General features: G+C 46.2%; 95 protein-coding genes, 1 tRNA gene and 4 pseudogenes (1 of these 100 cut by a window edge). 16 read left to right on the top strand and 84 right to left on the bottom strand.

The window, feature by feature from the left end; genetic code table 11:
* The 6 genes from NE473_RS20065 to NE473_RS20040 all read right to left on the bottom strand — a co-directional run.
* Positions 1 to 111 (bottom strand): GTP-binding protein (locus NE473_RS20065; protein ID WP_256265363.1); only part of this gene is annotated, 111 nt, incomplete at its 3' end.
* Between the two features lie 365 nt (positions 112 to 476).
* Entirely contained in the window at positions 477 to 851 is a 375-nt protein-coding gene (locus NE473_RS20060) for a TnpV protein (protein ID WP_057491876.1), read from the bottom strand.
* Between the two features lie 382 nt (positions 852 to 1,233).
* Positions 1,234 to 1,938 (bottom strand): DUF6040 family protein, encoded by a 705-nt coding sequence (locus NE473_RS20055; RefSeq protein ID WP_004841175.1) that lies wholly within the window; start codon positions 1,936 to 1,938, stop codon positions 1,234 to 1,236.
* Complete coding sequence (locus NE473_RS20050) at positions 1,922 to 3,622, bottom strand: MobA/MobL family protein (RefSeq protein WP_256265369.1); 1,701 nt, start codon at positions 3,620 to 3,622, stop codon at positions 1,922 to 1,924. The genes NE473_RS20055 and NE473_RS20050 overlap by 17 nt, the downstream gene beginning before the upstream one ends.
* A gap of 329 nt (positions 3,623 to 3,951) precedes the next feature.
* Positions 3,952 to 4,266 (bottom strand): hypothetical protein, encoded by a 315-nt coding sequence (locus NE473_RS20045; RefSeq protein WP_009243674.1) that lies wholly within the window; start codon positions 4,264 to 4,266, stop codon positions 3,952 to 3,954.
* Between the two features lie 146 nt (positions 4,267 to 4,412).
* Complete coding sequence (locus NE473_RS20040; RefSeq protein WP_002578307.1) at positions 4,413 to 4,643, bottom strand: helix-turn-helix domain-containing protein; 231 nt, start codon at positions 4,641 to 4,643, stop codon at positions 4,413 to 4,415.
* Positions 4,644 to 4,818: 175 nt separating this feature from the next.
* Between NE473_RS20040 and NE473_RS20035 the strand changes: the two genes are divergently transcribed.
* Both NE473_RS20035 and NE473_RS20030 read left to right on the top strand, forming a co-directional pair.
* Positions 4,819 to 5,448, top strand: a complete 630-nt coding sequence (locus NE473_RS20035; RefSeq protein ID WP_004841162.1) for a helix-turn-helix domain-containing protein — start codon at positions 4,819 to 4,821, stop codon at positions 5,446 to 5,448.
* 86 nt (positions 5,449 to 5,534) lie between these two features.
* Complete coding sequence (locus NE473_RS20030) at positions 5,535 to 6,830, top strand: tyrosine-type recombinase/integrase (RefSeq protein WP_004841158.1); 1,296 nt, start codon at positions 5,535 to 5,537, stop codon at positions 6,828 to 6,830.
* On the opposite strand, the gene NE473_RS20025 is transcribed toward NE473_RS20030, so the two are convergent.
* From NE473_RS20025 to NE473_RS19765, 53 genes and pseudogenes are all read right to left on the bottom strand, one after another.
* A complete protein-coding gene (locus NE473_RS20025; protein ID WP_256265368.1) occupies positions 6,827 to 9,112 on the bottom strand; it encodes a VirB4-like conjugal transfer ATPase, CD1110 family in 2,286 nt (761 codons plus the stop codon). The genes NE473_RS20030 and NE473_RS20025 overlap by 4 nt on opposite strands.
* A gap of 113 nt (positions 9,113 to 9,225) precedes the next feature.
* Complete coding sequence (locus NE473_RS20020) at positions 9,226 to 9,720, bottom strand: PrgI family protein (RefSeq protein WP_006775119.1); 495 nt, start codon at positions 9,718 to 9,720, stop codon at positions 9,226 to 9,228.
* Positions 9,721 to 10,689 carry a DNA-methyltransferase gene (locus NE473_RS20015; protein ID WP_006775120.1) on the bottom strand — a complete coding sequence of 323 codons (969 nt, stop codon included), beginning with the start codon at positions 10,687 to 10,689 and terminating at the stop codon, positions 9,721 to 9,723. It lies immediately after the preceding gene.
* A gap of 18 nt (positions 10,690 to 10,707) precedes the next feature.
* Positions 10,708 to 11,550 carry a hypothetical protein gene (locus NE473_RS20010; protein WP_006775121.1) on the bottom strand — a complete coding sequence of 281 codons (843 nt, stop codon included), beginning with the start codon at positions 11,548 to 11,550 and terminating at the stop codon, positions 10,708 to 10,710.
* Positions 11,551 to 11,638: 88 nt separating this feature from the next.
* Entirely contained in the window at positions 11,639 to 12,319 is a 681-nt protein-coding gene (locus NE473_RS20005) for a hypothetical protein (RefSeq protein WP_006775122.1), read from the bottom strand.
* Between the two features lie 13 nt (positions 12,320 to 12,332).
* Positions 12,333 to 12,671 carry a hypothetical protein gene (locus NE473_RS20000; protein WP_006775123.1) on the bottom strand — a complete coding sequence of 113 codons (339 nt, stop codon included), beginning with the start codon at positions 12,669 to 12,671 and terminating at the stop codon, positions 12,333 to 12,335.
* 127 nt (positions 12,672 to 12,798) lie between these two features.
* Positions 12,799 to 14,922, bottom strand: a complete 2,124-nt coding sequence (locus tag NE473_RS19995) for a VirD4-like conjugal transfer protein, CD1115 family (protein WP_172682285.1) — start codon at positions 14,920 to 14,922, stop codon at positions 12,799 to 12,801.
* Positions 14,919 to 16,112 (bottom strand): PcfB family protein, encoded by a 1,194-nt coding sequence (locus NE473_RS19990; protein WP_207729794.1) that lies wholly within the window; start codon positions 16,110 to 16,112, stop codon positions 14,919 to 14,921. Before NE473_RS19990 ends, NE473_RS19995 begins: the two co-directional genes overlap by 4 nt.
* Positions 16,113 to 16,117: 5 nt before the next feature.
* Entirely contained in the window at positions 16,118 to 16,549 is a 432-nt protein-coding gene (locus NE473_RS19985; RefSeq protein ID WP_006775128.1) for a hypothetical protein, read from the bottom strand.
* Positions 16,542 to 17,519, bottom strand: a complete 978-nt coding sequence (locus NE473_RS19980) for a hypothetical protein (RefSeq protein ID WP_006775129.1) — start codon at positions 17,517 to 17,519, stop codon at positions 16,542 to 16,544. The genes NE473_RS19985 and NE473_RS19980 overlap by 8 nt, the downstream gene beginning before the upstream one ends.
* 60 nt (positions 17,520 to 17,579) lie before the next feature.
* Positions 17,580 to 18,185, bottom strand: coding sequence for a hypothetical protein (locus tag NE473_RS19975; RefSeq protein ID WP_181987956.1), 606 nt, complete (start codon positions 18,183 to 18,185; stop codon positions 17,580 to 17,582).
* 123 nt (positions 18,186 to 18,308) lie between these two features.
* A complete protein-coding gene (locus NE473_RS19970) occupies positions 18,309 to 18,791 on the bottom strand; it encodes a hypothetical protein (RefSeq protein ID WP_006775131.1) in 483 nt (160 codons plus the stop codon).
* Positions 18,792 to 18,814: 23 nt separating this feature from the next.
* Positions 18,815 to 19,387: a hypothetical protein gene (locus NE473_RS19965; RefSeq protein ID WP_006775132.1), complete on the bottom strand. Its 573-nt coding sequence runs from the start codon at positions 19,385 to 19,387 to the stop codon at positions 18,815 to 18,817.
* Positions 19,377 to 20,825, bottom strand: a complete 1,449-nt coding sequence (locus tag NE473_RS19960) for a relaxase/mobilization nuclease domain-containing protein (RefSeq protein ID WP_055651426.1) — start codon at positions 20,823 to 20,825, stop codon at positions 19,377 to 19,379. Before NE473_RS19960 ends, NE473_RS19965 begins: the two co-directional genes overlap by 11 nt.
* Positions 20,826 to 20,827: 2 nt before the next feature.
* Positions 20,828 to 21,178 carry a plasmid mobilization protein gene (locus NE473_RS19955; RefSeq protein WP_242663992.1) on the bottom strand — a complete coding sequence of 117 codons (351 nt, stop codon included), beginning with the start codon at positions 21,176 to 21,178 and terminating at the stop codon, positions 20,828 to 20,830.
* Between the two features lie 76 nt (positions 21,179 to 21,254).
* Positions 21,255 to 21,695 carry a hypothetical protein gene (locus NE473_RS19950; protein WP_006775136.1) on the bottom strand — a complete coding sequence of 147 codons (441 nt, stop codon included), beginning with the start codon at positions 21,693 to 21,695 and terminating at the stop codon, positions 21,255 to 21,257.
* A gap of 307 nt (positions 21,696 to 22,002) precedes the next feature.
* Positions 22,003 to 22,725, bottom strand: a complete 723-nt coding sequence (locus NE473_RS19945; RefSeq protein WP_006775138.1) for a hypothetical protein — start codon at positions 22,723 to 22,725, stop codon at positions 22,003 to 22,005.
* Positions 22,722 to 23,003, bottom strand: coding sequence for a hypothetical protein (locus NE473_RS19940; RefSeq protein WP_147338545.1), 282 nt, complete (start codon positions 23,001 to 23,003; stop codon positions 22,722 to 22,724). The genes NE473_RS19945 and NE473_RS19940 overlap by 4 nt, the downstream gene beginning before the upstream one ends.
* Positions 23,004 to 23,479: 476 nt before the next feature.
* Positions 23,480 to 24,406 carry a DUF5688 family protein gene (locus NE473_RS19935; protein ID WP_055651425.1) on the bottom strand — a complete coding sequence of 309 codons (927 nt, stop codon included), beginning with the start codon at positions 24,404 to 24,406 and terminating at the stop codon, positions 23,480 to 23,482.
* Positions 24,403 to 25,338: a DUF5688 family protein gene (locus tag NE473_RS19930; protein WP_242866215.1), complete on the bottom strand. Its 936-nt coding sequence runs from the start codon at positions 25,336 to 25,338 to the stop codon at positions 24,403 to 24,405. The genes NE473_RS19935 and NE473_RS19930 overlap by 4 nt, the downstream gene beginning before the upstream one ends.
* 62 nt (positions 25,339 to 25,400) lie before the next feature.
* Positions 25,401 to 26,342: a DUF5688 family protein gene (locus tag NE473_RS19925; protein WP_039892247.1), complete on the bottom strand. Its 942-nt coding sequence runs from the start codon at positions 26,340 to 26,342 to the stop codon at positions 25,401 to 25,403.
* Positions 26,315 to 27,247, bottom strand: coding sequence for a DUF5688 family protein (locus NE473_RS19920; protein ID WP_006775143.1), 933 nt, complete (start codon positions 27,245 to 27,247; stop codon positions 26,315 to 26,317). The genes NE473_RS19925 and NE473_RS19920 overlap by 28 nt, the downstream gene beginning before the upstream one ends.
* Positions 27,237 to 27,557 (bottom strand): hypothetical protein, encoded by a 321-nt coding sequence (locus NE473_RS19915; RefSeq protein WP_006775144.1) that lies wholly within the window; start codon positions 27,555 to 27,557, stop codon positions 27,237 to 27,239. The genes NE473_RS19920 and NE473_RS19915 overlap by 11 nt, the downstream gene beginning before the upstream one ends.
* A gap of 10 nt (positions 27,558 to 27,567) precedes the next feature.
* Entirely contained in the window at positions 27,568 to 28,512 is a 945-nt protein-coding gene (locus NE473_RS19910) for a DUF5688 family protein (protein ID WP_055651423.1), read from the bottom strand.
* 46 nt (positions 28,513 to 28,558) lie between these two features.
* Positions 28,559 to 28,825, bottom strand: coding sequence for a hypothetical protein (locus NE473_RS19905; protein WP_055651422.1), 267 nt, complete (start codon positions 28,823 to 28,825; stop codon positions 28,559 to 28,561).
* 131 nt (positions 28,826 to 28,956) lie between these two features.
* On the bottom strand, positions 28,957 to 29,949 hold the full coding sequence (locus NE473_RS19900) for a DUF3991 and toprim domain-containing protein (protein ID WP_006777207.1): 993 nt from the start codon (positions 29,947 to 29,949) through the stop codon (positions 28,957 to 28,959).
* Between the two features lie 45 nt (positions 29,950 to 29,994).
* Positions 29,995 to 31,092, bottom strand: coding sequence for a hypothetical protein (locus tag NE473_RS19895; protein ID WP_006777208.1), 1,098 nt, complete (start codon positions 31,090 to 31,092; stop codon positions 29,995 to 29,997).
* A 151-nt stretch (positions 31,093 to 31,243) separates the two neighbouring features.
* A complete protein-coding gene (locus NE473_RS19890; protein WP_006777209.1) occupies positions 31,244 to 32,113 on the bottom strand; it encodes a phosphoadenosine phosphosulfate reductase family protein in 870 nt (289 codons plus the stop codon).
* Between the two features lie 160 nt (positions 32,114 to 32,273).
* The gene (locus NE473_RS19885) at positions 32,274 to 32,603 is read right to left on the bottom strand and encodes a hypothetical protein (RefSeq protein WP_006777180.1); all 330 of its coding nucleotides are present in this window, start codon (positions 32,601 to 32,603) and stop codon (positions 32,274 to 32,276) included.
* 42 nt (positions 32,604 to 32,645) lie between these two features.
* Complete coding sequence (locus NE473_RS19880; RefSeq protein ID WP_039893727.1) at positions 32,646 to 33,284, bottom strand: hypothetical protein; 639 nt, start codon at positions 33,282 to 33,284, stop codon at positions 32,646 to 32,648.
* Between the two features lie 81 nt (positions 33,285 to 33,365).
* On the bottom strand, positions 33,366 to 35,021 hold the full coding sequence (locus NE473_RS19875; protein WP_006777182.1) for a DUF8193 domain-containing protein: 1,656 nt from the start codon (positions 35,019 to 35,021) through the stop codon (positions 33,366 to 33,368).
* Between the two features lie 179 nt (positions 35,022 to 35,200).
* The gene (locus NE473_RS19870) at positions 35,201 to 35,791 is read right to left on the bottom strand and encodes a DUF6550 family protein (protein ID WP_006777183.1); all 591 of its coding nucleotides are present in this window, start codon (positions 35,789 to 35,791) and stop codon (positions 35,201 to 35,203) included.
* Positions 35,792 to 35,865: 74 nt separating this feature from the next.
* Positions 35,866 to 36,411 (bottom strand): hypothetical protein, encoded by a 546-nt coding sequence (locus tag NE473_RS19865; protein WP_006777184.1) that lies wholly within the window; start codon positions 36,409 to 36,411, stop codon positions 35,866 to 35,868.
* A complete protein-coding gene (locus NE473_RS19860) occupies positions 36,408 to 36,803 on the bottom strand; it encodes a DUF4320 family protein (RefSeq protein ID WP_055651421.1) in 396 nt (131 codons plus the stop codon). The genes NE473_RS19865 and NE473_RS19860 overlap by 4 nt, the downstream gene beginning before the upstream one ends.
* Before the next feature lie 37 nt (positions 36,804 to 36,840).
* Positions 36,841 to 37,716: a type II secretion system F family protein gene (locus NE473_RS19855; protein WP_055651420.1), complete on the bottom strand. Its 876-nt coding sequence runs from the start codon at positions 37,714 to 37,716 to the stop codon at positions 36,841 to 36,843.
* Between the two features lie 4 nt (positions 37,717 to 37,720).
* Positions 37,721 to 38,650: a type II secretion system F family protein gene (locus NE473_RS19850; protein WP_006777397.1), complete on the bottom strand. Its 930-nt coding sequence runs from the start codon at positions 38,648 to 38,650 to the stop codon at positions 37,721 to 37,723.
* Positions 38,647 to 40,140, bottom strand: a complete 1,494-nt coding sequence (locus tag NE473_RS19845; protein ID WP_055651419.1) for a CpaF/VirB11 family protein — start codon at positions 40,138 to 40,140, stop codon at positions 38,647 to 38,649. Before NE473_RS19845 ends, NE473_RS19850 begins: the two co-directional genes overlap by 4 nt.
* A complete protein-coding gene (locus tag NE473_RS19840) occupies positions 40,134 to 40,946 on the bottom strand; it encodes an AAA family ATPase (RefSeq protein WP_006777365.1) in 813 nt (270 codons plus the stop codon). Before NE473_RS19840 ends, NE473_RS19845 begins: the two co-directional genes overlap by 7 nt.
* Complete coding sequence (gene cpaB / locus NE473_RS19835) at positions 40,947 to 41,744, bottom strand: Flp pilus assembly protein CpaB (protein WP_055651418.1); 798 nt, start codon at positions 41,742 to 41,744, stop codon at positions 40,947 to 40,949.
* Positions 41,745 to 41,933: 189 nt separating this feature from the next.
* Positions 41,934 to 42,341 (bottom strand): prepilin peptidase, encoded by a 408-nt coding sequence (locus tag NE473_RS19830; RefSeq protein WP_006776980.1) that lies wholly within the window; start codon positions 42,339 to 42,341, stop codon positions 41,934 to 41,936.
* Positions 42,331 to 42,456, bottom strand: a pseudogene (locus NE473_RS19825) (DUF6133 family protein); the annotation flags it as partial. The pseudogene NE473_RS19825 and the gene NE473_RS19830, both read right to left, overlap by 11 nt.
* A gap of 106 nt (positions 42,457 to 42,562) precedes the next feature.
* Positions 42,563 to 44,378: pseudogene (locus NE473_RS19820) on the bottom strand (reverse transcriptase/maturase family protein).
* A gap of 951 nt (positions 44,379 to 45,329) precedes the next feature.
* Positions 45,330 to 45,563, bottom strand: coding sequence for a hypothetical protein (locus NE473_RS19815; protein WP_242664021.1), 234 nt, complete (start codon positions 45,561 to 45,563; stop codon positions 45,330 to 45,332).
* 485 nt (positions 45,564 to 46,048) lie between these two features.
* Positions 46,049 to 46,780 (bottom strand): GNAT family N-acetyltransferase, encoded by a 732-nt coding sequence (locus NE473_RS19810; protein WP_006776984.1) that lies wholly within the window; start codon positions 46,778 to 46,780, stop codon positions 46,049 to 46,051.
* 179 nt (positions 46,781 to 46,959) lie between these two features.
* Positions 46,960 to 47,409, bottom strand: coding sequence for a hypothetical protein (locus NE473_RS19805; protein WP_006776986.1), 450 nt, complete (start codon positions 47,407 to 47,409; stop codon positions 46,960 to 46,962).
* Between the two features lie 11 nt (positions 47,410 to 47,420).
* Entirely contained in the window at positions 47,421 to 48,347 is a 927-nt protein-coding gene (locus NE473_RS19800) for a ParM/StbA family protein (RefSeq protein ID WP_055651436.1), read from the bottom strand.
* Positions 48,348 to 48,369: 22 nt separating this feature from the next.
* Positions 48,370 to 48,573 carry a hypothetical protein gene (locus tag NE473_RS19795; RefSeq protein WP_006777228.1) on the bottom strand — a complete coding sequence of 68 codons (204 nt, stop codon included), beginning with the start codon at positions 48,571 to 48,573 and terminating at the stop codon, positions 48,370 to 48,372.
* A gap of 14 nt (positions 48,574 to 48,587) precedes the next feature.
* Complete coding sequence (locus tag NE473_RS19790) at positions 48,588 to 49,013, bottom strand: DUF6075 family protein (protein ID WP_006777229.1); 426 nt, start codon at positions 49,011 to 49,013, stop codon at positions 48,588 to 48,590.
* A 27-nt stretch (positions 49,014 to 49,040) separates the two neighbouring features.
* Positions 49,041 to 49,211: pseudogene (locus tag NE473_RS19785) on the bottom strand (helix-turn-helix transcriptional regulator); the annotation flags it as partial.
* Positions 49,212 to 49,248: 37 nt separating this feature from the next.
* Positions 49,249 to 49,602, bottom strand: coding sequence for a DUF6017 domain-containing protein (locus NE473_RS19780; protein ID WP_242866214.1), 354 nt, complete (start codon positions 49,600 to 49,602; stop codon positions 49,249 to 49,251).
* A 95-nt stretch (positions 49,603 to 49,697) separates the two neighbouring features.
* Positions 49,698 to 50,327: a hypothetical protein gene (locus tag NE473_RS19775; protein WP_242866213.1), complete on the bottom strand. Its 630-nt coding sequence runs from the start codon at positions 50,325 to 50,327 to the stop codon at positions 49,698 to 49,700.
* Positions 50,328 to 50,332: 5 nt separating this feature from the next.
* Positions 50,333 to 50,470 (bottom strand): hypothetical protein, encoded by a 138-nt coding sequence (locus NE473_RS19770; RefSeq protein WP_006777598.1) that lies wholly within the window; start codon positions 50,468 to 50,470, stop codon positions 50,333 to 50,335.
* 387 nt (positions 50,471 to 50,857) lie between these two features.
* Positions 50,858 to 51,037, bottom strand: a complete 180-nt coding sequence (locus NE473_RS19765; RefSeq protein WP_006775322.1) for a hypothetical protein — start codon at positions 51,035 to 51,037, stop codon at positions 50,858 to 50,860.
* 596 nt (positions 51,038 to 51,633) lie between these two features.
* Here NE473_RS19765 and NE473_RS19760 point away from each other — a divergent pair.
* From NE473_RS19760 to NE473_RS19745, 3 genes and pseudogenes are all read left to right on the top strand, one after another.
* The gene (locus NE473_RS19760) at positions 51,634 to 51,897 is read left to right on the top strand and encodes a CD3324 family protein (protein WP_039893280.1); all 264 of its coding nucleotides are present in this window, start codon (positions 51,634 to 51,636) and stop codon (positions 51,895 to 51,897) included.
* Between the two features lie 145 nt (positions 51,898 to 52,042).
* A pseudogene (locus NE473_RS19750) lies at positions 52,043 to 53,376 on the top strand (hypothetical protein).
* Positions 53,377 to 53,529: 153 nt separating this feature from the next.
* Entirely contained in the window at positions 53,530 to 54,879 is a 1,350-nt protein-coding gene (locus NE473_RS19745) for an MATE family efflux transporter (protein WP_055651417.1), read from the top strand.
* Between the two features lie 8 nt (positions 54,880 to 54,887).
* Here the strand turns inward: NE473_RS19745 and NE473_RS19740 are convergent, their stop codons facing one another.
* Both NE473_RS19740 and NE473_RS19735 read right to left on the bottom strand, forming a co-directional pair.
* Entirely contained in the window at positions 54,888 to 55,436 is a 549-nt protein-coding gene (locus NE473_RS19740) for a CDP-alcohol phosphatidyltransferase family protein (RefSeq protein WP_055651416.1), read from the bottom strand.
* On the bottom strand, positions 55,433 to 56,020 hold the full coding sequence (locus NE473_RS19735) for a TetR/AcrR family transcriptional regulator (protein WP_055651415.1): 588 nt from the start codon (positions 56,018 to 56,020) through the stop codon (positions 55,433 to 55,435). The genes NE473_RS19740 and NE473_RS19735 overlap by 4 nt, the downstream gene beginning before the upstream one ends.
* A 159-nt stretch (positions 56,021 to 56,179) precedes the next feature.
* Between NE473_RS19735 and NE473_RS19730 the strand changes: the two genes are divergently transcribed.
* Complete coding sequence (locus NE473_RS19730) at positions 56,180 to 57,139, top strand: pentapeptide repeat-containing protein (RefSeq protein WP_055651414.1); 960 nt, start codon at positions 56,180 to 56,182, stop codon at positions 57,137 to 57,139.
* 14 nt (positions 57,140 to 57,153) lie between these two features.
* On the opposite strand, the gene NE473_RS19725 is transcribed toward NE473_RS19730, so the two are convergent.
* From NE473_RS19725 to NE473_RS19710, 4 genes are all read right to left on the bottom strand, one after another.
* Positions 57,154 to 57,630, bottom strand: coding sequence for an LURP-one-related/scramblase family protein (locus tag NE473_RS19725; protein ID WP_055651413.1), 477 nt, complete (start codon positions 57,628 to 57,630; stop codon positions 57,154 to 57,156).
* A 71-nt stretch (positions 57,631 to 57,701) separates the two neighbouring features.
* A complete protein-coding gene (gene def, locus NE473_RS19720) occupies positions 57,702 to 58,151 on the bottom strand; it encodes a peptide deformylase (RefSeq protein WP_022030196.1) in 450 nt (149 codons plus the stop codon).
* 146 nt (positions 58,152 to 58,297) lie between these two features.
* Positions 58,298 to 58,708 (bottom strand): hypothetical protein, encoded by a 411-nt coding sequence (locus NE473_RS19715; protein ID WP_055651412.1) that lies wholly within the window; start codon positions 58,706 to 58,708, stop codon positions 58,298 to 58,300.
* Between the two features lie 27 nt (positions 58,709 to 58,735).
* On the bottom strand, positions 58,736 to 59,272 hold the full coding sequence (locus tag NE473_RS19710) for an ECF transporter S component (RefSeq protein ID WP_022030193.1): 537 nt from the start codon (positions 59,270 to 59,272) through the stop codon (positions 58,736 to 58,738).
* Between the two features lie 361 nt (positions 59,273 to 59,633).
* Here NE473_RS19710 and NE473_RS19705 point away from each other — a divergent pair, with 361 nt between their 5' ends.
* Positions 59,634 to 60,110: an SAM-dependent methyltransferase gene (locus tag NE473_RS19705; protein ID WP_055651411.1), complete on the top strand. Its 477-nt coding sequence runs from the start codon at positions 59,634 to 59,636 to the stop codon at positions 60,108 to 60,110.
* A 12-nt stretch (positions 60,111 to 60,122) separates the two neighbouring features.
* The gene (locus tag NE473_RS19700) at positions 60,123 to 60,692 is read left to right on the top strand and encodes a GNAT family N-acetyltransferase (RefSeq protein WP_055651410.1); all 570 of its coding nucleotides are present in this window, start codon (positions 60,123 to 60,125) and stop codon (positions 60,690 to 60,692) included.
* Between the two features lie 142 nt (positions 60,693 to 60,834).
* Here the strand turns inward: NE473_RS19700 and NE473_RS19695 are convergent, their stop codons facing one another.
* Positions 60,835 to 61,431, bottom strand: coding sequence for a uracil-DNA glycosylase family protein (locus NE473_RS19695; RefSeq protein ID WP_039893925.1), 597 nt, complete (start codon positions 61,429 to 61,431; stop codon positions 60,835 to 60,837).
* Positions 61,431 to 61,799, bottom strand: a complete 369-nt coding sequence (locus tag NE473_RS19690; protein WP_243145785.1) for a helix-turn-helix transcriptional regulator — start codon at positions 61,797 to 61,799, stop codon at positions 61,431 to 61,433. Before NE473_RS19690 ends, NE473_RS19695 begins: the two co-directional genes overlap by 1 nt.
* A gap of 193 nt (positions 61,800 to 61,992) precedes the next feature.
* Between NE473_RS19690 and NE473_RS19685 the strand changes: the two genes are divergently transcribed.
* Positions 61,993 to 62,793 (top strand): MerR family transcriptional regulator, encoded by an 801-nt coding sequence (locus NE473_RS19685; protein WP_055651409.1) that lies wholly within the window; start codon positions 61,993 to 61,995, stop codon positions 62,791 to 62,793.
* 110 nt (positions 62,794 to 62,903) lie between these two features.
* Here NE473_RS19685 and NE473_RS19680 read toward each other — a convergent pair whose 3' ends face one another.
* A complete protein-coding gene (locus NE473_RS19680; RefSeq protein ID WP_022030188.1) occupies positions 62,904 to 64,760 on the bottom strand; it encodes an ATP-dependent nuclease in 1,857 nt (618 codons plus the stop codon).
* A gap of 129 nt (positions 64,761 to 64,889) precedes the next feature.
* Between NE473_RS19680 and NE473_RS19675 the strand changes: the two genes are divergently transcribed.
* From NE473_RS19675 to NE473_RS19665, 3 genes are all read left to right on the top strand, one after another.
* The gene (locus tag NE473_RS19675) at positions 64,890 to 66,260 is read left to right on the top strand and encodes a citrate transporter (protein ID WP_256265367.1); all 1,371 of its coding nucleotides are present in this window, start codon (positions 64,890 to 64,892) and stop codon (positions 66,258 to 66,260) included.
* Positions 66,261 to 66,307: 47 nt separating this feature from the next.
* Positions 66,308 to 68,158 carry an asparagine synthase (glutamine-hydrolyzing) gene (gene asnB, locus NE473_RS19670; RefSeq protein ID WP_055651408.1) on the top strand — a complete coding sequence of 617 codons (1,851 nt, stop codon included), beginning with the start codon at positions 66,308 to 66,310 and terminating at the stop codon, positions 68,156 to 68,158.
* Positions 68,159 to 68,285: 127 nt separating this feature from the next.
* On the top strand, positions 68,286 to 68,636 hold the full coding sequence (locus NE473_RS19665; RefSeq protein ID WP_006772950.1) for a HEAT repeat domain-containing protein: 351 nt from the start codon (positions 68,286 to 68,288) through the stop codon (positions 68,634 to 68,636).
* Positions 68,637 to 68,765: 129 nt separating this feature from the next.
* On the opposite strand, the gene NE473_RS19660 is transcribed toward NE473_RS19665, so the two are convergent.
* The gene (locus NE473_RS19660) at positions 68,766 to 70,061 is read right to left on the bottom strand and encodes an FAD-dependent oxidoreductase (protein ID WP_055651407.1); all 1,296 of its coding nucleotides are present in this window, start codon (positions 70,059 to 70,061) and stop codon (positions 68,766 to 68,768) included.
* 213 nt (positions 70,062 to 70,274) lie between these two features.
* Here NE473_RS19660 and NE473_RS19655 point away from each other — a divergent pair, with 213 nt between their 5' ends.
* Both NE473_RS19655 and mscL read left to right on the top strand, forming a co-directional pair.
* A complete protein-coding gene (locus tag NE473_RS19655; RefSeq protein WP_055651406.1) occupies positions 70,275 to 71,072 on the top strand; it encodes a MerR family transcriptional regulator in 798 nt (265 codons plus the stop codon).
* A 60-nt stretch (positions 71,073 to 71,132) separates the two neighbouring features.
* A complete protein-coding gene (gene mscL / locus NE473_RS19650; protein ID WP_022030183.1) occupies positions 71,133 to 71,588 on the top strand; it encodes a large-conductance mechanosensitive channel protein MscL in 456 nt (151 codons plus the stop codon).
* A gap of 93 nt (positions 71,589 to 71,681) precedes the next feature.
* Here mscL and NE473_RS19645 read toward each other — a convergent pair whose 3' ends face one another.
* A complete protein-coding gene (locus tag NE473_RS19645; protein ID WP_055651405.1) occupies positions 71,682 to 73,379 on the bottom strand; it encodes an alpha-glucosidase in 1,698 nt (565 codons plus the stop codon).
* A gap of 301 nt (positions 73,380 to 73,680) precedes the next feature.
* On the opposite strand from NE473_RS19645, the gene NE473_RS19640 reads away from it, so the two are divergent.
* Positions 73,681 to 74,880 carry a coenzyme F420-0:L-glutamate ligase gene (locus tag NE473_RS19640; protein ID WP_055651404.1) on the top strand — a complete coding sequence of 400 codons (1,200 nt, stop codon included), beginning with the start codon at positions 73,681 to 73,683 and terminating at the stop codon, positions 74,878 to 74,880.
* A 125-nt stretch (positions 74,881 to 75,005) separates the two neighbouring features.
* On the opposite strand, the gene NE473_RS19635 is transcribed toward NE473_RS19640, so the two are convergent.
* The 8 genes from NE473_RS19635 to NE473_RS19600 all read right to left on the bottom strand — a co-directional run bounded on the left by NE473_RS19635 (position 75,006) and on the right by NE473_RS19600 (position 86,244).
* Complete coding sequence (locus NE473_RS19635) at positions 75,006 to 75,836, bottom strand: MerR family transcriptional regulator (protein WP_055651403.1); 831 nt, start codon at positions 75,834 to 75,836, stop codon at positions 75,006 to 75,008.
* A gap of 160 nt (positions 75,837 to 75,996) precedes the next feature.
* Positions 75,997 to 78,399 (bottom strand): leucine--tRNA ligase, encoded by a 2,403-nt coding sequence (gene leuS / locus NE473_RS19630; RefSeq protein WP_055651434.1) that lies wholly within the window; start codon positions 78,397 to 78,399, stop codon positions 75,997 to 75,999.
* 337 nt (positions 78,400 to 78,736) lie between these two features.
* Complete coding sequence (locus NE473_RS19625; RefSeq protein WP_055651401.1) at positions 78,737 to 82,486, bottom strand: phosphoribosylformylglycinamidine synthase; 3,750 nt, start codon at positions 82,484 to 82,486, stop codon at positions 78,737 to 78,739.
* 129 nt (positions 82,487 to 82,615) lie between these two features.
* On the bottom strand, positions 82,616 to 83,140 hold the full coding sequence (locus NE473_RS19620; RefSeq protein WP_006772964.1) for a DUF2628 domain-containing protein: 525 nt from the start codon (positions 83,138 to 83,140) through the stop codon (positions 82,616 to 82,618).
* Positions 83,141 to 83,260: 120 nt separating this feature from the next.
* Positions 83,261 to 84,508, bottom strand: a complete 1,248-nt coding sequence (locus tag NE473_RS19615; protein WP_138311948.1) for a 6-phosphofructokinase — start codon at positions 84,506 to 84,508, stop codon at positions 83,261 to 83,263.
* Between the two features lie 172 nt (positions 84,509 to 84,680).
* Complete coding sequence (locus NE473_RS19610) at positions 84,681 to 84,932, bottom strand: hypothetical protein (protein ID WP_006772966.1); 252 nt, start codon at positions 84,930 to 84,932, stop codon at positions 84,681 to 84,683.
* A 110-nt stretch (positions 84,933 to 85,042) separates the two neighbouring features.
* The gene (locus NE473_RS19605; RefSeq protein ID WP_055651400.1) at positions 85,043 to 85,654 is read right to left on the bottom strand and encodes a histidine phosphatase family protein; all 612 of its coding nucleotides are present in this window, start codon (positions 85,652 to 85,654) and stop codon (positions 85,043 to 85,045) included.
* Positions 85,651 to 86,244, bottom strand: a complete 594-nt coding sequence (locus NE473_RS19600; RefSeq protein ID WP_022030175.1) for a sigma-70 domain-containing protein — start codon at positions 86,242 to 86,244, stop codon at positions 85,651 to 85,653. The genes NE473_RS19605 and NE473_RS19600 overlap by 4 nt, the downstream gene beginning before the upstream one ends.
* Before the next feature lie 226 nt (positions 86,245 to 86,470).
* Here NE473_RS19600 and NE473_RS19595 point away from each other — a divergent pair, with 226 nt between their 5' ends.
* Positions 86,471 to 87,346, top strand: a complete 876-nt coding sequence (locus NE473_RS19595; protein WP_055650975.1) for a LysR family transcriptional regulator — start codon at positions 86,471 to 86,473, stop codon at positions 87,344 to 87,346.
* 26 nt (positions 87,347 to 87,372) lie between these two features.
* Here the strand turns inward: NE473_RS19595 and NE473_RS19590 are convergent, their stop codons facing one another.
* The 6 genes from NE473_RS19590 to NE473_RS19565 all read right to left on the bottom strand — a co-directional run.
* Complete coding sequence (locus tag NE473_RS19590) at positions 87,373 to 87,882, bottom strand: GNAT family N-acetyltransferase (RefSeq protein ID WP_055650976.1); 510 nt, start codon at positions 87,880 to 87,882, stop codon at positions 87,373 to 87,375.
* Positions 87,854 to 90,253 carry an ATP-dependent DNA helicase gene (locus tag NE473_RS19585; RefSeq protein ID WP_055650977.1) on the bottom strand — a complete coding sequence of 800 codons (2,400 nt, stop codon included), beginning with the start codon at positions 90,251 to 90,253 and terminating at the stop codon, positions 87,854 to 87,856. Before NE473_RS19585 ends, NE473_RS19590 begins: the two co-directional genes overlap by 29 nt.
* A gap of 107 nt (positions 90,254 to 90,360) precedes the next feature.
* Complete coding sequence (locus NE473_RS19580) at positions 90,361 to 90,603, bottom strand: HPr family phosphocarrier protein (RefSeq protein ID WP_022031009.1); 243 nt, start codon at positions 90,601 to 90,603, stop codon at positions 90,361 to 90,363.
* Between the two features lie 369 nt (positions 90,604 to 90,972).
* Positions 90,973 to 91,314 (bottom strand): hypothetical protein, encoded by a 342-nt coding sequence (locus NE473_RS19575; protein ID WP_006772974.1) that lies wholly within the window; start codon positions 91,312 to 91,314, stop codon positions 90,973 to 90,975.
* Positions 91,315 to 91,531: 217 nt separating this feature from the next.
* Positions 91,532 to 91,602, bottom strand: a tRNA-Trp gene (locus NE473_RS19570).
* A 164-nt stretch (positions 91,603 to 91,766) separates the two neighbouring features.
* Positions 91,767 to 93,381, bottom strand: partial view of a methyl-accepting chemotaxis protein gene (locus tag NE473_RS19565; protein ID WP_081034944.1) — the 3' portion only. The gene runs 446 nt beyond the window's last position; the window shows 1,615 of its 2,061 coding nt (coding positions 447–2,061); its start codon lies off the right edge, out of view — the gene reads right to left on this strand; it ends in the stop codon at positions 91,767 to 91,769.

Below are 93,381 nucleotides of genomic sequence, written 5' to 3'. Positions count from 1 at the left end.
ATCTACGCTCCCTAGTTCTGCAATTGCACCACTGGTATACAATAAACTCTCCGTTAAGGTTGTCTTTCCTGCGTCAACGTGAGCCAGAATGCCTAAGTTAATTATTTTCATGTGATTTTCCTCCTATTAACACCCAAAAAAGGGCATAAAAATACCCAGTGATAAATACTCCTATCACTGGGTAAATAACTCCAATAGCCCCAAAACACTTATATGTTTTCGGGCATATAAAATTACATGATAAAAGTATTCTTAAACTGGGTACAAAAAACTAAGCCCCATATTAAAAGTGAAACGAGACTGCTACTTTTGTTCCCACTATCAAATTGACAGTTTATTTAAGAATACCTTGCCGCATATTTATTAACTCCTTGTATAAAACTGAATTTAATTATATTCCTTAACCCTTTATTTGTCAAGCTGACAAACTAAAGCAGAAAAAGCGGCAGGATTTCACCCTGCCACTAATCATCTGTTTATGCAAAAATAATTTCTTTCCCCACAATCTCCCTCGCACAAGCCCTTATGTTATTCGTTCTTCCAGTCCATTCTAAGGCGTTTTCTTCCTTTAGGCATTCCGTTATGCCCTGTGCTTGCTTCATGCCCTCTATGAGCCGTTCAAAGTGTTCCTGTGCCTGTCTGTCAATGTCGGCAAGGTAAGCATTGAGCCTGCCGCTTGTGAGAAGATTGGTGTATGTAATTTTGCGGTACTCCCGCAGATAGTCCAAGTGCCGCCGTCCGAATAAGTCTATCGACTGTTCCTTTTCGGGTGGTATGGTAAGGCAGGGTAAAATGTATTCGCCTTGCCGTTCGTATCTGCCGCCCATTTCCTCAAAGATTGATTGTACCATTTGTTTTTCCTCCAAATAAGATATTCACTCCATACTCATGTCTGCTATCATTAACACAATTTACGTTTTCTCCTTATCTGGTTTCATACATGTATTGTAATCCTACAATATCACTCTTTAAAAAATAAAAGACTTGTTTTGAATTATTTTTTATAGTATCCTATAATAGTGGTGATTTATATAATTTTAATGTTTATTTTTAAGATTCTCTAACAAACTTTTATACTATCCTATAAAACGGTCAATTTTAAAAATCACGAAATTGCAGGCTTTACAACACTTTGTAACACGATATAGGTCTGTCCGATAATCCCTCTCATATAAAAATAATCAATGCTTCATTTTTAACACAGGAAGATAAAGACATCTCCCTGTGTTTTTCTTAATAATATCCCCGCTCTTCTCGCCAGTCTTTTACATAACATCGAATTCCAATATAGACCACATATACAAGTAGTAACAGTACAATGAGGTTTATCGGAATGACAGATTTTATCCATTCGCCAAAGTAGATTACGATAGCTGTACTCATTATTGCCACCATAATGCTGATGATATCCCAACAATATTTCCGGTAGATTTTTCCCACCTGATAGCCAATCCCAATTATCAGGAATCCCGTTATAATGAATAAAATTCCCATAACAATAGCCGCGATCAGCCAGTACACAATCCCGGAAACGATACTGTTTGAGATTCCATTGCTTAACTGTCCGAAAGAATCTGCTCCTGTAACAAATTCTCGAAACAGGTTTATGATTCCTTTACCAATCGTACCGAAAAAGGTGATACAGTCGTTAAGAAAAACCGGAGAAAGGATAGCTGTGAACAGTGTAGTTGCTATGCTGTACCATGCCAACAGGAACATAAGGCTTTCATAACCTGTTGTCATTTGTTTATATTTTTTCTCCAACTGAATTTTTCGATTATCGCATTTTTCTTTTGCTTTCTGATAAGCAGTACGGTCACAGTTATCGCATTTCTCATAAGGCACTTTTTTCTCGACAGGCACCTCTACCGTCTTTTGGTGTGTCTGTGCATAGCGTTTTGCCTGCTCCGCTTTTTCGTACTTAAATTTCCATGCCACGACTTCTGCGTCGGCTCTTTTCCTGCTGTCTGTCTCGCTGGTTAATTGTTCCTCTGTTTGCTTTAATTTTGTCCGCAATGCTTCGATATTCTCGGCTCTGTTTTCGCTGTTCAATTTCTCGTTCAAGGTCAGCGATCTGTTTAGCTGCCTGTTCAGTTCCAGAATTGTCTGGTCTTTCTGATCCAGTTCGTCCTGCATCTGTTCCGTCATTGCCAGGAGTTCTTCCACCCGCCCGACGTTCTCTAAGTTTACGCATTCGTTCATCAATATCCCTCGCTTTCTCTATCTGCTGTTTAATGTCAGTAATAAGCTGTTCTCGTTGTTCAGCTTCTGCGTTAATTCCTGCCATTGCTGATTCTCGTTTTCCAACTGTTCGATTCTGACTTTTTGCTGTTCGATCTGGGAGAGCAGTTCTTCTGTATCTGGCAAAAGATTCAGAAGCCCGGATAACTCGCTGTTTAAGATCTGCAAACTCTGGTTCTGCTCCTGAAAGGACAGAAGCTGTCTGTCCCGTTCCTGTAATTCCTGTACCATCTCTGCCATAAGGTTCTGCTGTTCCTCGATCTGGTTTATCATTGACTCCATCATGGGAATGACTTCCCGGCTTTCTTCTAAGGTCATTTAACCACTCCTTCCACTGTGATAATGCACCAGATACTTTTCCGAAACTGGTCTGTATCTTTTTCAGCAGTGCATTTTGTCTTTTTATGATCTGGTTTTCCTCTACTTTCCATGAAGCTGTCTGCACCTGTCCACTCTGGAATTTCTCATCAATCTTTCTTGCATCAGCACCCTCATGGATTGTAGGGATTTCTAATTTTCCCTGTCTTGCATAGGAACGGTGGTCAATCTGTTGTTCTACTGATAAATGGTCATTACAGACTTTCGCCCATTCGCTCCGCCATAATTCACAATTCTTTGGATTGTTCCATCCGGTAGCATCGGTCAGCACCCGTTTCCATTGTTTACGGTTCCTTGCACCAACTTTCTGATTACCGTTTTCGTCCAATACCGGAATTCGGATTCCATGACGGTCAGGATTCTTTTTATCCTGCCACCAGTCCGGGTGGGATTCATCAACCACAATATTTCCGTCAGTATCTCTGACAAACTCCCAGTCTTTGACTTCTTTGTTTCCCCATGAGTGGTCGGGATTAAAGGGACGCATGGTTACAAGTAAATGCACATGCGGGTTTCCGTCGCCCTTATCGTGAATGCTCCAATCTGCACACATGCCTTTGTCCACAAAGTTTTTCTGAATATACTCTGTTGTATATTCAATTTGTTCCTGTCGATTCCATTCTTTTGGAAGTGAGAACTCAAACGATCTGCCAAGCTGTGCGTCTGAACTTTTCTCAATCTTCAAAACTTCATTCCATAAGCACTGTTTCTGAAAAGTAAGTTTGAATTTCTCCAGTACAACTTCTTTGTTGTCTGCCCTTTTATACCGGACAGATTTCTGAAACCGTTTGATATTTTCGGCAGGTACATTCTGCCATTCCTGCGGTGCATTTTCACACATCATCAAACTGGTATAAACAACTTCTCTTTTGGAAGTGTAGTAACTGATCCTGCCTGTTTCTTCATTTTTCATTACATCACCATTGAGATAGGCAGACGCTGATATGATGGATTTCCCTTTGCTGCGTCCGACAATCTTTACCGTATAATGAAAGATCGCCATGATCCGTTTCCCCCCTTTCTGCCGTACCCGGCATTGATTTCCGGCAGTTAACATTTCCTGTAAAAGAGAATGGTATCTGCCGGAACGCCCTCTGCGTAAGAGTGCTCTGTGCATAACAGCCTGCATGGAATGCGCCCCTCTGGCGAAGAGTGCCTCCTGCGACATGAGCAGGTCTGCATGAAATGCCCGCCGACGGAACGAGCCCGGCAAGCGTTAGCGCAGACCGGTTGCCACCTGTGGCAAACTTATACGGACGACCTCTGGTTGTCCATAAGTGCGCCCTTCATAAAAAAGCAATGAAGGGAATGGAAACTCCACTCCCTCCGGCATTACACTTCCTCCGTATTCGCAACTGGCTCTTTTTGCATTGCCTTTGAGAAGAATTTCCCATTTGCTTCCTGCCTTTTTAAGAAGCCGACCAGCTTCGGAATATCTTCTTCCTCAATCGCAGAACCAATCACTGATTCCACCGCACCGCCAATCTGACAGAGCCTGTGGGTTCGTTTTTTTGTTTCCACATCTTTCTGACGTTTCTTCAGTTCCCGTTTCTGTGCTGCGTACTGTTTCGCTTTTTCAAGGCTTTCCTGTTCTCTTTTTTCCAACTGGAGCAGACGCTCCTCATAACTCTTTGTTGATCTTGCCATAAATATCATCGTCCTTTCTTTTTTCTACCAAACATAAGTTTCCTGTTGTCTGTCAGACGAAGTACATGGTATAATCTGCTTGCGTGTAGGTATATCATGGCTTCGGTCTGATAAAACCTTTGGCGGTTTCTTCGGGAACCGCCTTTTTAAGTGGAACCGTTTCTTGTGACGGCTTTCACATTTCCTTTATCCCTTAAGTCCCTGCCCTCATTGGCTTCCATGAAAAGTTCCAGCATATCCGTTTTAATCAGGACTTTCCTCCCGACCTTTAATACCGGAAGTTTCTTCCACTCCACCAGTTTTCTCAGGGTGTTCCTGCCGATTCCCGTATAATCCGCAGCTTCCTCAATAGATAAGGCAATCTTTCTTTGCGTCATGTGACCACCTCCTTATAAATTGCATTATGCAATTTCTTTTGTGCTGTCAGTATAGCGTGTTTATATCATCTTGTCAAGCATTACGAAATTATATTATTTATTGTTTAATTGCATATTGCAATATTGTTTGTTATGTGGTATAGTAATGACATACCGAAAAAGGAGGCACATCAGCATGAAAGATAAAGAATTACGCAAGCTGATCGGTAGCAGGGCAAAACAGCGCCGTACAGAATTGAATCTGACACAGCCTTATATCGCTGAAAAGATGGGTGTGACTGCATCTACGATTCAGAGATATGAAGCCGGAACGATTGACAATACAAAGAAAATGGTGCTGGAAGGTCTTTCAGAAGCTCTCCATGTATCTGTGGAATGGCTCAGAGGGGAAACGGACGAATATGAAACCGACATTACGGATAAAAGAGAATTACAGATTCGTGATGCCATGACGGATATTCTCAAACAGTTACCTCTTGACCTTACGAAAACAGAAGATGCTTTTTCCAAAGACCTACTGCTGTTAATGTTGAAACAATATGAACTGTTTTTGGATTCGTTCCAGTTCGCCTGCAAGAATTACAAAGGCAATACCAAAGAAGCGGACATTGCAAAAGTAATGGGGTTTGAATCGAATGATGAATATAACGAGATCATGTTTCTCAGGGAGATCACCCATACTGTCAACGCATTGAATGACATGGCAGATATTGTAAGGCTCTATTCCAAGAAACCGGAAACAGCAGAACAACGGCTTGCAAATCTTTTATCCGAAGTTATGTACGAGGATTCTGAATCGGTATAGTAAGATAATCGGAGTTATGATATACTTACACGCAAGAAGCATTTCAGCAGTTCCGATTGTCTGATATCGAAAGGAGACATACGATTATGGCAAAAGGATCTGTTAGAAAGAAAGGAAAGAAATGGTACTACCGCTTCTATGTAGAGGACGCAAGCGGCAAAATGGTTCAGAAAGAATATGCCGGAACCGAAAGCAAAAGTGAGACAGAAAAACTTCTCCGCAAGGCACTGGAAGATTACGAAGATAAGAAATTTGTTGCAAAAGCAGATAACCTTACCGTAGGTGAACTTCTGGACATGTGGGCAGAAGAAGAACTGAAAACCGGAACACTCAGTAATGGCACAGTGGAAAATTATCTCAGTGCAATCCGTTGCACTAAGAAACACCCGATTGCAGACCGTAAACTGAAAACAGTTACTGCCGAACATTTACAGGCATTTCTTGATCTGCTTACATTCGGTGGCGAATTTCCAGACGGAAAAGTGAGAAAAGGATACAGTAAAGATTATATCCATTCTTTTTCCGCAGTGTTGCAGCAGTCATTCCGTTTTGCAGTATTTCCAAAACAGTTAATCAGTTTCAATCCGATGCAGTATATTAAGCTGAAAAAACAGGCAGAGGAAGTTGACCTCTTTTCCGATGATGAAGTCGAAGATGGCACACAGCCGATTTCACATGAGGATTATGAGCGACTTATCAAGTATCTGGAAAAGAAAAATCCACCTGCGATCCTGCCGATTCAGATTGCATATTATGCAGGACTTCGCATCGGTGAAACCTGTGGTCTTACATGGCAGGACATCAACCTTGAAGATCAATGCCTGACCATTAAAAGAAGTATCCGTTACGACGGTGCAAAGCATAAAAATGTGATTGGAACGACCAAGCGAAAGAAAGTAAGGATTGTTGATTTTGGAGATACGCTGACTGAAATATTGAAAGCAGCAAGACGGGAACAACTGAAAAGCCGGATGCAGTACGGGGAACTTTACCACCGCAACTACTACAAAGAGGTGCATGTGAAAAACAGGGTGTATTATGAATACTATCACCTTGACGGAACACAGGAAGTCCCGGCAGATTATAAAGAAATATCCTTTGTCTGCCTCAGACCGGATGGCAGTCTGGAACTGCCGAGTACACTCGGCATTGCTTGCAGGTCAGTATCAAAAAAGCTGGAAGGATTTGAAGATTTTCACTTTCACCAGTTACGACATACCTACACCAGCAACCTGCTCTCGAATGGAGCTGCTCCGAAAGATGTACAGGAACTGTTAGGACATTCCGATGTCAGTACCACAATGAACATTTACGCTCACTCAACAAGAAAAGCAAAGCGGGATTCCGCAAGACTTCTTGATAAAGTAGCGAGCAACGCTTAAATAAAAATTTCCCTTATTTCCCTTGCGGATTCCTCACAAGGGTAAAAATAAGGGAAAATACATATCATTTCACTATCTAAGGGGCTAAAAAGCCTGTAAAATAAGGAAAACTCAGGAAATCTCTCCACAAATTCCGAGTTGGCTAACATCGTAACAGCCGTATAGCTCTGCAGCATATCGGTAATATTCTGTGTCAAGGCCGTGCAAAGCCCGCCTTGCTTTCTTACCTTTTTCCACAGGGAATAAAGGAATTTTCCAGAGTATTCACTGTGTCCGGAATGCTCTCCCGTTCCTAACAGCACATGGCATTCATCTATGTATAACCATGTCGCCCTCCCTCTCTCCGCATTTCTGGCGATCCTCGTCTTGACGTTCTCGAGCATTACCAGCATGGCGATTGCACTCAGTTCCTTTCCCAGATCACGAATGCCATAGACAACGAAACGGTTATCAACGTCTATATTTGTCTGGTGGTTGAAGATATTTAAAGAACCATTGACAAATAACTCCAAGGCAAGGGCAATATCCCTGGCTTCTTCCTCTGGCTGCTTCATTAAAAGGTCATAAAAATCCGACATCACCGGAATATATTTTTCCTTGCTCATAGCAATATCCAGATATAACTTTCTGATACAGCGGTCAATGATGGATTTATGGCGGCTGTTCAGCAGATCTAACATAGCCTGTTCGCACAGTCCGAGCATGAACTCCCCTTTTTCACGGATCAGCCCCTTACTGTCGGCAAGGTCTAACTGGTCCACATCAATCCACAGAGGGTTGATGTAATTTTGAGTATAATTTGACAGGTTAAGGCATTCACCGCCCAGATTCCTGGCAATATCAAAGTATTCGAGCGTCGGGTCGATGACCAGGATATCATCATCGGTCTTTAAAAAAACGCCAAGCATTTCGGACTTGCAGAAGAATGATTTTCCGCTGCCAGGCACTCCGAATACCATGGCATTGCCATTGGTCAACTTTTTCCGGTCTGCAACGCACAGGTTTTTTGAGATTCGGTTCATCCCATAACATAAGCCGGACGGCTCATAGATTTCCTGTACGTTAAATGGCATTAAAGCCGCGATATCCCGTGTCAGCATCGTCCGCATCGTTTCTACCTGGCGTACCCCAACCGGTAATGCAGTATTTAACGCCTCTCGCTGCTGCAGGTGATGGATCTCCATGTTGCAGAGATATTTATTTCCAATCGTCTGGATTGTCTCTGTGATACTGTCGAGTTCTTCCCTGGTGTCAGCGATCAGGACCATATTGACACCGCTGAAGAACAGATTTTGGTCATTTTCCCGGACGTCGTCCATCAGCGCTTCCAGATTTTTCTTTTCTACCTTCTTTCCGTAGCTGATTTCAGATGCAAAGTCATTGTTCTTATTTCGGACCCGCTGCTGACGTAAAATATCTGACTCTACACCAAGATATTTTTTTTGCAGGGTTTTTGTTGTAAGGTCCTTTGGAACAGGTACAATGTCAATGGATGTTATACTATGGACTGGCACGCCGGTAAGCTCATTCACAAAAGTATCTGGCAGGCTTGTAGGATAGCGCTTAATAAAAATAGCCCTGCATACTTTCCGATCTGTTTCAAATTCGTTGGGAAAAAACTTAATCATGGAACCACAAATATCATTTTTGTAGTCCTTTTTGCTTTTCACATATTCGTCAAAATCAAACGAAAAAGTTTCCTCCTCGCCAATCCGGTAAAAATTATAAAGGATACGGAGCCGTTCTGCCGCATCAAGCGGCTCCAGCTTAGAACCTATCTCCTGGAATTCCTGCTGCATCCCCCCTTCAAAAGTATTGAAAAATGCTTTTGCCTGTTCATAGTCTTTTCGTTCAACGGTGACTGTTAGATAACGCTCCTGCTCAATTCCCTGTTTTCCCGCTACGATCCGTTCTTCTACAATGTCATTATAAACATCACGCAGATGGTCAAAACCATCATTCTTATCCGGGATCAGGACATTACGCCTGAACTGGCTCATATCTTTGTTTTTATTGTAAATGGTGATTTTAAATGCAACATCAATCGCATTCACCAGTTTGCAATACTGTTTTAAGAGCTCATATTGATCACCTTCCGAAACCGTAACATAATTAATATCTGCAAAGCGGTATACTCTGCTGTATCTATTTTTGGTATTTTCAAAGATTCCGTCCTTCGCGATCCGAAGGATCTCAATCTGCTGCTGTACACTTTGGGGGGCTGTATATAATGGCTTATCTGCCTTTTTTAATAATGTAAATCTATCTGTAAAAATTCCCACTTCCGTAATCCTCCTTCATTCAAGGTAGGCTACGGGAAGTAAGTAGTTTAACGAATCCCGTAACCTGCTGGTCGCTAAACTACTTCCCACTATTTAAGTGGGATTATTTCAATCTATCTCATAAATTTATAGGCAAGAACCCCTGCCACTGTCACGGTTAAAATTCCTACAGTGAGGATTATTAACCGCTTTGCTCTCTTCTTTACTGCATGAAAGTCCTCTTTTCCGTCAGGATGTGCTTTTGCCTCTTTTTTCTGCTGCTGTGCAATCAGTTTCTGCTCCTCTGCAAAAGCTTCCTTTATCAACTCCACATCTTCTGTTGACCTGTATAAACATGGCTTATTAAAAAAAGACATCTTTATCATTTTCCGGACAGTCTGCCAAAAACTAAGTCCATTGTGATTGTAAAATCCGGTTAATGCTATTGGCACCACGATAGGCGTTGCCAGATAACAGGATAATGTCATGCCAATCTTATTGTACAGGCCAAGCACGACCCCCGCCCCTGCCCCTAGGGACAGAGCGCTGAATATAAACTGTTTTGCAGTTAGTCCCATCACAAAGCTTTCTTTGTAATGCTGCAAATCTCTGCTGATCTCTATGTCCATTTACCTCATCTTACCTTTCTTTACATTTTCAATCCGCTTTTTTCCCTCTTCAAAATAGTCCTGGCTGATCTCTATTGATATGGAATCCCTATCCAGATCCAGTGCGGCTTCAGCAAGGGAAAATGAACCCGCATACTGGTCCAATATCAGCTCTTTTTCGTTTGTGACAAACTCTATGATCTGCTTCAACAGCTTTACCGGCTTTTCTGCCTGGTGTACACGCTCCCCCTTTGGGGGCGGTTGTATGTCAAAAGCCGTGGGCAGCATCCCCTTCACGCCTGACATATAATGGCAGGTTCCCGGCTCCGCCTTATCTTTTTTTGCATCTGGCCTCATATCTCTCGCACGCCCTTTGCTGAAAAAAAAGATATCTTCTGTGTTTTTCGCCTTCCTGCCCGTGTTAGCAACAAAATTTCCTTTTTTCCATGCCACCTTTGCATAGTAGGAAAAGCCGCTTTCCTTCGCCATAGCCTTCACCTGGTAAAGATATTCGTAATTATCTCCATTCTCCTCTGGTAAAAACTCCACGAGAAAATGTCCTTTCTTCAGAACACGGAATTTTTCATCCAAATCCTCCTGTGTATATTGAAACAGGTCATAGGAAGCAAAATCTCTGTTTCCCCCCTTTAAACTGTTTTTCAGCAGATAGGGATGGTCTGTGATGATGGCATCAATGCTGTTATCCGCAATGAAACTTATATCACGGCCATCTCCCTGTATCAGCATACAAGTGATATCTTCATCTTCTGCATTTTTCTTCGTTACGGTATATACGCCTTTGCCAAGCCGCTTAAACAGTCCTTTATTGATACCTTCATAGATTCTCGCCCGGATGCTGGGCTCTTTCACCTGTTTTTCCGCATACTGATATACACATTCTTTTGCATCGTCCAACGAAAACTGGTCTGCGTCAGCAAAATACTCAAATAATGTCATCTGTATCCCTTTATCCTGTGCCGCAGCTTCCATAATACCGGCCTCCTTTGCTTATAGCCCCAGGGCTTTGCTCGTCAGACTCTGCGCGCCCTTGACACTACCCACTGTAAGGGCAACTGTGAATGTCATTTCTCCGAGATAGATCAAAGTCTTTGTCCAGTCCGCATAATTTCCCATGAACTGGGGCAACCCTGAACTGATAAATGCATTACACAAGATAATTGCTAACGCCATCGTTACCGCTTCAAAAACAACCGAAAGAAAGTATTTCGTAAATTGAACGCTTGTCGCACTTACTCCACGATTTCCGGCAACGGTCGCATATGCGATACTGCCAAACGGCACGACAATAAGGATTTTCAGGAACCTGAAATAAACATTGTAGATCAGGAAAAAACCGCATATTAAAATGATAAGACATAAAAATACAGCCAATATCAAAAACACCAAGCTTTCTACAAATCCCAGATTTTTTATGATATCTGCCTGCGCCGGGTCTATTGTAACCTGTGTGGCCTCACTCCCTCCAATCAGGCCGACAAGATTTCCAACACTTGTAAATATGGCCCGCATGATGTCCACATTGTAAACCACCAGCCACTGTGCGATCCCAATCCGTATCAGCATACGGAGTATCACTTCAAACCGCATTTCCTCCCGCACGTCAATACTTTCCGAGCAGAAACCTATCACAAAAAATAAAACAACCAGACTCGAACCTACAGCAACAAAAATTGGCTCAATTCCAGTAATGATTCCCCACGGGGCGCCGCCTTTAAATGATGTTGGAGACTGTCCAAGCAGTTCAAAGACCATATTCACTTGACTATTCCAAAAGCCAAAGACAACTTCGAGAAGTGACAGGATTGCTTCGCCCAAATTAAAAATATCCATTTACTCTCACCTCCTGTATTTGGATATTGCCATTACCAATGTTCCTTTATAATAATATCTAAATTTTATCCCTGCTCTCCCACCACTGTCACCTTCCCTTCCTGTACGGATAACCACGTTTATTTTCCTGGTAAGACTCTGGAAGAGCAAAACGCGGCGCTACTTGTGCGCCATCGGATATGATCAATCCTTTGTTTACCATATCTTTCAGCACTTCATCTATCTTGAAACTGAAAAAATAGATGACATCATGACCCAGACAAATACGGATATCACCCTTATAATACGGCACCGGATTCGAAATCCAGGCTGCATTCAACCTCTCGTGGGATATTTCCATAAACTGAATCACCGTTTTCTCATAGGCATCCAGATGTTTGTTATAATAGTCCCTTGCCTCAATAGTCGATGGTATGTAAACCGTTCCATAACTTTTCAGAGCCTTATAGTGGAATGTTTTCCCACTCTGCAATTTTTCTTCTATTTCAGAAAGTGAACTGGAAAAGAGGTTTCCGTCTATTGACTGCTCCATGATTCGCAGGCATTCATCCCCCCGCTGTACCAGGTCATCGTCTGTTTCTAAGCCTAAGCTGGTGTGTAAATTTCTGAACGCTTCACGTACTTTACATGCTTCTTTCACATGGAATCCCATATCGGTAAATAAATCTTTACACTCTTTCCTGAATTTCGGATTCCCCCCTTCTTGCACGGTCTCACCCCGCCGGCCTTCTATTTCAATCAAAAAAGACACATGTAGTAATTTAAGCATGATTTTTCCTCCATTAGCTGATTCCCAGGAAAGTTAAGACCGTACTAATACCTGCCATGATCAAGCCTGCCACAATTCCTTTGATTGCGGAGTTCATGCTACTCGAATCCTGCTGCTGATAACTCTGTGCAAATTCCATTACGTTTTTTGCGAGGATAATCACGCCGACCGCTCCGATAATCGCAATCACAAGATTTTTAAGATTATTAAGTGGTGCAGTGACTACATCCGCCCCGGACGCATATACATTTGTCGTCCAGAGTACCGTTGCAAAGGCAGCGCCTGCGGCTACCTTTCCTGCTTTGTCAATCATTTTTTTAATGCTGTTCTTCTTTTCAGTTAATTTCTTCATTTTTATAATTCTCCTTTCTTAAAAAGGGCGCAAAAAAAAACAGGCATAAAAGAACCTAATGCTTGCGTCCTCTGGTTTGCAACAGACTCCCATATATCTGCTCTTAGGCAAAAGAAATATGGAAAAATCAAGATTCTGGCAGCCCAGTCAATTGTCCGCGGATTTCCCGCATTTCACCAGCACTGCTTTCAGCTTTGAAGTGAGTTAAAATATCCTGGTAAGAAAGTCCTCCTACCAGTCCGAGACGTATTTCTTCTAACTGCTCCAATGAATAATTCTCATTTAGAAGCGCTTCGTTGAATTGTTCTTCTGTAATCTGCCCGGAATCCTGTCCAGAATCTGGTTTTTCCAGATTATCTATTTCAGAGATTTTCCGGTTTTTCTTTAATTCATCCTCAGAAAATACCTTTGCTGGCATATCCGGTTCCTGCAATGCCAGTAATTCATCCAATGTTATTTCATCAATATGGACATTAAGCCCCTGGTCCCGCTGCCGTTCATAATATTCAAATGACTTGCGATTCAGCAATTCACATGTAGGTATCACGTTATCCTTACGGTTAGGAGTATGATGATAGGGCGGCGCGCCCCCATCGAATGTCTCTCCGTAAAGTTTATGTCCCGGCGTATTGTATTTTGAGTCTATAATGGGGTCAAACCCTCTGATAAAGATCAGGCACTTTTTATTATCTAATTTACGTGCTTCATCCGGTGTCAAAAGTTCTCTCCCTAAGACATCAAAATTCCGGCTGCTGCTTCCATTTTTTCCTCTCGTCTCCCCGGAACTGCGTTTATCTATCGTAGCCTTTCCCAGCATTTTGGAAATGTACTCATGAGTGCTTTGTTCATTTCCACCCAAATACACCAGTGTATCACAGTTTCCTGGAATCACCTCCCAGGTTTTCTCAAATAGCGCCTTAATCTGCGCCAGATTCTGTATTATGATGATAGAACTGATCTCCCTGCTTCTCATTGTTGAAAGCAGGGAACAGAAGTCATCCGGTAACGCGACGTTTGCAAACTCATCAAGCATGAAGGTCACATGGATAGGCAGCCTGCCTTCATAGATAAAATCCGCCTGAAAATATAATTCCTGGAAAATCTGGCTGTAAAGCAGTCCTACAATACTATTATTTGTTTTGTCCGAATCTGGTATCACGCAAAAAAGAGCGGTCTTTGTCTTTCCATCTCCATTCCTGCCTACACCAATTTCCGGAATATTCATATCATCATGGTCCAAGATACGCAGTATCTGTGGGTTTTCCAAAAATGCCAACCTGGAATTGGCACTGATCACGATGCTTCGCACCGTGTCTGCCGCTCCCCTGATTACTTTGTAATACTGTTTCACAGCAGGATGGTTACTGCCCTTTTTCCGCTCAAGCCGTTTAATCCTTCGGTCCAGATCAGATGGAGAACCATCGTCTCTTACTTCTGCCTCCCCCAGAAGTTTTAATACCGTGGAAAAATTCTGTTCACTTCTGGGACATTCCAGCCACACATAATAAAACAGAGCCTGAAGGTATAACGACTCTGCTTTTTCCCAAAACGGATCATTACTCTGGGAGTTTTTTGGTGTTGTGTTTGCGATCAGGTTTGTAATCAGTTTCACCACATCGGATTCCCTACGAATATACATGAATGGGTTATAACAATCGGATTCTTCCATGTCCAGCAGATTCAAAACCTTGACGACATAACCGTGCTCTTTTAGAAAACCTCCACAGGCTTTTAAAATTTCGCCTTTTGGATCAGTGATTATGTAAGAGGAACGGTTAAGCTGTAATAAATTCGGCTTAACAAAGTAAAAAGATTTTCCCGCCCCGCTGCCTCCGATGACAAGCGTATTCAAATTTAATTTGGTTTTCCTGGTATCCATTCGCATACGGACATTTTGACTCAAAATCCTGTTTTCTGTTTCATCTTTTTCAGACAGCGCCTGGTTTACCTGGTTGATATTTGCAAAAACAGCAGTTCCGTATTCTTTTCCCGGCATATAGTTTCTTCTGCTGGTCAGATACATGGCAATAGCGATAACATATACAAACTCTGCCAATAATATCCCTTTTAAGGTTGTGCCATTAAAGTAATTCCCAATGGGATGTGCCATCACCAGATTAAGGCGCTCCATAAAAGTATTGATATCAATACCCTTTTCCCAGATTCCATTGAGCAGATAACCGCCATATGCGGCCAATATCCCGCCAAGCACAAGCAGCCAGACAGGAGTTTTTTTCTTACTTTCCACTATCTCCCTCCCCGCTTTTTCATCTGGGAGGCCATCTGCCGTTTCCGCGTTTCTTCTTTTTTCCTGTACAGCATGTCCCTGGTTTCCTTCAGGACCGGATCATAACTCTGGCTGTATAGCTGTTCTCCCGTCCGTTTTCCAATAACCCGGCCTTCATTATTCACAATGCTGTAGTCCTTATCTTTTTGAAGGCTGGCAAATATCGTCCTCTTCTCTTCACTGATATGGGAGATTGCATTTTTCTCAATCCACAGATATTCATTCCGTTTACCCGGAATCCGTGTGAGGATCCTGTTGTCAGTTTCTTCTACAGCCAGACTTCGGGCAATAAATATCTGATGGATATTGGGATCACCTTTCGAAGCCTCTTTCGCATGCTGCAGTACCTTCTTTTGCCGGTCATTCATTTCAGACATCTGCTCTGTTTTCTGGGGCTGCCCCATCCCCTGTATGATAGGTTCCATCGCCTCGGTCTTCTGCCATTTATCAAGTCTGACATATTCATCGAACTCTCCTGTATCCATTTTAAAGGCTGTACTGCCTTCCTCATTGATTTCCAGGATTCCCAGGTCCTCCATATGCTGTAGTATTGGCTCCACCTCCGCCCAAGGCATATCAATCGCATTGCTGATCTCCCCAACACTTGCCCCCGGTGTCTCTGCCAGAAAAGTACCAACTGCTCGGAATCCAAACGGAGAAATGGACGGTTCTTTATGGGCGATCTCCCCGTTTGGGTTCTCTTTTCCCCCCTTTTCTATCCCATATGTTTCCTTCAGCTCATTTTCTTCCCCATTATCAATATAGTCCTGTATGGATTCAATCCTGCCGCCGGACACTTCCCCTATGATCTGGTTCACCCGTGGCGTAGCATCAGAATGAAATAATATCTCACTCTTGCCGTCCGCTTTATTTATATCTGGCAGAAGGGCATAACGGATTTTATACTTATCCGCCAGTTTCTTAACTTTTTGGATATCAACCGTGTCAAATCGAAAAACCTGTAGGTCTCCCCCAGTTTTCAGAAGGTCTTTTACACTTGTTCTTCCGTATAACCGTTCCATCTCCACCAGCTTACCAAAGATTTTCCCGATATCTTTTGCAGTATGTATCCCTCCGCCGATAATCTTCATAAAAATTTCTATACCCTCGAAGGATACCCGCAGGATTTGGGTTGCTTCCTGTATTTCTCCCATTTCATTCACCTCCTGGACACTTCATTTTCCCTTTTCTTCTCCTCGTCCTGCTTCTGCAGTTCCGTTATCATACGGTCCAATTCGTAGTCCACATTTTTATCACGCAGGATCTCCATCAGAAGTTTGTTTGCTCTTTCCTGGTTAATATTTGCAACCTCCAACTGGATGATGTATTCCACGATCTTTCCCTGCAGTTCACTTTTGCCGCGTATACTGTACTGCTCAATGATACCGGAATCCAGATCCTCCTGTGACTTTTCTCGGACTGCGGCGATATGGATAACTGCATCATGCACACAATCCAAATCCCGCTGATGAAATGCATACCCTAAAAGAAGCCTTTTATCATCCTGGGTAAATGTAAAGTCCTGCTGTTCCATCAACTGCATCATATAATAGCATTCCCGGACCATCTTGATATTGAATGCCTCACTCATCAGCAAGCCTCCTCTCACGCACCAGCATCATAATCTCACGCATTTTCCGCATTTTATCGGCAGTCAGATCCTTCTTGATGATCCGCATCACTTCCATATCTGACAGGCCGGAATCAAATGCAGACCGGATTTCTTCAAGCTGCTCCGAAGACAGCCCTTCCGCTGCAATCTTGTCCAAAATATCCGGCGTCTTCTGTGGAAACAACTTATCCAAAAGTGTTTTTTTCGCTGTCTGTGGCGGCTCCGGTCTCCAATATGACGTAGGTACAGGCTTTTTTCCTGCCCTCTCAATTTCAATAGATTTTTCAGCCCCCTGTACTGTCTGCACTTTAACATCTGACAGCTTCGCTTCCAGATCTTTTATCTGTGCCTCCCGCCCGGCTGCTTCCTCCTGCAGTTTCTTAATCAGGTTGTCCTTTTCTTTCAGGTTGTCATATAAATCCTTGATTTCCTGGTTTTTTTCATCCAGGACATGCTCTTTGACCAGAGACGAAAGCACTTCAAATTTTTCGTTGTTCTCCTTAAACTGCTGTAGGGACGTCTCCATCATTTTGATGAGATTTTCTGTGTACTCCCGAAAAGCGGTCCCCTCCGCTGTATCACTTGCGTTTTTTTTCGCTTCGATCAATTGGCTTCTCATTTTTTTCATACGGCTGGCCGGGAGGTCCGGTGTCGCATAGGACAATATTTCCTCTTTCGTAAGCCCGGAAACAGATCCAGAAACAATTTCTGGAATCTGATACTGGTCAAATGTCCCCTGACAGCACAATTCGATCAATTCACTGTCAACATTTTCGAGAACTGCATAAACTGTCTGGCGCATCTGCTCCGCGTTCAGCTTCGGGATTGCAAGCCGCCGCACATCTTTAATGCCTAACCCATATTTAAATGCCATCTGTATGACCTGAACCTGCTCCGGTCCCAGCTTTTTACGGCATTCCTCAACATACTTCTGCTCTTCTACCGTCATGTCTCATATCCTCCTGCATTAAAAAAGACAGTCCAATCGGCTGTCTCTGCTTCAAATTTCTCATCTCACTTTTTGAGAATCCACCCTATTCTTCTTTCCACCAGCCTGCACTTCCTGCCGTTCTACGGCTTTCTCTCGCAGTGGTCTATACACGGCTCCATTCCTGTGCATTTTTTCTTCGAACTCATTTATATGGTAAAGATTACTCCCTACCTCAACATGTTCGTCATCAATGTAACGGCATTTGTGTTCAATAGCCTCATTCAATTTTGTAGTCACTACAATTTTTTCCCCATCCGGAATACGGAATAAATCCTCACCATCATAGTCAACAAACCGTATCCCTCGTTCTGCCCTCCTAATGTGCTCGTCAAGCCGCTTTCCCTCATAACAGGAGCAGTAGAAATTCATACGGAACGCATCGCAACGTAATAAATAGATATGTTCATCTGTGTCCACACGAATCCCATATTCTGTGTTATATTTCCCTTCGAAGGCACTGCCTGGATGATTGCCTCCATATTTCACTGCCCCAAATCTGTCCTCCAATATCCCTTCATAACGATCAGAACGCAGAGCCTCGATAACCTGGTCAAACTCTTCTTTAAACTCCGGTGTTCTCATATGTTCCCGGTGATCAGGCCAGACAATTAAAAATGTTTTCACATTCCGGAAAAAAAATCCCTGCGCAAACCCAATATTACCTGTCAGCCCATCAATCTGCGTACTTTGTGGATAAGCATACTTCCTCTCTTGTTCATTTAATGGTCTTATTTCTAAAATTGTTGTTTACCTGCCTTTCCTCGCTTTTTTAGTTGCATTGTTTTGCAAATTGCTCTTAGCCTTCCCCATTCCAACAGGAATTTCAATGGTAATCCCCTTCTCTGATCCAGTAAGACCATTTATCATTTTTTGCTGATACGGTTTTACGGTTCCCTTTTTTCCTTCTGAAATCGCATTTTCCTCAAGCCAGCCCTGCAAGTCTGCTAACGGCATTATGATTATTTTTTCCATAAAATCATTTGCAGCAATCGCCTGATAACCAAAGCCCTGATTCATACGGATTATTTTTTCTGCGTATTCTGACAGCCAACTGTATTGTGCATGACTTTCTAACAGCTTGATTTTTTTCCGAAAAGATGAAACAAATAAATCATATGGCATGGAAAGGCACATAAGGTTATGACTTTCAGCATAACTTTGTGCATCAGCATAACTTTCCTGCTCTGCTTCTGTCACATTCCCTGCATTATCTAAAAACTGATATTTCATATTTTCCTCTCAAATTATATATTCTACCGTCCCTTACTTAAACGATCCGGAACTTTATCAGCAATCTTTTCCAGGGACGCAATCATATCTGAAATCCTTTTTCCGGCCCCATATCCTTTATCCAGCGCAGATTCCAGACAGTCGATCATACTCTGACGTTTCTCTTTAATTCCAATATCCCTGTAGATACGTCTCACAGGGTCAGACTGGTCATCCCAGGCTTTTGCATATCCGGCTTCAATATAAAAGGGAAAAGCTACATTTTTCATTACTTCGTTTATTTCCCATGCCAATTCCTGTTTTTCTCCATGCTTATCCGCTTCTCTTACCGTACCGACCGCGTCTATTTTGTCTGTCAGGCTGATACCCTGTTTTCTGGCTGATTCTGGTAAAAGAGAAGAGCGGTATAGCAGAAAACAGGTAAGATTATTCCTTAACTGGTGATTGCCCAAAACTTCCTTGATCCCCGGAATCCTCATACCTGCAGGTACACGCTCTCGAAAACTCTCGATATAGGCTTCTCCCAGGCTGTATTTCTGTAGATATCCTGTCACTTCCGATGCCAGTGCTTCTATTTTTTTATTTTCATAAATCATAATGCGGTTCTCCCCTTCCTTTATCTATATGCTGTTTTTTACTTTGCAATCGCTCCTTCTGTTCCTGCAGGATTTTCTTTCCTATTCTCTGCTGCCTTTTCACCCCCGCCAAAACTTCGTCTATGCGGCGGATTTTCCCCTGGGAATCCTGGAACAACTGAACCGTCTCCGAAAAAGAAATGCCTAAATCAGACATTTGCTTTTTCAACTGTTCTGACCTCTGATATTCTCCTTTGAACTCCTGATACCCCTCTTCATACAGAGAAACTTCTATACTCAGTTCCTGTATTTGTTCCCACAGGGCAAATGCCTCTGGATTGGCATCTTCCAAGTCTTTTAGCTGCCTTTTCTCCTGTCTCAGCGCTTTTGCCTGACCTGCTAATACTTTCAGGACATTATCCAGGTCATGGTCTGTATATATCTGATATGCAGACAGGAAATTATATTCTTCCTGCAGCTCATGAAGTCTCCGGATATCCTCCTTATACTTCCAGGCATTAGAGTATGGTTGTTTTTTGATGACTCCCAGCCGGTATAGCCTTGCAAAGTATATTTTTTGATATCCAGTCAGCTCAGACTTCCTTCTGGGAATATAACCGGATATCTTCTTGATTTTGGGCGGCAGTTTCAATACAGGCTTTGGTAAATCTTCCTCCCGCATAGGATTACACAGCCGTTCCCGTATCTTTTCCTCTGTATAATCACCTTTTAGAGTATCCAGCCTTCGCCCTTTATCCATTCCTGGAGGTTTTATCAGCGTATGTGCTCCATGCTTTATCTCATAGCCACGCTCCTCCATTCCGCTCAAAAATTCGTCCCAGTTTTCCGCCTGTGCTACAACCTGGTCGATGTCACGACGGATCATATCATTCCAGACAAAAATTCCGTCCTTACTCTGGTCCCAAGTCTTATCTCTTTTATGCTTCCTGTTCTCTCGAACCTTGTCCATATCGAGAGTAGCCATATGGTACTCTTCACAGATTTTATTGACGAGAGGCTGTATGATGTTATCCCAGTCGCCATTTCTGTAATCGTACTTCAATCCCTGCTCGACACAACGAACACTGTTAAACACAATATGCCCGTGGATATGGTCCGTATCATCATGCAGGGCATAAACAGCCTCAAACTCTTTACCCAGGTATTCCTTCACAAATTTACCTATGATCTCCATGGCAATATCTTTATCAACGGTATCTGCCGCCTCTTCAAACGATATGATAATATGGTATCCCTGACGGCCTCCCATCTTGTTATACCGGCGTTTTGTATTCAGCATCTGATTTAGCGCCGTCTCAGGCAAACAATTATACCCTGAAACATACAGCCCGTTTTCAGACTTAAAATCTTTTGTAATATAAGAGATCGCGTTTGCAAGATATTTTGCCTTAAATCCTGACTTTGCACATCCCATGTGCAGTATTTTGCTGACAGCCATAGTTAAGTACCTGCTGATTCCAACAAACTGACTACCTGTTTCACGGCTTCCTTGATCTGCTTCATATAGACATACAGCCGTTTTTTATCTGATTCATGGTACAGGCCGCTGTTATTGTTTTTGGTGATCTGATTGATATTTATGCCAATATGGTTCACTTCATTAGTAAGGCTCTGCATTGCCTCCAGCAAATCCGGGTAATCCCTGGGGCGGTTGGTTATCAGCATTCTCATGTATTGGGATTCTTTTAACCCCTGTTCTTCTGCTTTCCTCCTTAACTCCTCCAATTCCTCCGGGGATAGCCGTATTTCCTTACGGCAATTCTTAATTTTTGCTTTTCCCAGCCTGTTCACTCTCCTTCCAGCAAAGAAAAAGGAAGGAAACACAGCAATCAGCAATGTTCCTTCCTACCAGATACACTCTTACTATCTATCTTATCACCCGACGGCCCGCTGTTATCTCCACAGCAGGCAGTACGCCATGTAACCTCACCTGCAGCTCCTTTTGAAAATATGTCCTGCTGAAAGCAGTATTTAATATCTTCTCATCAGATAACAACCCCTGCAGGACCTGAAACAGGTTATCCCGTTCCTTCCCGCCGCAAAACACAAAATAATCCCTGATATCAGATATCATTTCATAATTTGATTCGCAGGCATCATCTATCATATGGTCAATATCTGTCTCCAGACACTCACCGTTTTCCAAGTCTGTCCTGTAGAGTTGCCCATAACCGTCCGTTTCCAGTGTATACCCGCTGTTTTTTATATATTCCAGCACCTTTTCAGCTTCTTCGGCGGTCAATGGCAGCAATATATCAAATTCATCAAGATATTCTCTCAGTTCGTCCGGTGTGTCAATCCGTCCCAAATCATCCCCTTCTTTCCGTAATTAATCGTATCATCAACAGGATTTTTTTCTCCAGTGATTCCTTCTTTAGTTGGTTATAGAATAAAGTCTGTTCAAACATGACATCCAGCAGTCCTTCATCTTTCTTTAGGTTTTCAACTGGTCCAGAATTTCCTGCTCTGCACTTTCATCTTCCACTTCTTGATAGTCAGAAGTTCAGCCAGTTTTTTCTTAATCTGCTTCCGGAATATCCTTCTTTTCACAAATTGCCCGCAAGAATAACGCTTCTGATTCCCTTCCTCGGCGGTTTTCAGTCTGCTATTCCCGCTCAACGACTTTTAATCTTATGTTGGGATCTTACTATTTTCATAGAATCCTCATCACGGTTTTGTAAAGTATTCTGTAAACCTCCACTTTCCCTAACTGGAAATAAGTCATTTTCCAAGCAAAAAGCAGCATATCTTCCGAATCCCTGCATGTATTTTAATTCATTTGTATCTGTTTCCTTTAAATTATCCCATATAACCAGGCTCGCCTCCTTTGTTATCTCCACGATCTGATAACCCTCTTCCAAGAGCTGGAACAACTTTTGATTTGTCATACATTCTTCTTCGGAAAAGGTTTCCGTTTTATAACTAAAAGGATCAATGAATTCCATTTCGCCTTCGTCACACTTAATACATGCCAGATAAGCCGGATTCCCTTCATGGTCCTGTTTCATAAGAATATAATAGAGTTCATACACATCACAGACACTGTCTTCCCTGCGTTTTTCTATTGCCATATTCAATCTCTTCACGGATATCACAGGCCATTGTTCCAGCGCTTCTATTACTTCCTTCATCGGTCTTCTATCTATGTAGTAGCTTATATCTCCAAGGTGTTCTTTCCAATATTCAACCAATTCACAGCGTTTTTCTGTTTCTTTGATCTGCTGGTATATTCTACGGACTACATCCGCCTCAGACTCCCCTGCATGTCGGATACGCCGCCATTCCATTTCGCTTATGGACTTCACAGCCCCGCATAGATCCCAAGCTAAAGACTTCAATGATCAAGTACCATACCATGTTTCAGGTTATCAAATTCAGCCAAACCGTTTAATGCATCGTAAATTAAATCTATTGTCTCCCTGTCTGCTGCTTCTTTACTTTTATCCAGCAGAAAAATAAGAAGTTCTGTCCTTGTATCCGCAAGTTTCAATGAATCCAACACATCGCCTCCAGGCACATAGGTAAAATCCAAGAAAGCTTTTTCAACAGGAACTTTTTCAAATAACTCTGTTACCTTTTTCTTTAGCTGTTCAAAATCCTCCTGCTCATATTGCACAAATATATCCCCTTTCCTGTGAGGCCGGTCCGGACTGGCTCCGCCAGTCCTCTGCAAGATACGGATTTTGCCGTACAAAATCCATTCTTGTTAGGGGAGTCCCCCTAATACCCCCGTATCAGCCTCAAAATGCTGATATCACTCACACATTTCTGCTGTCATCTTCGCTCAAAATGAGCTGATATCTGATAGCAGAAAAGGGAAACTGACAGCAGTTTCCCCACAACTCGCATATTAACCTGCTATCAGCTTCGATTATCTGACAGCAGGCAATATGAAATCTGATATCACCAAAACCTTTTAGATATCAATGTTTTGAAGTTCCTGCTATCAGTTACGGATAACTGATAGCGGGATTTTTATTCCATACATGATACCAGATTCCTGTTCCTGATAGCATATTAAATTCTCATGTCTTGAACTCTTTATTGGATTGGGCTTTATCACCCCCTTTCAATTGTCCACATTTTTAAAATCTATCTCGCTGTATGTTTCATTTTTTTCTCTCTCTGATCCGTTGCCGGCTGTAACGTAAGTCTATGTGCATCAAACTGGAATACCATATCCGATACATGCAGGGGGATCAGTCCGTATAGTTTATCTTCCTTACTCTTCATCTTTACTACCTCCTGCAATTTCTCCAGATTATACTCATTTTTAGAACACACTAAAATACGGTCGTTTAAAATTGGTATTACAAACAAATCCCCGCCAAGCCGCTGTGCAACTTGAGACAAAACAACCGGATAAAACATCATCCCGATCCCATTTTCTCCTGTTATACTATAAATCCCATATGTGTCTGGCAGAAGCTGCTCATAGCTTCCCAATACTCTTTTGAAGGCGTCCTTACTTGCATCCAATACTGTCTGTAAACGCTCGCCCACATCAAAATATTTGGCTTTGTCAAATAATTCCTGTGCTGTAAATCCCCACTGTTCTAAATGTTTGTTGCAGACTGGCCTTATATAATCGTTAGGCCAAACCTCACCGTCTTCCTTGCTGACCTCGTATACTTCGTCGAAAAACTTAAAATACACAGCGATATCCCCCACTGTGACATAAGGTGTCTCATTCTCTTCCAGTTTTTTTGCTGACTTCTCCAGATTAGCTGCCCAAATAGTAACGTTGTCCAACTGTTCGATCTTTTTGATCAGTCGTACCCGGTCAAAATAGTCGCAGATTCTATCTACCTGATTCGGCATTGTATATCTACAATACTGGTTATACAGGTGCCATAGCGATAGTGACTGGCTGCACATGGATTCGGTTTCCCTCGAAATTTCAACAGCTATCTCCTCATTGGCTGTCCCTTCGCCTATTACAACTAACTTTTTGTTGGTTTCATCTAACTGCCGGCCAAGTTCTAAATATAAATTCTGTTTATAATCCTCATATGTCATTCACGCATCACCTTTTCCCATTCCCGGATCGTCAGCAGTTTATTATCTGATGGGGAATAATGAAAACCATGACTTGAAACAGCATAACCGGACAGACTGCGGCGTACCTGATGATTCCCGTTCCTGTGGATTTCTTCAATGGAAAATCCCGGTGTCAGCGCTGCCATCGTATCAGGCAGGATGTAGGCTTCTCTTTCGGTATATGGAAGGATATAAAAGCTGTCGTGCATCAGTTGCTGCAGCTCACGGAGGACATCCCAATATAATATGGTTGCAGCTCCTCCCGGTCCGGTAACAGTATATCCAAGGGTATCCTCCGCCTCCCCGTCATTCAGGACACAAGGGATTCCATCCAGCATGTTTTCAATCATATTGTGTAAAGGATAGATTCTGCTCTCCATGGAAACGAGGGAGTGTTCCCGCACAAAACTGTGAAGTTCTCCTTTTCTCATATTCCAATTTTTCAAATGTCTGTTTGTCACCTCGGCCTGATAATAACGGCCATCTCCCAGCGGTGCGTAAAACATATAGTAAAACACCACATTCCCCATAACAAGGTAAGGCATATCATTATTTTTCAGTGCATCGAGGTCAAGTCTGTGGTTGGCAGCGTATATCGCCACATTTTCCGGCTGTTCCAACTGACTTACTGCTATCTTCAAATCCGCCGTCTGTGAATCGGAAAAAACCTCAATTGCCCGGTCCACCAATTCCTCTTCCCACATGTTTAGCATCTCCATTCTCAGAAATGCTTCCCTCATGGAAATGACAGGACAATATCTCTCCTTCTTTTCAAATAACATTGTGATCCCCTCGGTTGGAAGCCCTTTTGCCACAATCTTCACGTCCCCCTGGATATGGGAATCTTCCAAAGCCGCCTGAACGCATTGCTGATAAGCACCACAAAATTGTTTATATAATTTAAGATTCATATTCTTACTCTCCTTTATAATTAATAAAAAAAGCAGGTACTTTTCCGAATCACTCTGAAAAGTTACCTGCCCTGTCTTTTATTCATTTGAGGTTTTGGTTTCTGCCTCACCCTTTGACTCGTCTTTTGGATTTCATCCATTTTCTGGCTATAAGTATAAATAAAATCGGATAAATCCTTATCTCTCTGCTGATAACCGTTTTTCTTACTATCATAGAGGGTTTCCTGAATCCATTTTTTCCCTTCCCTATTTTCTTTTGGTAACGCCAAACATTGATTAATACTATTAGGAAACAGTATCAGATCTCCTCCTAACTTATCCGCCAATTCGTGTACTTTGTCCTTATACAGCATAGCAGACTCACCCCAATAAAAGCTCTCCGTTGTCATGATAAAAATATTTCTTCTATCTGGTTCTGTTTCAAATGGATCCATTTGAATGGCTCTTTGGTTTTCTGGGTTTTCTAATGACCTTTGATACAGAGCATTAAAATCCATGCCAAACTCACTCAACAGGTCAGCCGTCACTTTCAGATTAAGACGCATATCCTCAAGCAGACTATCCGATGAATGATAAATAACCCTCAATACAATCGCAATTTCGCCAGCCCCATATAATTCATGTGGCGTCTCCTCTAACAGCGCTTGATTCCGTTTTGCATTCACTAATGTCGGGACCACCATATCAGGTGATATTATCCCCATATCCCGAAATGCTGTTTCGGTAACTCTATCACGAAGAAAACGCCCAATGGAATCACTTGCCACCTTCCACATGGGTTCCCCCAATTCTGTATAGCGGTTGAACGCCACAGAAAGAAGCATCCCGGTTTCTGATATTTGTGGACATCCTCTCATGATAAGCATACAGCCATCTGATATATGGGACGGTAAAACTGCCTCCCACTTTAACCCCAGCTTTTTCAAAATGCTATTTACTTCATGAGTGAAGGATACATAAAAGTCCAACCTCTGTTTTAATATTGCTGCATATCTACTTGCCAAATGATAGCCCCATATCTGCCTCGTTTTTTTGTTTCTTTCGGTACATCGGAGATCATGCGAAACTGTTCTGTCCTGCAGTTATAATGATATAAGTTTTCGGACAGTGGCATCGTCCCATTGCTTTCACGCAATACATTCGCTATGTACCGGACACCGCTGCTATCCAGAAGAGGCATGGCGATGAATTGGTCAATACTCATAGGGACCAGCAAGATATCCTCACCGAGACTGTCCGCTAGTTCACGCATTTTTTCTTTATACAATATGGAAGCTGCCCCCAAATACTGCCCCGTGTTTGTTATTACGTAAAAGAGTGGCAAATTCTTTGCTGCCCCCTCATAAGATGCCATTTCATCTAACATTTTATATAATTCCACCATCTGGACGGACTCAATATTTCTGGGATTATCCAATGATCTCTGATATAGTTCATCAAAACTCAGCTCCCACTCCTCCAATATGTCATCCGTAACAGTCATATTTAGGTTGATTCCCCCAAGCGATTGATATGCAACCTGCAGGACGACTGCAAGGTCCTCAAACCTTATATGCGGAATCTGTTCTAACCGTTCCGCATTTTCTTTTACATTCGCAAATGTGGGGATCACCATATCTGGGGCGAAAACTCCCATATCCTCCAATGCACTTCTGGTTATTTTATCGTCAAAATATTCCTGCGTTGCCTCACGCGCGGCAACACCCCACAGTGTCCCTTGTAAAAACCTTTGATAATACTCATATATAGAAATAGGTGGCAGGTCGGCATAACCACCGCCACGGATAACCGCCATAGCGCCCTCTTTTCCCTCCCCAATTACAGGACTTGCCCGCCATGTAACTCCCAGCATTTTCAGATTATAGCTGATTTCATGAGTAAAATACTTGATAAATTCTTCATAATCCATCTGTCTGCCTCCTTATGGTAGTGATCTCACCTTCCCTGTTTCTTACTGGCCGCTTTTTTTTATACTCACTGGTTCCCTGGACTAAAGACAGCATATCTCCTATATCCTTAAACCTGTTTAATTTTCCATTGTCATACATATAAACATGTTTAGACAGTGATAACCGTGTCGCTGTGTGCTCAATGCTTTTCCGCATTTTTGTCTGTACCCATGTTTCCTGTACAAGCCCTGCCGGAAATAGGGCTGCTTTCCGTCCCGAATATGGCGCGTTTATAATCTGATCGAATACTTTCCAATCTGTCGGTTCCATCAACAGCCCCCTACCTTGTTCTATATTTTTCTATTTTAGAGTCGATAGCAGGAACCAGACTTTTTTTCACCGCATCATACTTAAAAACATGTCCAGAGATAACATGACGCCCATCTCCAATCGCTTCCTTTGTCTCATTCTGAAATTGCAGTTCCTCCTGCACATCTGATAAATCCTTCACATCAAATGTCTGTATATAAGCAGTGAAGCCATCGTCAGGAACGATCACCATATCGCCTCCCAGCTTTTTAATTACTTCCTCCATTACTTTAGGATAGAAAACAGCGCCAAAGCCATTCACCCCGTAGACCTGATATACCTGCCTTGCCTCCTCCCGTACATCCTCTACTGAACTAAATATGATGGACTGGTTATTTTCCAATGATTTTTTTACATTATCATACACATTTATAATTTGTGTACCAATTTCCTCTACCTCCTTATATCTGACCTTTTCAAATAGTTCTTCAACATTTATACCCCACTGTATCAAGTGGTCTTCTTTAACATCTTTGCAATAGGATCTATTTTCCGTTTCATAAATGAACTGAAATGTGATTGCCATATCCCGATAGGGCATGTACGTGATGTGATTCTTTTCTAGTTTTTCCCAATACTTAGACAGGTTCATGGGGAAAATCAGGACATTATCAATCTGCTCCAACTGTTCGCAGGCAATTCGCTCTGCATTATCATGCATCCCCAATATATACCGGGCGGCTTCATCAATCTCATAAGCAGCAATTGTATAACAATTTATATATACCAGTTCCATTGACATGCTGGGGCATATCGAAGCTCCATCACCTTTTATCATAAAAGATTCAAAGGGGGTTCCTTCTGCTATAAATTCCATTTCCTCCCCCTTTCCTCTCTGTTTTAACTGATCTTTAAATTCTTCTATAAAATCCTCCCGGACTTCATCGTATGCCTGATCTTCATCATAATCTCGCATCTTTGCTCTCCTCTCTGCCATATGCAGTTATCATTCCTGCCAAATTTTAACCCCTTCTTACCACACTGCATTTTCGCGGCTGTGGGACCACCACTAAGGACTTACACTTTTGCTTATAATGCAGGACGGCCCCTGACAAAGCATGGTTTTCAAAATCCTTGAAATGTTTCTGCCTTTCAAGACCCATTTTAATATCTACAAGTGTATATTGATCTGCGGCATAAATGCGCGTCTGACCGTTTGTTGTTGGCAGAAGATACAGATCTGTATTTACCCCTTCCGCAAATTCATCCAACGTGTTATTATAAAGCATACCAGCGGCACCTCCCGGTAAACCGTCCAGCACCAGATTTAATGCCCCAATGTCCTGCTCCGTTCCATCAAGTCGATCAACTGATAGATAAGTTCTTCTTTATAATTAAACCAATCCATATTTCTTCTTTTCTACTGGATTTTTCCAATTGCCTGTTTCCGCACCACATTCCTGCTTCTATCCAAATATTGAACAGTTGCTTTTTTTCTCTCTGTAACGAGAAATTCATTCCAATCTTTTCCGTGTGGTGGAAATCGGACTTTGACCCGATAACCCATTTCCCTATATTTTTTACGGCATGCTGCCGCTGCTTTTCTACCGGCTTTATCGTTGTCAAAATACAGGCTAACCAGCTTGATCTGGGGATTTTCTAACAAAAACCGGTCTAATGCTCCATCCCAGGTTGTCCCCAATGCCAGTTTATTTGACTGCCCGTCTCGTTTATAATCCATGTAGGACATTAAATCAATAGCCGCCTCAAATACCTTGACTTCTTTGTTTCTCCTATTTCGAACATTAAATCCATAGGTTTTGTCGTTATTGTCCACATCCCCTTTAAATGGCTTTCCATAATTGTCAACCGTTCCTCTCATGCTGGCAAAACGGGCTGTTCCGAATGAATCTCGACCAATAAAAACCACGTTATGGTATCTACGCGTTTCATAGATCAGTTTCTTTTTTACAAACCAGTCCACCACCGCTTTGCTCAAGCAACGTGTTTTCAACAGATAAGCATATAAACGCCGGTAATTATCATTCGCCTCTGGGAGCACAAATTCCCCCTTTTCCTCTGGTTCCGTCTCCTGTTCTGCTTTTCTGCATTCGTGTCTTTTTCTATATGTATCACTTTCAAACTCTTTATCCTCATATCTATAACCGGCTTCATTTAGTAGATAAATGACAGATCCGCGGAAGTCCATCCCGCAAAACTGTTTCAAAAATTCGATAGTATCACCATTATGGCCTTCCATACTCTGGGGGATAGAATAACGCAGCCAAGTCCTCCGGTTTTTTATCCTAACGGAATCATGTTCCTTTAGCGTATAGTAACTGCCAACTCTTTTTGTAGTGAACCCCTGACGTTCAGCAATGGATACCAGGTCCACGCTCCTCGCAATATCCAACTCTTCATCCGAAAATTTTATATCGCCACCTCCTGGATCAGAATCTTAATCTATAAACTTCATATCCAAGTAACTCCTGCCCTCTGGAAAGTTTCTTTCAAATTCTTGCAGATAGTTTCTACAGGCACTTCCATCTTTAGCCAGAAAGCAAAAATCCCGCAAGCTCATCCGCTTAAACATATGGGGCTGGTTGCACCACCTGGACAGGTTCACATACATTCCCCGGTAAGGAGACTCCCTGTATTTTTCATACCTCATAATATACGGGTAGGCACGCATCCCCATCAATATCCTTATGCGTTCAAATGTTTGTAGAAGGTCCTGCCGCCAAAATGATTGGTCATATCTCCCTTTTGAATCAAATCCTGTCAAGACATAGAATCTCACTCTCTTTGATCCCTGAAATACATTATTTATCACTTTCATCTTCTCAACAATCACTCTTTTATCCTTGATGTTGTTAAAAGCAAAAATCAAATCTCCATCCAGCCTGCAAGCTGCCAGTTCCTCAGCTTTTTGCGAAGTGATAAGCCGGATATCCAAGCCTTGCCGGAACTGTATCGGACGGCCTGTTTCCCGTAGCTGCTCCAACAAAGTGTGCCACTCCCTGCATGCCAGGAAATTATCATCCAGCAGGCATATTTTCTTTCTCTTAGGGTCATAAAACTCTGTCACAGGGCTTGCAGGCACCGATGCCGTCTTATTACGGTTTACACAAAAAGGGCATTGCCGAAAGCAGCCCCTTGTCAAAAAACCCACAGAATACTCCCGGTAATATTTGAATTTCTTACTTCTTTTCCCGTCCTCACCCTGGCTGGCAAGCCAATTTGCGTAAAGACTGTAATCGGGCATGGTATGTTCTACTTCATAAGGTAATCCGGGGGCCTGGTCTAAATAGAAACCAGTCCCCCCATATTTGACATGTTCCATAGTAAGAACTTCCTCCGGGCATCTTGTTCCTGTAAAAACCTTTGAAAGATACACCCGTCCAAACTCTTGTACATTGGAATAATCAGTCAATAATTCTACCTGATCACCCATCTGCTTATGATATGAGCTGATTTTCATACATGCCAGGTTTGGCATGCGATGTCTGTTTTTTTCCAGTAAGTCAGCATCAATAATCCCAACTTTTACATTCATCACCTCTTTACCGTAAATCTTTTACCCATTTCTGTTTCTTGCATTGCGGTGCTGTTGTGCTTCTCCGCTTGGAAAGTATATCCCATGAACCGCCGCCCGTGCATTCTCTGTCACAGCTCCAGCCGGCAGGGAACTCTCGGATTCCTGATGACTAAATGTTATTGTCTGGTCCCATGTCCATAAAATCTGCCAGGCACAACTGCCCTTCAATATTCTGATCCTGCATCCACCATCGAAACACATCTTCTCCGTTCTTCCATTTTGTCTCTTTTCCTGCCGCATGGATCGCCACCAGCATTTTTTCAAATGCCCGGATATAAGCTGCTTTGTACTTCGGAAAGTCTGCAAATTCCTTGTACCGGTTTTTGCCGGCCATCGGACACCCTACGCAGCCAACCCTCTTATACCCCATATTGTATAGCGGATTATAAGACATATGGTTGGAGCGGATATAGTCCCAGATATCACGGTGCTCCCAGTCAATGATCGGATTCGATACCACACGGCCACGGACTGCACACCGTTCTATAACCAGGCGCTTATCATCGTTATCGTTCATTAATGTAATCCGGTTTTCAACCTTCGCCGCTGCTGCTTCTAACTGCCCCCGTTTGGAGCGTTTCACACTTTCGTCCCACCGCACCCCGGTAGCAACCATTCTGTCCGGTGTTGTATTCTCTTTTAGGATTTCACAACAGTAGCGCTGCATCCTCGTGGGCGGCATCTTCTTTTTAACGATCAACTGCCACATACTTAACGATGGCATATGGATGTAACATGGGATCCCTTTTTCTTTTAAACCTCGAAATTTCTCCCGAATGTAATACACGGTATCGGGAGCATCGACTGTTGTATGAGAATTGTGGACCTCAAACTCAACGTTGGACCGTATAAACAAATCCAGAAGCACATCAGAATCCTTCCCCCCACTGTAAGTACAGATTATGGGGGCATCATAGTACCTCTTTGACATTTCACTTGCTAATTTGATTCGTTCAATGCTTTTCGCCTCTAAATCCAATAACTTCCGAAGAGACTATCGTTTTACATGGCCACAACTTCTTATCCCTCCTTTTGTGTTTCAATTTAGATTTTTATAAAGGAATCCAGAAAACCTTTCTACTTGAAGGATAGATGTTCTCGTATTCTGTCTTGTTACAATAGCAGACTCTTAAATCTTGTTACCTGTAGCTGCCTGTATTTTTTCTAATAGGTATTGTCTCCTTCCAGGGTTCCATCTTCTGAACCTTATGGATTCTCCCACATATGTCAGATATTCTTTCATACTCGGTGTCTGACTTATCCAATATCTCCAGCAGCTCCTTAAAATACTCTGAAGCTTCTCCGCAGCCTTTGGAGTTTGTCAGCCACTGATATACTTCCCTGATCCTGTCTTCCGGTGTCTTTTTAGGTTCTTTATCGTCCATGCACCCAAAAGTCCCAAGGTCATCTACCAGCCTGTTCACGTCCTCCGCCAGACGCTGAATATAATCATTTGCTTTATCTTCCATAAATTATCATTACCCTTTCTCACATTTACAGATTTATGGTTATCATTTTTCACCGCGCCGCTTAATGCTCTCTTTGATTTCCTGGCGCATTCTTCTTGTATTATTACTGGGTACGGCGATTGCTGCCGCCTCATCAATGCTCAGATGGTTATACAGGAAAGCTTCTTTTATCGTTCTCATCTGATAACAGTCAAAGTGCTCTTTCGCATATACTGCTACCTGATCATAGGTGAGGCCATACTGAAAACTTGATAAGATTTCTTCAATTTGGTCCTCATCAAATCGGTTATCTGTAGCCAGTTCCATTTCCTGGACACTCCTACCTATATAAAACCCGTAAAACACTAATTCCATTTGTCTATAATTGTGTTTTCCATCTGCTACAATCCGTATCTTCTGGATATCCAGCTTCCTTTCCAGTGCTCCGGCAATTGCCCGGACCTCCTCCGATCCGTCTGAATCATGCACAAGACCAATAAGACTATCCCAATCTATACCCATCAAATACGCTTTGCGCAAAGCATTTATTTTGTTACTATATCCTCCAACCTCCATGATCTTCTTCACCAACTCATAGGGGATCCGGTCAGCAGATAACGCCTCCTCCGCGATCCGCAGTTTTTCCTTTAATAAGAAGATCTCATTTTTCAGGGTATCCAAAGTTTTGATTTTATTGTCCATGTCACTCCTCCTTATGTAGCAAAAGAGGAAGATTCCGCGTCTCCCTCTTTTTGTAACCATTTCTTTATTTTGTTCTAACTATTAATCTGGTGCCTGCGGCGAAATATGCCAGTCTGTCCACAAATTTCCGTTGATTGTCAGGTTATCCGTTAAATTTAAAGATAACATCCCTGACGGCGTCCATGCATCAATCAGCCAGGTATACGGTGTGTACCTGCCATCAGGCATCCATATAGGTGTAAAGTGTGTCCTTCGCTTAAAAGTGCTGTATTGGTTTTGCTTAAACTCAAATTGTGACTGTAAGCCCCCTGACATCCGATCCAATAATCGCCAATATGTTTTATATTGGAACTCTGGAAAATAGGTTACTGCATTTTGGGCTCCAGTGACAGCACTGGACTGATTCGTACTTACATTACTGCTGACAAATTCATTAAATCCGTAACCGCTCTTTAGTGTTTTTCCACTAGCTGTAGGGGATTTACCGTCTGGCTGGACACGCATTGTCGCGTTCATATTTGCGTGATATCTATCGATATTGAACTTCCACCAGCCATGGTCGCACCAGAAGCCATCATCGTCATCATTACCACTATGCCATACCCAGTAGGAATACCAATAAGGACGCCAGATACTCCAGTCAGCGGACGTCTGCTGGTTTTTTGATGGAACTTCCGGCCTCGTATAACTGTCATTACGGTCGTCCGCGATCGGATTCGGCGGCGGATTCTTGTCCAGGTTTACGATTTTGACCCGTATCGTACCTTTATCTGTATGTCCGCCGCCTTTAACCGTGACTGGAATTTCCATAGTCTGCTCCGTTGACGGTGTTGTCCATCGAACCCATGCGAGCTGACTCCCCCCTTCCGGGTAATATACGTTGCTTACCTTATAATTTCTCCCCTTTAATTTAAAGGTCACAGATACTGGGTGGTCTGGATCACTTTGACTGCCACCTACACGGATACTTGTGATAACCTCTGTATTGGTATGGTATTCATAATCAAAGGAAGCAACCTCTGGTGATAGATCTGGCAATTCTTCATTAAAACGTATAATTCCAAGCCCCAACGAAGTTTTAATCTCCTGGTGTGAACGTAGTCCGGTAATTGGGCCGTTCCACGCTGGGTATCCTAAATCAGGTTTTTCAAGGAACATTGAAAGGGGCAAATTTTGAAAGACAACCCCACGCATCCAGGAATATACCACCCCTCCTGCCACCTCATCGTATAATGCCGCTTCGGTTGCTGTCATAGCAACTCTTACTCCCTGCAAAGTCACGTAGGCAATCGGCTCTATCATGATCCTGTACTCGCCGTTGATTAGTACATTAAAATCTATTCCCACATAGCCTGCAATCCCACGTACTGTCTGTTCATCCGTAAAGTACCGCTTTATCTCCGCAATGCTGGCCGGTCCGAGACTTTGAGAACTTATGATTTTGGGTAATCTCTGCGCTGGTCTTATGTATTGATACCTGGAACCGGAAATACCAATCCCCCGGCCTGATGTATAAGACATTTTGCTCACTTTTCCAAAATGAAGCCTGATATCAGATGGGCTTCTGTTGGTAAGATCAACAGGCGTGCCTACTACTTTATGGTCGCTTGTACTGATTACCGACACACGTACTCCTTCATCACCTGGGGACCAATAATTTTCCGAAGAACCTTGTCCCATGCCGCCACCTCCGCCGTCCACATTACCTTGCCCTGTCGCATAAGCAGGAACCGACATGATCAAAAAACACAGACTGAACAGTGCAATCCCTGTCAGCCATCTTATTCGGCTTTTCAAATTTCGAAATGTTCTCCTTTCCAATGAAAAAGCACAGCCATAAATAGCTGTGCTAAACGATAAGTAAATGATATTTTTGATTTCACTCTATGCCTGGTAGGACGAAGGTTGCCATCTTGTCAATCCATGATCCCGATTTTATTACCATTTTCATAGATTTCACTGTCTTCAATTCCTTCCCCTTCCCCAATGTCATCTATCCAGCCGAATCCTGGGGCATATATTTTTCCTTCCTGCGACTCACCCTCCGGTGCAGCTCCGGGAACTGTGTCTGTCTCTGGCTGTTGTACTTCATCATGGTTTTCCGGCACCGGCACACCCTCGACACTCTCCCCATCTGGTTTCTGATTGGGATTTTTCAATACTTCTTGATCCGGTGTCTCTGGTTTTGTCACTCTGGGCTGGATATTCTGAACGGGCTGCCCGTTATCCTGATCCCCCTCTTTTCCTTCCTCTGATTCTGGCTGTCCCTCTGTGGTTTCCGGTTCTTTCTTTGATTCCTCTTTTTTACTGTCAGTCTCTTTTGGTTTCTTATCCAATTCTGACTTTTTTATATCCGGTTTCACCTCTATTTCTGTAGACTGGCTCTCTGCCAGCTTATCTTTCGTCTTCGCTGGTCCTTTAAAATTACTGGCAATCATGACTACAAGAACAATACAACACACTACACAGCCCGCTATAATCATACCTTTTTTCACTTTATCACTCATATGGTTCTCCTTCCTGTCTCAATCATTTTGTCGCATCAAACATACTACATTTTTCCAATTCTGTCTACCAAATTTTAAAAGACTTCAATATACCCTGCCTGAACCTTTAACCTGATCTTCATTTCAGGCAGACGCTTTCCTGCAAACTGGACTGGTACTTTTAATGTCACGACTGCATCAATCTCAAACCTCTGTTCATTCTCCGGTGTTCCCGGTGCAAGCGGCGCATTACGTGCAGTAACACTTAAATCCGATATGCTGTACTCCAGAACCCCATCTGTATACTTTACATGCCGCCCGGATTCCACCCTTGTTCCCAGGATTTTATCCATTTCAGACAGTACATCCCCCTTATCTACGCTATACTTAAAACCTCCATTATTGGGCTGGTATCCTCCACTGTATCCTTCCCTTACCCCGTGATATACATTGGCATAATTATCATTTACCGTTATCATGACAGCTTCCTGTGCGGCGTCCCTTACACCATTGGCAATAATCTTCAGGCGGTAAAATTCCAAAAATCCGCACATGATCAGCATTAATACCAATGTAACCGCAACCACAAATGGGAAAGAGGAACCACGCTTATCCTTTAAACAGCAAATCAGGCGCTTCATTTATGATATACCTCGCTCTTTCCAGTAGCACTAGCCTTTAAAGTAATCGGAAAAGAACCAAAATTTCCAAATAGCCCAAGGTCCCGATGTAATGTCAGTTTTACAGTGACTTCATGATTTAACTGGATATCCCCCCTTTGTGACCACTCAACTGTAGGATCTAATCCCGTCCGTTCCCGAAGTACCTGTTCCCGCCTGGCAGTCTCGGTTCCAACTCTGCCACTGATTTCAGCCTCCCGGCACAATTCCGTTGCAAACGTGTCCAACTGATTCTTAGCCAGAAAAACCGGGAATACACTGACAGCTAATGCGATCACCAACATGGCACACAACACCAGCACACAGATATCTATATATCCCTCTCCACGGTTCGTTTTTAATATTTTTTTCAAGTCCCTTGACCTCCTTTCATGTGGAGTATATGGCTGCTTAGAACATCCCTCCTAATGATTTGATGATTTCAAATACAATGATCGCAAGGTAAGTCAGCAAAAAACACATCAGCATGAGAAACGAAAAAAACCTGATCTTAGGCGGTATCTTCTGGGCCTCACTTTTTAATTTCTGCAATTCAATCTGCTTAAAGTCGTGAGCAAGCATCTGAAAATATACCACGCTGTTATCTCCGCGCAGAACCCCAATCAATCCCCGGACAACATCAGACAGCATTGGTGAGTTTAACCGCGCCTCAAACCGGGTAAGTGCCGCCTCATAACTGGATGATCTCATATCTGCCGCAAGGACCCCCAGCTCTTCCCCAAATTCTGTACCGGCATTTTTCCTGAAATTCTCCACCATGGAAAGCACATCACGGTTATTCTGCAGCTCCTGTTCCAAATTGGCAACAAAACGTGGCAGTTCGTCTTCGATTGATTTTCTTTTTGACTTTAGCATCTCGTCTGCGCGCTGGATTTCCTTAAAGTAAACCATGACTGCCAGAAACACTACAATCGGTGTCAAGAGAGGAAAGAGAAGCAAGCATGGAATGATACCAGCCATCAGTAAGCCGGCTTTTGTAAGTGCATACGCCTGATATACTTCCGGTGTCATCTTAATCCCTGTTGCTTTCAGCACGTTTTTCATTCGGCTTTTCCGATACTCATCCATTCGTATTACATGGGACAGTCTCATGGCTCCCTGCAATAGGAACGCATCGAATGCCGCCGATCCTTTTTTATTGTTTCTTCCTGTGTCCAGCAATGCCTTTTCTGTCTTCATATATGGCACTTTTAGCAAGTCTGCAGCCAGGAAGAACATTCCCAGGAAGAGGAATCCTCCAAATAATAACAGTAATAACACTGACATATCCCTACCTCCTGTATTCTAGTGGTTTTGTCAGCCTGACAACGACCGCTGTAGAGACAAAAATGATCGCTGCAGTAATGGCAAGTATCACCTGTCCCATTGGTGTGTGCATCAAAGTGTCATACCAGCTTTTGTTAAGGAAATAGAGAAGCGGGATATTGCCAATCACAAAGATTGCCATCGTGATAAATTCTTTTCTCGGCTCTACAATCAAATATTCCAGTTCAGCATTGACGATACGGATATCACTTAATTTTGATACGATTGGTGTCAAGGTTGTTTTCAAACTCCTGTCATACTGGCAGTCACACAGGGCATCGCACCATTCCTGGAACACATCGTTGTCAATTTTCTCTCTCAACTCTTTTAGTGCCTCATGGATGTCCGGATTCACCAGGTTGATCCGTACAATGAAGTCCTGGAATACCCTCTGGACTGGCGGATTCAAATACTGAATATTTTCCTCTATCGCTGTCAGAATGTCCTCCGTCCGCAGATAGCCTGTAGTAATGACGCTTAATGCTGTCTCCAATTCCGCAGCTACATTCTTTTTATAGCTGCTGGCGGAAAGTATGACGTACCAAAAAGGGAAAAACATAAATCCAACAGCCATCACCGGAGCCAGAAAAAAGTTTCCAATCATGATGGCAGCCGAGGCTCCTACTGTAAACAATATCAAGGCCACCACACAAATAACCGAAAACTGCTTTTCTCGTCCCGTCATTTTGAGTGTCTGCTGGGCCTCAATAATTGCTTTTTTCAAAAATCTGGCCTTTTTCCTTTTTGTTACTGTCTGTATTTCATTTCTGATATTTGATGGTTCTTTTGACAGGAAACCAAAAAGTCCATCCGTAAATTCCATCGGACGGATCCCAAAAAGGAGAAAACCGCCTACGATCAAGCCCAGGCAGGCGAAAAGCTGTATACTTGTCAAGCCTCTTCCCCTCCCTCCCCTTTAGAACGAAATCTGTTAAGGGTTTCCATAGGCATTCCATTTTCTAACAGACGTTTATAAAGTCCGTCCGAAATGGTATTCATAGCCCGGTGCTTCCCATTTACTACAAAATAGTCTCCCTCCAACTGATTTTCCAAAATTTCATACTGATATAAAGGACGATATTTCCGTGAGCCGTCCGGTTTAATTTCGCATTCCATGATTTCCATGATCACTCTCTGACGGTTCTCCAACTGTTTACAAAAAACTATGATAGGATATGCTTCTGTCACGTACCCCATCAATGTTTCGTCTGACATGTCCACAGCACGCTTGCACAGGGACACCATACGGCGGTATGTAGCCTCGCATGAATTAGAGTGGATGGTAGTAACCACCGCCACACCGGTTCTTGCAGCTTCCTGGGCGGCATTTGCCTCCGCCCCTCTCATTTCCCCGACCACCAGAATATCCGGGTTAAATCGAAGCGCAATATCCAGAAGGGCAATCTGGTCAATTCTCTGCCTGTCATTTTCACTGTCCCTTGTCAGAGTGTGAACAACGGAATTAACTACTCGTCCATCATATTCCCTTACCAGGTCCAGTTCACGGCTGCCATTTTCAATTGAAAATATTCTCTTCCTGTCTGGAATTGTGGTAAGAAGCCAGCCGGCCACCGTTGTCTTCCCGGAACTTGTTGCCCCTGCAACACACACTGATATTCCATATCGGATACATTCGCTTAAAAAGTCCAGCATTTCTCCTGTAGCCGTTCCACCCGAAACAAAATCCTCCTTTTTCATACTCTGGGGATTTACAATTCTGATTGAAGCGGCAAGACCTACCTCTTCATCCACAATCGGAGTTTTCAATACTGCTATACGGATATTTTTAGCCAGAGTCCCTGTTACCACGGGACTTGCATCATCAAGGATAGTTCCTGACACATGGAGCATCCTTCGGATCACATTGATAGCATGCGCGGGGCTGTCAAAGTGTTCTTCCAGCTTTTCCGTCCTGCCGCCGCTGTACTGGATTTCGATATCCTTCCAGCTATTGATGTCTATTTCTTCAACACCTTCTCCAAAAATATATTTAGTCAAAAAGGAGAACTCCGCCATCTCTGTGTACAGATTGTCAACGAGTTCCTGATTTGACATACCCTGGACCGCGACCCGGTTTTCCTGGACATATTTTGTAATGTAGCGCTTCATCTGCCTTTTTACATCATCACTGTTTCCATCCGTCAAAAGCGAACTGTACCTGCTGGCAATATGTTCCTGCACCTCCTGCAGCACCGTTGCAAAATCTTTCCCTTCCACGGCTGCAAAAAAGATATCATCTGCACTCTTATTCACCACTTCTGCCGGTTCTCTTACAACTGGCTCTGCCGGGGCCGTCTGTGCCGGCATAAGTTCCTGCATCCGTGCGCTCCATTCAGAATTTCTGCCTTCGTTAAATACTCCTCGCGTTTTTCTTTCCCCTAACATCCGTATACCTCCTTAACAATCCTCTCTATTTCATTATTAAAACCACGGCTCTTTTTTCCTTCCAGACCCGCCAACAGGTTCCCCGCCATCCCCTGTTCTGTAACTTCGGATGCGGACGGGATCTGAAAACTGACTTTTCCAAGCACCTGTTCCATGTGGTTAATGGCTTCCTGCCCCTTGATGTTATTGATCGCTTTTAAATGTCTTTCTACCTTCCATTTGGGTTCCTGTAATAACGGTAACTGGCTTGCCAGATAACTGATGGATTTAAGATCACAATTTACCATCTGTAAAACTGCGTCTGCCTCCATCAGTGCAACGGCTGAAAGGATATCGTTGGCGATATAACTGCCGCAGTCAATGATGATATAGGAAGACAATTCCCGCAGCCCAGCAAGAAATTCCAAAGCCTGTTCCGCCTCATAGGGGGCGTAGGTGTATTCATTCTCCCCTCTCAGCATCCCAAGCATTGCCAGATATTTTATTTTTTTATGGACAATGCAGTTTTCTTCTATCAGCCCTTTTGTAATATGCGGCGCTGCAAGTACATTTCCCAGGGACCATATGTTTTCCAACTCGTCCATCGGGCATATACAGGGAATCATGGGTACGGTCATATCAGAAATTACCAGGATAACATTTTTCTTCTTTTCTGCCAGGTATTTAGCAATCTTCACTGAAATCGTAGTTTTCCCACAGCCGGGGCTTCCCCAGACAGCCAAGACCTGTGCCTTGCGTTTCCCTGTTTCCGGTTCCTCCTTACTGTCCGATTTATCCACACGTTTTTTGCCTTTAAAATTCAGCATTTATTCTGCACTCCCTTCTGTCTCTCCTTCGGGCTGTCCAGTTTCCGGTTCTGATTCCACCGCCTCCGTTTCCGGCGGATAAAGTTCCTGCAATGCCTGTTCCTGCTCTGCGATAAACTTTGCTGCATTTTCTTTTGTCCCCCGGTACACGAGCGATATGTGCAGGTTCCCGTCCTTCTCCATCATGGCGAGTATCCTGCTCTGTTCAGGTGTAGCCAGGAGCGTCACCGTGCTGGGCAGTTCCTTTTCCTCCGGATCTTCTTCTCCTGTGTTGGCATCATAGCCACTGCCCGCAGTTACCGCAATGACTTCAACATATTTGAGTTCGGGAGGGATGACCGTTTCGCCCTGTTTCTGGTAGTCCGGTGCGATCACAGATACAATATCTCCAGATTTGAGTTTTCCAGATAATCCGGTTGCAAAAGATTTCACAGACACGGAAATAGCCTGTTTTTCACCTGACAGATTATATAAGTAGGCATTTTCAGCAGCCGGCTCGTCCGCAACCTTGCTATTGATGATATAATCACCTGGGACCATATCTGCAGATGCATATTTCCCAATGACATTTTCTTTATTTTTCATGACCTCGGACGGCAGGTTTAAACTCCCCACTTCAACCGACCTTACCATATCACCGGTGACCTTATCCCCGATTTTTATATCCTTTACTACCCGCACGATCTCAATCTTTTTGCTGATTTCTTTATTGAACAGCGGGGTGATGCCAAAGCAGATAAGCAGTGATACTACAATGCAGATCACACCCAGCACAGTACGGCTTTTTAATATTTTCATATTTTATATCCATTCCTTTCGATTCAAAGTTATCGTTTTAAGTGCGGCAGGGGATACCTGCCGCCATGATTACCTCACAATGTATCTCTTTTTCCTGCGGCACCTGTAAAATGCCAGAACAGCACCCACAAAGGTAATTGGAGCCGCTACACAAATACAATAAAATGCTTTTCTTTTCATTACATCCTCCTATCCAATCAAATATCCCACTGCACATCCAGCCGATAAAAAGGGGACTAACGGTACTGCGATCACCTGGGTTTTCTTACATATTTTTAATAGTACAGAATAAACAAGTACCAGCGACAATCCTACAATAGTTGCAGCAATTCCTGCAGGAAGCCCCAGGACAAGTCCTGCGGCCGCCATCAGTTTGATGTCACCGCCACCCATTCCGCCATAAAAAACCGCCGCAAGCAGAAATGGGAGCGCGATGAAAATCCCCCATACATATTCTGGGTGAAAAGAAATAGCGGCGGTTAATGCGATCAGCATACATAACAGATCCGGCACAACTCTTTTCTTTATGTCCGTCACCGACGCTGCCAAAAGCAACAGTAAAAATACAATGGCCTGAACTGCCCTTCTATCCAGCATAGTTAAACATTTCGGTGATACGCCGCGTTAATGTCGGCAATACTGTGTCACCGAACAATGCATACAGTCCTGCCAGAAGCAGCGCCCCGATTACAACGGCCATTAAAATTTTGAGTAGGCTAGGCCCCCGGCGCCTTACCGCTTCACGGCGGCAGGTTTCCAAAAGCCCGCCCCCGAACCGGACTTACACCTCTCGATGTATCCGGCTCTCCATTTATCTATCAGTCTAATTCTCCTGCATGTAAACAATCATGCCACTGCACGCACAATGCAAGTGTCTTACGTTTTCGGGCTATCATCAGCCATGCCCACCGCTTTTCCCCTTTTAAGTCTTTTTTTCAATGATGAATTTCAAACATTTTCAGCTCCGCACCACTCACAGTGTCCCGCTCTTAAACGGGCAATCAGACCGGTTGGGTTATTATTGCGGTATACTTTGGGAACATTATCGACCTCTGGTTTTGCAATCCCTGTTTTTACCTTCTTGAAACCGTCCTCATAATAATACAGTATCTTTTCGCCTTGCTTTGTCTGGTATTTCACCCCAAAGTGCTTGTAACCGTATTTCTTTCGGACACCGCTGATATGGAGCTTATATTTTGCCCCAAAGGTTTTAAACATGCTGAATTTCATCACATAATTAAAGTGGCCGAGGACATTTACATTGTCTGCTATTTTGTAATAGTTATAGAGTCCTCTGACTTCAGCATTGTATTGCTGCACAATTTCAAAGTCGTCATTGCTGATTAAATAGGTTCGATGAACAGGGATAAATATTTCCTTTCCATTTTGATACTTGATTTCAAGAGCCTTATAATCCATGAGCTTCTTCTGCCATTTTTCACGGGGAACATACAGCTTTACCTTGCCCCTTCTCACACGTCTTGTATGACCGTTTTTATCCTCGCGCAGACTTTCATTGTCTGATAAGAAAATATCATAGCTAAGAAAACGGGCCATATCACGGGCATTGGTTATCAAGGTTTTTTCTTCTGATAATTCCAGCTTCAAAGTTTCTGACAGGAACCGTTTCATATCTGCCTTGATCTCTTCTGCGTCCTGTTTGCTGCCGATTACTCCGCACAGCCAATCGTCTGCGTAACGCACATAAAACAGACGCCGGTATCCGCTGTCCTGCGGATCAGAGTATTCGCATTTCAACATTTTGCTCCTGACTGCATGAATCTGGTCATTTGCTGTTTTACGTTCTTCTGCCGTCAGATCCACCCACTTGTCCTTTGCGTACACCTCATAACGCAGATATTTAAGTTTGTATTCCCAGTTTGCGTATTCTGCTGACTTCTGACGCCTTTTTCCACGCTCAAACTCTTTCATATAAATTTCCATGTATCTGTCCAGTTCGTCCAGATATATATTTGACATAATCGGACTGATAATCGAGCCTTGCGGGGTTTCGGAATAAGTATTATGAAACATCCAGTCCTCCACATATCCTGCTTTCAGAAACTTCCATAACAATGCAATAAAGTATTCGTCATGGATACGTTTGCGCAGAATGTTTATCAGCACCGCGTGGTCTATATTGTCAAAAAATCCGCAGATATCGCCCTCTATGAACCACTTTACACCTGTAAAAGTACTTTGTATCTGCTGCAAAGCTGTGTGACAGCTGCGGTTTGGGCGGAATCCGTGTGAATAGTTGGAAAATGTCGGCTCATAAATGCTCTCTAATATCAGCCGCACGACTTCCTGCACCAGCTTATCGTCAAAAGATGGGATACCCAAAGGGCGTTTCTTTCCATTCTTTTTCTCGATATAAGTACGCCGTGCAGGGTTCGGCTGATAGCTGTGATTCTTCATTTTTCCTATCAGCCTTTGTATCCTGTCCATGCCCATACCGTCTATGGTTTTTCCATCTGCTCCTGCAGTCATGTTCCCCTCTCTGGCATAGATATTTTGGTAGGCCAGAAGGTAAAATTCCTCATTATACAGATTCCGGTACAGACGTTCGTAACAATAGCCCTCATCACATGCTTTCGATTTCAGACTGTTTAACACATCAATCGGATTTCTCAATGCCTCACGCACCTTTCCTTTTTTTGTATTAAGAGATAAACTGCCGCCCTTCGCCATGTGCATGGCTTTCCCATACTCGGACTACTATGGCGGCTCCGTTGCCATGCCGGATATTCAGCGTCATCTTTCCCCCGCTTTTAGGTCTTGAAATTTCTCACCTTACGGTATTACGCATAGCTTAAAGAAGCTTTCCAGTTTAGGCAATCTCCGTTTAGACGGTTAAAAACACAGCCTGCCAGATTGTCGGATAGAACGTTCGTCCTTTTCCATTTATCATGGATGGGCGGTGCAAATATCATGGACTGCCGTGCCAGCTATCTACACAGCTCCTACACCGCCTGACACCTAAACTATCGTGTGCCAGGGACTCGACTATGACCCCTCGGACTATTCATAAAGCAATCAAGCCTTTATCCTCGTATCTGGCCTTTCTTCTTGCCATTCAGTCGCAACCGTGATAGTTCGGCTGACTTATGACGTTACCAACATGCTACACTCTCTGTCTGGTTTCCCTTTCAGATCAGTTGGTTGAAGAGGATTGTGGGTATAAAACCCGGATATTTTTCAATCCCTGCTTTGCTAAAGCAGATTTTCTAACCGTCCGCGTTCGTAACAACTTTGTGCAGTTGTTACGCCCTTACGGACGCACTGGCCGTATCCACGAACCCCTCCGCCTTATTGTTTTCCAGCGCTGCTTTTACCTTCATTCCCTTTTTGATTAAATAATCTTTCATTTTCGCTTTCATTCCTTGACCTCCTGGTTTAATTGATTTTAAATTTGCGCAAAATAAAGCAGGCCATAAATCAGCCTGTCTTTTATCCCCTAGTATTTCTTCTATCCAGTCCTACCTAGATACACTACCATATCAGTTCTCACCTTCCCGACCTAATGCTTTTATTCTTTACGGGATTAATGATATATTCCTGCAATTCATAGGCGCATGGTACATATTACTTGCCATTCTCCTCACAGAGAAAAATATCAAATACCTTGCCGCCCGCAGCTTTGTAAAATTCTTCATAATCATATGGATATTTTTGCCATGTCTCATCACATTTTGTCAGTCCGATTTCCCGGTCCTGTCCCAATTTGCGAGTTAATTCATAAAAATCACCATCTTCTGCGGTAAATGTACGTAATGGATAGAAATGGTATCCTCCATACTCAAAGCTTGTCTTATTCAAATCCAGTACCCCCTTTTGCCTCAATAGCCATATCGGCGCAAAACAGGTTACTACACATCAGCGTGTCCTCCCCTGGTCCATACGGAATCTGTTAAAGGCTCATCACGTATCCTGTTCATATCCACCTCCCTTCTGCCAGCCTGCATATAATCCAAAGGATATTTCATTTCCAATTTTTCTTTTTATCTTTCGCTGAACATTTTTACATTACAGCAGTCATCCCTATTGGGATTGAAATTGTCCCTCCTTCAAAATCTCTGCCCTATTTGATATCTTTATGTAATTTAGAAATGAAATTTTATCCCTTTGATTGCGGAGTGCAGTACCGCCCTGCATTCTTCTGGTCAAGCATCCAGATATGTTCTTTACACTACCCCGCTCCATTAATTTTCAATTCTTCACACAAAAAAAGCAGGCTGACGAATCAGCCTACTGCAGAGATACTCATTATTCACTGTTTACATATTACTTTTTCCTGGTAATTTTTAGTTCTGTTTCTCTAAATAAAGAAATTTTAATTCCTCTGTTATTTCTTTCTCTTTGAAAATCGCGTAACCAAGACGTTCATAAAGACAAATATTTTTTTCGCTCTTAGTGCTTGTAAATAGTTCATACCTGCACCCAGGATACTCATTCTCAATATTAATAAGAAGTTTTGTTCCAATCCCTTTTCCTTGTCTTTCAGGATGAACAATCAATTTTCCAATATAGACTGTGCCATTTTCAGAATAAGCCCTAACCGAACCAATGATATTGCCTTTTACGTCTTCTGCTTTAAGTACAATACCTTTCTGGTATTCATTGACAACATCCGTAAGAGACTGCTTCAAGGGTGGAATATCAGGATTATTAAAAAGCTTTGCTTCACTCTGATAAGCCAAATACTGTAAATTAAGAATTTTCTGCAGATCGTCCTGTTCAGCCCTTTTAATGATGACCAAATCTTCTAAATCAGGAAAAACTAAATCGCACTTGCAATCACCATAGATTGCCTCCCCACATACTGGACACTCTTCAATATCACAGCCAAAATGGTGAAAACTCCCAAATGGTGCTAAACAATCCGGACAGCTATCCTCTTCACCAAACACATCCTCAAACCTTTTCTCTGCCCCAAACCTGATACGCGGATAACTTTTCCCGTTACAATCACATATCCCTATTTTACAACCCACACGTTCCAGCATTTCTCCGCCACAAATCTCACAAATAGCCATGATCGTATTCTCCTTGAGTTTTTAGAATCGGGTTCCGTCTACTAAAAGCATGAAAATATGAAATACAAACAAAAACATGCAGCCTATCACTTTGACACTAAATGATGCAATTTTTAATAACGCATAAGCAATTCCAAGCAACAATTTTCCTATAAATTTTATTATAGCACACAATATCGTCATATTCTATCTTCTCCTTCGTCTTCAAATCCAGTGAATGAACTATAGAAATCAAGCAAATTAAAATCTTTTTCCGTCGCCTGATCCGTCATCTCTGCCGGCCGCTCACTCTCACTATTGGTTTCCTGTTCCTCTTTAGTTTTCATATCGCTTTCAGCCACTGCCGGAATGGTAGTTATCTGCATTGATCCCAGCACGTCTTCCAAGGCTCGTTTTGTCAGTTCACGAAAGTAATCCTCCTTCTCTCGTATATTTGATAAGGTACGTTCCAGCTTCTCATATTCTGTTTTCTGTTTCAGATACTCTGAATAGTGGATTACCGCCTCGGCAATAAAGTCATTTTGAGAAGCGAACAGCTCCCGGTTGTACGCTTCCAGACAGGTTAGTGCCTGGAAATGCGCCGGGTTATTTTTATAAAGCCGAAGCGTTGTAACATATTTGTCGTCCATTTATGGCCTCCTTAACCGGCCATGTTCTGCCTGGCCTTCCATATGCTTTTTAAGGTTTCTTCATATCCTCTTGCATTTGCGTGTATATCTGGAATGCAGATCACATCCTTACCCTCGTTATCGCCAAAATTCTGCATGATTGAGGCTCCTCCACCCATAAAGATTATTTTTTCCAAATGCAGATTGTATCCATGCTTCTTGATCAGGTTATAAATGTATTCCGTATATTTGTTCAATTCCCTGCGGATTACACGAAGATACATTTCGTCGCCTGCATAAGTACCTGTCCGCATAATCGTTTCAATGATATATGGTTTGGCCTTCTCTCCAAACTCAGCCATTAATACCTCATTTACATTGGATATACATTTTATTGTGCCATTATTATCTATAATAGGCTGTGCTCCACTGGGCCGCATGTTCTCAATCGGAACCCCGTCAACGGTCCCACCTCCAATATCTACCAGAAGACAGGACTTTCCCTGTGTCTCTGCCAAGATATCTGTGATCGCGGCAAATCCCTGCATATATACGCTAACACCTTCCAGATAGACATTGAACTCCTCCCCCTGATAACGAAAACACAGTTCCCGCTCCCTGCCCAAATACTTCCTGAACGCCTTCATTTGTGATTCATACCACCGAGGCGGTAATCCTGTAGCCAGCCTGACAGCCGCCTGATTCTTACCTCTGGCTTTCAATTCAGCGGCAAGTGACGCCAATGTGAGAATATAGTAATCATCGTCCACCGTCTTATCGACTTTTGTATCCACATCTTCCCTACTGCCACCGATTGAGTAATACTTCCCCTTAAATTCTAAAATCTGGCTTAAATTACTGGTTTTCACCTTGTTTTGCGTCACTGTAGACAAAAATGCCGTATTCGCTGTTTTCATTTGCCTATTGCCGTGGTCGATTCCAAGTATTTCTCTATCCATTATGACTGTTTCCTCCTTATGTTTAATATTCTCCAGCATGTTCCAAAAGTTCAACCTCTTCAACCGCTTCTCCGAATCCCTCTTCATCTTCCCAATCTGGGGCATGTTGCTTTAATGTAATAACTAGGTTTCCCTTTTCATTGTTCTCAAATCCTACATAGTCATCTTCTGATTCTTTTCCTAACCGTAATAACTCAATGATTTGGTCAATCTTATACATTTTCATCGCTTCTACCTCTTTTATATGTCATAACGCAGTTTAACGGCTTCAAGAAAATATTTTGCATATGGGCAGTCAAAAATTTCTCCAACCGCATAAACCGAACTGTCTACCCCTATGTAATACCCTTCTTCCGAATTGTCCCGTTTCACTTCCTGTGCAAATCCGGTATAGAGGTTTATCGCCAGCCGTGTCACTTTTTCCGAAGCGGAGGTCTGCCACCCGGCGAATAAAACCAAGGGATTCACCTGTAATGTTTTCTGGTCCACAATTTTTGAAAAAGCAGCTCTTGTCTTGTCACAGATGCCAAGAGTATATATCATAGCAATCTCTTCATTGTCCCTGCGCGAATTTGGAAGTTCCCGCACCTTCTCACGAAAGAAGCGCTCATGTGCTTCATCGGCAAATACTATGTCCATTACTTCCAATTTGTTAATATCAAACATACATTTCCTCCACTTCTTATTTGGCAGTTATAATTCCTGCAGGATAGATTCAATATTCTCGTTAAATATCTTTTGCAAGATTAAAATGACTCTGTAGGACGGCTTTTGCTGCCCGTATTCGATTCTCTGATATGTACGGAGGCTGATACCCAGCTTGTCCGCTAATTCCCACTGTGTCAAATCCTTCGCTATGCGTAATTGTCTAACCCTGGTTACTGTTCATCACCCCCTTTACTCATACATGTTCAGGGGAGATGTCACCATTCATCACCACTTGATTCATAACGGAATTACTTAATGTGAATGCTGAATTATATAAGGCTGTTAGCAATACTGCCCGCATATTCCTGATTTTTGTTTTCGTCTCTGTCAGGCTATTTAAAATAAACTGTATTCTAAACATATCCAATTTCCAGAACACGGATTTAACAATGGCCGTCGGCTTTTCTTCCTGATTAATCCGTACTGTATCTTTCGTTGTTGTCAGTACGTCAACCGCAATTCCCACAATTTCATCCAGACGGTCCACATCAAATGGACGATCAATACATATCGCATCATATCCAATCTTCTCTTGAAATGCCTGCAATGTGTCCTGATATGATTGGATGGTATAATCTGTAGTTGAAATATCTGTGGTAATATCTGTATTTGTCTGCCTGTTGACAGATAGTGCTGTACCTTCTACAAAGTGGCACCTGCTATTTTTCGGCGTGGCAGGTATCTCTTTTCTGGGGGACACCCTCTCCCTTTTTTGGGGACAGCCCCCTCTCCAAAGACTACCATCTCGCTATTTTTCTCAGCAAAGCACTGTTCTTCAATGATTTCCTCTTTAATGTCTTCACCCCTGTCTCCCATAAAAGGGATAGGGGGATCATAACAGCGTGGATATGTTAATTCTTTCAGTCTTTCAACGATCAATTCAATGTACAGTACATTATTTACAACAAGTCCATTCAGATTGATCGTCCTAAAAACTCTTTTTATCACGCCTAATTTTTCCAGAAAAATGATGGCATTTGTAGCTTCCTTTTTGCTTAAACCAAACTGCTCCGCTATTTGCTGATAACTTCGCTGGAGTAGATCCGCCTTAAATTTCTTACGTATGGCTATAATCTGCCCGGTACTTTCGTCCCTCAATTCAGTTGGGCGATACCAGTAAACAATATCCGCGAGTATGACAATAGCGGTTAAATGCGGTTTGCCTGTTTCCTTTACAATCGTTTTATACCATGTCTGCGGTGTAATATTACCCGTAATGCTGATTTCCGCGCTTGCATCTACAATCGAATTTCCTGTTGTATATTCCCGCATCCCATTCACCTGCCCTTCTCTTCAAGAGAGGTACAGATGGCACGTAATCTTTCGTCAGATTTCTTTGCCGTTACAGCCAGGGCAATACTTACAACCGCTGACAAAGTAATCAAAAAACCAATACCAATAAATACTATCTGCATACCCTTTTCCTCCTAAAACGCATAAGAGGACTAAGATCAGCTAACAAAGTTGCTTCACTTAGTCCTCTATATTCATTTATTTTTAACAGCGCTGTTCTCCCGAAAGAGAGCTTTACTTCAGACGAAGTAAAAGAAAAGGATATTTGGAATAGGACTAAGTATAAGCAGGTCCCAAACCACTCGGTTGCGGCCTTGATCCTAAAAAATATCCCACTCTTTGGAAAACGACACTGGATTTTCATGAAAAAGCAGTTCGATTGTGGTATAATAAATTAAGACCTAAGCAGCCGCAAACCCTTGATTTCATTGGGTTCCTTGCTAACTTGGTCTTATTATAACACGGTCACCTGCCCCATTAACGCCGGCATACAAAATGTATTTTTTCATTTAGAACCTCTTTTGGGCTATTACTTTCTTTTGCTTTCTCTGCAAAATAAAATCACTTAGCATAGAAAAAAAATCCTGCTCTTCTTCTGTCTCTGCATTTAAAACCAGTTCCATGGTTTCGTCTATATCCATATCTTTACATTCCTCATATAATTTTCTGGCAGCTTCAGCCTTCGACATAAAACTTTCCTCCTTTTTCTTCTAAAAATATATAGAAGTAACGCTGAAAGTCGAATTTAACGACCTTTCAGCCCGCACCACCAGATTTGGCAGCGATATCCACTTGGGTTCTGTATTTCACTCAATCCACGCCACCACGCAGGCGGCGAACCGAAAGTATCTCATGTCATGAAACCATATATTATTACAACTGTAACATTTATTATACAGGAAAACGTTTTAAATGAAAAGACAGAAAGCGCATTTTCTTCACGTCTGTGTTTTGCCAGACAGTTCTTTCACTCCAAATTCCATGTTCATAAGATGCATACACCGCTTGTATATCCCTTTCTAAAATGATATACTGGTAACTGCTCAGCAACACATCTCCAAAGCTGAGCGCATACCTTAAAACGGCCCTAACAGGCGTATTCCGGTACAAATCACAGAAGCTTTTTGATAAGGATGAGAATGATGTGCAGAAATAAAAAGAAAAACAACGATGTATCGCTCCATGCAAAGCCGGCAGAATCAGTGACCTTTGCATGGAGTAGCTGCAGTCGCTGATCAAGTACGGCTTTGCTGCCTGCCAATACCAAAACAGGGAGTGAAGCACTATGAAATATATCAATGCGGCCGCGGTTCTTCCCGCCTCGCTGGTGGAAGAGCTGCAAAATTACGTTCAGTCCGGATATCTCTATGTTCCGGCCAGAGAGGGCCAGCACAGGGCCTGGGGCGAACGGAACGGAGGCCGGGAGGAACTGAGGAAACGCAACCGGGATATTCTTGATGCCTGGCAGAATGGAGTGTCCATGGAGACCCTGGCGGACCAGTACTGCCTCTCTATACATGCCATACGGAAAATCATCTATCAAAAATAGTTATGGAAGGACTGCGGAAAACAGTCCTTCTTTTTTATACAAAACAGTACAGAAGCGACTGGTAGATTGAGATTTCACAGGGTTTCGGGTATGCTTAAAGCAAAGGCCAGTAAGAAAAAGCCAGAAAGAAAAGAGGTTGTTTCAGATGAACACTTACGATATTGCACAGATGGGATACGGGGAAGCCGATATCACACCGGAAACTGCTGTTGAACTGGTCGGATTTTTCCGTCCGGACAATCACTCAAGGGGCGTCCGTGATCCCTTGAAGCTCCAGACAATGGTATGGAAATACAGGGGAGAAACCGCCTGCCTGATCACCCTGGACAGCCTCGGTTTTACGGTCCAATTATCCAGTGTCTTGCGAGGCCTCATTGCGGACCTGCTTCATACGGGAGCCGATCACGTTATGGCTGCATTTTCCCATACACATTCCGCCCCGAACGCCGCAGAGGAACCGGAATACTTTGATTTCGTATGCCGCATGGCCCAGAATGCTGTAAAAGATGCGCTGAAGGGCCTGTCCCCGGCCTTTGCTTCATGGGTATCGGAGAAAACAGTGTGGGGCTGAACCGCAGAACGGATTCTGCAGACTTCGACAACCGGCTTGGGATCCTGTCTGTGACCACACCGGAAAACGGATCTCCCAGGGTACTGCTGCTGCGGGTCACTGCCCATGCCAACATTCTCTCCAGCGACAACTATCTCATATCAGCCGACTACTTTGGCATTACAAGAGAGCGGCTGGAGGCGCGCTTCGGCTGCAAAATCATGATGATGCAGGGCGCCTCCGGAGACGTACGGCCCCGGTTTCATCAGGAAAACACAGAATATCTGGAGATCCACAGCTTCGAGGCGGCAGAAAAGGGATTTTCAGAAGAATATCAGAAACGATACCGGGTTCAGAGCAAAAATGCCCTGGAACAGACGGCGGACTCTATCTGTCAGGCAGTGTCAGCCATTCTTCCCGCAATGACAGCAAAACCAGTCACCCATCTGACCATGAAGTCGGTTTTCAGCCATTTTACAGCGGATGTTCCCTCTCTGACGCAGGCGGAGCGGATTGCCGGTGAAGCGCTTAAGGAAGCCGGCATCGATGGAACCGACTGGCTCAGGGAAGTGAAACGCCTTAACGGTGAGGGCGTTTCACAACAGTTTTCAGAAGTGGAGATACAGTACTTCTCCCTCAATGACGGCTGTCTGTGCGGGATAGCCAATGAAGCCATGTGCAGGATTTCCATTGACGCCATGGAGGCGGCCGGAACGCCGCTGCTCTTTTTAAACGGCTATACCAACGGATGCAACAGCTACTTACCGACAGCCGGAGAATATGAGAAAGGCGGTTATGAGGTACTCTGGTCGAATCTCGTGTATTTTCCATACCACGGCCGGGTCATGCCCTTTAACCGTGATACGGCCGGGCAGCTTGTTGAGAAAGTGGTTCAGAACTGGAGGAAGCTCCGTGCGGATTGTGGTTAAAAACGGAAAGGCGGTTTACTCTCCCGATACCGAATCTTTTCCGCACGCAAAAAACTGATTCCATTCCCGCTGTTTCTGTAGTAGAATAAAGGATGGTGCCCCTGCGCACTACTGTTACAAAACTTTGATCAATGACTACGGAGCAGATTAACTATGGAAAAAAGCACGTCTTCGACCCTGATGACAGAGGGGTCCATCTGGAAAAAAATTATCGCATTTGCTGTTCCCTTATTTCTCGGGAACCTTTTTCAACAGCTTTACAATACAGCCGATTCCCTGATTGTCGGCAATTTTCTGGGGAGCAATGCCCTTGCCGCCGTCAGCTCTTCCGGCAACTTAATCTTCCTTTTGGTAGGTTTCTTTAATGGCATCGCAATCGGAGCCGGTGTGGTCATCGCGCGGTATTACGGCGCCGGACGGCACGATGACGTTCAGAAGGCCGTTCACACTACCATTGCCTTCGGACTTACCGCAGGGGCGGTGCTGACCGTAATCGGCGTGGTGCTGGCGCCGATTATTCTGGTCTGGATGGGAACTCCGGCCGATGTACTTCCGGAATCTACCGCCTATTTCCGTACGTATTTTGCAGGCTCTCTGTCTTTCGTCATGTACAACGTATTTGTCGGCATCCTGCAGTCCGTGGGGGACAGCCAACACCCGCTGGTCTATCTGATTATATCGTCTCTCATCAACATCGTGCTGGATCTTGTGCTGGTGGGAATCTTTCACTTTGGAGTGGAAGCCGCGGCACTTGCCACCATTGTCTCCCAGTTTGTCAGCGCGTTTCTCTGTCTGCGCCGGCTCATGAGAAGTCCGGCGGAGTACCGGGTCTGCCTAAAGAAAATCCGGTTTGACACCGCGCTCCTGCGGCAGATCATCGCAAACGGTCTCCCGGCCGGTTTCCAGAACTCCGTTATTTCTCTGGCTAACGTGGTGGTCCAGTCCAATATCAACCGTTTCGGGAAAATGGCGATGGCTGGATGCGGCGCCTATTCGAAGATCGAAGGCTTCGGATTTTTGCCGATCACCTGCTTTGCCATGGCCCTGACCACGTTCGTAAGCCAGAATCTCGGCGCCGGACAGTATGAGCGTGCGAAAAAGGGGGCCGGCTTCGGCATTCTCTGCTCCATCATCACCGCGGAACTGGTCGGCATTTTCATCTATGCCTTTTCTCCGCTGCTCATTTCCGCCTTTAACAATGATCCACAGGTTATCATAAATGGAACGGCCCAGGCCCGCACCGTGACCCTGTTCTATTTTCTTCTGGCATTTTCCCACTGTATCGCGGGGATTCTCCGCGGCGCCGGAAAATCCACGGTTCCCATGCTGGTTATGATGGTCTGCTGGTGCATCATCCGGGTGACGTACATCACTGTAACCGTTCACTTTATTCCGGATATCCGTGTGGTATTCTGGGCTTATCCGCTGACCTGGTTCCTGAGTTCAGTCGTCTTTCTCCGCTATTTCCTGAAGGGTAACTGGGTACACGGCTTTGAGCAGTAGGAACTCTGTCACATGTTTCGGAACACGGGTATGTACAGGATGAGCGTCGCGACCATGACTACGGCGCAGACAGCGATCAGTGCATTCGCCGCCGCGACCGGGATATGGGGCACGAGAATGAGAACAAACATGACGACAAACAGCAGCGCCGTACACACTTTTCCAAACCACATGGCGCCGTCAAGCTTTTTGCCCTCTCTCAGCTTCACCAGGCCCATAACCGCCATGAAGCCTTCCTTGACCACAAAGAGTATCACCAGAACTGCCATATACGGATAGCGTGTCCACAGGCATAAGAGAATGGCCCCGTGCGTCATCTTATCGGCAAACGGGTCCAGAAATTTGCCGAATTCCGTGATCATATTGAATTTCCGGGCAACCAGTCCGTCAAACATGTCCGTGATGGACGAGATTCCCATGACGGCCGCCGCGATGTAATAGCCGCGGTCCGTCTCCGCATGGAGATAGAGAGATACGAAGACCGGGATCATCAGAAGCCGGAAGTATCCCATGAGATTTGGAATGGATAACAGTTCCTTCCTGGTAATTTTTTTCATTTTGCATCACTCCTATCCGGCGATTTTTCGGTGCCAGCCAGTAAATTATGTAAAGCCCTTCGGATCATACACTCCATTTCACCGGGGCTTCTCTCCGGTTCTTCGTAAAGCCATTTCATCATAATATTCCATAAGCCTCCCATGTTAAAAAACAGACAGTACTCCAGCTCTTCTCCGCTCATGGTTTCGTTCCAGTACGACTGCAGCCGGCTGTAAATTTCGGGCCAGAATGTGTTGGAGACCTCGATGAGACAGCAGATCTTATCATCCCTGCATACAGACCGCAGAAATGTCTTATGCTCTTTCCAGAACGAAAAATACACCTCTGTGATGTGCGCCGCAAAATAGGCGGTATCCCTTTCCAGATACCGGACATACTCCCGGCAGAGGCGCTCACAGCAGCTTCGAAACAGGTCTTCCTTCGAGGAATAATTTCTATAAAATGTCCGCCTTGACAAATCCGCCCGTCTGCATAGCTCCACTACCGTGATCTCTTCGAACTTCTTTTCTTCCATCAGAGCCGTAAACGCATCCATCAGCCACGTCCGGGACTGCCAAACGACCGGATTATTCGTCTCTTTCATCTCTACACCCCCGTTTCTCTGATCCTTCTTACCGGATTAATTTTATAGTGGCACACCGGCCCCCCTGATGTAGCACTTGCCCGCAGGACCTTGACGCTGTCAGATACCCGCATTATACTATGGAATACGTTCAGTTACAAGTACAGGAGGTTGAATGACATGGAACCAATCCACGAGAGTATCCCGCACCGGCACGCGGTAACCGGCGAGGAAGACTTGATGCCGGCCCTCATATCCCATGGGCGAAAACGACTGGCCGCGGACTGTTCCCGCTGCTGCGGCCTGTGCTGCACAGCGCTCTATTTTTCCAAAGAGGAGGGATTCCCCGGCGATAAGGAAGCCGGGATTCCCTGCCTCCAATTATGCGAAGATTTCTCCTGCAGGATTCACAGTTCTCTGTCCGGACGCCGACTGAAGGGCTGCATCAATTACGACTGCTTCGGGGCGGGGCAGACGGTCACAGAAATCGTGTTTCAAGGGAAGAGCTGGCGTCAGCTTCCTGACCCGGAGGAAATGTTTCGTGTCTTCCTCATTGAATTGAAGCTGCACGAGGCAATGTGGTATCTGGAAGAAGCCGCACTGCTGCGCCCGGCAGCCGCATTGAGCCCCCGTATCCACGCTGCGATCACCGGTCTGGAGAAGCTGGCAGGCGGATCCCGGCAAACCCTGACGGAAGATGGGATCCGCGATACCATCACTGCAGCCAATGGTCTGTTAAAGGAGACGATAAGCCTGACGCTTGATTATGCGGCCTCTCAGACGATGCCTTCGAAAAAAGGACGCGCTCCGCAGTCTGCCCGCAGTCACTCCGCCTGTTCCCGAAAAACTCCCGAAACGAACGGCGCCGGGCCCCTGCGCTATCTGGGATATCATTTTCAGGGTGAAGACTTAAGCGCCATGGACTTTTCCTCTTCCTTTCTCATTGCCGCCGACTTGAAGGGATGCCGTCTCTTCGGAACATGCTTTCTGGGAACCGATCTGCGGGATGCCGATCTTAGAGGCACCGATTTAAGGGATGCTTTCTTCCTCACACAGATGCAGATAAATGCCGCAAAAGGCAGCCGGGATACCCGTCTGCCTTCCTGGTTAAAGATGCCTGATCACTGGAACTCTGCCTGATCAGCCGGAACAGTTCAGTCCTGCCCGCCGGAACAGTTCGCCGCGTCAATGGCAAGTACGATCATCAGACAGAGGAGCGCATCCTCTTCCCTTACAATATCGAGAACGTACGTGTCTGTAAAGCGGAGAAATTCCTTACTGGCTGTCATGATCAGACTGCCTGAGCTGTCTTTTACACGATAGTCCCATTCCAGCCAGTCTCCGTCCACCGTCCAGCCGTTGCAGTCCAGTGTGAATTTGGGCTTTAAAAAGGTCAGTTCCTTGCGGATTTCTCCGATCTCCTGTCCGTTTATGTACATCAGGAACTTAGGCAGAAAGGTGAGCACTCTCTCCTGTACGGTTCCGATATGATTATCAAAACGGTCATAGATTTCCAGCAAATGGCCCCAGCTTAATTTTCCTTTTACCGTATAGACGGTATTTCCAGCCTCGTCATAGATGTCGTAACTGTCAAACCAGGAAAACAGCCGCTGTTTAAATAGTAATTGCATGATCGTTCCTCCCTGTTATGAGCACTCAGCGGTTTGGCCGCTGCCTGCGGCGCTTTTTGACTTGGCACGGGTCACAGCCACTCCGTCACCTTATCGACGAAACAGACTCCGTCTAAATGATCCAGCTCGTGGCAGAAACATTTGGCCATCTCATCGATTCCGGTCAGAGTGACCTCTTCTCCATTTTCATCCAGCGCCTTCACGATTACGGTCTGGGGCCGAATGGTCCTTCCGTATTTCTCCGGAAAGCTTAAGCAGCCTTCGATGCAGTCCTGTTCCCCTGTCTGTTCCACAATCACTGGATTTACCAGCTTCATGAGCCCAGTTCCCATATCGATGACGACAAGGCGTTTTAAAATTCCTACCTGGTTCGCTGCGATTGCTGCTCCGTTAGGTGTCGCATGAAGCGTATCTGTCATATCGTTAAGGATTTCTCGGATCCGGTCATCCACTTCTTTCACTTCTTTGCATTTCTTTCTCAGTATCTCGTCTCCGTCGTAACGCATGTTTAATACTGCCATGATTCCACTCTCCTGCTTTTATATTTTATTCGCTGCGGTGTCTGTCCATTTCAGGACGACGCTCCCTTACATACTGAACGGCCGTGGTTTTTCCCACGGCCATACAGCCCTGCAGCGATAGAATTACTGCCATATACCGTTCCTCCCTACAGCCAGATATCTCTTCCGTTCCATGTCACACTCTCTGCCTCCCCCTCGTCGAGGCACCAGCCCAAAAGGCTGGCCACAAATCCAGGTGTAACAGGAAAAGCTTCCATAAACGGCTCGTCGGCTTTCTCTGTATCCTGGCCTGCGTCCGGCTCCCTCCCGGCGTCCAGTTTCGGAATCCGGTACCGCTGCCAGCAGCCGCTCGTCGTTCTGTTCTTAAATACTCTTCCGATGGATACCAGATACCGCCGCTCCCCGTGCTGTTCCGTGGGATAGAGCACAATCAGCCCTTTGTCCTCCGATGCGATATGCAGTACGGGTCTGTCATAATCATCATCCCGCTTTACCCACCAGTAATAGGTGCTGTCCCCATAGATTAACGATCTTTTATGCTTCTTTGCAATTGCCACAAAAAAACCTCCCGGAATTTCTCCGCGTTATTCCAGCCGCTTTTCCTCCTGCTCCATCTGGCGTCGGCACACAGCCAGGACTGGATAGAGAATGACGGCCAGAACAAGGCCTCCAAGGCCCTGAATCAAATTCGACGGCACGCTGGCCAGGGCTGCTGCCATTCCATAATAACAGGTTTCATAGAGCCAGTACCCGCAGGCTACAAACACCATGTCAGTCAGCCCTCCGATCACCACACCGGCGGTCCGTTTTCCGGCCGTCGCCGAAAGTCTCTGAAATACAAGGCCGCAGCAAAAAGCGGTCAGTCCCTTAATCAGAAAGGTGGCCGGCACGTACAGCAGATATCCGCCCAGGAAATCCGCCAGCGCGGAACCGATTCCTGCGGCCAGGAGCCCCTGGACCGGTCCAAGAAAGATTCCCGAAAGAATCACCAGCGCATCTCCCGGATGGATATATCCGTTCGTACCCGGTGTCGGAATCCGGATCACCATCGTCGCTGTACATACCAGCGCCATAAACAGCGCCGTCATCACCATTTTTCTGGTATTATTGTTCGTTTTCATACAAAGTCTCCCTTCCGGTTTTCAATGATAATGCACTTACTATAAACCGAAAATGGACTGTTTTAAATATCCAGTTTTTAACTTTTCAGCAATGCCAGTTTTATGTTCCAGCTGCACGCCTGCTCTATCTCTGTTTTATTGTATCATAAACATAAAATTCGTGAAAGACCTCATTCGGTGTTTTGAGGTACTTTTGTCCTGAGTTGTTACAGTTCGCAGCCCATCAAACGGCAGCAGCACTGGAAGATTTTTTCTTTATTCTGCGAATTTTATAATTTTAAAAAAGGGGGTTGAAGTATAAAAAACACTTGCTACAATTAAGATAACGGCGCCGTAATAAAACGAAAAAGGACAAAAAAGCATGAACAATCTCATAGTAAGGCCTGTCGGCAAAGTTGTATTTCAGAATGAAATGCCACTCATTTTATTGGAAAAGCCTTATCGTTCCGCCCTGGAGGGACTGGATGGCTTCAGCCATATTCAGATCTTCTGGTGGTTCGACGCCTGTGACAATGAAGCTTCCCGCGGTGTGCTCAAGGTCACCTCTCCCTACCGCAATTCGCCGGAGACGCTGGGCACCTTTGCCACCCGCTCCCCGGAACGCCCTAACCCTGTCGCGCTCTCAACGGCGCAGATTCTTCGAATCGATCCGGCGGCCGGCATCATCAGACTCAGCCATATCGACGCACGTGACAACACACCGGTCATCGACTTGAAGCCCTATACTCCCAGCCTCGACCGGGTGGCACAGCCCGGTGTGCCCGAATGGTGCGCTTCCTGGCCAAAAAGCCTGGAGGAATCGGCTGATTTCGACTGGTCTGGCGTATTTACATTCTGAGAGGAGGCGGCCATGAGTTTAAAGGACTATCTGACAAAAAAACCGGTTCTTGAAACAGAACGGCTGATTTTAAGGGAACTTAAGCCGGAGGATACTGACGATTTGCGGGAGTGGATGAGCGATCCCGGCCTGTACCTCTATTGGGGAAAGCGGCCCGGCAGACACGATTTAAACCCGGAACTGCTTTTCACAGCCGCCAATAGGAGACCAACGAAAAGCTTCCACTGGGGCATCGCGAACAAGAAAGACAATAAGGTAATTGGGGAATTCTGGGTCTACTTAATCGAAAACGACCGGATGTCCAAGGTCTCCTACCGCCTCTCGCCTGCCTGTCAGGGAAATGGCCTCATGACGGAAACCCTGAAAAGCGTGGTGGATTTCTGCTTCACACACACGGAACTTCAGAGGCTCTGGACCGATGTGGACGTGAGAAACACTGCCTCCTGCAAAACGCTGGAAAAGGCCGGCTTCACACGGGAGGGCTGCATCCGACAGGGAAAAATGGTCTCTTCCTGGTGCGACTACTATTTATACGGTCTGCTGAAAACAGACCTTCTCCCGGAACACGAAAGTCAGGCGTAACGCGATCTAAACAGATTACCGGACTCGCGCGACGGGGCGTGGATTGAACCAATGAACAGTACGGGTTTTCCTGTCAAACAAACAATGCCTGCGTCATACCTCCGCGTTTCAACTCCGCGGTGCGGTATGATGCAGGCCTATTTTATTCTTTGATTATGGAAAGCATGACAGAGATATCTTCAGCAGCCATTTCGGCCTTCGATTTTTCAATTAAAATATTCTGCCCGGTCATAATGTAGGAAGGCATAATGCGTATACCCTGATACCAGAATTCACTCTTCCGTATCTTATAGGTGGACACCGGCGGAATCACATGTTTCCCAATGGCCTTTTTACTTATCATGTTAAAGGCTTTTTTCGCCACATCCCCCATCAGCATGATCACTTTCACATGGGGAAAGAGAGACAGCTCCCACTCCAGATACGGCAGACTTTTTTCAATGCTGCTTCTCTCAATGGCCGGGGCCGTCTTCGGCATTTTCACTGCGTTCGTAAGGTAAATGCCCTGCTCAAGCAGTTCTCCCGCACTGTCTGCCTGTGCTCCGGCCTTCTGGAACAGCGGAATCGCCGTCGATAGATAGGCCGCCCCGTCACCGCCGTAAAAGTCATCCGCCGGATTTGAGGGCACCACCTCATTAATCAAAACTGCCCGAATCCTCTCGGGCTTCACCTCCACATCCTGAAATACAAATGCTTCATGATTACCATTTCTTTTTTCCAGTTCTTCTCTGATATTCATCATTTCTCCTCATAATGCTGCAGTGCAGACTTCAGTCTCTTTTCCACCGCCCGCTTTAAAGAAAGCGGACTCAGCACAGTCACTTTATCTCCAAAGGACATCAGAAAGCCGTACAGCCACTCATTGTCCGGTATAACCGCCCGGACAGTAAGCTCCCCGCCACACTTCGTAACCGCCCGGTCATCGAACACATCATACACTCTGGAGGCCGCTTCCTCCGGGAAACGCAGAACCACGGAGACAGGCTCCTTCTCATTCTCCCATCGTGTCAGATCCGGCTCCGTTCCTTCCGGGGTCCGGTCAAACTGGATCCCTGTCAGCACAATCTCCTTGATCCGCGAGAACCGGAACAGCCGGCTCTCTGTCACTGCTATCACCTCGTTTTCATTGTATCAGACAAAACCTGACACGCTATGTCAATCATAGTAATCTTACAACGCGAATTAAGAAAAAATTTCCCTTGACCTTATCACAGTGGGAAGGTGTACAATCTTCTCAGAACCGGTTCTGTACCTGACAACACTATATCAATACAACACAATTTCACTTTGGGAGGTTCCTATGTTTACCATTGGAGAATTTTCAAAATTCTGCTGCATCTCCGCAAGGATGCTGCGCCATTACGACCACATCGGACTGCTGCATCCGGCCGCCACGGATGAGCAGAACGGTTACCGCTACTATGACAGCAGCCAGATCCCCACATTTCAGCGAATCGGGAAGCTGAAGCGATACGGCTTCTCGCTGGCCGAAATCAAACGGCTGCTGACGCTTACGGAGGCAGAGTTAAATATCCAGATTCTGCTCCAGTACGAGCGGGTAAAAGAACAGGCGGCCAGCCTGACGGAGACGCTCACCTGTATGGAACGGGATATCTCCCATTTTAAGGAGGGCATAACCATGAATCGGAACTATCATATCATTGTCATGAACACACCGGAGCAGCGCGTCTTCTCCGTAAAACGCACCATCGCCATCAGGGCCCGGGATATACACGGACTCATCTCTGACCTCATGGCACAGGCAAAGGAACGCGGCCTGCACCGCACGGGCCCCTGTCAGCTGGTCTATATGGGGAGCGAATTCAACGAAGACATGATGGAGGTGGAAGCTCAGCTCCAGGTAGCGGAAGCTCATCCGGACACGAAGCTTCTGCCGGACTCCCTCTCTGTCACCACGATCCATCAGGGGCCGCTGGAGGAGATCCACACCGGGTATCAGGCGATCTGTCAATATCTGGAAGAACATCCGGAATATCAGCTCACCGGAATCAGCATTGAGCGGTATCTAAAGGATGAAACTATGGTCTCTTCCGCAGAAGAACTGGAGACAGCGATCCTGTTTCCGGTAGTAAAGGCATAATCCGTTTCCATTTTTAATTTCAAAAAAGCGGTCCGGAAAATCCTGTTATATTTTCCGGACCGCTTTCTTCTGTCCAGAGGCTGATTACCATAATGACCAGGCCTCGTGCCTTAAATGTCCACCTTCCTGCTGTCAAAATAGACAAACCGGTCGATGGCCTCCAAAATATCCTTAAAATCCTCTCTCGGCGCCAGTTCTATATACTTTCTCAGAATCTCCGTCTCCTGTTTCTTATACGGCCCATAAAAAATGTCATACAGGTTATGACCTCTCATATAGATCTTGAACTCTTCCATATGGGCTTTCAGTTCCTCCACAGAAGAGATGGTGCCACCCAGCACCTCCGTCAGATGGCGGCCCGACTGCAGGCGGTATAAATACTCCTGCCATTTGGAAAAGAGCGTCTCATAGAACGCCTCCTCACTCTTCACGATTCCAAGCTCTGCCATAATCTCAGGATTTAAGAAATAATTTTCAAAGGAATAATACTTAAGAATCAGCACATTCCTCCTTGTGACCTTCGGCAGCTTGTCGACATCCTCCAGGCTCCGCTCGTCATAATACCGGCACAGCTGGCCCGCCAGCTCCTCCGGATTCTTTCCGTCTCCGTCGCGGATCATCAGAAACTGATCCCGCAGATAGACCTGATTCATATATTTTAAGTTGGCGTAAGTCTTGATATTGGTACAGCTGTTCGTCGTTATAATCGAAATCCGGGACAGATTACCGTTTGCATCGTGGATTTCCGAATAATACTTTTCCAGCAGAAGGGGCAGACGGCTCTTATCCTGCTTTCCCTCCACAATAAAAACAAAGCTTACATTCAGGAAATCGCTGGCCCCATATCCGAGATCGTCTAAAATCGCATCGATATCCGTATGTCTGCGTACCACGGAATAGTCCTCCTCGTCCAGCACCACCTGGCGGATCTGACGGCTGGTAAAGTTAAACAGCATATTGGGGGAATGCGTGGTAAAGATTACCTGGTTCTTCTTCGACAGCTGATACAGTATCTCGCTGGATATCTTCTGTAAATGGGGATGGAGAAATATCTCCGGGTCTTCCACAATGATCACGCTGGGAATCCGCTTCTCATCGTCCGTATACGTCTGAAGCAGCGACAGCATATAAATGCTCTTCATGCCTCCGCTCAGATTCCCGATGGGATTCAGTCTCCCGTGTTCCTCGTGATACGTCTCAGCCGTCACATGAAACATCTCATCCGGGTTGCAGTTTAAGGTGAACTTGATTTCCTCGAAGCCGCCGTTTTTCCGGTAATTGGCGTTGACCTTCTCCGTAAAATCTTTCAAATTCAGCTGGTACATCTTATATTCCAGAAGCTTCGATGTCTCGTAAAGCTTTAAATCTTCCGGCTTTTTCTGATTGATCAGGCCGATGCACTGAAAGCACTGGTTGCACTCCTTTGCGGCGTCAAACATGCAGACGTGGGCGCGGAGTCTGATGAGCTGCTCATCCTCCTGGAACATAAAGAGATCATCCTGAAACTGCTTCAGCTGCCGCTCGGTATCAATATAATAAATCCTGGGAAATACCTCCTGGATATACCGGTTGTTCTTCTTATATCCATCGTACAGGCGGGACTCCCCCTTCCAGTTTACCACAAAGGTAAAGGACAGGGTCTCATCCTCGCAGGACGGCAGTTTTGCACAGAAATCCCTGTACCAGGCGTCATACCGCTTGTACTGGCTCACAATCCCTGCGCGGTGAAACATATGAAGGTCATCCTCTGTAAAATTCAGGGTGATGGATATCTCAATATTCTGTTTTCGCTCGTTGAAGTCGCTTTCCCGGATCTGATAGGAGCCGGCCACCGCGCGGATGGCATCCAGCACCGAGGTCTTTCCCGTATTGTTCTTTCCTACCAGAATCAGGGCATTTTCGATACCATGAATCTCCATCTCACGGATGGCTTTAAAATTCCTGATGTGAACCGATGTGATCTGCATATGCGTTCCCCTTTCGGTTTAAGTATAGGAGAAGCCGCCGCAAATTTCAAGCTTCGGCTGAAAAAATCTGCACTGGCCCTTCCCGCGCTTCATACTATGGATTATATTCTAAATTCAGGAGTGGTTCTTATGTTCGATTCTGCCGTAGTGCTTACCCCCCTGCACTATGTTTATCTCATTGGCGTTCTCGTAATCCTCGCAGTCATGATCCTTCGAAAAGATACCCCTGCCGTCTGTATCGCGTTTTTATTTCTTCTGGGCGTCATCGGTCTAGGCTCCGTCACGGGCGGCATCATGACCGTATTTAATTCTATTCTCTTCGCTGCCAGAGAATTCATGGAAGTCATCGCCACCATAGCCCTGGTAACCGCTCTGTCCAAATGCTTAAAAGACTTAGGCAGCGATTACCTGATGATGGTTCCCATGTCGAAAATCATGAAGACGCCTTCCGTCACATGGTGGATTCTGGGAATCACCATGCTGCTCTTCTCACTCTTCCTCTGGCCGTCCCCTTCCGTGGCCTTAGTCGGCGCCATTATGCTTCCATGCGCAGTGAAAGCCGGTCTAAAACCGCTTGCTGCCGCCATGGCCATGAATCTCTTCGGCCACGGAATCGCTTTAAGCTATGATTTCGTCATCCAGGGGGCTCCTGCCGTCTCCGCCGGCGCCGCCGGAATCTCCACATCCAATATTCTCACGCAGGGCCGTCCTGTTTTCTGGGTCATGGGTATTGCCACCGTAACGGCCGCATATCTTTTAAACCGTAAGAGTATGGCAGCCGGAGATGGCGTCTGTGCGGAGGCGCTGCCGGAGGAGAGGAACACAAGAACGAAAGCAGCCATTGCTGTCGCAATTCTTACTCCCGCGGCATTTCTCGCCGATATTCTTCTGATGCTGGCCTTTGACTTAAAAGGAGGAGACGCCACCAGCATGGTCTCCGGCACCGCCGTACTCGTCATGTGCATCGGCGCTGTCGCCGGATTTGGAAGAAAGTCGCTGGAGAAGGTGACTGACTATGTGACAGACGGCTTTCTCTTTGCCATAAAAATTTTTGCTCCTGTCATCATCATCGGTGCATTCTTCTTCCTTGGCGGAAATGGTATCACCACCATTATGGGCAGCCAGTATCAGAGCGGTATCATGAACGACTGGGCCGTCTGGCTGGCTCACAACGCGCCGTTAAACAAGTATATGGCCGCGTTCATCCAGATGGCGGTTGGTAGTCTGACCGGCCTGGATGGCTCCGGCTTCTCCGGTCTCCCCTTGACAGGCGCCCTGGCTCACACCTTCGGAACCGCGGTCGGAGCCTCGGTCCCCGTGCTGGCTTCTCTCGGACAGATCACCGCCATCTTTGTAGGCGGCGGTACCATCGTCCCCTGGGGGCTCATCCCCGTAGCCGCTATCTGCAACGTCAGCCCCTTGGATCTGGCCCGCAAAAATCTTCCGCCAGTCTTAATCGGCTTTCTTTTTGCATTTATAACCGGCTGCTTTCTTCTGTAGCCGAACCTGTTACCAACATCACAAATTTAAAAATGGAGGAATCTGCCATGTGTGGAATTGCAGGCTTTTATCACCCGCATCGCAACTACCTGAACGAAGAAGCCCGTTACCGGGATATATTAAAAGACATGGCCGCGGTGCAGAGGCATCGCGGTCCCGATGATTCCGGCGTCTTTTTGAACAGACATGCCGGCCTCTCCCACGCCCGCCTGTCAATCATAGACCTGGTAACCGGCCACCAGCCCATGGAAAAGGAGGTCGGCGGCCGTACATTTTCCATTGCCTATAACGGCGAGCTTTATAACACGGAGGAGCTGAGAAAGGAGCTGCAGGCCCTGGGACACTCCTTCTCCACCACCAGCGACACCGAGGTAATTCTTACCGGCTGCATCGAATACGGCCCTGATTTCGTCAAGCGGCTGAACGGCATCTTTGCATTTGCCTGTTACGACGCCTTCCACGACCGCGTCATTCTGTTCCGCGACCGGTCAGGTGTCAAGCCGCTCTTTTATATGGTACGGGGAGACGAGATTCTGTTTGCGTCAGAAATAAAAGGGATTCTGGCCGTTCCCGGCATCCGTCCGGAGCTGGACCGGAAGGGACTGAACGAAGTATTCTCCATCGGTCCAGCCAGAACATACGGCTGCGGAGTATTTGCCGGTATGGAGGAAGTTCTGCCCGGCCATTTTCTCATCTGTTCTCCGGATGGCATTTCCTCCCACTGCTACTGGAAATTAGTCAGCCAGCCCCATGAGGACAGCTACGAAGAGACGATTGAAAAGACATCTTTTCTCGTTCAGGACTCCATAAAGCGTCAGATGGTCTCCGATGTACCCATCTGCACGTTTCTCTCCGGTGGAGTGGATTCCAGCCTGGTTTCCGCCGTCTGCGCGGCAGAGCTTAAAAAACAGGGCAAAAGACTGACTACCTTTTCCTTTGATTTTACAGACAACGATAAGTATTTTAAGGCCAATTCCTTTCAGCCCTCTCAGGACCGTCCGTTTGTGGACCGGATGCAGAAGTTTCTCGATTCCGACCACCACTATCTGGAATGCGGCAACACCGATCAGGCCGACCGCCTCTGCGATTCTGTGCTGGCCCACGATCTGCCTGCCATGGGAGACATCGATTCCTCCATGCTGCATTTCTGCTCACTGGTCAAGGAACACAACAAGGTGGCACTGACCGGGGAATGTGCCGATGAAATATTCGGCGGCTATCCCTGGTTTCATAAAGAGGAATGCTTCCGGGCCCACACCTTCCCGTGGACTATGGATCTGGAAGCAAGAAAAATACTACTGAAAGATGATTTTCTCGATTATCTGCAGATGGATGCCTATGTAAAGGAAACGTATGAACGGTCCGTATCGGAGACTCCCACCCTGTCCGAAGATTCGCCCACAGAGGCACGGCGCCGTGAAATTTCCTACTTAAATCTGCGCTGGTTCATGCAGACACTTTTAAACCGCATGGACCGCGCCAGTATGTACTCCGGTCTGGAGGCCAGAGTGCCCTTTGCAGACCACCGGATCATTGAATACGTCTGGAATGTTCCCTGGGATATGAAGACAAAGGACGGTCTCGTCAAAAATCTTCTGCGCCAGTCCGGGAAAGGCCTTCTGCCTGATGATATCCTGTTCCGCAGAAAATCGCCCTACCCGAAGACCTACGACACGAATTATGAGAAGCTGCTCACCAGCCGTGTCCGCGAAATCATGAACGATGCTTCCTCGCCTGTCATGCAGTTTCTGGACATAAAAAAACTGGAAACATTTCTTAAAAGTCCCTCCGATTACGGAAAACCGTGGTACGGCCAGCTGATGGCCGGTCCGCAGATGCTGGCCTATGTGCTGCAGATCGATTACTGGATGAAGACCTACAAAATCACGCTGCTCTGACCTGTCAGAAAAATTTTATAGACATTTAATAATTACCATGAATATTTTCCGACAAATTGTATTGTAAATCTGAACATTCATGATATAATATGGTATAGGCTTTATATACTAAGAAAAGAGGGATATTATGTTTGGTTCATCAAAAGGAGCAACAACAGAAGCATTAGAAAAATTAGTTCAGAAGGGTAAATGGGATAAGATTAAGAAAAGTTATCTGAATGCAGATGCAGAAACAAAGGTACACTTAGCTGAGGCGTGTGCATCCGCAGTTGGAGACGATTCCAGCAACGTCTTGATGGCGCTCCTTGATTCCCCTGAGGATGAGGTAAAAACCGCAGCACTTAAATCGCTTGCAAAGGTAGGCAACGATCACTGCGTGAGCCGTATCCAGCAAATGTTAACCTCGATTTCACCGGATAAGACAGCGCTTCGCGGAGAAGTTCAGACGACGCTGCAGGCACTGCGCGGAAAGCAGTAAGTGAAACACATAAAAGACCATACTATAACAGCGGCCCTTACAGCTTCATACCGGGCCGCTGTTTTTCAGCATATTATTCGTCCTGTTCCGGACGGATCAGCCAAACCGTCTGTCGGATACAGCGGGAAATCAGGCCTGTTCCATCTCCTCCGTCACACGCTGCATCTCCTTCGTATCACCGATGAGAATCGCTCCGGTCAGTCTGCCGTCCGCATAATACCGGGTCTTATAGATCTTCTTCTCTGCATCCTCCTCGTGCTCCACTGTGTACTGTGTTTCCCCGTTCTTTCCCACATCCCCAATCGCAAAAAGAGATGTCTCCATACCGTTAAAGGTCAGAGCCGCCGGTACCGTGTGGTAAACGAGACCGTCGCCGGCCGCATTCGCCCCCGCTGTCCTGCCCATCTCCACAGCCTGAGGCCAGATCGCGTAATTGATCCCCTCATACTCCGCGCAGTCTCCGCATGCGTACACCAACGGAATGGTGGTTTCCATGAACTGATTGACCTTGACGGCCCTTCCGATCTCTGCTCCCGCATCTTTCGCCAGTCCGGAATTCGCCCTGACGCCGGCGGATACCACAACCAGTTCGGCCGGGACAACGGTGCCGTCGCCTAAACGTACTCCCGTCACCTCCGACTCGCCTTCGATTGCTTCGATCTTGACATTTAAGTGAATGGCAATTCCCACGTCCAGAATCAGCTTCTTAAGGAATTCACCGGCTCCCGCATCCAGCTGACGGCCCATTAACTGGGGTGCAAGCTCCAAAACGGTCACCTCCAGGCCGGCCTTTTTCAGTTCCCATGCGGCCTCCAGTCCCAGAACACCGCCGCCGATTACCACGGCATGCTTCGTCTGCGGAAGCAGGACACTGATCTTTTCCGTATCGGTGATTCTGCGGATGGCTGCGACCTGCGGCTTCTCGTGGCCCGGAATCGGCGGAATAAAGCATTCAGAACCCAGGGCATAGATCAGTTTATCATATTTTAAACGGATTCCATCGGAGAAGGTCACTTCTCTGGTCTCCGGATCGATCGATTCCGCCGTCTTTCCCGTCAGGGTCAAAATCCGGTTCTTCTCATACCATGACGCATCATGAACCAGAAGCTGTTCTCTGTTGTTCTCTCCCAGCATGGATTTGGTCAGCATGGGGCGGCTGTATGGGAGCATATCCTCATTCGTCGCCATCACGATGGAGGCTGTGGAATTCCGTTCTCTTATGGCCTCTGCCGCATTTAATCCGGCAGCACCGCCTCCCAGAATCAGAAAGAGCTCCTCCGTGTCTCTGTGGAAGGACTTCTCCTCCTCCGTAAATGGGACAAAATTCTCAGTCCCCACTCCACATACAGGACATACGCTTACCCCCTCCTCAAATACTGCACCGCATACCAGACACTTTACCAGTTTCTTTTTTGTTTCACCCATGTGAATACCCCTTTCCGCCTGTCAGACTGCTGTTTCTTATTTTTTAAAATTAGTATTAATTACTATTATTGTAATAATATCACATCTGCATTCCTTTTACAAGATAAACTTCGTTAAAATTTTGTAAACGCAGACAGAAAACTGTAAGGTCCCCTCCGGAGCTATCTGTGTTAAAATAACAGGAAGTGAAATAAAAAAAGAGGGGATTCGATTATGAAGCAGTATACGATTGGAGACGTGTCAAAAAGGCTTGGAATCAGCCGTGACTCGCTCCGTTTTTATGAAAAAAAGGGGATCATCTCTCCGCAGAAGCTGGAAAACGGCTACCGGTGCTACAGCTATGAGGACACGAGAAAGCTTCTCGACATCATGTTCTACCGGAGGCTGAATTTCAGCATCGAGGACATCAACCGGATTCTTCACCAGAGTTCCTTTGGTTCTTATTATACCATGATCCAGGAAAAAATTGCAGAGGAAGAACAGGAAGTGGAACGGCACCGGCGTTCTTTGATCCATCTGAAGTATCTGACTCAGCTCTACAAGAATATTGATGACTATTTAAACCGATACGACATCCGGCCGCTCCGCCGCTATTACAAAGCAGATGAGAGTCTCATTGACAAGCTGGCCGTTCATGATTTATGCTATATCTATCAGGAATATCAACTCAGGGAAGGCATGCCGGAACAGGTGGATGAATACTATCTGTTCGCCGCGGATACTGCGGCCATCATCGGACTGGAAGAACAGTTATCCGGCCGCCTCTTTATTCAGCACGAACATTGTATCTACACAGTGATCGCATCCGCCAGCCGCATTCCCGACACCCGTTCCATCATGAAGGCGGTCTGCTGGGCCAGAGATCACGGATACTCGCTGGAAGGTACAGCCTACAGCGGATTCCTGCTGAGCTGTGCGGTCGATGAGATGCAGACAGAACGGACCGAAGAGGCAGAGACCAGCCAGCCGGTTTACTACATTGAACTGTATCTGCCGCTTAAGGAGCTATAGTCATGAACCGCCGCCCTTTCCTCAGATGATACTCCACAAAAGAAAAGGAGGCTTTTATTTATGAGTAAGGGAAAAGGAGTCATGCAGGAGTTTAAGGCGTTCATTCTGAAAGGAAACATCATCGATATGGCGGTCGGCGTCATCATAGGCGGGGCATTCAGCAAAATTGTCACCTCTCTGGTCAATGATATTCTGATGCCGCTTTTGGGTGCTGTCACGGGAGGCGCTGACTTCAATACATTTAAAATTATTCTCAGTCCGGCCGTAACAGACGCGGCAAACCAAATTATTAAAGAAGAGGCGGCTGTTAAATACGGACTTTTCCTTCAGAATATACTGGATTTCCTGATCATCGGCGCCTGTATGTTCTTTATGATTAAAGCGGTAGCCATGGTCAGCTCCCGCTTCCGTCACGAGGAGGAAAAGAAGGAGGAAGCGGCACCGGCCGGTCCGACTCAGGAGGAGCTGCTGGCTGAAATCCGCGATCTGCTAAAAGCACAGCAGAATGCAGAATAGAGAATGCCAAAGAATAAGAATGAAACAAAGAACCGGAAGCACCAGACCGGCCCTGTCACAGCGGCAATTCTGGTACTTCCGGTTCTTTTCGTGTCAGGATTCTTCCAGCATTACAATGACTCCACAGCTCTTTAAGCAAAGAGTTCCGTCTTCCTGCAGGGTACTGAGCGTCCCATCCGAAGCGCTGTCGTCATTAGTAAGCAGCACCCTGTAATTCTTTTTTGGAAGCCGAAGCTCCTTTTCCTCTTTCCCGAAATTAGCGGCAAGAAAGATGTGCTCTCCGCTCTCACTCTCCCGGTTGAAGGCAAAGATATCCTCATCTGCCTCGAAAGCCGGAACAAATCTGCCATAGGTCAGTATCTCACGGTACGCCTCCGATTTTCTCAGTGCGATCAGTTTCTGATAGAAACGAAGCACCGAATCCCCGTCTCTTAACTGATCCTCCACATTGATCTCTTTATAGTTTGGATTTACCTTCAGCCAGGGGGTTCCGGCAGTGAATCCGGCCTCATGCTCCCGGCTCCACTGCATCGGTGTCCTCGCATTGTCCCGGCTGTAACGGCAGCAGGCTTCCAGGGCCTCTTCCTCCGTGCAGCCCGCCTCCAGAGCCGTCCGGTACTGATCCTTTGTATTGATGTCGTCGTACTCATCGATGGTGTCCATGGGGCAGTTTCTCATACCGATCTCCTGCCCCTGATAGAGAAACGGAAGGCCGCGAAGGAGGATATTGACAGCCGCCAGCATCTTGATTCCTCTGGGATTTACCGCATGCTCCGGCAGATAGGTGGAGGCGCCGCGGGGCTCATCGTGATTCTCGATGATATTGGCCAGAAAACCAACATTCTGAACCTCCAGCTGGGATTCGATCACGGTCTTCTTCCACTCGGAGAACATGACCGGCTTCGCATCGTACCACCCATGTTCCCCTCCCGTCAGCAAATGGGCGGAAAAATCGAACATGGTGGAAAAATGGCCGTTTTCTCCCACAAATTCCTTTAATTCTTCTTCCTTCATATTGAATACTTCCGCAACGGTAAAGGCGTGATACGGTTCGAAGGCCTTCTGCCGCAGTTCTTCCAGCAGTTCTCCAACGCCCTCCACCTCCTCCACCATTTTGGTACAGGCCGCCAGGCCATCAGGGCCGTCGGCCGGAAAATCCGGGAAATCGGGATCCTTTTTAATATTGATGATGGCGTCGATCCGGAACCCTGCCACCCCTTTTTCCAGCCACCAGCGGATCATTGTGAAGAGTTCTTCCTTCATCTTCGGATTATTCCAGTTTAAATCCGGCTGTTCCTTTGCAAACAGATGCAGGTAATAGAGATCGGTGCCCGGTACCGGCTCCCAGACGCTGCCTCCGAAATAGGAACGGTAATTGCTGGGGGCACCGCCGTTTTTTCCTTTTTCAAAGTAGAAGTAGTCTGCATATTCGCCGTATGGATCTGCAAGTGCCTTCTGAAACCATTCGTGCCGGTCGGAGCAGTGGTTGATCACCAGATCCATCACGATCGCAATCCCTCTCTTTTTCGCCTCGGCCAGGAGCTCGTCGAACTCCTCCATGGTACCGAACTCCGGTGCGATCTTATAGTAATCGGAGATGTCGTATCCCTGATCCACAAATGGAGACTGGTAAATCGGGGATATCCATACAATATCGATTCCCAGTTCCTTTAAATAGTCGAGTTTCTCTATAATTCCTCTCAAATCACCGATTCCATCCCCGTTTGTATCATAAAAGCTCTTGGGATAAATCTGATATGCCACTTTTTCATGCCACCATTTTCTTTCCATGGTCTTCCTCCTGCTGTTTCAAATGTACTGTCATTATAATACGGCTGCTTCCATATTTCTTGCAGTATAATTCCCATTTCTAACACAATTCTTCTGTCTTCTGTTTTTTCTTTCTCCAAAAATGTACGTTAGCCGGCATACTGCTGTTCCGGATTCGTCTCCCCGGGCCGGAAAGCACGAAAAATACCGTTTTTTGTTAAAAAACGTTTGTATATTTATGATTTTTCTTTTATAATAGATAGGCAGTCTTTTTCTAAACAGGGGAAATTGCGAAAGATAATGATAAGGAGAAATGATGACTATGGAAGAACGTTTGATAGGGACAATTTCAAGAGGCGTACGTGCACCGATTATCCGCGAAGGAGATGACCTTGCAAAAATCGTTGTAGATTCCGTTATAAATGCTGCAGCCAGCAGCCGCTACGGCTTTGAGATACAGGACAAAGATATCGTTGCCGTTACGGAGGCAGTCGTTGCAAGAGCGCAGGGCAATTATGCCAGCATCGACAACATCGCAGCTGATGTAAAGGAGAAATTCGGTGATGCATCCGTCGGAGTTATTTTCCCGATTTTAAGCCGTAACCGTTTCGCCATCTGTTTGAAGGGAATTGCCCGCGGCGTAAAAAAGGTCGTGCTTATGCTCTCCTATCCGTCCGATGAAGTCGGAAACCACTTAATCGACGAGGATGAGCTGGATGCAAAGGGCGTGAATCCATGGGCTGATGTGCTGAGCGAAGAGAAATACAGAGAGCTGTTCGGCTATAAAAAACACACCTTCACCGGTGTTGATTATATCGAGTACTACAAGGACGTGATCAAAGAGCAGGGCGCCGAAGTCGAGGTCGTTCTGGCCAATGACTGCCGCACCATCTTAAACTACACGGACAACGTCATCTGCTGTGACATCCACACCAGAGCGAGAAGCAAACGCCGCCTTCTGGCAGCCGGAGCAAAGAAAGTGTACTGTCTTGATGAGATCATGACAGAATCCGTCGATGGAAGCGGATACAATGAAAAGTACGGTCTTCTCGGTTCCAACAAGGCAACGGAAGAGACCATCAAGCTGTTCCCGCGTGACTGCCAGCCATTCGTGGACAGAGTTCACCAGATGATGATGGAACGCACCGGCAAGCACGTGGAAGTGATGATCTACGGCGACGGCGCATTCAAGGATCCGGTCGGAAAGATCTGGGAGCTGGCCGATCCGGTCGTATCACCGGCTTATACGGATGGTCTGGAAGGACAGCCCAATGAGCTGAAGTTAAAATACCTGGCTGACAACGATTTTGCCGATTTAAGCGGCGAGGAGTTAAAGAAGGCCATCTCTGAGAGAATCCGCACCAAGGATGACAATCTCGTAGGCGACATGGCTTCCCAGGGAACCACCCCCAGACGTTTAACGGATTTGATCGGTTCTTTATGTGACTTAACCTCCGGATCCGGAGATAAGGGCACGCCGATTATCTTTATTCAGGGATATTTTGATAACTATACGAAATAACGAACGGTATCTTTCCGCACATCGTGCATAAGTTACCGCGGCAAATAAAAGAAACCGGCGCCCCTGCCAACCGTTTGTTGAGGGGCGCCGTTTTTTTACATTCTTCCTTCCGGATAACTGGATGCTCATATATTTTTTACCACTGCCACCGCTATGCCCGAGCCAAAGACCAGCACGAACCAGATCACCATCAGCCACAGCGGCCACCGGATCTCAAGCATCCGGTTGACAGGGATAATCAAAAGGCTGGAAAGGCAGACCTGATTAAATCCCACGATCTGCTTTTCATACCGCAGTCGTCTGTTTTCGGCACGTCTTACCAGGAGCTCTCCCCGTCTTCTCTTCTCTGCCTCATCGTCTCTTAAACCGGCTGTCACCGCCTGCAAGACAGAGGCTGCCAGGGTCACCATCGTAACTGACAGCGTCCAAATGGTTATGACTTCCTCGGAAACCGGTATCCTTAAGACTGAATTAACCGGGAAAAATACCAGTGACACGATTCCGCACATGGCCAGGAACCAGACAATTTTCCTCGCCAGGATCACCGGCTTCGTTCTGTCTTTCTTCATCCGTTCCGCCCCTCTCTTCTCTATAAACTCCATCTGTAAATCAAACAGTTCCGTATCCAGCGTTTGAAAATCCCAGTCCCTCTTTTTTAATTCCAGGCAAACCAGCTTCATCCGGCTGATGGCAGCCTCCTCCTCTCTCAGCTGACACTCCCGCTCTTTGAGGAGCTGTGCAAGAGACCGCTTTCCCTGCTGAAAACTCCGGATATCAGAAACCGGCACTCCCAGTGTCCGGAGATACTTGATTTTCTCCAGCACCTCTCTGTCCTCTTCCGTATAGTCCCGGTAATTATTTTCACCGCGGGCCGGAGACAAAAGCCCCTCCTTTTCGTAAAAGCGGATGTTCGCCTTCGTAATCCCTGCCTGCTGCTCCATATCCTTAATCGTCATTGTCCTTCGCCTCCTTCTTTCCTTTATTATAAGGGTTCAACAAGGTTGAATGTCAATCAAAAAAGAAAAATTTCAGACTGCAGCACTCTTTTATACCGGAGATACAAGGAAAAAGGCCGGCAGCAGAATCTCTCCTGTCCCGGCCTGATACACCTTACTTCTATTTCACAACCAGATTTACAATCTTATTAGGAACGTAAATCTCTTTCACAATTGTCTTTCCTTCTAACAGCGGCACGATCTTTTCATCCTTCACCGCAATGGCAAACGCCTCTTCCTTATCACAGTTCGCCGGCAGAGCCACCACGCTTCTCAGTTTGCCGTTCACCTGAACGCCTACTTCCACGGTGGCATCCATGGTCTTTGCCTCGTCGTATACCGGCCATTTCGCCATGGAAAGGAATCCGTCTCCGCCCAGGCTTTCCCAGATCTCCTCACAGAGATGCGGGGCGATCGGACATAACAGCTTGATATAGATGATGAGCTCGTCCTTCGTGATTGATCCTTTCGCGTAAATCTCATTCAGCAGCCCCATCAGTGCAGCTATGGCTGTGTTGAACTTCATGTCTTCAAGGTCATTCGATACCTTTTTAATCGTTTTATGGAAGGCAGTCTCCAGCTCTGGTGTTGCTCCCTCACCACTGGCAATATCGCACAGTCCGGCAACACGTTCCAGGAAACGCTTGCAGCCCTTCACGGAACTGTCGCTCCACGGGGTTGCCGCGCCGTAATCGCCCATGAACAGGACATACGTACGCAGAACGTCTGCACCGAACTCTTCCACAACGTCCAGAGGATCGACAACGTTGCCCTTGGATTTACTCATCTTGTCGCCATCCGGCCCGAGAATCAGTCCCTGAGCGGTACGCTTCGCATAAGGCTCTTCCGTATTCACCAGTCCCATATCATACAGGAAATGGTGCCAGAAACGGGAATAAATCATATGGCGTGTTACGTGCTCCATTCCTCCGTTGTACCAGTCAACAGGCATCCAGTATTTTAATTTCTCAGGATCTGCCAGCGCCTCCTGATTATGAGGATCGATATATCTTAAGAAATACCAGGAGGAACCTGCCCACTGCGGCATGGTGTCCGTCTCGCGCTTCGCTGCTCCTTTACACTTCGGGCACGTACAGTTTACGAAGGATTCAATTCCGGCAAGCGGGGACTCGCCATCCTGACCCGGCTCGAAATTGTCCACCTTCGGCAGGCGGAGCGGTAATTCTTCGTAGGGAACCGGAACGACGCCGCAGTCAGGGCAGTGAATGATCGGAATCGGCTCTCCCCAGTATCTCTGGCGGTTAAACGCCCAGTCCTTCATCTTATACTGTACACCGGCTTCTCCAACCCCCAGCTTCTCCAGCTCCTTCACCATGCGGGCGATGGAATCCTTCTTATTGGTCAGGCCATTTAAGAAATCGGAATTAATCATCTTACCTTCGCCGGTATAAGCCGCCTCGGAGATGTCGCCGCCCTCAATTACCGGAATAATGTCGATGCCAAACTTTTTAGCAAACTCGTAGTCACGGTCGTCATGGGCCGGTACGGCCATAATCGCGCCGGTGCCGTATCCCATCATAACATAATCTGCAATATAGATCGGAATCTTCTTGCCTGTCAGCGGATGAACCGCGCTCAGCCCGTCGATACAGACTCCGGTCTTCTCTTTTACCAGCTGAGTACGCTCAAACTCCGTCTTCTTTGCGCATACTTCTCTGTATTCCTTAATCGCATCCATGTTGCCGATCTCATCTGCATATTTATCAATCATCGGATGCTCCGGCGCAATTACCATAAAGGTAACGCCAAACAGCGTATCCGGACGAGTCGTGTAGATGCGGAACGACTCTTCTTTGTCAGCAAGGCTGAAATCTACAAACGCACCTTCCGATTTGCCGATCCAGTTTACCTGCTGCTGTCTGATATTCGGTAAGTAATCCACGGTATCCAGCCCTTTTAAGAGCTTGTCCGCGTATTCCGTGATTCTTAAAAACCACACGGATTTGGACTTCTGCACGATGTCGCTGTGGCAGATATCACATTTTCCGCCCTGGCTGTCCTCGTTGGATAAGACAACCTTGCAGGAAGGACAGTAGTTTACGAGAGCCGTATCGCGGAACACAAGGCCCTTCTCAAACATCTTTAAGAAAATCCACTGGGTCCATTTATAATAGTCCTCATCCGTGGTGTCGACTACTCTCGACCAGTCAAAGGAGAATCCCACTTTTTTCAGCTGATTGGAAAATCTGGCAATGTTATCGTCTGTAATCTTTCTTGGGTGAACACCGGTCTTGATCGCATAGTTTTCTGTCGGAAGTCCAAAGGCGTCAAATCCAATCGGGAATAAGACGTTATATCCTTCCATCCTGCGTTTTCTCGAAATCACTTCCAGGCTTGAGTACGCCTTGATATGGCCGACATGCATACCGGCTCCGCTCGGGTACGGAAATTCTACCAGGCCGTAAAACTTCGGTCTCTCATCGTTGTCCACAGCCTGGAAAATGCGGGCGTCATCCCACTTTTTCTGCCATTTGGGTTCTATCTTTTTAAAATCGTGCTTCATAATCTGCCTCCATTTTTTTGCTGATACGACCATTATATAGATTCCTTCCATAAAATGCAAGGTTTTGACCTCTCCGGTTTTACGATATGGAGGTTTTTACCAGTCAATGAAAGTCTTTTAAGCCGTATCTCATAAAAATTTTCCGTAGACAGCCATTCTCCTTCATTCGCTCCGCCTCCTGCTCATACGGAATCTTTAAGGGCGGAGCCCCCTGGTAAAGGAAAAAACGCCGGACAGTGTGCCACGCCGGACGGCGCAGGGAAATCATTCTCACATGACTTCCCTGCGCCGTATACGCGGTTCCAGCGGCTTCCTGATCCGGCCGCCGGTCTCTCACTTATTTAAAATACTTCACACCGGATTCAAAAATCTTCATATCCTGCTCCCCGTAAATATTCATGGCAACCGCCTCGCCCCGTCTCTCGGAGTGGGCCATCTTACCAAGAATCCTGCCATCCGGACTTGTTATGCCCTCGATCGCCATGTAGGAACCGTTCGGGTTCCAGAATTCATCCATAGTCGGATTTCCGTTCTCATCCACATACTGAGTGGCCACCTGGCCGTTCTGAAACAGCTTTTTAATCCAATCTTCATTCGCCACGAAACGTCCCTCGCCGTGAGAAGCCGGATTGCAGTATACGCCGCCCAGTTCGGCTTCCTGCAGCCATGGAGACTTATTTGTCACCACTTTTGTATAAACCATCTTGGAAATATGGCGTCCGATGGTGTTCATTGCCAGAGTCGGAGAATCCTTTCTCTGTGCCGTGATGGTTCCTTCCGGTACCAGTCCCAGCTTAATCAGCGCCTGGAAGCCATTGCAGATGCCCAGCATCAGACCGTCGCGCTCATTTAACAGCTTTTCGATCTCCTCCCTGATTACCGCGTTCCGGAATACGGTTGCGAAGAATTTCGCGGACCCCTCCGGCTCGTCGCCTGCGGAGAAGCCGCCCGGGAACATGACGATCTGGGCTTTTGCGATCTCTTCTCTGTACTCTTCCACAGACTCCCTGATATCGTCAGCGTTCCTGTTCTTAAATACCTTTGTTACCACATTTGCACCGGCCCGCTCAAATGCCTTCCGGCTGTCGTACTCGCAGTTGGTACCCGGGAATACCGGAATAAATACGTTCGGTTTTGCAGTCTTATGTCTGCAGACATAAATCTCCTTTGTATCGAAGAGTCCTTCCGTCACAGGTGTATTTACAACGCCGGATCTGGTCGGGAACACACTCTCCAGGGTCTCTGTCCATGCATTCAGCGCCTCGTCCATGGTGATAGCCGCACTGCCGTATTCCAGCACTCCGCGGTCCGTCACCTCGCCGATTACCGTGTAAGAGATGGACAGTTCGCCCACCTTTCCATCCGGAACTTCGCAGACAATATCGCCCCATCCTGCTGCAAAGAAGTCTCTCGGATCCACATTGTGCTCGATCTTAACGCCCAGCTTATTGCCGAACGCCATCTTTGCCACGGATTCAGCCAGTCCATGGCCTTCCACCGCATAAGCGGAAATGACTCTGCCAGCCGTAATCTCGTTATAAAGCTTCTCATACCCATCCATGAGCTGTTCATAGACCGGTAAATCGTACGAATCCTTCTCAATACGGAATACCACAATCTTGCTTCCGGCCTTCTTAAACTCCGGAGTAATAATGTGCTTCTGATCTGCGGTATCCACCGCAAAGGAAACCAGTGTCGGCGGAACGTCGATCTCGTTAAAGGTTCCGGACATGCTGTCCTTTCCTCCGATGGAAGGCAGTCCAAAGCCCAGCTGGGCCTCGTAGGCCCCCAGCAGTGCGGAGAACGGCTGGCTCCAGCGGGAGGCCTCCTCCGTCATCCGGCGGAAATACTCCTGGAACGTAAAACGGATCTTTTTATAATCGCCTCCTGCTGCCACGATCTTGGCCACAGAAGATACAACTGCGTATACAGCGCCGTGATACGGGCTCCAGCTGGATAAATACGGATCAAAGCCGTAGCTCATCATCGTCACCGTATCCGTCTTTCCGGAAAGCACCGGCAGTTTTGCCACCATGGACTGGGTCTCTGTCAGCTGATACTTACCGCCGTAAGGCATGAATACGCTGCCCGCGCCGATGGAACCGTCGAACATCTCTACCAGACCCTTCTGAGAGCAGACATTTAAATCGGAAAGTACGTTCATCCACTCGTTCCGGACATCGGGAATTTCCTTCTTATCAAACGCACTGCCTTCCTTATTCGGGACCTCCACAACGACGGAAGCCTCCTGATGAGCTCCGTTCGTATCCAGGAACGCACGGCTGATATCCACGATATTTCTGCCTCTCCAGTTCATCACCAGACGCGGCTCCTCAGTCACCACGGCAACCTCGACGGCCTCTAAGTTTTCTTCCGCCGCATAGGCTAAAAACTGTTTCACGTCCTTTGGATCGATCACGACAGCCATACGCTCCTGGCTCTCGGAGATGGCGATCTCCGTTCCATCCAGACCGGCATATTTCTTCGGAACCTTGTCCAGATCAATCTTCAGACCGTCAGCCAGCTCACCGATGGCAACGGATACGCCGCCTGCGCCGAAATCGTTGCACTTCTTAATGATGCTGCTGACCTCCGCCCGGCGGAACAGTCTCTGGATCTTACGCTCAGTAGGCGCATTTCCCTTCTGTACCTCGGCTCCGCAGGTCTCGATGGAAGACTCTGTATGTACTTTGGAGGAACCGGTAGCGCCGCCGCAGCCGTCACGTCCGGTACGTCCGCCCAGCAGAATGATGATATCACCCGGATCGGAGGTCTCACGGATTACATTTTTACGCGGAGCCGCCCCCATGACGGCGCCGATCTCCATACGTTTTGCAACGTAGTTGGGATGGTAAATCTCCTTCACATATCCGGTGGCAAGACCGATCTGGTTGCCATAGGAACTGTATCCGCTGGCTGCACCGGTCACGATCTTTCTCTGAGGAAGCTTTCCCTTTAAAGTCTCGTTTAACGGCTTCGTCGGATCGGCTGCGCCGGTCACACGCATGGCCTGATATACATAGGTACGTCCGGACAGCGGATCACGGATGGCTCCGCCAAGACAGGTGGCAGCGCCGCCGAAGGGCTCGATCTCCGTCGGATGGTTGTGAGTCTCATTCTTGAAATTGACGAGCCACTCCTCTTCTTTTCCGTCGATTTCCACCGGTACCACGATACTGCAGGCATTAATCTCGTCAGATACCTCTAAGTCTTCCAGTTTTCCTTCCATGCGCAGCTTCTTCATGGCCATCAGTGCCAGATCCATCAGGCAGACGAATTTGCCGCTCTTGCCCTTTAACACGACTTCACGGTCGGATAAATATTTATGATACGTATGTTCCATGGGAGCCCGGTAATCACCTTCTGTAAAGGTTACATCCTTCAGTTCCGTCTGGAATGTAGTATGGCGGCAGTGATCGGACCAGTACGTATCCAGAACGCGGATCTCCGTCATGGACGGGTCTCTCTTCTCCTCGTCCCTGAAGTAATTCTGAATATGCTTAAAATCCTTAAATGTCATGGCAAGGTTCAGGGAATCGTAAACTTCCTTTAACGCATCTTCTCCGAAGGTCTGGAACCCGTCGAATATGATAACGTCGGCCGGTGTCTCGAATACGGTTAAAAGCGTCTCCGGCTTCGTCTCATCCGTCTCTCTGGAATCCACAGGATTGATGCAGAACGACTTGATATCCGCGGCTTCCGCCTCTGTCAGAGTTCCGGAAATCACATACGTAGTGGCCGATTTAATCACCGGCTCCTCATCTTCCTTCAAAAGCTTCACACACTGCTCTGCAGAATCGGCCCGCTGGTCAAACTGGCCCGGCAGATACTCAACAGCAAACACCACATCGGCTTCGTTTCTCGGAAACGTCTCCTCATAGACCTCGTCCACAGGCGGCTCGGAAAAAATCGTCGCAAGCGCGGTACGGTATGTCTCATCAGATAAATTCTCTATATCATAACGGATCAGAACGCGCACGTCCGTCACGGTATCAATTCCGAGATAACTGGCAATCTCCTCCTTCAGCTCATGGGCCTTTACGGCAAAGGCCGGTTTCTTCTCTACATATACTCTTCTTACGCTCATAATTTCCTCCTTGGAAAGAATCTGCTTCTCATTAATACAATAATACCACAAGATATATCAATTAGAAAAATTAATATATCTTATGGTATTAATTAATGTTTCTTATATTTATGAAATTTCATAAAAATGCTATAAAAAGAAAGAAATCAGCCAGGAGACCGCCCACTGAAGAACCAGACTGACAGCCCACAGAATGATTACCCCTATGACACTGGTACCTCCCGCCTTCTGCAGAGCTTCTGTGCGGGCGGTCTTCTCCGAGGCGCGCCTTGCGCGGCATCCCTCTTTGTCCAGAATGGCGCTTATATGGCGGCAGTAGAGCCGGTCTCCCAGCAGACCGAACACAACCATGGACAGAACGAACAGGCCTGCCGCTGTGCCCATGAACACCAGCGCATTGTCCGCAGACAGAACCGTGCTCTCCAGGACGGATAATACCACCGTATAGACCACATTAAAGCCCATAATGGCCGCTGCCGCCTTCCACATCTTCCGGTAGGCAAACCATAACGCGGTAAACAGCGCCGCACACCAGTTAAAGCTGTAACCTTTCTCATGAATCCGTTGGAACTTTCTCAGATAGACATCACTCTTTTTTCCGACACTCATCATAATATCTGAGATGAGATACTCACCGATCCTCATATCGGCCATGCGTTCCCCCTTCACTTTTCGCGTTCCCCTCTCCTTAAAACCGCAGCATCGCGCAAACGGCTTTTTTCGTAATCCGTTCTATTATACCACGCTTTTCCCAAAATGGTTTACTTTTTTCTTTCACTTCTTTTCTACATCTGTGTAATAGAGATGTCTTGGCAGTCCATCCACCATGATCGGCGTCAGTTCTGCCTGAATGAGCGGTTTGATGTAGCTTACAAACTCCTCTGTGACATAGTCGCCCGCCTCATTGATCCACTCCCGCGGCACCTTCTTTTCCACGTTTGCCACCTTATGGACATCGTAGATATCCGTCACACAGATATACGGGTCGTCGGAGACGCGCTTTAAGATGATCATTTTGCCTGTCTCCCCTTCAAATGCAGCCTTCACAGCAGCCCCGCCTACCTGAAACGCCTCGGTGATGTCAACACGGGAAACAATATGGGAAGCGCTGCGCTGCAGAGAGTTAAACTCGATGGCTCTCGTCTTGCATCCGACTTCCCGCGAAATCTTCTCGGCCAGATACCTGGCTGTCCCGGTAAGCTGTTTGTGTCCAAAGGCGTCCACATAGTCAATGCTGTCAGTCAGCTCACAGACATAACGGCCATCCGCCATCTTGACGCCCTCGGATATCGCAACCACCACAGATTTTTTCCGCTTATGGAGGTCTTCTACTTTTTTCATAAACGTATCCACATCGAAGGGAATCTCAGGAAGGAAGATCATGTCCGGCCCTTCACAGTCCTCACACTTGGCCAGGGCGGCCGCTCCCGTAAGCCAGCCGGCATTGCGGCCCATGATTTCTAAAAGTGTCACATTCTGCTGGTCGTACACCAGACCGTCACGGATCACTTCCTTTGTGATGGAACCTATGTATTTTGCCGCGCTGCCATATCCCGGCGTATGGTCCGTCGCGGCCAGATCATTGTCAATGGTTTTCGGCACGCCCATGAACCGGATTTTGCTGCCGTTTAAGATGGAGTAATCGGAAAGTTTTTTTATCGTATCCATGGAGTCATTGCCGCCGATATAGAAGAAGTATTCCACCTCCAGTTTCTCCAGAATGGAAAATATCTTTTTATAGATCTCCTGGTCTTCACAGATCTCCGGCAGCTTGTAGCGGCAGGAGCCCAAATAAGCGGAAGGGGTTCTCTTTAACAGTTCGATATCCAGATCATTGTTTATGTGTTCCGACAGGTCCACATACCGTTCTTCCAGCAGTCCCTGAATGCCGTGCAGCATGCCGAAAACGCGTTTCGCACCTCTGTCCTTTGCCGTCTTATAGACGCCTGCAAGACTGGAATTAATGACCGCCGTGGGGCCGCCTGACTGGCCGACTATTACATTTCCTCTTACTTCTTTCATCTCCACATTCCTCCATGACCATGATTATTCTTATTTTTGTAAGTACTTACAATTCTTACGTTCCTATCATAATATAGAGAAATTATAAAAGTCAACTGTAGATATTTTATTCACAAATTTTCATTGTTTTACAATGGGTACATGCCTTTTTCCTCAAAAAAAGCAGGGCGTTTTATGCGCTCTGCTCTTCCACTGCAGTCACATTCGACTCCAGCATTTCTTTCAATTCTTCCATCCCGATTCCCTGTTCCGTAAGCAAACCGCGGATCGTCTTGAACTCTTCCAGTTCAATCTGTTCGTTTAATGTTTTTTCCTTCTCTTTTAAGGTGACGAGACAGTTCTCATACTGCCTGATGCTCTCCCTAACCTCATTTAACTGATCCTGCAACTTCTCCACCGGTGATTTTCTTACGCCTCTTGCCATATTGAAAATGCTCCTTTTCCTTTATGATATAGGTTGTATCATTCTTTTTTAGTATATGTTAAAAAGTGGGAAGTTATTCCATAATCAGTAAATTAGCTTCTTTGTCAGCCTCATTGATGCAGATGCGCGGTGTCATTCACCTCCAGCAGCATATAATCCTGAGTAACCGGATTATAGTTCACAGTGGTAATGCTGGCATTGTCAACAATAATCTCCGATTCCTCCGGATGATTTCTCATTAAGTAAGCGACAATATAAGCCATGGTCGCGCCGTGGGACACAACCGCAATATCTTCCCGGCCATTCGTCATACCCATGACCGTCTCAATCGCGCCTGCCACCCGTTCCATGACCATCATCTGGGTTTCTCCGCCGGGCGGCGCCACCTCCACCGGATTGATGGACCACCGCTCATACTCGTTTGGATACTGTTCCTTTATCTCAGCCCACGTCATGCCTTCCCACTTGCCGAATTCCACTTCGATGAGCCCCGGAACCAGATAGATATCCACATGCTGGCGGTCGCCGATCATCCGCGCCGTCTCCACCGCCCGCATGAGTGTGCTGGAGAATATCTTTGTCACCGGTCTGCTGTCCATCCCTTCCGCCACAAGCTTCGCCTGGGCTCTCCCCGTGTCGTTTAAGGGAATATCATGGCTGCCCTGAATCTTTCCCTGGATATTCCAGTCCGTCTGTCCGTGGCGTATCAGATATAATTTCATTCTTCTCCGTCCTCCGCCCCGGTAATCTCAATACCTTCCACATCCGCCAAGTCTTCCAGATCTGCGTTTTCCGCATTCATGCTCATGGCGTCCATCGCCATCTTCATGATGTCCTTCACTTCACCTGCCGTCATTTTCATCTTATCTGCCAGTTCTTCCACCGTGGCCTCACGTCCCAGTTCCTTCGCAAGCATCTGGGACACAGTCTGCAGGACATTGACTCTGGCCGCCAGTTCTTCTCCCGTCTGTTTCGCGGACTGCTGTTCCTCCACCGCCAGGTCAAGGGCAGCCTTCATCCGTGCCGCTAAAAAGCCCTCGAAATCGCCGTCTCCCACGTCGGTCAAGAATTCCGTCACCGCCATGGTAAGCGCCATATTGGCCTCAGCAACCAGATCCGTTAACAGGACGCCTTTGCCGTCATACTCTTTCGCACACTTTAATGCAGCTTCCAAATTGCCTTCGATCAGACGCTTCTTCGCCCCTTCATTACCGGCTGCAGCATCGTTTAACAGCTGCGTGTTCTCCTCCTGTGTACAGGGTGTGATTGCTTTCATCTCTTCCAGGTACATCTGGTAAAAATCATCATGCATAACTCTTACACTCCTTCCGGCCGTTAACTGTTACTGTTCCCAGCCCCATGGGCCCCTGCCTCCCGGTCAGCCCCATGAGCCGGCTGGGGCTGACCGGGAGGCAGAGGCCTATGGGGCTGGGAACAGTAACAGTTAACTTACCATAATCTGGTATTTTTGTCAATTTCCTTTACAAATCCATCGCATTCGTGATAGAATGTCCTTAGATTTATAAGGAGGACTAATAATGGATATCAATTACGAATTGTATAAAGTCTTTTACCATGTTGCTGCCACGCTGAGCTTCTCCGAAGCGTCGAAACAGCTGTTTATTTCACAGTCGGCGGTCAGCCAGTCCATCAAAGTGCTGGAGAAAAAGCTGAATCAGACGCTCTTCATCCGGAGCACGAAAAAAGTCCAACTTACCCCGGAAGGCGAGATTCTCCTAAAGCACGTGGAACCCGCCATCAATTTGATTCAAAAAGGGGAAAATCAGCTTCTGGAGGCCAATACCTTAAACGGCGGACAACTGCGCATCGGCGCCAGTGACACCATCTGCCGTTATTATCTCATTCCATACTTAAACCGTTTCCATAAGGCATACCCCAACGTTCATATCAAGGTCACCAACCAGACCTCCATCGAGTGCGCCCATTTACTGGAAAACGGACAGGTTGATTTCATCATCACCAACTATCCCAACTCCGGCCTCTCCAATTCGCAGAACGTCCGGGTGATCAACGAATTTCACGATGTCTTCGTCGCCAATCAGGAGTATTTCCCGCTGAAGGGCGAGGCAGTCAGCCTGCAGAAGCTCCAGACATACCCGATCCTGATGCTGGACAGGAAGAGCACCACCAGCGAATTCCTGCACCATATGTTCCAGCGGGAACAGCTGGATCTCGTTCCGGAAATCGAGTTGAGCAGCAATGATTTACTGATCGATCTGGCGCGAATCGGTCTGGGAATCGCCTTTGTTCCCGATTTCTGTATTCCGGATAATGACAAAGACTTATTCATCGTCAGGCTAACAGAAAAGATGCCTGCGCGCCAGATGATCGTAGCCTATAATGAAAGCCTTCCCGTTTCCCAGGCTTCCAAACAGTTTATGGACATGATGTGAGAGCCGGCGCTGACAGGATTTTCCCGTCAGCGCCGATTGTATACCATCAGAGAATTCCCCCACATCTCGTCCCGGTAAGAAAACTCTTCCGGTCTGTACTCCTCTTCCCGGAACCCCGCCTTTTCATAGCAGCGCTTCGCACCCGGATTACAGTCGAATACCTTCAGCGTAATCCGCTTCATCCCCAGGAAATCCACGGCATACGCTGCCGCCATAGCCACCATCTGCTGTCCCACTCCGCGGCCTCTTACCTCCGGTGCCAGGACAATGTATCCCATATGCACGCTGTCCGCCTCGTAATCCGCCGCCGCCATTTTAAAGCTTCCAACCGGTTTTCCCGATTCATCCAGAGCCGTAAATCCCCAGGCCCTGGAATCCTGATCCAGTTCAGCGTAATAGGCATCCATCTGCCCATCCGTCAACGGAAAGGTAAAACCATCGCGGCACCACATACGCATCTGTCTCTCATCGGAAAACCATTTCATCAATTCTCTTCCGTCTTCCCTCTTACAGGGCCGAAGTCTCAATTTTATCATTGTTCTGTCTCTCCCTTTCTCCCCAGAATTCCGTTACGATCCCGGACACGCTGTTTAAATTCACAGAATAGTAGCCATCCCATTCCCTGGGAAACAGCGCCTGATAGTCCGGTTTTAAAAATCTGTCATCGAGCAGAGCGATTACGCCTTCATCCGCCACCGTCCGGATCACGCGGCCGGCCGCCTGCATCACCTTGTTCATGCCGGGATACTGATACGCGTAGTCAAATCCCTTCTGCTCCTTCTCATCGAAATATCCCTTCAGGATCTCCTGCTCCGTGCACACCATGGGGAGTCCCGTCCCTACAATGATCGCTCCGATCAGCCGCCCTTCCTTTAGATCAATCCCCTCTGAGAATACGCCTCCCATGACACACAGGCCTACAAAGGAATCTTCCCTGTTCTCTTTAAACTCCTCCAGAAAAATCTCCCGCTCCTGTTCCGTCATGTGAGCCGACTGGGCGAGCCATGCAAATTCCTGCTGTGCCTCCATACCGGAAAGCAGCTGTTCCACCTCCCTCATATACTGGTACGACGGCAGAAACACCATATAGTTTCCCGCACGGGCAAAGACAATCCTTCTGATATACTCCACGATCTTCTTAAATTCCCGCTCATTTCTCCTGGTGTAGCGGCTGCTGACATCGTTTGCCACCAGCAGCAGCCGTTTCTCCCGGTCAAAAGGGGACTCCGCGTACACAGCGTATTCCTCCTGACTGCCGCTTAACAGTTCCTTGTAATACTGGACCGGCAGCAGGGTCGCAGAGAAAAACACGGTACTGTTGCCTTTATCCAGGCATTCTTTTAAATTCTTTGCCGGATTCATATTAAACAGCCGGAGCATAAAGCGTCCATCCGATAAGAATTCTGTATAAATCCGGTAATTTTCATCTACCCGGTCATAGATATTCAACAGATCCCTCAGTGCAAAGTAAAAATCAAGCACCAGATCGCGGTCCTCAAATTCCGGAAAGCTGTCCATGAATTTCTCCATCTCCCCAAACAGCGACATAATGGCGGTCATAAACAGCTTGATATCCGTCAGAATCGTATAACCCTCGCATTCCCGCTTCATCTCCAGCAGCTGCTTATTGCACCGGTCCAGGAGCCCGGCCAGCTTCTGGTCCTTTGGTTTCACAATCTTTTTAATAAGAAGGAAGTCCTCCTTATACACCACGGCGCTGTACATCTCCCTGGCTCTGGGCACGAGATTATGCGCCTCGTCCACAAGGAACAGGTACTCCCCCGCTATTCCCTCGGAAAAATACCGTTTCAACCTGATATTGGGATCGAATACATAATTGTAGTCGCAGATGATACCGTCCACCCAGTTGCTGATGTCGAGACAGAATTCAAACGGACACACCTGGTGTCTCCTGGCATACTCCAAAACAGTCTCCCTGGTAATCCCCGTCTCCTGGTGGATCACATCGAAGACGGCATCTCCCACCCGGTCGAAATGGCCTTTGGCGTAGGGGCAGGCATCCGGATTACACTCCGGCTTCTCCAGAAAACAGAGCTTCTCCTTCGCCGTAATCGTGACAGTGCTGAAATAAAGGCCGCCCTTTCTCAGGATCTCATACGTCTCCTCCGCCACAGCGCGCGTGATGGTCTTCGCCGTTAAATAAAACAGCTTGTCTCCATGACCTTCTCCAATGGCCTTTAGCGCCGGATAGACGGTTGACAGCGTCTTACCGATTCCGGTGGGTGCCTGAATGAACAGATTCTTCCGGCGTGCAATGCTCCGGTAGACGGATACGGCCAGTTCCTTCTGTCCCTTCCGATAGGGATAGGGAAATTCCAGATCCCTGATGGACTCGTCCCGCCGAAGACCGTGGTGGTACAAATAGTCGGCCCATTTCACATACTCATGAATCAGTCCCCCAAACCAGGCTTTCAGCTCCTCAAAGCTTTTTTCCACCTGAAAGCGCTTGATCTCTTCCGTTTCAATATTGCAGTAGGTCAGCTGCATCACGGCTCCGCCCAGCTGATGGTCGCAGCAGTAAAAATAGCCATAACACATGGCCTGAGCCATGTGCACCTCGATGGGCTCATTCAGATAATAAAGATCCATATAGACGCCCTTGATCTCATCGATGGTCACGCCTGAAGGCTTCTCGATAATGCCGTCGGCACGCCCCTCCACCAGAATCTCAAACTGGTTTTCCTCCACCAGATGCTTAAGCACAACCTCCGCATGGTAATCCGCCCCCATGCGCCGCTGAATCTTCCGGTGTATCCGGCTGCCCTCCTGCATGGCCGTCTTCTCTGCACCTGCGGTGCGCCTGTTGTCCAGGTCACCGGAACGCATCACGAATTCCACCAGATTGCGGACCGATATTTTAATGATTTTCTTTTCCCCGTCAGCCATTCCGGTTCCTCCTTTCCAGGACTGAGTATCTTTATCTAAAGCAAAAAGGGAACTGTGTCCTATGGATCACAATTCCCTTTTCTGTCGCCTGATGAGTGTCCTGCTGCTTAAGCCGCATGAATCCTGCTCGGTGCTTTTTCCATTAAGTATGTCTCAAATTCTTCATTCTCACCGTTGAACTCCACGGTAAGGGGCCTGGTTAAATCAAGGCTCAACACACCTAATATAGACTTTGCGTCAATGGTCACTCTATTGTAATATACGTCTATATCGAAATCACATTTTGTAGCAGCAGCAACAAACTCTTTCGCTTCGGCAACGCCTGGTAACATAATCTTATACTGTTTCATAATCATGACTCCTTCTCAAAAAAAAACAGTTAAAAAGTTGTTGAAATATTTATATCACTTCTGACGCAATTTGTCAAATTACGTTTCATGAAGCGAAATGTCACCATTTCTTGTGTATTTTGCATTGTTTGAAGGAGGTATGAGAGTTGCCGCTATGCACATTTGCAATCACCAAATACTATTGTCGGGAATGGTTCTCATTTATAACTTTGTTCATCATCTATTTTTATAAAATACGTCTTATATTTTCATCTAAAACGACCAGAAGGGCCGTTCTTTACCGCACATCTGTCCGCATTGCGAGGACATCCATATACAGCAGGGGATTCACAGGAACAAATCACACGTCGAGTTCAGCCGGATGACATCTTAAAAAGCCCACGGATGGTGATCCGGCAGACATTCATCACAGAGCAGCTCGCCATCGACCGTCGCTCCGTTTGACAACCCTCTGATCGGATCAGGTTTCTCCCGGTCAGTGGTCCATCCATGACACCTCGCGCACTGGCCGCAGTTCATCGTCAGCGGATCCAGATAAAGCGTGCTGGTTGACTGCCATTCCGCTTTATGCTGTTCATCCAGCACAATCTCCTGCTCCGGCAGCTTCCCCCACGCAAGCTTCCAGAACTTCTCCTTTCCCTTGTGATCGCTGATCTCTTCTTCATCCACTTCAACCAGATAACTGATTCTGTAAAGTATTGCTTTTTTCATATTGGCACCTCATCATAAAGCGGTTTTCGTCTCGAACGTATATTCTTTTTACGATCATAACACATCCGGTATTCAAAAGAAAGAGCTGCCGGTACAACTTCTGCGGCGGCTTATTTTTTGACGCAGCAATGCAGTTCCATCATACAAAGAAAAGCCGGAACTCCTCAATAACCAAGGATTTTCCGGCTTTTTCTGATCCGTTGACTCTTTTTTCGAGCAGGGGAAGAGGGGCTCGAACCCCCATTTACGGTTTTGGAGACCGTTGCTCTACCATTGAACTATTCCCCTATGGCTTGTTTCGTTCATGTTTCATCTGAACACTATGAGAGTATAGCATACCTCTTTTTAAATTGCAAGAGTTTTTTATAAAAAATACAAAAATTCGAAAGTTTATCCAGAAACCGGGGAATTACCTGCCGGTAATCCCCCGTGTTAAGATAGAATCTCAACGCCTATCTGTCCAATTGAAACCTGGAGACATAGTCCTTCAGCAGCTGGGCCTGGCTCGACAATTCTTCACTGGCCGCCGCACTCTCCTCCGCGGTCGCCGAATTGGTCTGCACTACAGAAGCAATCTGAGTGATGTTTCTGGTAATCTCGGTAATAGAACGGGACTGTTCCTCCGATGCCTTCGATATCCGGTCAACGGTATCGGTCATCTTCACAGATTCCTGAGCCACCACTTCCAGCGCCTGGGCCGCTGTGTCAACAATTCCGGCTCCGTGCTTCACAGACCGGACAGACTTTTCAATCAGTTCTGCCGTATTCTTTGACGCCTCAGCGCTTTTTCCCGCCAGACTGCGTATTTCCTCCGCTACCACGGCAAAGCCCCTTCCTGCGTCACCGGCCCTTGCCGCCTCCACAGCCGCGTTCAGCGCCAGCAAATTCGTCTGAAACGCGATATCCTCAATCACCCGTATGATCTCCCCGATCTCGCCGGAATTCATTCTGATATCATCCATGGCTTCTTTCAGCTTCTGCATCTGGCGGTTCTGTTCCAGAATCTCGCTGCCCAGTTCCTTTGACTTATCACTGGCCGTCTTCGCATTGCCGGCGTTATGGTCCACCTGATTAGAAACCTCCTGGATAACTGCAGCCAGATTCTCAATGGCCCCCGCCTGTTCTGCGGCTCCCTGAGAAAGAGACTGGGCTCCAAAGGAAAGCTGTGCCGCCCCTTCCGATACCTGATCCGCACTCTCGTATATCCGCCCCAGCGTATCATTCAGAGATCTCACGATCTCCTCCAGGGCATCCTTAATCTTCCCGAATTCCCCGTCGTAAACGCCGTCTACCGTCAATCTTAAATTACCATCGGAGAGCTCCGCCAGAACATCCGTCGCATGAGAGATCATCTCCCGGAGAGACTGAATGGTCCCTTTCACGCTGTCAGCCAGCAGACCAATCTCATCATCGCTGTCAATCTCCAGATTCACACTGAAATCACCTTTGGAAAAGCCTTCCACATTCACTGCAATATCGGAAAGGGGAGACAGAAGTTTTCTCACCAGCCTGATCACGATGATAATAACCGTGATCAGAATAAGAAGCGAAATCACCACCATCACTGCAATCAGCTGATTCCTGGGTGCATTGATCTCCTCCACCGGAATGCTTCCGACCGTAGCCCAGCCTGTCGCCTCGCTCTTCGCAAAGATAGAATAATACTTCTTTCCCTCATAACTGTAGGTCATGGAACCGGTATATTGATTCCGAATGCCCTCCAGATATTCCCGGCCTAAGTTCTCTACTTCTTCCACCTTTTTGTTGATCAGACTGGCATCAAAGCTGTATACCAGAGACTCATCCCCGGTAACCAGTTCCAGCGTACCGCCTTCTCCGATCCTGATGTCCTGGAGCAGTTGTGAAAAATGATCCTGGAACACATCAAATCCAACGTATCCCGTAATATTGCTGCCATCCAGAGAGAGCACCGGGGCAACGATGGAGATGACCATTTTCCCGGTAACCGGGTCAGAAAACGGATCCGTGACGACCGGCCCCATCGTCTCCCGGACTCGTTCGTCCCAGTCGATATCTGCCAGGTTGGCAGCCCATGCCTCTCCGGTC

Origin of the sequence: Hungatella sp. SL.1.14 (assembly GCF_024460495.1) — a bacterium.
Taxonomy (GTDB): domain Bacteria; phylum Bacillota; class Clostridia; order Lachnospirales; family Lachnospiraceae; genus Hungatella; species Hungatella hathewayi.
Note: the sequence above shows the minus strand (reverse complement) of the source record. Positions and strands in the feature narration are given on the sequence as shown.

What these genes read in the sequence shown, in the direction of transcription:
- NE473_RS20050 (WP_256265369.1), bottom strand. Translation starts at nt 3,622, where the DNA reads ATGGCGATCTTTCATTATACGGTAAAGATTGTCGGACGCAGCAAAGGG.
- NE473_RS19655 (WP_055651406.1), top strand. Translation starts at nt 70,275, where the DNA reads ATGAAGCAGTATACGATTGGAGACGTGTCAAAAAGGCTTGGAATCAGC.
- NE473_RS19920 (WP_006775143.1), bottom strand. Translation starts at nt 27,247, where the DNA reads ATGGATTATGAAGAATTTATCAAGTATTTTACTCATGAAATCAGCTAT.
- NE473_RS19830 (WP_006776980.1), bottom strand. Translation starts at nt 42,341, where the DNA reads ATGCTGGATAGAAGGGCAGTTCAGGCCATTGTATTTTTACTGTTGCTT.
- NE473_RS19640 (WP_055651404.1), top strand. Translation starts at nt 73,681, where the DNA reads ATGGAAGAACGTTTGATAGGGACAATTTCAAGAGGCGTACGTGCACCG.
- NE473_RS19790 (WP_006777229.1), bottom strand. Translation starts at nt 49,013, where the DNA reads ATGTTTGATATTAACAAATTGGAAGTAATGGACATAGTATTTGCCGAT.
- NE473_RS19965 (WP_006775132.1), bottom strand. Translation starts at nt 19,387, where the DNA reads ATGATTTATGAAAATAAAAAAATAGAAGCACTGGCATCGGAAGTGACA.
- NE473_RS19840 (WP_006777365.1), bottom strand. Translation starts at nt 40,946, where the DNA reads ATGCTGAATTTTAAAGGCAAAAAACGTGTGGATAAATCGGACAGTAAG.
- NE473_RS19930 (WP_242866215.1), bottom strand. Translation starts at nt 25,338, where the DNA reads ATGAATCTTAAATTATATAAACAATTTTGTGGTGCTTATCAGCAATGC.
- NE473_RS19610 (WP_006772966.1), bottom strand. Translation starts at nt 84,932, where the DNA reads ATGGCAAGAGGCGTAAGAAAATCACCGGTGGAGAAGTTGCAGGATCAG.
- NE473_RS19870 (WP_006777183.1), bottom strand. Translation starts at nt 35,791, where the DNA reads ATGAGTGATAAAGTGAAAAAAGGTATGATTATAGCGGGCTGTGTAGTG.
- NE473_RS20030 (WP_004841158.1), top strand. Translation starts at nt 5,535, where the DNA reads ATGGCAAAAGGATCTGTTAGAAAGAAAGGAAAGAAATGGTACTACCGC.
- NE473_RS20060 (WP_057491876.1), bottom strand. Translation starts at nt 851, where the DNA reads ATGGTACAATCAATCTTTGAGGAAATGGGCGGCAGATACGAACGGCAA.
- NE473_RS19875 (WP_006777182.1), bottom strand. Translation starts at nt 35,021, where the DNA reads ATGTCGGTTCCTGCTTATGCGACAGGGCAAGGTAATGTGGACGGCGGA.
- NE473_RS20000 (WP_006775123.1), bottom strand. Translation starts at nt 12,671, where the DNA reads ATGAAGAAATTAACTGAAAAGAAGAACAGCATTAAAAAAATGATTGAC.
- NE473_RS19615 (WP_138311948.1), bottom strand. Translation starts at nt 84,508, where the DNA reads ATGAAAGAAGTAAGAGGAAATGTAATAGTCGGCCAGTCAGGCGGCCCC.
- NE473_RS19855 (WP_055651420.1), bottom strand. Translation starts at nt 37,716, where the DNA reads ATGTCAGTGTTATTACTGTTATTATTTGGAGGATTCCTCTTCCTGGGA.
- NE473_RS19770 (WP_006777598.1), bottom strand. Translation starts at nt 50,470, where the DNA reads ATGCAGATAGTATTTATTGGTATTGGTTTTTTGATTACTTTGTCAGCG.
- NE473_RS19575 (WP_006772974.1), bottom strand. Translation starts at nt 91,314, where the DNA reads ATGAAAAAAGCAATACTTTACAGAATCAGTTATCTGGTTGAAGTGGAT.
- NE473_RS19675 (WP_256265367.1), top strand. Translation starts at nt 64,890, where the DNA reads ATGTTCGATTCTGCCGTAGTGCTTACCCCCCTGCACTATGTTTATCTC.
- NE473_RS19980 (WP_006775129.1), bottom strand. Translation starts at nt 17,519, where the DNA reads ATGACGGTAGAAGAGCAGAAGTATGTTGAGGAATGCCGTAAAAAGCTG.
- NE473_RS19910 (WP_055651423.1), bottom strand. Translation starts at nt 28,512, where the DNA reads ATGCGAGATTATGATGAAGATCAGGCATACGATGAAGTCCGGGAGGAT.
- NE473_RS19625 (WP_055651401.1), bottom strand. Translation starts at nt 82,486, where the DNA reads ATGAGCGTAAGAAGAGTATATGTAGAGAAGAAACCGGCCTTTGCCGTA.
- NE473_RS19660 (WP_055651407.1), bottom strand. Translation starts at nt 70,061, where the DNA reads ATGGGTGAAACAAAAAAGAAACTGGTAAAGTGTCTGGTATGCGGTGCA.
- NE473_RS19775 (WP_242866213.1), bottom strand. Translation starts at nt 50,327, where the DNA reads ATGCGGGAATATACAACAGGAAATTCGATTGTAGATGCAAGCGCGGAA.
- NE473_RS19735 (WP_055651415.1), bottom strand. Translation starts at nt 56,020, where the DNA reads ATGAAAGAGACGAATAATCCGGTCGTTTGGCAGTCCCGGACGTGGCTG.
- NE473_RS20020 (WP_006775119.1), bottom strand. Translation starts at nt 9,720, where the DNA reads ATGGACATAGAGATCAGCAGAGATTTGCAGCATTACAAAGAAAGCTTT.
- NE473_RS20005 (WP_006775122.1), bottom strand. Translation starts at nt 12,319, where the DNA reads ATGCTTAAATTACTACATGTGTCTTTTTTGATTGAAATAGAAGGCCGG.
- NE473_RS19935 (WP_055651425.1), bottom strand. Translation starts at nt 24,406, where the DNA reads ATGACATATGAGGATTATAAACAGAATTTATATTTAGAACTTGGCCGG.
- mscL (WP_022030183.1), top strand. Translation starts at nt 71,133, where the DNA reads ATGAGTAAGGGAAAAGGAGTCATGCAGGAGTTTAAGGCGTTCATTCTG.
- NE473_RS19710 (WP_022030193.1), bottom strand. Translation starts at nt 59,272, where the DNA reads ATGAAAACGAACAATAATACCAGAAAAATGGTGATGACGGCGCTGTTT.
- NE473_RS19990 (WP_207729794.1), bottom strand. Translation starts at nt 16,112, where the DNA reads ATGGGAGAAATACAGGAAGCAACCCAAATCCTGCGGGTATCCTTCGAG.
- NE473_RS19905 (WP_055651422.1), bottom strand. Translation starts at nt 28,825, where the DNA reads ATGCTTTATAATAACACGTTGGATGAATTTGCGGAAGGGGTAAATACA.
- NE473_RS19705 (WP_055651411.1), top strand. Translation starts at nt 59,634, where the DNA reads ATGAACAATCTCATAGTAAGGCCTGTCGGCAAAGTTGTATTTCAGAAT.
- NE473_RS19595 (WP_055650975.1), top strand. Translation starts at nt 86,471, where the DNA reads ATGGATATCAATTACGAATTGTATAAAGTCTTTTACCATGTTGCTGCC.
- NE473_RS19865 (WP_006777184.1), bottom strand. Translation starts at nt 36,411, where the DNA reads ATGAAGCGCCTGATTTGCTGTTTAAAGGATAAGCGTGGTTCCTCTTTC.
- NE473_RS19970 (WP_006775131.1), bottom strand. Translation starts at nt 18,791, where the DNA reads ATGAAATATCAGTTTTTAGATAATGCAGGGAATGTGACAGAAGCAGAG.
- NE473_RS19620 (WP_006772964.1), bottom strand. Translation starts at nt 83,140, where the DNA reads ATGGCCGATATGAGGATCGGTGAGTATCTCATCTCAGATATTATGATG.
- NE473_RS19725 (WP_055651413.1), bottom strand. Translation starts at nt 57,630, where the DNA reads ATGCAATTACTATTTAAACAGCGGCTGTTTTCCTGGTTTGACAGTTAC.
- NE473_RS19745 (WP_055651417.1), top strand. Translation starts at nt 53,530, where the DNA reads ATGGAAAAAAGCACGTCTTCGACCCTGATGACAGAGGGGTCCATCTGG.
- NE473_RS19580 (WP_022031009.1), bottom strand. Translation starts at nt 90,603, where the DNA reads ATGAAACAGTATAAGATTATGTTACCAGGCGTTGCCGAAGCGAAAGAG.
- leuS (WP_055651434.1), bottom strand. Translation starts at nt 78,399, where the DNA reads ATGAAGCACGATTTTAAAAAGATAGAACCCAAATGGCAGAAAAAGTGG.
- NE473_RS20015 (WP_006775120.1), bottom strand. Translation starts at nt 10,689, where the DNA reads ATGGAAGCTGCGGCACAGGATAAAGGGATACAGATGACATTATTTGAG.
- NE473_RS20045 (WP_009243674.1), bottom strand. Translation starts at nt 4,266, where the DNA reads ATGGCAAGATCAACAAAGAGTTATGAGGAGCGTCTGCTCCAGTTGGAA.
- NE473_RS19680 (WP_022030188.1), bottom strand. Translation starts at nt 64,760, where the DNA reads ATGCAGATCACATCGGTTCACATCAGGAATTTTAAAGCCATCCGTGAG.
- NE473_RS19700 (WP_055651410.1), top strand. Translation starts at nt 60,123, where the DNA reads ATGAGTTTAAAGGACTATCTGACAAAAAAACCGGTTCTTGAAACAGAA.
- NE473_RS19645 (WP_055651405.1), bottom strand. Translation starts at nt 73,379, where the DNA reads ATGGAAAGAAAATGGTGGCATGAAAAAGTGGCATATCAGATTTATCCC.
- NE473_RS19760 (WP_039893280.1), top strand. Translation starts at nt 51,634, where the DNA reads ATGAAATATATCAATGCGGCCGCGGTTCTTCCCGCCTCGCTGGTGGAA.
- NE473_RS19635 (WP_055651403.1), bottom strand. Translation starts at nt 75,836, where the DNA reads ATGACGATTAAGGATATGGAGCAGCAGGCAGGGATTACGAAGGCGAAC.
- NE473_RS19685 (WP_055651409.1), top strand. Translation starts at nt 61,993, where the DNA reads ATGTTTACCATTGGAGAATTTTCAAAATTCTGCTGCATCTCCGCAAGG.
- NE473_RS19740 (WP_055651416.1), bottom strand. Translation starts at nt 55,436, where the DNA reads ATGAAAAAAATTACCAGGAAGGAACTGTTATCCATTCCAAATCTCATG.
- NE473_RS19695 (WP_039893925.1), bottom strand. Translation starts at nt 61,431, where the DNA reads ATGAATATCAGAGAAGAACTGGAAAAAAGAAATGGTAATCATGAAGCA.
- NE473_RS19960 (WP_055651426.1), bottom strand. Translation starts at nt 20,825, where the DNA reads ATGGCTGTCAGCAAAATACTGCACATGGGATGTGCAAAGTCAGGATTT.
- NE473_RS19795 (WP_006777228.1), bottom strand. Translation starts at nt 48,573, where the DNA reads ATGAAAATGTATAAGATTGACCAAATCATTGAGTTATTACGGTTAGGA.
- asnB (WP_055651408.1), top strand. Translation starts at nt 66,308, where the DNA reads ATGTGTGGAATTGCAGGCTTTTATCACCCGCATCGCAACTACCTGAAC.
- NE473_RS19985 (WP_006775128.1), bottom strand. Translation starts at nt 16,549, where the DNA reads ATGAGTGAGGCATTCAATATCAAGATGGTCCGGGAATGCTATTATATG.
- cpaB (WP_055651418.1), bottom strand. Translation starts at nt 41,744, where the DNA reads ATGAAAATATTAAAAAGCCGTACTGTGCTGGGTGTGATCTGCATTGTA.
- NE473_RS19885 (WP_006777180.1), bottom strand. Translation starts at nt 32,603, where the DNA reads ATGGAAGATAAAGCAAATGATTATATTCAGCGTCTGGCGGAGGACGTG.
- NE473_RS20040 (WP_002578307.1), bottom strand. Translation starts at nt 4,643, where the DNA reads ATGACGCAAAGAAAGATTGCCTTATCTATTGAGGAAGCTGCGGATTAT.
- NE473_RS19800 (WP_055651436.1), bottom strand. Translation starts at nt 48,347, where the DNA reads ATGGATAGAGAAATACTTGGAATCGACCACGGCAATAGGCAAATGAAA.
- NE473_RS19880 (WP_039893727.1), bottom strand. Translation starts at nt 33,284, where the DNA reads ATGGACAATAAAATCAAAACTTTGGATACCCTGAAAAATGAGATCTTC.
- def (WP_022030196.1), bottom strand. Translation starts at nt 58,151, where the DNA reads ATGGCAGTATTAAACATGCGTTACGACGGAGACGAGATACTGAGAAAG.
- NE473_RS19895 (WP_006777208.1), bottom strand. Translation starts at nt 31,092, where the DNA reads ATGAATGTAAAAGTTGGGATTATTGATGCTGACTTACTGGAAAAAAAC.
- NE473_RS19810 (WP_006776984.1), bottom strand. Translation starts at nt 46,780, where the DNA reads ATGGCTATTTGTGAGATTTGTGGCGGAGAAATGCTGGAACGTGTGGGT.
- NE473_RS20035 (WP_004841162.1), top strand. Translation starts at nt 4,819, where the DNA reads ATGAAAGATAAAGAATTACGCAAGCTGATCGGTAGCAGGGCAAAACAG.
- NE473_RS19915 (WP_006775144.1), bottom strand. Translation starts at nt 27,557, where the DNA reads ATGGAACCGACAGATTGGAAAGTATTCGATCAGATTATAAACGCGCCA.
- NE473_RS19585 (WP_055650977.1), bottom strand. Translation starts at nt 90,253, where the DNA reads ATGGCTGACGGGGAAAAGAAAATCATTAAAATATCGGTCCGCAATCTG.
- NE473_RS19605 (WP_055651400.1), bottom strand. Translation starts at nt 85,654, where the DNA reads ATGAAATTATATCTGATACGCCACGGACAGACGGACTGGAATATCCAG.
- NE473_RS19590 (WP_055650976.1), bottom strand. Translation starts at nt 87,882, where the DNA reads ATGATAAAATTGAGACTTCGGCCCTGTAAGAGGGAAGACGGAAGAGAA.
- NE473_RS19600 (WP_022030175.1), bottom strand. Translation starts at nt 86,244, where the DNA reads ATGCATGATGATTTTTACCAGATGTACCTGGAAGAGATGAAAGCAATC.
- NE473_RS19845 (WP_055651419.1), bottom strand. Translation starts at nt 40,140, where the DNA reads ATGTTAGGGGAAAGAAAAACGCGAGGAGTATTTAACGAAGGCAGAAAT.
- NE473_RS19665 (WP_006772950.1), top strand. Translation starts at nt 68,286, where the DNA reads ATGTTTGGTTCATCAAAAGGAGCAACAACAGAAGCATTAGAAAAATTA.
- NE473_RS19805 (WP_006776986.1), bottom strand. Translation starts at nt 47,409, where the DNA reads ATGGACGACAAATATGTTACAACGCTTCGGCTTTATAAAAATAACCCG.
- NE473_RS19765 (WP_006775322.1), bottom strand. Translation starts at nt 51,037, where the DNA reads ATGTCGAAGGCTGAAGCTGCCAGAAAATTATATGAGGAATGTAAAGAT.
- NE473_RS19730 (WP_055651414.1), top strand. Translation starts at nt 56,180, where the DNA reads ATGGAACCAATCCACGAGAGTATCCCGCACCGGCACGCGGTAACCGGC.
- NE473_RS20010 (WP_006775121.1), bottom strand. Translation starts at nt 11,550, where the DNA reads ATGGATATTTTTAATTTGGGCGAAGCAATCCTGTCACTTCTCGAAGTT.